A 115,343-nucleotide genomic window follows, 5' to 3' on the forward strand; every position below is an offset into this window, starting at 1 on the left:
CTAACATTAATACCCGGTTATGTCTGTTACATACATATGCTGTTTTCATCATTCCTTCCCGACGGCCGGACGACATTATTTTTTTTTGAAAATATTTGCGATAATGAAACAGATAATCATTGTAATCTTACTGGCAATTCTCCTGTCAGCCGCCTGTAATTCAAGCAATAGTATTAACATCAGTAAGATTCTACAGGATAATAGACAAGCTGAAGAGTTAGAGGCACAATTCTTTGATGTTTCAAAAAAAACAAACAGGGGTTTGCTTTGCCGGGCCTTGAACACGGTTTGATCCAGTCGCCTATTAATATTCTTACTAAATCGGTTGAGCAGGTAGATAGCCGTACTATTACCGTCAGATACAAGGACGAAGTAAATGCCGTTGCAAACCTGGGCCACACAATACAGCTCCATTTTGCTGAGGGTAGTACTATCTCGGCTCACGGTAAAACATTCCAATTCAAGCAGATGCATTTTCATACCCCATCAGAGCATCAGTTGGACGGTATGACATATCCAATGGAGATGCATATTGTAAATGCTGCTGAAGATAAGGAAAATGGCAGGATCGAATATCTGGTGGCAAGTATTCTCTTTAAGATGGGAGAAGAGAATAAGTTTATCAGTGACTTTCGTGAATTCATTCCGGAAGAAACACACTCAATCCAGAATATCCAGTCAGGCCGTGTAAGATTAAGTGATCTTTTAATGGTTGCCAGAAAAAACAAATCCGAAGAAGGGCTTTATTTCTACAAAGGTTCACTCACCACACCACCATATACAGAAAGTGTGAACTGGTATATTGACAAGCACATTTATGAGGCGTCTCCAGAGCAGATCCATACTATTAAAAAAATTGAGGGTCATAATGCCCGTAAAGTCCAAAAGATTCATGATAGAATTATTGAAGGAAGTTGATCTAGGCTACTTAAGAAAAAGTAGTTTCAATAGTTCATCACGTCCAGACTAATTGTATTGTATTCTGATAACGGTTAAAGAGCACCTCCCTCTCCTATACTCACTTTATCCTGAATTATTTTGCATCGTCCTTCTTCATCCATCCAGGCCATTCCAGACGTGATGTTTGGTGACACTTAAAGCACGCTTTTCTCAACATGGAGTCAAAACTGTTATAGGTTTCTACTATATTTTTTCTCCTGGATGTTTCAGCGACTTTTTTGGCAGCATCAGTGACCAGATTAAGATATTTCTCAAAGTCATCCTTCATAGCTTGAACAGCTTTTGGATCATCAGGATCATTTCCCGCTTTCTGAAACCACTCTCCAGCCTTTCCTTCTTCAGGAAAAAACATACGCATGACCACTTCACTGGCATTGATAATTTCTTTTGACTCCTTGATAACCTCCTTAAAATCACCAATCATTATAGCATCCAGCATTTTAGATGTATGAGAGTTGATTATGCGCATCAAGCCCTGACTTGGTGTAGATCTATCTGTATGAAGAGATTCAATACCTCCGCAAAAAGCCTCTTTAGAGTTCCACCCAAAGGCTAAAATCCCTGTTGTCAGAAAAAATGTAAAAATCATAGCCAAATATCCATTATTAATTTTCTTCATTCAACATATCTCCCTTAAATATATTTCTCATAAGCATTGCTTATTGATAACAAATTTATAGTTAGTATCTCCCATATTTTAATTCATCAAAATTTTCTTACCACGACTGCTGCGCTCTAGATTAAAACATTGGAAACTTTTTATCAAATTATTTTTTTATTCTGGACTGAAATGTATTTAAAATTAATTTACTATACATTGATAATTATGTTTCTACTCAGTAAATAATACAATTTAGCAGGCTCTATCTTATGTTGCTTTTGAGGAATCACCCAATGTGCTCCTTGCACTCCCCTACCATATGTGATAAACTGTTATCCCCCTATTCTCTTCATTTATATAATGTAATATACTGTGGAATCTTATTTGAACAACTTCATCAGCGTAGCTTTTGATAAATATTCGATGAAATGGAGGTAATGATGTCAGACTCAAATAAACAAAAACAAGAGTTTTGTCTTTCAGCCAAAGAGACAGCAACGAAGCTGAGAACACTTGCAAACGAACTGGAGAGTGGTGTCGTTGCTATAGGCAGAGACAAGTTCTCAATTGCAGATAATACAGAGGTAAAGATCAGCCTGAAAGCCAAAGGCGACACATTCTCGTCTAAACTAAAATTTAAAATAATAAACTCCTTATCATCAATAGAGGAAGATGCGAGGAAAGCGGATAACAATGGCGAATCTACATCATCAACAGAATCTGGCGTTGAAGGCTACAAAGATTTGAAGAAACGTATGTCACTTGATTTTAAAGCCATCAAGAAGAGTTGTATACAAGAGCAAACTCTCCCGGAGTTAGATATGGTAGAACGATTTTATCAGGATTCAAAAAAAATGTGTAGTTATCCTGACAAAGGAGAGGAATTTTACGAAACATTTCTAAAACAGGCTTCTTATTTCTATGAAGCATATAAATCCTCTGACTCGAAAGCAATGATTTCAGCAATTGAATCTCTTGCACAAATCAGAAGCGATTGCCATAAAAAGCATAAATAAAGAAGAGCCATTAACGCCTGTTTCCTTCCTTCGGAGTTCATGACAAATACTCACCTATTAGGTATGAATTTCTACTTGCTTTATCAAAAACATTATATTAAAATCGATAAAGTATATCAAAAAGGAATGATTGTTAAGAAAAGGAGTGAACAATGCCTTTGACCGAATATGTAACAAAAGATGAAGTTAAGAGAGTATGCGATAAACTTGGATTGAGAGATTGGTCTTTAATAAAAGATCCCGTCGTCTCCGATGAAGAGACGTCAATAATCTTGAAACTGGTAAATACAACAAACATGGACATCTCACTTGCAACTTTCCGACAAGGCCTGGAAGTAGAACTTGAACATGGAACGATTTTTGAGGATGCAAATGTCACCAATAACCATCCGGTTCTGACCGGAAAAATTGTTCTGGCTCATTTGAAAGAAACTATGGATTATTATAAAAGAATTGAAGTTGCCGAAATTGAAGGTGATCTACTTGACGCAATACGGTCAAAGAATATGCAAAGAATTGAATCCAAATATAAAAAACTCGTCGAAGCTCAACATGTTCTCATTACATCAGTTGCCAATCAACTCAAGAAGGATGGATAACTCAGTAAGCAATCTTGAAGTGTCTAAAATCAGGAAATAGAAGCTGTTCAAACGGTTTAAACCGTTTGAACAGCTTAAACTATTTTTATCCCCCTTACCATCACTCGTACTGTGACTGAATCTGCTTCACTCTTTCCGCGAATAGTTCTGCTTCGTCTGCCTTTCCAATCTTCTCATAAAACTCTACCATGTTCACCAGCACGGTTGCGACAAATGGATGGCCTTTACCATACGTTTTTTCATATATCTCCAGTGCCCGTATATAAAGAGACTCAGCCATATCATTAATTCCCAGATAGTAATTAAGTGTAGCCAGATTGTTCAGTGACGTGGCGATATCAGGATGATCCGGGCCAAGTGTCTCTTCTTCGATACTCAATGCACGTTCGAAAACCGGTAACGCATCTGCGTATTTCCCCTGATCCTGGAAAAGCCCTCCCAGACTGTTCAACGCAGCCACAACACTGGGATGGTCAAGTCCAAAAGCGTTCTCATATATATTAAGAGCATCCTTGTAAAGAGGCTCTGCTTCACCATATCTATCCTGAGCCAGATACATATCTGCTAAATTCTGCAAGACTGTGGCAACTTTGGGATGATCAGGACCAAGACCTTTTACATAAATATCAAGTGCCTGTCTGAAGAGAGGTTCCGCTTCTGAAAACCTGCTATAGGTCCAATAAAGTGTTCCAAGTAAATTCTTGGAAATAGCAATACAGGGATGGTCTGGAGTAAATATATCTTCCGCAACCTTAATTGCTTCTTCACCCACCTTTATTGCATCCGCGTATCTTCTCTCCTGTAAAAGCTTAGCAGCCTTATCATTCAATTCCTCCCACAATTCCTCCTGAGCAAATACCGGTAAAGTAAACAATGTTACCAGAACCATCATCAAAAAACAGTTGATCCTACGTGAATCTAAACAACTAATTATATTTACAGAAATTTTCACTGTTAATACCCTTTCTATAGTAATCATCATGTGTTACATAAACATTAACTGACCTCTATTTCGACCCGCCAGACCAAACCGCTCGGACAGGGAGGACTCCAATTCCAGATCCCTCGTGAAAAGTCCTCGGTGCTTTTTGTCCAAAAAAAAAGAGGCATACCGCCAAACTTTATAATTGCCACCTTTTAATAAACATAATCGATATTAAGACAATGGCCGGATAATATCAAGTTGTTTTCCCTGTACTGAATCAAAAAGGCTTTATAATTTTACATTTCTTTATACAATAATGGAAATCTTCAGTGTTTTTTTCTGAGGAAAGTCCTCGACACCTTTTGTCCGGGAGAAATTTAAAAAAATCAGGCTCTCATATGACAAGGTTGGCGTGAAAGGAGCAATGCCATGAACAATCCGAACATGAACCATGTAGCTGGTATAATTCTGGGTGGAGGAAAAGGGACTCGCCTTTTCCCTTTAACAAAAGAGAGGTCAAAGCCGGCAGTCCCACTTGCCGGAAAATATCGGCTTGTCGACATACCGGTGAGCAATTGTATTAATTCCGGAATAAAAAAGATCTTTGTCATTACTCAATTCAATTCAGAGTCTCTTAACAGGAGTGTTTACGAAACCTACAAATTCGACCATTTCTCGCATGGATATATTCGTATCCTTGCTGCTGAGCAGAGTATGGAAAGTAAGGAGTGGTTACAGGGAACTGCAGACGCTATAAGAAAAAACATTAAACATATTTCGGCTGACATGAATGTAAGATACTGCATGATCCTTTCAGGCGACCAATTGTACAAAATGGACTATAATCAGATTATCTCAAAGCATAAAGAGAGCAGTGCGGACGTAACAATTGCACTGACCGTCGTGGACAAGGCAAAAGCATCTGAGTTTGGACTTGCCATGGTAGATGATAAAGGAGATATCACGGCATTTACAGAAAAGCCAAAAGACACTTCACTTATTAAATCATATTATATTCCTTCATCAGTTAAACAATCTGAAGGGCTAAGCCCTGACAAGGATTATGTCCTGGCAAATATGGGGATCTACCTGTTTTCTAAAGATTATCTCTGCGAGCTTATGGAAAGCACTGATGAAGCTGATTTCGGAAAACATATTATCCCAAGCCTTCTCGGAAAGAAAAAGCTGACCGGTTTCTTTCATAATGCTTATTGGGAAGATATTGGTACGATACGGGCATTTTATGAAGCCAATATTAAGCTGACTTCTCCTTCTCCACAGATCTCATTCTACGACACAGAACATCCTATTTATGCGCAACCGCTGTTCTTACCCCCTACCCGCTTAGAACAATGTGACATTCGAGATTCACTCATTTCTGACGGGTGCAATGTTCACAAAGTCTCTATCAACCGATCCGTAATTGGTGTGCGAAGTATAATTAACAGGAATACCTCCATCACAGACTCAATTATTATGGGAGCTGATTATTACGAAACGAGAGAAACAGGGAAAGAGGGGCAGATAAAACTTGGTATTGGAAACAACTGTGTAATTGAACGAGCAATCATAGATAAGAATGCTTATATAGGCAATAATGTAAAAATTATCAATCAGGAGAAATCAGACTATAGGGAAGGAGATGGTTATTTGATCAAGGATGGAATAGTTGTAGTGGAAAAAGGAGCAGTTATTCCTGACGGGACTGTTATATGAAGAAAAAATTAATTATTCCTCTCTTTCGAGAGAAATCCAATACTGGAATTCTCTCGAAAGAGAGGACGATCATGTGTAACATAAATTTTGAGCAATTTTATTTGCTGTTTTACTTTAACCAAAAGCAAGCCATGCAAAGAAATAAAAGCGCCGCTCATCCTCAAATGTTCACATCTGTATTATTACGGTACAACCCGATCTGAAACACCAGTTGGCAATAATTTTCACATCAAAATAAGGCTATCATAACTACTATTTACTCCTGTTCACGACCACCAGCCCTAAGCATATATTCGCCCATACCTACAGTATTGTTGAATATGCCATCTCCTTTTGTGTTCACCGCTTCAACTTTCCCAAAGGGGAATTTGCAAAAAGCCTGTTTGGCCAGCCCAACTTGTCATTCAGGCGGAGAAACTGGTTTATTCTCAGCTATCAATAATTTCCAATATTTCCAAATAATCAACAATTAATGTTTAATACAATAAAAAAAGAAGAATACATCTTAACTATGTATATAAAACTATTCTGATCAATCATTTAATAAATTTTTTTTAAATTAACAAAAAATTAACACTTTCTTTATACTCAGTTAACAGTGCAGAAGTATTATCAAATCCAATTAAAAAGACTTACCGTATTGAATACTGAGAAAATTGAGGATGTCAATGGAATATACCAGAAATATTAAAAAAATTTCTTTTGAGGAAAGTGTACAACGAACCATCCCGATATTGGCGGATTTGTTAAAGGATACTAAATACGGTTACATTCAAATAACAGTACAGGATGGCAGAGTTGTACAAATTGATAAAACGGAGAAATTAAGATTTAATTATCAGAAGCCAAAACAGGCACGTTTAAATAGATACTGATATCCTGTAAATACTAATTCAATTAATAAAGAGAGGAGGTAATGTCTTATCATTTTATATACCTTTACCAATCGGACAACCGAAAAAGTAGTAAGTACTTTTTAGTAAGTATAGAGACTGTCCAGTCAACTGGCAGTAAAGAACAGAAAAAAGGAGAAGATAGATATGATGAAGCTTTCAACAATATGTTGGATGATAATTGCACTTTTGACCCTAACTTTTTTTCTTGAACCAGTTAAGGATGTAACGGCTCAGGAAAGTAATGATTTGAAATGGCAATTAAAAAAAATGGAAGAGATGATGCGTAAACAGCAGGGAATGATTGAGAATCTGAAGGACAAAATAGAGATACAGGAAGATATCTCAAAATCGTATGTAACGCCCATAGATGATGAAGTAATTGGCAAGAAGGTTGACGAATATCTCCAAAAAGGAGAGGGCAAGGGTATGTGGGCTGAAATTATTAAGAGACCCAAGTTAGGCTATAAGAAAGGGTTTTTCTTTGAGACAAAGGACAAGAGATTCTCCATGAAGATAAACGGAAGGATCCAGTTTAGGTATAGCTATGAGGACCGTGATAATATGCACGACACAGACGAACAACAGGATGACAGTTCATTCAGGATACGCCGATCGCGAGTAAAATTTTCCGGCAAGGCATACAAACACTTCAAATATAAGATAGAACTTGCTCTATCATCTACAGGCACTGTTGACGGCAGCAGGGCCATAGAACTGTATGACTTCTATGCATCTTGGAACAAAAATCCGGCATTTTCTGTCCAGTTTGGTCAATGGAAGGTACCATGGAACAGACAGCGTGTGGTATCCTCTCAGAACCAGCAGATGATAGACCGTGCCAGCTCACAGGATGAGTTTACTATGGACCGGCAGATCGGTGTAATGCTGCACGGCAAACTGTTTAATAAAAAGTTTGAGTATTATACAGGTGCATTTAACGGTAACGCCAGGAACCAGAGATCGAATGACAACAACGAAATGCTTTATATAGCAAGGGTCTCCTGGAACCCGTTCGGTGCGTATGGTAAGGGTATAGGAGAGGTTGAGAGCGATATCAATTTTTCAAAGAAACCAATTGCCCACGTATCCGCTGCCATGGCATACGACGGAGCTGCGGATAGAGAAAGATTTAGCAGCACTACCATTGATCTTGACCCCCCTGTTGGTACCGGTATTACACTTAAAGAGGTTAACAAGACCAGCGTAGTAGCCGAGTACGGTCTTAAGTATAAGGGTTTTTCAACTAACGCAGAAGCATACTGGCGAAGGTTTGATGATATCCGCGCAAACAATATTGATTCTGTTGGTTCCGGTGTCATCATTGACAGAGGTTTCTTTGTACAGGGAGGATATTTCATTCTGCCAAAAAAACTTGAGGTAGCAGGCCGGTATTCACTCGTTGACTTTGATGATGAAAGAGATGAAGACGCTGTAAGAGAGGTCGCTTTAGGAGTCAACTGGTTTATTAACGGAACTCACGATAATAAGCTGCAGTTTAACTGGATCCGTCAGGACAATGAACTGCCAAATTCAGCCAGCCGATCAGATGATATAGACAACACTTACCGTCTGCAATACCAGTTGGCATTTTAATTAATTAAAGGAGGAACAATAGTTATGATGAAACAATTTTTTATTGCTGTAATACTAATCAGCATGTGTCTGGCAAGTTTATCCACTAAAGGAGAGGCAGTGGCAGTTGACTCCGGCATACAACCTTATACAAAAGTTAGTGGTGTTTCCGGAAATCTCAACAGTATAGGCTCTGACACTATGAATAACCTGATGACTTTCTGGGCCGAAGGGTTTAACAGGTTATATCCCAACGTCAAAATACAGATAGAGGGTAAAGGCTCTTCAACCGCCCCACCCGCATTAATACTTGGGACTTCACAGTTAGGCCCGATGAGCAGGGCTATGAAACCAACAGAAGTAGATGATTTTGAAAGAAGATATGGCTATAAACCGACACAGATAAGAACCTCCCTTGATGCACTGGCCGTATACGTAAATAAAGATAACCCTATAAAAGGTTTGAATTTTGCCCAGGTAGACGCGATTTTTTCAAAAACGAGAAAAGGTGCACATAGAGAGGATATTACAACATGGGGTAAGGTAGGATTACCAGGTCAATGGGGAAACAGGCCGATTAGTCTTTACGGACGTAACTCCGCATCCGGAACGTATGGCTACTTCAAGAAAAAAGCGCTTTTCAAGGGTGATTACAAAAATACGGTCAAAGAACAACCTGGATCCGCATCTGTTGTACAGGGAGTGACTGAAGACAGGTATGGAATAGGATACAGTGGTATCGGATACAAGACCTCCGGTGTACGTGCAGTACCTCTTGTAAAAAAAGGCAACTCATATAAAGAAGCGGTACTAGAGAATGTATTGGATGGTTCATATCCACTGGCAAGGTTTCTCTATGTCTATGTTAATAAGAAACCGAACAAGCCTCTTGATCCGTTGATTCAAGAGTTTGTTAAATACATATTAAGTAAAGAAGGTCAGGAAGTCGTTATAAAAGACGGTTATCTCCCTGTACCTGTTACCGTTGTAAAAGAAGAACTTGGAAAAATAAAGTAGTAATTAGACAACTATTATTCCTCGACTCCACTCAAAATGACGTCACACTGAGCACCCGCCCATGCCGGATCGGACGGGGAGTCGAAATGTTACAAATATTGAAATACCTATACTTAAAATTTGTTTATGAAAAACCTGAAGAAAAAAAGATTAATTGACAGAACCGCCCACTGGGGTATTACCCTGGGTGGTGCGGTTGTCATTATTGTAATCCTTGCCCTGTTTATATTCATTTTCCTGGAAGTTTTCCCTCTCTTAAAAGGTGCCAATGTATTGAAAGAAAACACCTTTTCATTGAGAGATAAACCTGTTTCAGTTGGCCTGGATGAGTATCAGGAGATTGCCTACGCGATTTATGAAGATGGCAATATTGACTTTATCTCCCTTTCTGACGGTAAGCTGATAAAGGAACATAGTATTAAAGGGATCGAAAGATCTTCCATCACTGCAATCTGTAAAGACAGAGACCGCATTATTATTGGAACTGCAGACGGCAGGGTTTTAATGGTTAATATTAATTTTTCCGTGTCATTTGAAAATGATGAGAGAATTATTACCCCTGAAATTTCTGATCAAGAAGTTAAACATACTGATGAAGAAAGAAAAAGAATACGATATATTACCTCAAAAAGCGATGAGAAAGTAACCGTTACCGTTTTTTATTCGAAAGATGGCAAACTTAAACTAAAATCAACAGAGATAGAAGAGAATCTTTTTGGTGGAGAGAAAAAAAATGAAATAATAACGGACATTACTGCCATACTGGAGAAGGCAATACCTGATGATACAACAGGACAGAGAAAGAAGCCACAGATAACATCACTGGCAATTGACTACTTTCTGGAGAACCTCTATATTGGAACTTCACATGGAGAGGTAATCCATATAAATATGAGAGAGAAGGAAAATCCTTTTCTGGAAGAAAAAGTAAAAGTATCTGAAGAATCAATAACATCACTCGGGTTTCTGCTGGGAGATGTTTCTCTTGTAGCAGGAGACCGGAATGGAGGTATTAGCACGTGGATGCGCGTAAGAGACGAAGCAAAGCCGACAGGCTGGGCTCTTAAAAAAATACATATTATTGAGCAGCACCAGTCAGACATAACATCTATTGCATCATCCATAAGAAACAAGTGCTTTGTAACTGCTTCATCTGATGGAACAATCCACCTGAAGCATGCTACATCAGAACAGACACTCTTAAGGCTTATATCAAAGGCGAAGCCAACAGCTATCGCTTATTCACCAAAGGCAAATGGTATTCTTGCAGCTGATGCTGCAGGCAACCTGACACACTGGAGGATTTCAAATCCTCACCCTGAAACAACCATTAAGACCCTTTTCGGAAAAATATGGTATGAAGGGTATGAAGAGCCTGAATATTCCTGGCAATCGACAGGAGGTACTGATGATTTTGAACCAAAACTCAGTCTCGTACCATTAATCTTTGGTACTATAAAAGGGACTATTTATGCCATGATTATTGCCATACCCATTGGTATTCTTTCGGCATTATATACCTCTCAATTTCTCCATAATTCTTTAAAGAAGATTATAAAGCCAGCTATCGAATTTATGGCAGCGCTTCCCAGTGTTATTCTAGGATTCCTTGCAGGTCTTTGGCTTGCACCTTTAATGGAAAAGATATTTCCGGCAATCATAGTTATGCCGTTATTTCTCTTACTATTTATTACAATGGCATTTTGTATATGGAAATGCATTCCGGGTTACATAAAAGGGAAATATAGTAATGGGGCAGAAACTCTTTTTCTTATTCCATTTTTCATCGCTGCTATTTCTGCATCAATCTACCTTAGTGGACCTTTTGAGTCTTTTCTCTTTATGGGAGATTACCGGCAATGGATTCTGGATATTCTAGGCCTGCAGTATGACCAGAGAAATGCTGTTGTAGTTGGATTTGCAATGGGGTTTGCTGTATTACCGATTATCTTTACGATATCTGAAGATGCAATGAGCAATGTCCCAAGGAACCTCACCTCCGCCTCACTTGCACTTGGTGCTGTTCCGTGGCAGACAGCGGTAAAAATTGTCTTGCCTATTGCGAGCCCGGCAATTTTTTCTGCCGTTATGCTTGGTTTCGGAAGAGCGGTAGGTGAGACTATGGTTGTTCTTATGGCAACCGGCAATACTCCCATTATGGACTGGAATTTTTTTAACGGTTTCAGGGCACTTGCCGCGAATATTGCGGTTGAAATACCGGAAGCTCCTGTTGGAGGAACCCTTTATCGTGTTCTCTTTCTAGCGGCCCTGCTTCTCTTCATAACAACGTTTATAGTGAATACTATTGCTGAACTGATAAGACAGAAAATCAAAAAGAAATATAGTCATTTGTAATTACTATGAAAAAAACATTTAAAACAGGAAATCCATATATCTGGCTGACTGGCGGTACTCTTACTATCAGCCTTTTGATGATCATTGGACTGGTTGCACTCATTATGTTTAAGGGGCTAGGCATATTCTGGCCGCACAATATCACCAGGCTTATGTTACATGATAACAGCGCAGTCCTTGGCGAAGTGGCGAAAAGAGAACCTATACCAAACACCAATGACTCTTATAGAACAAAATTAAAACTAGGAAATAGAGATATTTACGGTATGGACTTCAAATGGTTTGATGATTCAACCATCCTTTCTCATGATTATCCCCCCACAGCATTGACCATTGAAAGACGTGAGTGGGGAAACATGTATGGTTTTTTAAAAGGAATAAAACATGACAATGGCATTGAACCTTTAAGTCTGACGGAAATGAAACCCTTGTTAAAGGAAAGTAAGTCCATTTACAAAAAAATCAGACGCATAGAAAAAATAGATATTGGTAAAATAAACTATAAGATGGAAAAATATCGTCTTGAACTAAAGGGTCTGGCAAAGCAATCGCAAACAGTTAGTACCCGAAAAAAAACCGTATCTATAAATGCAAAAGTGGAAGCTCTTGATAAGTTATATAGAAAAAAGGTAGATACTCTTACTAATCTTTATACTTCAGCAAAAGAGCATAAGGTGATAATAGAACTGGCTGATGGCAGCGAAGAGATACTTCCGATCTTTCAGATTATTCGTATATATGATCCAAATCAAATGGGTATCTATACAAAGTCCTGTTTTTATCTTATCAAATTCTGGGAATTTGTTTCAGCAGAACCGAGAGAGGCAAATACGGAGGGAGGTGTGTTCCCTGCTATTTTTGGAACAGTTACCATGGTCCTCATCATGAGCCTGGCAGTTACACCACTTGGTGTGCTGACAGCAGTTTACCTGAAAGAGTATACACGTGATAATGTCTTCTCCAGGATTGTAAGGATCTCAGTGAATAATCTGGCAGGTGTACCATCAATAGTATTTGGAGTATTCGGGCTGGGATTTTTTATATACTTTATCGGAGGAGGAATAGATAAACTGTTTTTCAGCGAAGCCTTGCCAACACCTACTTTTGGGACCGGCGGTATTCTCTGGGCATCGCTTACCCTGGCACTCTTGACAGTACCGGTTGTGGTGGTTGCCACTGAGGAAGGAATATCTTCCGTTCCAAAATCGTTAAAAGAAGCTTCATATGGACTTGGCGCCACAAAATTTGAAACGCTTTGGAAAGTAACGCTTCCTCAGGCAACACCGGGGATTCTTACCGGTATGATACTGGCAATGGCAAGGGCCGCTGGAGAGGTCGCACCACTGATGATAACCGGTGTTGTAAAGCTGGCACCGTCTCTCCCTCTTGATAGTTATTCTCCGTTTATCCACCTTGAAAGAAAATTTATGCATCTAGGGTTCCATATATACGACGTAGGATTTCAATCTCCGAATGTAGAAGCCGCATTACCAATGGTTTATACCACAACTCTCATTTTACTAATGACAGTTCTTGTGTTAAACCTGGTCGCAATAATCGTAAGAAACAGACTGAGAAAGAAGTATGTTACATCTGCACTATAAAAAATTGTAAAATTGATATTTATAAAACGAATGGAGTAAGATATGCAGGCAGTAAATCCTATAATAGAGGTAAGTTATTCACAACCACGACCAGGGTCTGGTCAAGATCTTAATACAAAACAAATGAACAATAACATTACAATAAAAAATCTGAGTTTAATGTATGGCAAAAAGCAGGTTTTAAAGAATATCAATCAGGAAATAGAAGAGAAAAAGATAACGGCTATTATCGGCCCCTCAGGATGTGGAAAATCAACACTGCTACGATGTATAAACAGAATGAATGAACTTATACCTGAAACAAAAGTAGAAGGAGAAATACTATTTCATAAAAAAAATATTTATGCAGCTGATACCGATGTTACTGAGATCAGGAGAAAAATAGGAATGGTATTTCAGAAACCAAATCCATTTCCGAAGTCAATCTTTGATAATGTCGCATACGGTTTAAGAATAAATGGTACCAAAGATAAAAGAAAAATCTCCGAAACTGTTGAAGCAACGCTGCAAGATTGCGGTTTGCTGAAAGAAGTTAAAGATCGCATACACTCACCCGCTATGGAACTGTCAGGTGGACAGCAGCAGAGACTGTGCATTGCAAGGGCGCTTGCAATTGAACCTGAAATAATCCTGATGGACGAACCATGTTCTGCCCTTGATCCTTCCAGTACATTCAAGATAGAAGAGTTAATGATGAAATTAAAAAAACGATACACCGTTATCATTGTTACCCACAATATGCAGCAGGCTGCAAGGGCTTCAGATATTACAGGATTTCTCTATATGGGGAAACTCATTGAATACGGAGACACTAATACATTATTTACAAATCCTAAAGAAAAACTTACTGAAGATTATATCAGCGGTAATTTCGGTTAAATCTGACACCGTCCGCTGACGTTAGAAATATTCGTGTAAGGTGGATATTGCCAACTGTTTCAATTTCGATTAAGGAATATTTTCGGTGGGCAATGCCCACTTCAGCTTGATCAATAAATGTAGGAGCTGTTTCTCAAACAGCCATTATTAAATCATTATAAAAGGGAGGGAAATTATGGCAAGAAAAGCTTTCAGGGAAAACATGAAGACACTTGAAAAAGAGATAATCTGCCAGGGAGAGATGGTTTATATTGCGTTAAACCGTTCGGTTGAAGCGTTAAGAGACCTTGATGTCACAAAAGCTGAAAAAATAGTAGTTGATGATCGTCTTATCAACAGAAAACGTTGGGATATTGAGGAGCAATGTATTAACCTGCTTGCAACCCAGCAGCCTGTTGCAACTGATTTGCGAGAACTGATAGCAGTTCTGAGCATAAGCACAGATATGGAACGCATGGGTGATCATGCGGAGGGAATCGCAAAAATAGCGATTATGCATGGAAACCAGCCTCTGGTAAAACCGCTAATAGATATTCCAAGGATGGCTGAAAAAACATCTGACATGCTTACGAGAAGCTTAGAAGCGTTTATAAACAGGGATGCTGAAAAGGCAATTGCCATCTGCAATGAAGATGATGAAGTTGATAATCTATACGATCAGGTATACAGGGAACTCCTTTCATTTATGACTGAGAAACCTACGATAATTACGAGAGCAACTTACCTGCTATGGGCAGCTCATAATCTTGAAAGAATTGCAGACCGTGTGACCAACATCTGTGAACGCATCGTCTTTCTTGTAAAGGGAACTATGGAAGAACTTAAGGTATCAAACTATTAAAGATAATAGAATAATTACAGTGGTTACAAATTAATATTAGCTTACTCAAAGAGAGAGGGAGTATCGCTTGGTGTTGGATTTTATTATATGGCAAATGCACTTGAGGGCTGTTTATTCATCTCTTCCGTTTTTCTTCTATTCACTGTTATTATATCTATCTTTCTCCCTAAATCATCTTGACAAGAGATTGTATAGTTACTACCATTTAAAAAATTATTAGCTCCGGTACTTCATTACGAATGACAACTCCTATTGAAGTTTTGTACTTTGATAGGAGTTTTTTTATTAGAATGACACCTGTAACATGTTAGAAAAATTTATAAATCACAAAACAGATATTCTGAACATCGTTGCAAACATAAATAGCCTGTTGAAGGATAAAAAAGGAACAGGCAACGAAAGGCTACTCGCTGTCAGGGAACAGTTAATCTTAAACCACTTTAATCTCGTAATATTAGGACAGTTTAAAAGAGGAAAGACTACGCTCATCAATAGCCTGGTAGGTAATAAGATTCTTCCCTCTTCCGTAGTACCGTTAACATCCATTGTAACGATCCTTAAATTCGGGAGTGAAATCAGATGCACTATCTTCATGAATGACGGCACTGAGGACAATGTTCAAATTGAAGATATCCATAATTATGTGACGGAAAGCGGTAATCCGGAAAACAGACGTGGAGTTAAATGTGCGTCTATTGAATACCCGATTCCACTCCTTGAAGAGGGAATGCAGCTTGTAGACACTCCGGGTATTGGTTCTACATTCCTTCATAATACAGAAACTACCTATGAATTTTTAGACCACCTGGATGCCGCAGTTTTTCTAATGAGTGCCGATGTTCCCATTTCACAGGTTGAAAAAGAGCTACTTGAAACAATCAAAAGTTCTACACAGAAGATATTCTTTGTTTTGAATAAAGTTGACAACCTGATACCGGAAGAGATTACCGAAATGTCTCACCACAACATGAATGTGCTGAAAGAAATGGGGTTTACCGTTCAGGAGATATGGCCAATCTCTGCCAGAAATGCACTTGAGGCGAAAGCCTCAGATGATGAAGACCTGCTTTTAGAGAGCGGACTTACAAACCTGGAAGATGCCATAGGGGATTTTCTCTCTTCAGAGACAGGCCGGATCGTTCTGAACACCGCAATCTCCAAACTAAAGCGTATCACACTTCAAACGGTGTCTCAGATAGCTATTGAAAGCGCGACACTGACCGCTTCTGAAGAGGAGTTGGAAAACAAGATAAACACCTTTCATAAACTTAATGAAAATCTCAAAAAAGACAAAGAGGACATTGCTTATCTGATAAAAGGAGAAACGGTTAAATTAAACAAAAAAGTAGAAGAGATGTTACAAGCCTTTAATGACACTGAGACTTCACGGATCAGGAGCTGTATACAGCATTTCTACGATGACAATCGAAACTACAATCCAACCACTTTACGAGAAGAGATGCAGAAAGTTATCAAGGATGAAATCGTTAAAGGATTTGATATTTTCAAAGAAAAGGTTGAAATTGTGATATCTGACAGTATCCAGGAGACCTTCAATCGCTTCACAAAACGTTCCAACGATATCATGCAGGAATTTAAGAATGCCGCCGAACAGCTCTTTGAAGTCTCAATGCAACAATCTGACATCTCTATTGATCTGGCTGAAGATAAAAGATTCTACTATATGGTCCAGGAAAATATGTCTATGACTGAAGAAGAGGTTAAATCAATACTAAGGACTTTCATGCCTAAATCCATCATTAGAAAATTGATACTGAAGGAGATGATTGAGTTTGTAGCCTCTGAAGTTGGCAGAAACTGTGGAAGGACACGCTCTTCGCTTGCGACAAGGATAGGTGGTACGTTTAATCAATACTCCAAAGAGATCAGTAATCTGGGAAATGAACTTATTGAGAATATAGAACAGGCTATGGAAAAAGGGAAAGACATACGCAATAACAGTGCTGAATCCATACGAAACGAACTATCAACATTATCAAACACATCAGGGAAACTTAAAGAAAATGTAAAAAGACTTGAAGGTTTATGGAGTGAGATTAATTAGTTGAGACGGTACTACTCTAAGAATTGAAATCGGGAAGAGGTTTACTTTTCTGATTTCTCCTTTCCCACTAATGCAGAACTATGTCTGTTTAATATGATTGACATAACTGAAGAGAGGAGCCGGCTTCAGGGACTACTTTTTTCATATTTAAGAATCCAGTCTACCAGGGCAGTGCCACCGAGGTCTTCCTCCGCTTTTTCACTCTCAATCCACTTATGAGCAAGCATCTCTTCGATCTTTGTTACTATTTCCGGTCGATGCTGCTTTAAATTGCTTAATGTGTTTTCAGCCAATTCCAATTCAACTCTAACCTCATTCGGGCACTCGATCATCATAATGATAAACAGTGATTCAAACTTTTCCTGTTCAACCAGTCTCATAACATCAGGACCAATTTTACACATCTCTATGATAAAGGAAGGAGTATATTTGTCCTTTGCCAGGTACAGTTTATTGTTTATTCGTCTGAAAATTATCACTCTTGATACCAACCCTTGTAAATAAAACCCATACGTTATCTTACCAGGAACGGTCTTTCATCTCCTCTGTTTGAGGTCAAGTACTTCAACACTTCTGTCATACCTGCACTAAACCACTATGCACTTAAAGTGCATAGTTTTTAACCAGCATGCTGATACAATAAACAAGCTCTGCAATTACTCAGAAATATACGGGATGGAAAATGAGAAATTACTCCCCTTTCCCAGTTTACTCTCTACCCATATCCTCCCACCATGATACTCAACAATTTCTTTGCAAATTGCCAGGCCAAGTCCTGTCCCTTTTAATGTGTCTTTGTGTTCGTTTCGTATTTGATAAAATTTTTCAAATATCCTCTCTTGATCAGCCTCTGCGACACCAATGCCTTTGTCTATTACACTTATCACTATCTCTCTATTTACCTTTCTTGCACTGCATAATACAGGCCCTTGTTCAGTGAATTTTAATGCATTGGAAATCAGATTAATCAAGACCTGTTTCAGTTTATCATTATTAGCCATAACCTCAGGCAGTCCACTTTCAATCTCCGCAACTATTTCAAGTTCGTACATTTCGTAGAAACTATTACTCGCTTCTAAAGATCCTTTAATTATCTCAGCAACCGATAGGTTTTTCATCTGCCAATCAATTTTTCCGGCCTCAATTTTTGATATATCAAGGATATCGTTTATAAGAAATGTCAGTCTATCCCCCTCGGACTTTATAATTTTGAAATTCTTTCTAATTTGTTTTACTGCTTTATTAACTTTACTGTTATCAATATTGATAAGAGGAAATATAATTCTCTCAAGTTTTTTGTCTATGATCCTTACAAAGCCTAAAACCAGGGTAAGCGGAGTTCTTACCTCATGAGAGACTGTAGACATAAAAGCTGTTCTCACTTTATCCTGTTCTTGAAGTGTAGTATTTAATTTAGTCAGCTCTTCTTCCATCTTTTTGCGCTCAGTGATGTTTCGCGCTATACCAAGAACACCAATTATGTTTCCTTGTTTATCTCGTAATGGAATGTTATTATATTCACATACAATACCAGTATTTTTAAAAGTTACTTCTCGGCGAAGTGTTTTTCCTTCCAATGTCTTTGTATATAATTCCATTGCTTTTTTCAGATTTTCTTTATCAAAAAGCGGTGTAAATGGTTTCCCTATAAACTCTTCTGGTTTATGCCCTGATAATTCCTCAAATGCATTATTCAGATACAGAACGTTCCCATTGGCATCACATATATAAGCTAAATCAGATATATTATTGATAAGTATTTTAAATTTTTCAATTATACCTTCCGCTTCCTGACGCTCTGTGATATCTTCAGATGTACCTAGTATGCCAATTACATTACCCATAAAATCGCAAAGTGGTATCTTATTTGTATCAAACCATGCTTGTTTACCATCTGCCTGCTGCCGTCGTTTTACAATGTGATATTCAGGTTTTTTTGTGTCCATCACCCTTCGATCGCATTTATGGAAGAAGTCTGACTCCTCTTTCTTCCAGGCAAGATCATAATCTGTTTTTCCAATGACCTCTTCCACACTTTCCTTGCCGGCTTTCTTAGCAAAGTTCTTATTACATCCCATGTAAACACTTTTTGTATCTTTCCAGTAAATGGATTGAGGAATATTATCCATAACTATACCCAGCATTTTCTGTGACTCGCAAAGTGCATCCTTTGTTTTCCTGCTTTTAGTAATATCGGTATATTGTTCGATACGACCGCCTTTATACACGCCAGTATCAATAGGCATACTCCAATGTTCAAGATAACGTTCTTCTCGTTTTCCGTCAGATAATACATGGCATTCGAAGCTTTCTGTATAGGTATTATTGTCATATGTAGCAATCACGGTCTCCATAAAAGATTTTGGATTCTCAAAGATATTTTTAATGTGATTGCATATAAGTTGTTTTTTATCCTTCCCGATAAAACATTCTTTCCGCATGCCAAAGAAACGTTCAATAGCTTGATTTGCACATACAACATTGAATTTTTTATCGAGAATAAATATACCGACCATTGAGCTATTAAGAATATCATTGACCAGAGAATAATACTTCTCTTTACTTTCCCACAGTACTTTTGCTGCTTTCTTACGATTTGTAACATCTTCAGCAATACCGTCCACCGCAGAAACCCTACCTTGTTCATCAAAGACAGGAACTTCTTGAACTTTTAATGTTCTTACAGAACCGTTTTTATGGTAAATTTCAACCTCATACGGAGGTTGTTTGATACCTTTTAAGCTAAGGGCTGTTTGTTTTACCACTTTTTCATTTTCAGGGTTGTCTGTCATATATTTTGAGTAATGAGAGAGAAACTCTTCCGGTAGATAACCAAGCACGTTCATGATTGATGTGCTGACGTATGTGAATACACCTTCTGTATTGTGCGAGTAGAAGATAAAATTATCCTGAAGGTTTTCAATCAAACTTTTATACTTTTCCTCAGATACCTTTAGTTTCTCTTCAACCTTTTCAGCCCTTCCTCTGGCACTGATTATTTCTAATCTTGATTCTAACCGATTGAGTTCCCTTATAAGTTCAGCCTTTGTCATCTTTTCATAATTCATAAGTATTTCTGTGTAGTTTGATATCCGGCAAACTGTATCAACTTTAAAGATATAATACTCACAGTATGATCTAAATCAAGAGTAAATTTAAACTTGAAAGAGACACAGGTATATAACTGTTGAGATGTAGTTTGATTATATAAAGATCGCTTCAGGCACAACAATGTAGATAAATGGGGTCTGTGTGTAAAGTAATCAAGATACAAAACAGATCAAAATGATACTAATATACTTTTATAAGAATATCATTCAAACACTCTCGCAACTCGGATATTCCCCAGTTTTGTATGTAAGTGATTTCTCTTTCTGTTCCTGCATCTTTTTGTTGTAGAACTTAGAATGGTAAAGTGAATACTTATTTGTAAATTTTGAGTGAATTAGCTTAATTTTGAATGTGATATTTTTTAATTTTTGCTACTTAAGAGATGATACTATAGTTCATTGTCAAAGAGATGAATCAACCGCACGGTAATGTGCTTCTCTCTCATTTTCCGGAAGGGCAAGGAATGAATCAATCGTCTTCAGCATATCTTCTTTATCTTCTCTGACATTACCGGAAACCTGTACATAATTATTTACATGATCACATATCACAAATGTGGAAAGGTTATCAAGTTTTTCGATCAGATACCTGAGTTCCACAACACATCCTTCAGGGGTTTGCGGTTGGAAAGAACCGTTACGGATCTCTTTTAAAAGTGGAGATTCGGGACCGGAAAGGACGGCGTCTTTTTCATAAAGCCACAATCTTCTGATTCGAATAAATTCCGGTCCTGTTTCATTGATAAGTTTCGCTGTTTCATGGATATGGTCGTGCCAATGGTTGCTACCGCCCAAACCCAGGAGAACATAGAAAGAGATTTCAATTCCGGTCTTTTTCAGCCAGTCGGTTATTTCTCTGATCATTTCAGGAGTCTGACCTTTTCGATGAAACCGCAAGATCTTAATATCTCCCGATTCAAGTCCGATATGCACCCTGTTTAGACCAGCGCGTGCAAGATTCTTGATAGCATCCTCTTTCAACTTCCGGATAGTTGAGGCTCTTGCATAACAGGTAAGCCTCTTAACCGGTATAAGTTTGCGAAGATATTCGGCGATTTCTACAAAGGTATCAACCCCCGCCTGTAACGGATCTGCATCACCAAAGAACGCAGTTTCCGCACCAGGGTGCTGTTGTTTGAGAAGATTGATATCATTTTTGATATCAGCAACAGTCCTTACGGAAAAACCCGGCTCACCAAAATGAGGATAGATACCACAAAATCTACAGAGATCCCACTTGCAGCCTCTTGTGATACGTACAAGCAGGCTTCTCCACTCACTCGGCGGACGGATAATTGGCATTTCAGGTAAGCAACTTTTACTCATAAAAACAATTTAACACTTTACCCTTCTCATCTAACACTATTTCACATACACTTCTTCCATGTAAAAACAAAACTACAATTTAAAAAGAAGATCAGCATACGTTGGCACAGGCCACAATTTTCGTGGGATCAAGTTCTCCAGCGCATCAATATCTACACGCAATTCAGTTATCGCGACAAGTACCTTATCTCGAAATGCCTCGGCACGTTTTAAACTGTCAGAAACATTAAGCGCATTCTCCCGTTCAGATCCCAGTTTCCGGGTGTTACTATATGCTGATTCCAGATGAGTTGAAACTTTTAACAGCAGATCTCTCTGAACTTCCGCGGACGCATTTATCGTTTCCAGCCTTTGAATCACTTCAGCAAGCTCACTGGTGTAGTGCACAATTGCGGGAATGTATAGGCTTCTTACCATATCGAGCGCCGTATTCGCTTCAATATTAATTTGTTTTGAATATTGACCGAGATAAATCTCATATCTGGCACGTACTTCTTCTTTTGTAAGGATTTTATATTTCTGGAACATGCTAACAGATTTTTTTTCTGGAAATGTTTTAAGTGCTTCTACGGTAGAATCAATATTTGGCAAGCCCCGCTTCTCCGCCTCTTTTTCCCATTCATCTGAGTAATTGTTACCATTGAAGATGATCCTTCCATGTTCTCTCATGGTATCTTTTATAATAGAAGCTGTCTCTTTATTTACATTCTTTGCCTTCTCAAGCCTGGTTGCAATTTCATCAAGCGCTTCCGCTACAATAGCATTCAATACAATACACGGTCTTGAAATAGAAGCGGACGAGGGAACCATGCGAAACTCAAATTTATTACCTGTAAACGCGAAAGGTGATGTGCGGTTTCTGTCGGCATTATCCTTTGGAAGATGCGGCATTGTATCGATCCCCACCTTGAGAGTAGTGGATACTTTTGATTTTGCTTTCTTCCCCTTTGCGATAGTCTCCAGAATTTCTGTCAACTCTTCACCCATAAATATCGAGATAATTGCCGGCGGCGCCTCATTTCCACCGAGACGATGATCATTACCTGAATTTGCCGCGGACCTTCGTAATATATCTGCATGACGGTCAACGCTGGCAATAAGAGCACAGATAAAAAGCAGGAACTGTGCGTTAGCATGTGGTGTGCTCCCAGGTTCAAGTAAATTTGCGCCTTCATCAGTACTCAATGACCAGTTCGTATGTTTCCCAGATCCATTAACCCCTGCATAGGGTTTTTCATGCAACAGGCAGACAAGATCACGTCTTAAAGCAATTTTCTGCAGTGTTTCCATAACAAGTTGATTGTGGTCTGCCGCAATGTTTGCCGTAGTGAAAATTGGCGCCATTTCAAATTGTGATGGAGCAACCTCATTATGCTTTGTTGTAGCGGCAATACCCAACTTCCATAACTCCTTATCGAGGTCTTTCATAAAATCCGCTACACGATCCTTAATCTGTCCGAAATAGTGGTCCTCCATCTCCTGCCCTTTCGGAGCTGGCGCGCCAAAAATTGTCCTCCCCGCAACTATTAAATCCAATCTTTGCTCAAAGAACTTTTTGTCTACAAGGAAGTACTCCTGTTCCGCGCCAATGTTTGCGTTCACCTTACTGACAGTTTTATTACCCAGCGCTCGCAAAACACGAAGCGACTGTTGTGAAACCGCTGCCATTGATCGCAGCAACGGGGTTTTCTTATCCAACGCTTCACTCGTATATGAACAAAACGCGGTTGGGATGCAGAGCGTAACATCCCCGGCAGCATCTTCCTTAAGGAAAGCGGGTGAGGTACAGTCCCAGGCAGTATATCCACGCGCTTCAAATGTGGCCCTGAGACCTCCACTTGGAAAACTTGACGCGTCCGGTTCACCCTTAACAAGCTGCTTACCGGAAAACTCCATGACAACTCCGCCTTGAGCAGTCGGTGAAATAAAGGAGTCGTGTTTCTCCGCTGTACTTCCAGTCAACGGTTGAAACCAATGTGTATAATGAGTCGCACCCTTTTCAATTGCCCAATCTTTCATAGCATTCGCAACCACATCCGCAACCTCAGGTGGCAAATGCAGTTCATTGTCAATGGTTTGCCTAAGCGCTTTATATGTATCCTTCGGCAACCACTTCCTCATTACTTCATCATTAAATACATTTGTACCAAATACTTTAGTAACATCCATTTTGTACCCTCTATAAGATTGTTATTAATTAAAACATTTTATAATTATACAAACATGCCTGTGCTTATCTTGTTGTACCTTATCATTAACGTAAATGTTAAGGTGTCTGAAAATATTTCTACCTCAACACACATTTTAAACCAAATAAAATACGCAATTTTTTCGATTGAATCCTGATAAACATCTGCTTTTACAAAGTATTCAATACCGTCTGTTTCATGTCCGGGCACATGATTATATTAATTCTACATAGTCACAACCATCTAGAAACACAAACTTTAGAAGACTTACTAAACTAATAATTTTCAAAAAAACAAAATATTTAAAATACATCAATTAAAAAACTTTTTTGTTTTTGCCCCCATTATATATCGAACGCAAAAACCTTACCGTATGCTGATAAAATACTATAATAGTCGGCGGATTCTTAATATTAAAGAGAAAAATGATAGTTTTTATCAGTACCGTATAGTCAGGTCTTTACCTGTTACAAATGAATACTCCATAGCTGTCTTTCCCGCCCGCCTGTAAGTATTCGGGCAGGCATGTTTTAAGTTGGAATCCGGATTGAACGAACCACCTGGATATCCGATAACAGAATTCTGGTATGACAAAAGCGGTATTCACAAAAACCTGTTCTGCCCTTAAGCCTATTGACCTTCGGATTGAGGAATTGTCAAGCAGGGCTGCCCTGTTGGCAAAAGACGGCATTGATATAAAATGGAATTATTGCATGCTTCATCCGATCCTTTCTAACTTCTGCAACAAGTGGATCTCTCATTATTCTTCTCCAGATAATTCATGCTTTTGGGAGCGTTTTTTGAGGTGGAGGAAAAAACAGCAATTTTTCACCGCAAACCACGCGCAAAGCGCGCGAAGAAAAACGTAGGATGATTGTATTTGGTATGCCTGCCTTATTTGTCATCAGTCAGGATCACTTGACCTACACTAACGGCCCGATTTCATTATTAATCTCTTCCAGTGCATCAACCGCCGCATTAGCATAATCAGATGTGTTTTTTTTCATATATGCGTAATTGATTCCACTTGAACTGTTTATTCTGTGAATTAGAATGTCGTTCTTTGTCTTTCTCAAGGCTTCTACAACTTCTCCTGCACTCCCACCCTGTGACCCTACACCAGGTATTAATAGCGGAACCTCTTTCCCTGACTCAACAAAGAACTTACTGATCTCTTCTAACTCCTCAAGGTAAGTTGCCCCTACAACAGCGCCAACGCCAGGCTTATGCCACTTGATAATGCTTTCAGCAAGTTTCATATACACCGGCACACCGTCAACTTTGAGGTCCTGAAGATCAACTGCCCCCTCATTTGAAGTCCTGCATAGTATATAAACACCCTTCTTTTTCTCACACCATTCAGTAAACGGTCCAACAGAATCACTTCCCATATATGGAGCTATAGTCACAGCATCTGCATCCCAGAATTCAAATACAGATTTCGCGTATGCAGTTGATGTTTTTCCTATATCTCCACGTTTTGCATCAAGGATTGTTGGTATTCCGGACGCATTATATTGACTGATAATTGTATGCAGTGCATTTAATCCTGTAAATCCATATTGTTCGAAATACGCAATATTCGGTTTTATTATGGCAGGATATGAATTCCTTTTATTCATCTCATTCAGGATAGCAAGATAGAACCCTTCAATAACCTGTTGCGGCTCACCATTGACAGGGATCTTTTCCATTACCGGGTCAATACCCATACAGACAATACTCTTAACAACCTTTGCTCTCTCTCTTAGATCATTAATATAAGTCATAGATTTACCCTTTATCCACGTTTGGAAACCCGTGCTTCGGCCCCCAGTTTTTTGGATCTTTGTTCCAGTCCAGTACAAGAGATAATTCCGTCTCAGTTAATATTCCATCGTTTTTTGCAACATTTACAAGCGTAGAGAAATTGGTAATCGTCAGCAATTTACATCCCCCCTCACTAAAAACTTTTCCAGCTTTTATAAAGTCATATGTAAAAATCGCTACAACAGCAACACAACTCCCTCCGCCTTTCCGCACCGTCTCTACAGCGCGGAAACTGCTTCCTCCTGTACTGATAAGATCTTCTATAATGAGGACTCTTTTCCCGTTTATTTCTGCACCTTCAACCTGATTACCCGCACCATGACCTTTTTTTGCTCCCCTGATATAGGACATCGGTTTATTCAACTTGTCACTTATCCATGATGCCCATGGTATTCCCGCAGTTGATGTACCCGCGACAATCTCAAAATCATGATTCTGAGATTCGTGAATAAACGCATTCACTATCTTTTCTCTCTCTTCAGGGTACGCAATCATCTGCCTGTTGTCACAATAAATAGGGCTCCTGATGCCTGAAACAAACGTAAACGGATCTTTCGCGTTTAATTTTACTGCTTTTTTTTCAAGTAAAACCTTTGCAATCTCTTTATTCATCTTAATTATACCGGCATCTCATTTATAAGTTGGCTGATACTATCACTTTTATAATAGAGTGTCAAGAAAGAGACGGTCTACAATGTGGTAGATATACCTCCATATGATAACTTTATGAATAGAAAAACGACATAATATGACGAAACACCTGTTATTCAACCACAAAGCGTGCCAATGGCACAAAAATGTACTGGCACAAAAGTGTGACATGACACACTCTATAGAGAGGTCTGATCCAAACTTATGCTCCTTCGTTAGAAAACTCGAAAGAAGAACTCTTTCGAGTTGAAAATACTAAATGCAGTGTTCATGAGAACAAGGTGACATATATATGTAGCTCATAGAGCCCTATTTATTTTGAATAAATAACTTCAAATACTAACAAAATCTACCCCATTGCTGTATCATCTTTTTTGGCACAAGTATTGCTATACACTATACATATGAAATATACTGATCAGTATTATATAAAAAAAGTTTTAAGCATATTACACGGCAACGATATAGAGGCAACAAAGCAGATGGAACAAACTATTGAGATGTTGCATATATATCTACAATCCAACAAAAACCTGAAACAAGATCTTCCTGCTAAAGTAATCAATTTTAGAAATGCTGTATGTCGTAACAACCATCCGGACCCACGTTCACTACCAGGAAGATAGAACTGCAACCTGAAACAACCGGAATCATTCCCAACAATTAAACTTAAGAATCTATCTATGAATACAATATTAGTTGTAGATGATAATACCAACATATGTTATATGATGAAGCACTACCTGGAGGAGATGAAATACGATGTCATTACATCACACAGTGGAATGGATGCACTGGAAAAAGTAAAGAACCTGAAACCTGATGTCATGCTCCTCGATATTGTCATGACAGGAATGGGCGGCCTGGAAGTCTTGAGACGTGTAAGGCTGTTTGACAAAGATATCGGTATTATAATGATATCCGGCTTATTAGACAACACATTCAGCAAAACAGCCTTTGAGAATGGAGCCGACGAGTACATAACCAAACCTTTTGACCTTGACCATCTACACGAATGCATACTTGTTGATCTCATAATGAGAAGTAAGCAATAACCAGTGAGGAGAGATCTCACTCTACGATTTCACTTTTATGCAGGATCGGATGTCAGGGATAAACACCCTACTCCCCCTTTTCTCCTTGATTTAACAAACCAACACCACTATTATACCATGATAATCTTTGTTATATCTTGTCGAAAAATTTTGCTATAACCCGACTTAAGTGATAATATATTAGGATTTCACAAAAGGAGTTTACCCAATGGGAGGGAAAAAAGGACGAAAAATCAGCGTTGATGATCTTCGCAATGTGCATGAAGAGCATAAAATCTGGCTTAGTACTATTGGTGCAGATGGACATTGTGCTGACCTGAGTGAAACAAGAATGAGCTGTATGAAGCTGAGTAAGGTTAATCTGAGCAGAGCAAATATGTGCGGTGTCGATTTGAGCAGTGCCAACTTGTGGGGAATAATACTTAAGGAAACCAACCTGAGAAACGCGAACCTGAGAGGCACCTTCCTGCTGCATGGAGCAGTTCTGACAGGAGCCGACATGAGTGAGGCTGATCTGACTAAGGCAAATTTGAGTAAAGCAGAATTGGGTAACGTCAAACTTATAAAAGCTAACCTGTGTAAGGCCAGATTGAGTGGGGCCAACTTAAGTGGAGCTAACCTTAGCGAAGCAGATCTGAACAAAACAAAACTCAATAAAACAAACCTCAGTAAAGTCAACCTGCAGAATGCCTGTCTCACAGGTGCCGACATGAGAAGTGTAGACAATTTAACCATAGATCAGCTTTCAGAGGCTAAAACCTTGTATAAGACAAAGCTGGATGCTGAACTTATGGAACAGGTAAAGGAAAAACATCCTCACCTTCTGCAAAAACCGTAATGATTTAATATAAATTATTTTTATTCAGTACAATATTGATTATCAGTTTGCTTTTTCTGCCTGATTCCACCGATAATCTCAACAAACTGCTCAGCACTCCTCTTCCATGTAAGCTCTTTCAGGTCATTCCCCGCCTGTGATCCATATAATTCCAACTCATCTCTGTGTTGATACGCCCATTCCAGATGGCAGATAGTCTCATCCAGGTCCGGATCATCCCATATGGCTACTCTTTTTCCGTTTTTGTTAATATCGATTTTTTTCATATTCTTTATCATAATTGAATTATCTTTATTGATAACATCTCTATGGCCGCTGTTATTTGAGGCGATTACCGGTTTCCCGCACGCCATATATTCCATAAGCACGAGATTCGTGCCACCCTCACACCTGTTAGTAAAAAAACCAATATCGGTATTTTTGTAAATCTTTGCCATCAGAGCATTGGACCGAGGAAGAAGCGTAACTATCCGCCCTGTGTCCAGTCCATTATCATTTAAAATACCGTTCATAGCCGTAGCATAATCTTTTGATTTAACATCATATTTTATATACGGAGAAGCTGCCATTGTCCCCATACTGTCACCCCACATATTGAACCAGGCATTGACAAGCATAACATCCTTATGCCTATCCTGTAAAACCTTATAAGCCTTTATAACAATGTCCTGCCCCTTACGAATTTCAAACTTGCCACCTGAAAATATCACAAATTTGTCTTTGAAAATCTCTTTCTCTGAATGATGCGTATTGAAAACCTGCTGGTCAACACCCTGTATCACCGTCGCAACATTATCTAGACCGTGGTCTCTAAGGACATCTTCACACCATGTTGATCCAGTAATTACAATATCAAAGTTCTCTTTTCCGTTCTGAATATACTCCTGTCTAAGTATATTTTCTTCAAAAAATGTGTATCCAGCCTTGAAAGTACCCTTTATTTCAGGTCCCCATGGCGTCAGTGTATGGTTGCCTATCGCCTGCAGAACTGGCCCACTAACCCTTCTTTTAAGATCACTGTTAATCTCATTTGCATCCTCATCGCTAAGCAGTTTACTTTTAAGAAAGTGGAACTCATACTCGTCACCAATATCTTCTACGCCAAAACTCTCCGTAATATATTTTACGTCTGTAATATCTGATATCTCCTTGACAAGGTACTTACCACAGACACCCCAGCCAAAATTATTTCCCCTCGGTAAAATTAAATATATCACAATCTGACCTCTCTTTTTGTATCACCTTTAAGCCACTTTGCAACAAACCTTTCTCTATTATTTGTCATTATTTCCTTTCTGGTCACCTCTCTGCCAAAATAATTTACTGAAAGATCCTCATCGTGAGATGCTCCCCAATGATGCTCAAAACCCTTTACCGGAACAACATAGCAGGACAAACCGGCTTTCATTACCTGCAACCCCATGTCCCACTCCTCATAAAAACAGGGGCTGAATTGTACATCATACATGAGGTTATGCTTAAGAAACCTCTCAAGGTGAATTGCAAAAAGAAAACCGGAGACATCATGTACCTGTACCGGCTCGTTAAACGTCCCTCGTTCAAAATATCTGATAACACTGAGATTTTTAAAGTCAAGATGTGAACCTTGTGGACCGACAATAACAGCCTTATCAAGCCGAAGAAGATACGATTCTAACTGGCTGACCGCAAGTGACTGTAAATGAATATCCGCGTTAAGAACAAATACTGTTCGCCCCTCCGCCATGTTAATCCCTATATTCCACGATCTGCTCACACCCGCATTTAACTTATTAAAACAGTATTTATCGATGCGTGGATGATTGCGGAGTTTATCAAAAACCTCCTGACTGTTGAAAATACAGATCACCTCACCATGTATATCCTTCAAGTCATCCAACAATGTATTAATATTGTATGGACTGTGCGATGAATAGTCGAGTACCGGTATTATAAAGCTGCGTGATACTCCTGATTTTGTAAAATTTTCTTGTTGCATAATAAACTCCGATTAACATTTCTGTTGTATAAATGCAAAATAATGATCTGTCCCGTAATTAAGTTACAGTTTGTTTTCTGGCAATCTAATGTACGGCTAAACAATTTCATATTCATATCCATTTATAAAATCAGTACCATTAAAATCTTGCGAAAATTGATTTTCAATTAAAGAAATCCAATTCAAGTCAGATTTGTGGTCAAAAGTCTGTACTTTCTTTATCATCTCTTCCTGCGTTCTTACCCAACTATAGTGGTCTGCCATCGGTTTTCCATCAAGTCCGTAAATATTTCGTATCCTTTTTTCCGGTACGATACTAACAAGACCCAATCTATCTTGCCCATGTAAAATCACTTCTCTTATCATAACAGGTGTCAAAACACGCTTTCTTACCATAAGAATTGAGTCTTCTAATTTTTTAGCCCTGAAGGTTACGTCCCTGAAATTAGTAATAATTAGAGCATAAGATCTCGTTATAATCTTTAAAACCGTTTTCAGATAAATATTCTTTAAACCTTACATATTCAATAATCTCATCTGCATCAAAAAAAATAATATAGCTAAGATCGTTCCTTACTCTCTTATAGCCTTCCATCCTTGAGTATGGGTGTACAGCACAAAATTTCAAGTTTGCAAATACATCAATATCGTATTTATATTCGTGGAATTCCGGTTTATTTACAAATTTTCAATTTGCCGACCAATAATTACCCAGAATCCGGGGAATATTTTTTCTAAAGTGTATATAATTTAATCATCAACAATAAAAGTTTATACAGTTAAAAATGTACTTAATGATTTTTCCGATAACTATCACGCGTAAGTGTTATTATATAAGCCCTGATAATATTCAACAGAAAGAATATACAAATTCCAGACCAAAACACAATTTTGGCATGTTTTTAGCGGCCAAGTTAGGCTGTATTGTGATATAAGACTATCATTTGACCCTGCTATGTATGGTGTAACACTGAACGCCTGCCCGACTTCGTCATTCAGGCGGGGAGGCGCGAAATGTTATTGACTTTTGAAAGACTAAGCTTCGAGTTTGTACATTATAAATGTGTAAGCACAGACAAACAGAGTTTGTCCGTGCTACAATGTTCAAATAATTTATTTAAGGAAAGTATTATGATACGTATAGGAATCATTGGTTGTGGATATTGGGGTATAAATTATGTCCGGGTTTTCAGTGAGCTACCGGATGTAATTGTTTCGCGAGTGTGTGATACGAGTGATGAAAGGCTCCAGAAGATGCATCGCAAATTTCCTTATGTATTCCCGACAAAGCTTATGGACGAACTCCTTGCTGATGATGAGGTGGATGCGGTTGTTGTCGCAACTGAAGCATCAACTCATCATGATATTACCAAAGCCTGTCTATTAAACAATAAACATGTTCTGGTTGAGAAACCTCTGACTACCACTGTCGAGGAAGGAGAAGAGTTGGTAAAGATTGCTGAGGAGAGGAATTTGAAGCTGATGGTTGGGCATACATTCCTTTACAATCCGTCTATTCGTAAGATAAAGGAATATATGTCAGATGATGATATCGGTTCAATTTACTATATGAAAGCTACTCGCACACATCTGGGACTGATCCGTCAGGATGTTAATGCTATCTGGGACCTGGCCCCTCATGATATATCAATTTTTTCTTTTCTCCTTAATACTCAACCGCTCTGGGTAAGCGCAGTCGGTGGAAACTATTTAAACGGACGTCCTGATGTAGGTTTTCTCACTCTTGGATATCCGCAAAATATACTCGGTCACATACACGTAAGTTGGATAAATTCAAACAAAGTTCGTGAAATTTCAGTAGTAGGAAGCAACAAACGGATTGTATTCAATGATCTGAACAGTATGGAAAGTGTACGTATCTTTGAAAAAGGGGCCGCAATGACCGGTGAAGCTGATAGTTTTGGAGAATTTCAACTACAGCTACGTGATGGTGACATTTTAAGTCCTCGCATCAATACCAGTGAACCTCTTAAAAATCAATGCAGTCATTTTGTTTCCTGTGTTTCAAATGACCACTTTCCTCTAACAGACGGAACAAATGGACTTAACGTAATACGTGTGATGGAAGCCATAAACCAGTCATTAGAAAAGCGTGGAGCACCGGTTGATATTTCTACGGACATTTCATCCAGAAAAAAAGAGGTTCCGATGGAGGTCACCATTTGAAAGTCACATTAATTTCTCCTCCAAGTCCCTTTCTTATAGACCAGAAAGCCTTTCCTCCTCTTGGCCTTCTCTATGTAGCAGGATTTCTTGAAAATAATGGAATTGATATAAATGTAGCTGATCTGGCTGGCAGAGAAACAGAACTTGAAAATGCGTTGGAACAATATATGGATGCAGACCTATACGGTATCACATCAACATCTCCTCAATACCCACAGGCACTTAAAATCCTGAAACTTTTACGTAGAAGAAATCCAAAATCCAGAATAACCATTGGAGGCGCATACCCTTCATCATTACCGGAGAAATGTGTTCGAGACGGTTTTGATTTTGTAGTAGCCGGAGAGGGAGAAGAAGCAATGTTACAGCTTGTAACAAATAGAGAAAAGAGGCAAGCTCCAGGTATTATACGAGCACCGTACATACGAGATATGGATTCAATACCTATTCCCTCACGTCATCTGGTTGATATCCGTTCTTTCGCGTATACTATTGATGATGGCAGTGGAACAACTCTGATTACCAGTAGAGGATGTCCCTACGTTTGTTCTTTCTGTTCAAAGGAAGTCTGGCAGAGCGGGACAAGATTCCATAGTGCTAACTATGTAATCTCTGAGCTTAAACATATAATTAACAGATATGATTTCAAACACTTCCTGTTTCTTGATGACACAATAACCCTTCGTAAAAAAAGGCTGTTTGAATTATGCAGTCGAATGGAAACATTAAATATAAAGTGGCGTTGCTATGCCAGAGCAACTACAACCAGAGAGATGCTGATAGCAATGAAGAGAGCAGGGTGTGTCGAAATCGGTGTTGGTGTAGAAAGCGGATCACAGAAAATCCTTGATATTGTCGATAAGAAAGAGACTATCGAGCAAAATGCGGCTTTTGTCGAACTATGTAAACAAGTTGGAATTACTGCAAATGTATTTATTATGATAGGACTACCCGGAGAGACCTATGAAACTGTTGAGGAAACACGCCGTTGGATGGAACGGGTAAGGCCACATAAATTCGGTTTTAATATTTTTATGCCGTACCCGGGTACCCCGGTTTACAAGAATCCGAACAGGTATGATATCCAGATATTTGATGTACCGGAAGAGAAGAGCTGGGTAAAAGGACGTCAGGGAGAGTATGAGTCTTTTGTTGCAACAAATGCCTTAAGCCGCAACGAGATCGAACGGCTCTTTGGTGAACTTTTCGCTTATTTCACTGAATTAACAAGCTGGCAGCCAGGAGTAGGTAATAAATAGTATCGGGTTGCATATTACAGGTTAGAGGTTTTGACTTGTTTCCACGCTCTTCGTCATAATTTATGGAAAGTAGCCTTATTCAATATGAAGAAAAAAAGAGTTGTTGTGTGTGGAGAGAAATGGGTAGCTGAACAGTGCCTGGAATTTCTTTACAAAAGGGAAGACACAGAGATATGTGCTATCGTCGCTGCTCCGGAAGACTGGCAGGCTGATTTGATTTCGTTTGGAGCTAAGAGACGACTGAAAGTATTTGTTGGTAACATTAATGACTATCTTGATGAGTTAAAACAACTTCAACCGGATGTCATTTTCTCAATCCAATACCGTCCACTACTTAAACCTGCAATACTGAACCTGCCAACATCAGGTTGTATAAACCTGCATTTTGGTCTGCTTCCAAGATACGGTGGCTGCTATCCCATTGCGTGGGCAATACTGAATGGAGAGAAGCAAGCCGGCTCAACCCTTCACTACATGGTTGAACAATTCGATGAAGGAGATATCATCGCGCAGTCATCCGTTCCAATTAGAGAGGAGACGACAGCACGAGACCTTTTTGATTCGATGAGTGAAGCGGCGGTTAAACTCTTCATAGATTCTTATCCTGCTCTCTTGAGTAACGCAGTTAAATCTTACCCACAAGATATGTCAGCTAAACTATACTACCCTTATGATAGTATTGATTTCGATCGGGACCGGGTTATTGATTGGGCCAAAACAGGCGTAGAAATCCAGAGGAAAATATGTGCTTTCTCCTTTGATCCATTCCAGCAGCCACTAACCTCCTTGTGTCTGCCTGATGGGAAACTGTTACAAGTTACAGTAACACGCTCAAGGCTGCATAGTAATGTTACTCTATCACCACAAGAGAAGACTGGTCATATCAAAGAAGTAACTGATTCCGGAACACTACTGGTAGTAACAACCAACGGTAGTGTTATTGAAATCGGTTTGCTGAACAACCAGACACCGCTTAAATATTTTGAAAAATCTGGACACTCTCCACAAGATGCAATTTTCAAATAAAATTCAACCCAGGTAGCCAGGTATGGTTTTTAAAAAAGGTCTGGCTGATACGCTTATTAAATCTTCCCTGTCAAACGGCTTTACTCTCTTCGGAACCCTATTGGCTGGCAAGAGAGACTTAGTGACCTTCGGTGTGCCTCGTTTCACTTACGAGAAACCGCTACCAAGTTATACTAACCTGGATACTCTCTTAGAGATTTTCAACCCCATTCATCCGATGTAATTACTACAGGTGGAAGCGACTTTCACACACAACTGGACAACTATCTGTCTGCCCGCAATATCTATTTGAAGGGCGAAATTTTGCGCGTAAAAGGTCGCAAGTCTGAAGCAATTGATGCTTACCTGGAGAGTATCCGAACAAGCCACGATTTCCGCACCAGCTATGTGATTGTTTTCGTCCTTGCCCAGCAAAGTGCAGTTTCTGACCCATCGGGTGATCGTAGAATGCTCTTAGCCCTTGAGGCTGCGGATCCCTACCGACCTGAAGCACGCATCCTTCTTAATAAGTTGTTTGAACCCTAATAGTGATTATGATTCTGACAGAGCAGATGCTATTCTTAATAAGCATTCAAATTTTTTAATGAATTATCTAATGCGTTACAAGTTAATAATTTTTAAATGCCCTATGATGAATACAAATTATTTTTTCTTAAATGCTAATTGAACACTACTGCTTGTTTTCCTCTGCCACTATTTTTCTAATCGCTTCTATTTGACCAGCTGCGTGTTCTTCTGATGTGAAACGCTGCGGTTGGTCAGCAAGATAAATACCGGCTTCTCCCTTAAGCTTTCGTTCACGCAGACACCATAACCCCTTCTGCCCAATTTTGTAGAAGATATCATCACTTTTTCGCAGCACTCTGGCAGATGGTAAAGCGAGAAGAAAGGCAGATTGATTATCATCTCCCTTTAAAACCTCCTCCACTTTGAGAATACCGATATTGGTTTCCTGCTGGTGTATGGTTATCTGTGTACAAGCTATCAGTTCAGCGGTTATAATTACATCTGAGTGTTCAACTAATTCTGAATCAGACGCTTTTACCCACATTGCATTGGTACTGGAAGAAACTAAAACGAGAATGAATAGTAAAACGATATATCCTGAAAGTGGCTTCACAAAACTATGGTGTTTCATATTGACATGATCCTGCTTATTTATTATGGTTGTGCCGTCAGGCACAACCATAATAACTTTTCCTGCTATAAAGGACACACAGAATTAACCATGTGCATCAGCTTTTTAAATTTTGAACCTGTTTCCTTCTCAGCAAACCGTACCCAAACATCCCAAAGACACCTATACCTAATAGTAATACTGTGCCAGGCTCAGGAACAGCAGTTACTGGTAGTGCTCCATAAATGGCAGTGATGCCAGCAATATCGTCTGCGTGCAGTGCGCGCCGAGGGCCAGCATACGTCGCTTCCATTACTGAACCGGCTACTGCTGAGTGGCCCAGACCTAGCGCATGACCAAGCTCGTGTAGCGCAACGGTGTGAAAATCGATGGTGCCTCCGCCCCCGCCATCGGACCATATATTTGAGTCATCGAAGTGCATGTCACCTGCAATTGTACCCCCAGGACCGAATATAGCTTCAGTACCAGGTTGAAACGCATGTGCGAGGACATTCGGACCAACAGTACCATCAATGAAAATTGCCCCGACGCGGATGTCCCCAAGGTGACCACCAGATGCTTCAGGTGCACCTATGTCGACACCACTGTCGGCTACCATACCTAGATTCGTAAAACCCGACACGGCCGCCCACTTGTCCAATGTCAAACCTATAGTAGTTATTTCATCTACCCCACCGGCATACAAAGCGGTCAAATCAGACGTGGTAGATCCGGAATGAGGATCACCAGGACTTGCGCTTAATGTGGGCCCCATCACGCTCCAGCTAGCGGCACCCGGTGCTGGAAAACCCCCAACTCGGGCTGTATTCAGCCCCGGATCCCATGCGGTTGGGAGCGGAAAAAAGGTAAAATCATCACCATCCGAAAAATTAAGATATCCTGCAAATACACTCGTCGAACCCATAACAGCAACGAAACAAACTATCAATATTATAATAAAATTTCTCATTACCCTCACAATACAACCCCCCTTCCTTCACGTTTAACGTAACAACAATACAATAAGATGTATAATAAGCTTATTTGTCTTTCTGATTTTAACTACACATTTATTATAGATATTTTAGAACGTTAATAACGCTAACAAAAATAACTCGCAATGTCAAATTAATTTTCAGACTCACGGATAAACCTATAGATTCTTCTAAAACATGCATACTATTTATAGTACATTGATAATTGTATTATATATGATATGCAATCTGTAGGTGCTTTGATCAGCCCAGTGTGATTATGGAGATAATTCTTTCAAAACAGTATTATTTTTTCCGGCCCAGAAACAAAATAGAGAAAACATCAGGAGTCAGGTTAATAGTTGTAACTGAATATCCCTCATTTTTTTAAACATGGATAATGTTCTTATCATATCCTCTGCTCTATGGCGGTAAGTGTGTTCTGTTAAAACCTTTCTCATTCCTTCAACAGCTATTTTTTTTCTATCATCTTCATGTCTCAAGTAATAATCCGCAAGTTCCAGAAGCTCCTTTTCATTTCTGTATATTACAATATGCTTTCTATTTTCAAAGAGATTTGTAAGCCCACTTCCTTTCGATTCATCTGTGAGAAGCATACTCCCGGAGGCAAGTACTTCAAAAACCCTCATGGCTAATCCATCATTTACAGATTTATGAAATACTATTTTTGATTGATACAAAACCTCTGCCATCCTTTCCAGAAAGCACCTCTCGTAATAAACGTTAAAACTTTGCTTTAATGCATTAAACAGGTTTACTCTTTCAGGATTAAATTCTGAATTAAGAGTCCCCACAAAACTAATGTCGTACAAACCCTCTCCTCTCGTTTTCCCGTGTAATTGGGGATCACAAGCAGGAGGAATCCAGAATACATCTTCGATGCCACTCGCCTTAAACATCTCTACTGCAGGTTTGTGAGCAACAAATACGACATCAAAATCCCTGGCAAATTCCAGATGACTATCAAAATTTATGTGAGAATCAATCAAATAACACGCTTTTATACACTCAAGCAAATCTAAATTTATCAGTGGATAGAAAATACCAGTATCCACATACAAAAATACATCCGGGTGCCATCCTGCAGGCAACTTCCTTATTACACGAATCATATCGCCATCTGAAAAAGGTATTTGATGATTTCTTACCCTGTCTTCGACATCTAACAAATCCCATGATTTTAACATTCCTTTATTTATTGCAGGCCCATAGGTAATCACCCCGCAAATCTTCCGTATCGCCTTCTCCAGATAAGAAGCGGTTGTCATTGGGTTCGATGTATAACTGAGCAAAATATTCATTAACTATTCTCCAATATTGACTACAAAACTCCAACTGCTAAATTATCATCTCATTCAACTTTTAATTAATGGACACTAAAGGACTAACTGAAGTCAATGCAAATTCATCGATCGCATTTTTTATATAGATTATCTCTTCTTTTTCCAACTCCGGATATATGGGAAGTGACAATATTCTTGAAGCAGAAAGTTCGGAAACAGGAAAATCTCCTGACTTATAAGCTAATCCTCTATATACTCCCTGATAGTGAAGTGGAATGGGATAATGGATACCACAAAATATATTTTTTTGTTTCAGGTACTGTAGCAACTCATTACGTTTATCGGTTTCAATAACAAACAGATGGTAAACATGATCACGCTCCGGCCTGGTTTCCGGTAGATTAATTTGAAGGCCGTTCAATGATTCGTAATAAAAGGCCGCTACCTTTTTACGTTTATCATTCCATTCATCAAGATATTTTAACTTAATACGCAGAATGGCGGCCTGCAATCCATCCAGACGTGAATTTGTACCCATCTCTGTATGGACATACTTCTCTTCCTGCCCGTATTCACGAAGTTTCTTTATTTTTTCATCAATTCCCGCATTGTTCGTTATAACACCCCCCCCGTCTCCATATGCACCAAGATTTTTACCTGGATAAAAACTAAAGGCCGAAGCAATACCGAAAGTCCCAACTCTTCGGGTTTTATAAAAAGCACCATGAGCTTGACATGCATCCTCAATAACATAAAGACGATGCCTTTGAGCTATCGACAAAACAGAGTCCATTTCTGCCGGTTGCCCATAAAGATGGACAGCAATTATTGCTTTAGTTCTGGAGGTTATTTTCTCTTCAATCTTCTCCGTATCAATATTGTAAGTATCATTCTCACAATCCACAAAAACCGGTATAGCGCCAATGCTGCTTACACCGAGCGCTGTAGCTATGAAAGTATTAACGGGGAGAATCACTTCATCACCCTCTTTTATACCCAAGGCCAAACAGATAAACTTTAACGCGTCTGTTCCGGAATTTACAGCAACGCAGTAACGCGCGTCACAATATCGAGCAAACTCCTCTTCAAAAGAACAAACTTCTTCACCACCTATAAATGAACTGTTTTTGATGACTCTCTGAATAGCGCCATCAACCTCACTCTTTATGTGATTGTATTGCTTATTTAAATCTACAAAATTGATTTGCATGTTTTTCCTTTTATTCTGAGTCAACTCTCTCCGCTATTATCAGGTATTGAAGCACAGAAAATCTAAAAGCCTCTTCCCTTGTAATATTTTTCAATACAAATTTCCCAAAATCAAAATCGCTTGGCCATGTATCACTGTTGAGTTTTGGATTGGTCGCACCACTGCAATGAATAATATTATAGCCTGTTCCGGTAAACATCTTAACTATCTCATTAAGAGTAAAGAAACGAATGTGTGTCGCATCGAGAAGACCATTATCATCATATTTCCATTTACCATGCATAAAATTGATAATGTGATTGATGTACTGTACATTTGGAATACTGGCAATGATCTTTCCATCTGTTGTAAGATAGTCATGCAGACAATGGAGGACCTTCCATGGATCATAAAGATGTTCAAGGATATCGGCACAAATTATAAGATCAAAACACTCCTTCTCTAATCCAAAGGTATCTAGTGGAACTTTTTCTATATCAGACACAATGACCCTGTCCAATCGAGATTGTGCAATGTCTATAGAATCACCATTAGAATCCAACCCAATATATGTTACTTTCGGAAATTTTTGTTTAATAGCCATTCCCGTTGCACCGGAACCACATCCAATTTCAAATACATTTTCAGGTGCTTCCCGAACAAGGTCTACAATCTCAGTACGTGGATTATCGCCATATTCTGCTATACGCTCTGACTTTAAAGGAGAATAGTAGTCAATCATTTATATGTTAGTTTCCTTAAATAATCTGCGTTGTCCGCTCTGGTTTTAACGCAAAATACTTTATGGTCCAATGGCTGCATATACAAAAAAACGGGCCACTACTGTTATTTAACGGGAAAAATATTCTAAAATGGTGAAAATTTATACAGTAATAAAATAAAATATCAACAGAAAGAGTATTTATAAAATATAGTTCCCAAAAGAAAATTTTTTATTCAATTATTAGAATTTTTTATAAATTCTTCAAGACATCTATTTGTTCTGATTATAAATACACATCATAACTCGCAGAAATACAATAGATTATGATAACATATCAACATAATCCACTGTTTGTAATCAAATCTTAAATCTGAATAAGATACAACTTATTTCCCGAACTAATGAAAAAATTAATTATATGTTCATGTTATACACAAATTAGAGACCGAAACTGCCTTTGGCATGTATTTAGCTCAAGTAAGTCTAGAAAATCTAAGAAATCATCAATTATCTATATTATGGAAAATTCAAATAATATATTACAAAAAGCATTAAAATATCATCAGGAAGGAAATTTAAATGATGCGGCAGCGTTTTATCTTCAGGTATACAAAACAAATCCGCATCACATTGATGTAGTCTTTTTAATTGGTACTTTATATTTACAATCGGGAAAACTTGATGCTGCTGCTACATTTTTGAAAAAAGTAATTATACTCAATCCAAACCATGTAAAGGCCCACAATAATCTTGGTATTATTTTTCAGAATCAGGGTAAACTTGATGAAGCAGTAGAAAGTTATTATAGAGCATTGAACCTTGCACCAGATAATGCTGAAGCATTCTATAATCTAGGTACTGTATATAACAAACAGCGTAAATATGATAAGGCTCTAGAAAACTACAAACATGCAATACTCTTCAGACCGGATAACTATGATGCACACTTAAATATTGGTAACATTTTCCAGGAACTTGGAAAACCTGAAGATGCCGCAACATGTTATAGGAAAGTAATTACACTTAAACCTGATTTCGTAATAGCGCACAATAACCTTGGCATCGTGCTTTCCAAACTGTGTAAACATGATGACGCACTAAAAAGTTTTAGAAACGCACTAAATCTTAAGCCAGTAGACCCGAAAATACACAGTAATATCGCATCAGCATTGAAAGAGTCCGGCAGGCTGGATGAAGCAATGGAGAGCTGTAAAAAAGCAATTGAATTAGACTCCAATCATGCTGAAGCATACAACAATCTAGGTACTATTTTACAAAAAACCGGTAATCATGAAGATGCTATTATTAACTACAATAAGGCAATAAGACTGAAACCTGAAGACCCTGATACACACAATAACCTGGGTTCAGCACTTAAAGAGTTGGGCAGAATTGATGAAGCCAAGGTTAGTTGCCGTCGTGCAATTGCTATTAATCCTGAATACGCAGACGCCTACAATAATCTTGGTACGATTCTTCAGGAAGAAGGCAGACTTGATGAAGCGATTACAAACTATAAACAAGTGATAATGATTAACGTTAACCATGCCATGGCATACAGTAACCTTGGCACGGCATTGCATGAACAAGGCAAATTTGAAAAGGCGCTACAGAATTGTCAACATGCAGTAACTCTCAATCAACACCATCCTTATTTACACAACAATTTGGGGACTATATTACAGGAATTGAGGAAGTTTGACGAAGCAATTGTAAGCTATAATCGTGCCATTGAACTTAAACCTGACTATGCGGAAGCGTATGGCAATCTTGGTGCTGTCTATAAAAAACAGGGCAATGCTGAAGATGCTTTAACTTATTACAAGAAATCACGAGAACTAAAACCTCTTAATGCTGAGGTACACAAAAATATTGGTATCATACTAGAGGAATTTGGTAATACACATGATGCGCTTATTAGTTATCAAAAATCATTACAATTAAAACATAATCCGGGAATTGAAATAAAGGTAGCTCTACTACATCCCACTATAAATGAGTCGCAGGAATCTATAAAACAGTACAGAAAAAATCTCTTTAAAGGCTTAGAGGCACTGAATACCAAAGGGCTTAAGATTGAAGATCCTACGACAGAAATAGGTTCAACAAATTTCTTCCTTGTATACCAGGGGCTGGATGACAAGGAAATACAGAAAAAAATCGCATCTTTTCATATTAATGTCTGTCCTGAACTTTCCTGGATATCACCTGACATTAATAAAGAACGTTCACAATCAAATAAAAAGATCAAACTAGGCATAATCTCTCACTATCTTACTAACCACACTATCGGACTGTTAAACCATGGAATTATTAAACATATCTGCAGGGAACGTTTTCACGTTACATTATTTCGGTTTAATGACGAAGACGAGAATGCTACGTCAAAAGCCATAGATTGTGATGCAGATGATGTTATTGTGTTGCCGAGAAAGTTAAAACCTGCACGTCAAAAAATTGCAGAATGTTCACTGGATATTTTGTTTTATCTTGAAATTGGTATGGATACTTTAACTTACTTTCTGGCGTTCTCACGTCTGGCACCGGTCCAATGTGTCACATGGGGACACCCTGTAACGACTGGAATTCCTAATATAGACTATTTTATTTCATCTGAAATGGCCGAATTGCCTGGAGCAGAAAAGCATTACACGGAACAACTGGTCCTCCCGGACAGACTAACTATCTATTACTATCGACCCAAGCTTACACAAGAACTACGGCCAAGAGAATATTTTGGTCTACACAAAAATTATAATCTATACGTATGCCCACAGACCCTTTTCAAATTACACCCCGATTTTGACAAAACTCTGGGAAATCTCTTACGTAAAGACAAATATGGATTATTAGTGTTAATCGAAGGAAAATACAAACATTGGGAAAAAATGCTGCTTGACCGTTTCTCCAGAACATTTTCTGATGTTATAGCCCGTGTAAAGTTTCTACCCAGAATGGCTACAAATGAGTATTTATCTTTACTGAATATTTCGGACGTACTTCTGGATCCACCTCACTATGGAGGCGGCAATACAAGTCTGGAGGCTTTTGCATTTAACATTCCGATTGTAACATGGCCGGGTGATTATTTACGCAGCAGACTGACTCTCGCTCTCTATAAGAAGCTAAATATAATGGAATGTGTAGTCGACAATAGTGTGTCATATGTTGATACAGCATATCGACTTGCAAATGATAAAGCATGGAGAAGTGAAATAACAGAAAGAATTAAATTGAAAGCAGATTGTTTGTATGAAGACAGGGAAAGCGTACATGAACTGGAACAATTCTTTGAAATGGCAATTGAAAAAGCATACAACAGAAAATAATTATATTCATTATTAGATAATACTAAAATTCAATTCCAGGAGAAATTATGCGACCATTACTGGATATGGATGTAATCCAGATAGAAATCACTAATGCATGTGTACACCAATGTGCTAACTGTACACGGCTGGTCGGTCACTCAAAAAAACCATTCTTTATGGATTTAGACTTCTTCAAGAAAGCGGTAGATTCACTTGTAGATTATCCAAAGATTATAGGAATTATGGGTGGTGAGCCCCTGCTGCATCCTCAGTTTACAGAGATGGCTGCATATCTTAAATCAAAGGTCCCCGATAAAATAAAATGTGGTCTATGGTCAACACTGCCAAAGGGAAAAGAGAAGTACGCTCCTATAATTGCTGATGTATTCGGTAATGTACTTTTAAACGACCATACACTGGGCAAGTTGTATCATTCTCCGATACTTGTTTCGGCAAATGAATCTGTCGTAGACAAATTTAAAATGTGGTACCTCATTGACCATTGCTGGGTACAAAACTGTTGGAGCGCCTCAATCAACCCTAAAGGAGCTTTTTTCTGTGAAATAGCAGCAGCCTTCGATATTGTTTTTGATGGACCGGGTGGTTGGACTGTGTCACCGGAATGGTGGAAAAAAACTCCGAAGGACTATGTAGAACAGATGAAGCAGTATTGTGTTAATTGTAGCGCCGCACTTCCATTGCATGCCAGGCTTGATACGGAGGAGACTGATGACATAAGCAAGGGTAATCTTGAACGATTGATCAAAGTTGGTTCGCCAAAAGTAAAACGAGGAAAGTATTCCATTTATGACAAGGGAGAAAGAGACAGCAATTACCATATTAACGAATTCCGGAATAATATTGAATATCAAATGAAAATTGCTGACAAGTATGGATTATATTTGAGGCAAAACAAACTTGGATACCTCCAGCCATTTTTAAAAAACACTCCAAAGAGTCAAGATGAAATTAATATAAAGGATTGTCTGCAGAAAGGACACACATATCATCAAGCGGGAAATTTAAAAGAAGCATCTATACTTTATCAGAAAATACTTGCACAACAGCAGGAACATATTGATGCAAACTTCCTCCTGGGCACATTATATCTTCAAGCTGGAAATCTCGATAAAGCTGCCGAGCTCCTGCAAAAAACAGTTTTGCTCAAACCAGATCATGTAGAAGCTAATAATAATCTGGGTACAGTACTTCAGAATCAAGGTAAACTTGATGAGGCGGCAGAGAGTTACAAAAGAGCATTATGTCTTGCACCGGATTATTCTGAAGCATTTTATAATTTAGGCAATATATTTTACAAACAGCATAAATTTAATAAGGCGATTGAACATTACAAACAGGCAATTATTTTAAAGCCGGACGATCATGAGGCATTTTTAAATCTTGGAAATGTGTTTAAGGAACTTGGAAAAATTGATGACGCGGAGAGAGAATATAGAAAGTCAATCTCTCTGAAACCTGACTATCCAGTAGCACACAGTCGACTTGGAGCGATTCTTCAGGAACTGGGCAAACTTGATGAGTCTATTAAAAGTATTAAACGTGCACAAATTCTTGATCCGGATAATATTGATATTCTCAATAATCTTGCTACTATTCTTTCAAAACAGGGAGAATATGATGAAGCGATAGAGAGCTACAATAGAGCCTTAAAATTAAAACCAGATGCATACCTTATACAGACTAATCTTGCTTCCACACTTAAAGATTCAGGCAGATTAGAAGAGGCATTAACCAGTTGTAACAAAGCAATAGAGATAAACCCAAATTATCCTGAATCACATAACACGCTTGGTGTGATACTGCAAGGGTCCGGTCAACTTGAGGAAGCGGTAAAAAGCTATAAAAAGGCAATAGAACTTCAACCGGACAATCCAGAGTTATACAGTAACCTTGGTTCCGTACTTAAAGAGCTGGATAGGTTTGATGAAGCAGTCGAATGCTGCAAACACTCGATTGAACTCAATCCGGAGAACGCCGATGCATTCAACAATCTTGGCACAATACTTCAAGAACAGAGAAAACTTGACGAAGCAATAGCAAATTATAAACAAGCAATAAAGCTTATGCCGGACCATGCAAGAGCACACAGTAACCTTGGCACGGTATCACAGAAACAGGGTAACACGGTGGAAGCGGTATTATATTGCCACCTGGCAGTAACACTTAATCCCGGTAGTGCTGAACTCCACAACAACCTTGGCGCAATACTCCAGAAACAGGAGAGGGTTGACGAAGCAATAACGTGTTATGACAATGCAATAGAACTTGAACCGGATTATACGGAAGCACACTTAAACAGATCTTTTGCATTATTGTTAACAGGAAAATATAAAGAGGGATGGGAGGAAAATGAATGGAGACTTAAAACAAAAGCACACTGTCTGAGAAAGTTCCACAATCTCAGATGGGACGGGTCACCTCTTAAGGGCAAGACCATTCTGGTATATGCTGAGCAAGGTTTTGGAGACACTATACAATTTGTACGTTACCTGCCAATGGTACAGGAACAGGGAGGCCGCGTAATTTTCGAATGTCACAAGAGTCTGCATCGTCTACTTAGAGATTGTACAGGAATCGATAAGGTGGTCGAAAAAACAACTGAACCGAAAATAACATTTGATACACATATCAGCCTTTTAAGTTTACCGGGAATTTTTAACACCACCTTGAATTCAATACCATCTGAGACACCTTACATTAGTGTTAATTCCGGATTAGCAAAACTGTGGCGTAATCTACACACGTACAACAATGATTTTAAGATAGGTATTGTATGGGCAGGAAACGCTGAGAACAAGAGAGACAATATCCGCTCCTGTTCTCTCAAAGACTTCTATCCCTTGTTGAATATTCAAGGGACGGCTTTTTACAGTCTTCAAAAAGGACCGGCATCCGGTGAAACGGAGAACACACCGCCAGGAATAAAGATCATTAATCTGAATAATCAGTTAAGAGACTTTGCTGACACAGCTGCCATAATCGATAATCTGGACCTTGTCATTTCAGTTGATACTGCTGTCGCACATCTTGCGGGAGCACTTGGTAAACCAGTGTGGAACCTGTTACATTTTGCACCGGACTGGCGCTGGCTGCTTAATCGTAACGACAGCCCATGGTATCCGGAAATGCGTTTATTCAGACAAAACATATTAAATGACTGGACTTACCTGTTTAAGGAAGTAAAGAATGCATTATTACAAGAAGTCAATGACATTAAAAAAAACAACTAAACATAAACAAATATGTATTGCAACATAGTGATAGCTAGAGTTAAGGATTTCAAATTCTATGAATCAAAAAGTGAAAGGTAACATGAGGAAGTGTCAAGAAGCACTTAAACTTCACCAGGCTGGAAATTTTGTTGATGCGGAAATACTTTATAATAAAATACTTGAAACAGAACCTGCAAACATTGACACAATCTTTTTCCTTGGAACACTTAAACTGCAGCAAGGTGATACAGGAACAGCTCGTGCGTTACTGGAGAACACAATAATACTTAAACCTGACCATGCAGCAGCATACAATAATCTTGGAACAGTATTTAAAGAACAGAACAAATTTGAAGAGGCAATCAAAAACTATAATAAGTCTTTAGCGCTTAAACCGGACTATGCAATGGCACACAATAATTTAGGAAATCTACTTAAGGACATTGGTAAATTTGCTGAAGCGGAAACAAGTTGTCGACGTGCAATATTGCTCCAACCTGACTTTTCGGATGCACACAATAATCTAGCATCCACACTACAGAAACAGGGTAAGCATGAAGAAGCAATCAGGAGTTACAACCTGGCAGTAAAATATAATCCCAAAAGTGTTCACGCGCACATAAACAGGTCGTCCGCATTGCTGTTAACAGAAAACCTTGAAGATGGATGGCCGGAATATGAGTGGAGACTGCAAACAAAAAATTATAACTCCAGCAAATTCCAACTGCCCCATTGGGACGGTTCACCGCTGAATGGAAAAACAATTTTTGTACATGCTGAACAGGGATATGGAGATACCATCCAATTTGTACGCTACCTGCCAATGGTCAAAGACCTTGGAGGACATGTGATATTTGAATGCCAGAAGGAGCTTATTCGTTTACTGAAAAATTGCGCAGGTATAGATGAAATTGTAGAAATGATGCCCAGCCAGGACATAGTTTTCGACACACACATTCATCTGTTAAGCCTGCCTGGCATATTCGGCACAAATATGGATTCTATCCCATCATGTACACCTTATATAACAGTGGACCCTGTACTTTCAGAAAAGTGGAGATTACAACTTTCCAATAATAATAATTTGAAAATCGGCATCGTCTGGGCTGGTAGATCAACATTTAAAGACCATTATCGCTCTTGTACATTTGATGATTTTATTTCGTTGTCAGAAATCCCAGGTATTACTTTCTACAGCCTTCAAAAAGGCCCATCGTCTGAGGAAGCATTAAACGCGCCTGAAGATATGAAAGTTATCAACCTTGATAAAGAGTTGAACGATTTCGATGACACTGCTGCTGTAATGAATAATCTGGACTTAATAATTTCCACTGATACGGCAGTTGCACATCTTGCCGGGGCAATAGGCAAACCTGTATGGACACTCTTGCATACTTCATCTGACTGGCGCTGGTTCCTTAATCGTGAATGCAGTCCATGGTATCCTGAAATGCGCTTGTTCAGACAATCCGTATTTAGTGATTGGAGAGGTGTGTTTGATAAAGTAAAAACATCATTAATTTCCATTTTTGGACCACAGATTGGTATTTATGGGGAAAATAAGACTACAAATTCTGAAATCCAAAACCTGAGATTATCAGACTTATTACAAGAAGCACATAGGCATCATCAGGCTGGAGATTTCACCTCCGCAATAATGTGTTACAACATAGCTATTAAAAAGCACCCTGATAATGCACTGACACACTTCCATCTTGGCTCTGCTCTTCATGGAACAGGAAGAATTGATGATGCATTGGCCAGCTACAGGAAAGCAAAAGAACTCAAGCCTGACTACAGCGACGCATATTACAGCCTCGGTAATACATACAGAGAACAAGGTAAGATCAAAGAAGCCGTCGTAAATTACCTGCAAGCCGTATCTCTAAAACCTGACAATGCTGAAATACACTGTAACCTAGGCGCGGCACTTCAGGAATCGGGCAGACCAGATGAGGCAATTGTAAGCTACAAAAAGGCAATAACACTTAATCCTTACTATGCAATGGCACATTGCAATCTTGGTTCTTTGCTTCATGAATCAGGCAAACTAAATGATGCAGCAGCAAGTTACAAAAGATCAACTGAGATCAATCCTGATTTGGCCCTTGCACACAACAACCTTGGTACTGCATTTAAGGATTTGGGCAGGCTTGATGAATCTGTTGAAAGCTATAGAAAAGCAATAGCACTAAAACCAGACTATGCGGAAGCGCATAATAATCTAGGAACTGCACTTCTTGAACAACATAAACTTCAGGAAGCTGTTATAAGTTATAACCGGGCTTTAGAGATCAGACCAAAATATGCCGAGGCATACAATAATCTAGGCACTATTCTTCAAGAATTGTGCCAACTTGATCAAGCTGTAGAAAACTACAGAAAAGCAATAGCGCTAAAACCGAACTTTGCGGAAGCATACAACAACCTAGGGACAGCGCTCCAGGATTCAGGTAAACATGGTGAGGCTTTAGCATATTATAAGCAGGCAACTATACTGAAGCCGGATTTTGCTCTGGCTCATGTAAACAGATCATTTGTATTATTACTGACAGAGAACTTTAAGGAAGGATGGAAAGAATACAAATGGCGGCTCAACATAAAAAATCGCGCCTCTACAACTCGTAATCATCATATGTGGAATGGCGGTCCACTGAATGGAAAATCTATTTTGGTCCACGCAGAACAGGGTTTTGGAGATACCATACAATTTGTCAGATATCTGCCGATGGTTAAAGAACAAGGTGGCCATGTAGTATTAGCGTGCCATAAAAGTCTTCATCGCTTATTTAAAAATTACAATGGAATCGATGAAATTATAGAAAAGAGTTCTGTTAATACATTACCGGAACAACCTGATGTCCATATTCATCTCTTAGACTTGCCGGGATTATTTGAAACTACACTGAAATCAATACCGCTAAAAACACCATATATTACCCCGGATCAGATACTGGTAGATCAATGGGCAAGCTGGTTTAAGACTCGTAAAGATTTTAAAATTGGATTAGTCTGGGCGGGAAACCCACATCATTCAAAAGATCATAATCGTTCCTGTTCACTATCTGATTTTAACAAATTAACTGATGTCCCAGAGTGGTCCTTTTACAGTCTTCAAAAGGTTAATTACCCGATCGATTCCAAAGATACACCAATTGGAATGAACATAGTCAACATTGGCAAAGGATTAAATGACTTTGCCGACACAGCTGCCGTAATTGCTAACCTGGATCTTGTAATAACAGTTGACACCGCAGTTGCTCATCTGGCGGGTGCTATTGGCAAACCGGTGTGGACTCTTTTACCTTTCGCGCCTGACTGGCGCTGGCTACTTAAACGTAATGACAGCCCATGGTATCCGACCATGCGCTTATTTCGTCAAAATCAGCCTGGTAATTGGACAGAAGTATTTGAACAGGTAAAAGAGGAATTAACTAACAATTTCTGTTTGCAGGTAACGGAAGTAAATGAGTAATTAATTATAGAAATAACGCTCTAAAATAGAACAAATAAATCTTATTAAAAATTTATATTGGTTGTCAAAGGAGTTGATTTAAGAAATATCTTATCTAGTTTTCTCATAATTCTGTTTGCATTACTTATACGTTTATTGGTCATAATAATTGTAGCAATACCTCTGGTTGGATATATTCTCATTTCATTGTAAAACCCGACACCATTACCCCTTCTGTAGAAATATTCAACCCCTTCCAATTTTCCAATATGCCATCCTAAAGTAGTATTAAGAAGTTTGCCACTATTATTTTGCTGTTGTGTATAATATAGCTCTTTTGTTTCATGGTTAAACAAGTGAGAGTTGTCTTTCAATTGATCCTGCAAGAAGCGGCTGAAGCCTCGTGCGTTACCGATTAAGCCGGCCACTGACGGCCCATTCATGTAACATCCTCGTAAATGGAGCCATTTACCCTCATAATCACACCATGCGATTTTATCTATCAGGACCCTTTTAAAAAAGTTTGATAGAGAGTATTTTGCTAAATATCCTTTCGCATGATTAGCTCGATCATATATATCAAAACCTAGCTCTTGTTCTTCAAGTTTTAATGGTTTAAATAAATTTTCTTTAATATAATCGATATACCTTTGGTTAGTTACACTTTCAATTATTTTGCCCAGCAGCCAGTATCCTATATTTGAATAGCCATATTTTTTTCCAGGCTTAAATAAAAGCTTTTTATGTTCTTGAAGGACCTGCACCAATGCTGAATCCTCATCAATTCGTTCGCTATTGTCTATGGGGCATACCCACATCATTATGTGTTCAATATCCATTCTTATTGGAAATGGATGAGGGATACCGGATGTATGGCTGAGGAGATGTCGAATCGTGATATCATTGCTATATGGTCTAGATGATAAATATTGGTTCATTTTGTCGTCGAGACTAACCATATCTCTTTCTACAAGTTGTAAAACCGCTGCTGCCGTAATCAATTTGGTTAATGAATAAGCGGGCATTGTCGTACTGAACTTCATACGTCTTTGATTTTTGATATCAGCCAAACCGCCTGAGTATTCGAAAATGGTATGGTTTTTGTCAACTACAATGTACTGGACACCAGGGACTTTTTTTCCAATGTATCTATTAAGAATGTCTGTCGCTGCTTCCCGTGAGTTTTTCACGGTGTGGTGTGTGCCTGTTGTTGCACAACCGGTAAGAATAACCAGGACAAATAATATTACGACAACATTACTTTTTATTTTCATCAGGTATTGTCTGTGCAAAATTAGCCGGAATTAAAAATTATCTCATCAAATTGACTAATAATTAGACAATATACCTTCTCTGTAATCAAAACAAAATATATTTAACAGGTCTTTACACTATCTTTTGCTCGTAAGCTACGCATTGACAAGCCCTTAAACAATTGATATTTAAATTTTCAAGCACTGGTTAAGAAAATCATTTTGGCATGAATTTGGCTATATTACCTTGGAAGAATAAAATCATGTATAATTGAACAAACACATATTAAATTTTAATAGATGCAAACAATCAGAGTTCAAAAAACAGAAATTCAAAGCCCAAAGCCGACTGGCAGGATTATATATGTCAACTACGATAGCCTTGAACCTTCTGGAGGGGTGAAGGTAATCTACTCACATGTATTGCATTTAGTAAATAATGGCTATCCCGCATTTGTACTCCATACCCAGAAAGACTTCAGGATTCCGTGGCTGGAGTGTGACGTGCCTATACTATATGCAAAAGACAATCTCAGGATATCACCAAATGATATTGTTGTTATTCCGGAGGATCATAATACGGCACTTAATGTATTCAAAAATATACAGACCAGGAAATTTGTCTTTTGCCAGAACCATTATTATATTTTCAATGGTCTCCAAAATAATGACTCCTGGCGGAATTTTGGTGTGACAGGCATATTCTGTTGTTCAAGTATTATAAGCGATTTTATCAGCGAAGTTTTTGGTTATTCTGAAGTACCGGTCATTCACAATGCGATTCCGTTGGATCTATTTGAACCACGAAATAAAAAATTGCAAATTGCGTATATGCCGAGAAAAATTCCAGGTGAACTGAATTTCATCAGAAACCTCTTCAAAAAACTTTATAAGCAATATGATAAAATTCCGTGGATATGCATTGATAAAGTTAAAGAATCAAAGGTGGCAGAAATCATGAATGAATCTGCTGTTTTCCTCTCCACCAGCACTTATGAAGGGTTTGGGCTACCACCAATAGAAGCAATGGCCAGCGGTTGTATAGTTGTGGGTTTTCACGGAGATGGTGGACTGGAATATGCATCAGAAGACAACGGATTCTGGTGTGAATGGAACAATATTACCGACTGCGCAAAAACGCTTGGACAAGTAATAACATTAATCGAGAATGATGATGAAGTAATTAGTAAAAAAAGGGGCCAGGCAATTAAAACAGCCGGTGAGTATTCATATAAAAGACAAGAGAAAGATCTATTAAATTATTGGAGTGACATATATAAATGAAACATATCAAGAATAATAATCGACTGTTAATTGCACAAGTAGAACCGCCACAAAATGAGGGTAGTGGTGACTACTTTTATCGTACACATGCGCCCGGAATTGCTATGGCACAGGAAGAGGGAGTACGCGTAATCAATTTGACTAACCAGCACCGACACAAGACCGAGATAATGATGAAAGCAGATGTCTTGATCTTGAAGAATATCTGTGACCCGGATATTCTTCCCCTGATCAGAGGAAGAAAAGAACAAAGAAAACTGACAGTTTATGAAATAGCAGACGACCTTAACGCCCTGCAGACATGGAATCCGGTCTATTTTTTCTTCAAGAACAAACAAAATCTTGATTTGGGATTCCGCCTCGCAAATAGCTGCAATGCGTTACAGGTATCATCTCCTGAGCTGAAGAAACTCTACGGATATTTGAACAGAAATTGCACAGTTTTTCCCAATCAAATCCTGAATGTCCCACCGGAAAAACCATTAAAGAAGAACAATGAACAGGTAATTGGTTGGGGAGGGTCTCACGGACATATGGCAGACATGGCTGAGATTGCACAACCTCTGATAAATTGGATAATCACAAGACCCAATGTGTCTCTACACCTGATGTGCTCAGAACCAATCTGGAAACTCTTTGATTCTCTTCCACAGCATAAGAAGAGATGGACCCCACCTGGATTATTAGACGATTATTATAATTTTCTCCAGAATATAGACATTGGTATTGCACCTTTAAAGGACTATGCTTTTAATCGTTCACGGTCAGATATAAAATTTCTGGAATATGCCGTTTCAGGAATAGTACCGGTAATGGCCCACACTGGGCCCTACATTGAATCTGTAAACGTTGGTAAAACAGGCTTTCTTTATAAAAATACCGGAGAATTGATTGTCACTCTCAACCGGCTTACAGATGACCGTATTTCAGCACAGAATGTCGCGAAAGAGGCCCGGCAATATGTAATACGAGAACGCCTTCAGTTACAGCATGGACGAGACAGATTGGATTTTTACCGACAACATCTAAAATTTCCACACAGACAAAGCAATGAAGTTGAGAGAAGTATTAAATGGTTTGAAGGGATATCGAAACTTGAAGGAGCAATTGTTAACGAAAGACATCTACAATTAAAGGCTACACGTTTTGAAGATCTTCTCCATGATGGATTGCTTGCTATGCAGATACAACGTAATATGCAATTGGCGAACGCAATATTTGAAGAAGCGGTAACCATGGAACCTGAAAACTATCTGACATTCATGTTTGCAGCATCCATATCACCTAATCCTATTGACTGCTTATGTAAAGCACTTAAACAGGAACCACACTCGATAAGAACATGGATATTACTGGGAGAAGAGTTTGAAAGAATTGGAAAAATCAAGCAGGCCCTTGAATGCTATGAATCTGCAATCAATGTTTATTCTGATTACGATATTCCACATCTGAAAATAGGCGCTTTACTAAGAAAATTAGGAAGACATGCCCAGGCGAACCAGTTTTTCAAGAAAGCGAATATGATCGCTGAAAACCTTAAGTATTTAAATGTAACAACACCGGAAACAGATCTTAATGTAAACGTAAAAAATAGTTAGACTAAATATCAGAACTCCCTCCACTCTTTCAAAGGGAATACAGTAGTGGACTCATCTCGAAAGAGAGAACAATCAGAAGTACTTATAACAAAAGATCTGAAGAGTGGTTAAACTTATTATGCCAGAAATAAAAACCAATACATTGATTCAGGAAGCGTACCAGCTGCATCAGGCAGGAATGCTAACAAAAGCCGAAAAACTTTATAATAAACTGATCAAAGAGCAACCGAACCAGATAGATGCTCTCTTCCTCCTGGGAACGCTTAATTTGCAACAAATGGACTTTGACACTGCATGTAGGTTTTTCAGAAAAACACTTAAATTAATGCCTGATCACGCTATAGCACATTGTAACCTCGGTACATCACTTCATGGATCAGGAAAGCTTGAGGAAGCCATTGTAAGTTATAAGAAGTCAATATCACTCAGACCGGAATATGCTGAAGCACATTATAACCTTGGTAATGCATTCAAGGAGCAGGGACAACTCAAAAAGGCTGTTGAAAGCTATACTCAGGCAATATTGTATAAACAGAATTATGTTGACGCATACTACAATCTGGGTAATGTTCTCCGTTCACTGCATAGTCCTGATAAAGCAGTTGATAGTTACAAGAAAGCAATAATGCTTAAACCGGATTACGCAATGGCGCACTGCAATCTTGGCTCTGTCCTTCAGGAACTTGGTAAGATTGATGAAGCGATAGTTTGTTACAAAATTGCAACGACATTCAGGTCGGATTATGTAATGGCATACTGCAATCTTGGTGCTGCATATCAAGAGCTTAGAAAGATTGATAAGGCAATAACGGTATATAAAAAAGCTCTTTCATTAAATCCTGACTTTGTATTAGCAAATTGCAACCTGGGTTCTGCTTTGCAGGAAGCAGGACTATTGGACGAAGCGAAAACATGTTATAAAAAAACTATTGCATTAAACCCTGAGTATGCGATGGCATACTCAAATCTCGGTTCAATATACCAGGAGTTTGGTAATATTGACAAGGCAGTAGAAAATTATGATCAAGCTATATCTCTGAACCCTGATGAACCTACGGCACATAAGAATAAATCTATCGCACTATTATTAAATGAGAACTTCATAGAGGGTTGGCCGGAATACGAATGGAGGCTTAAAACAAAGACCAATAGTCTAAGAGACTTCCTTAAACCAAGGTGGGACGGCTCTTCTCTGAGTGGAAATACTATTCTGGTTCATGCAGAGCAGGGTTTTGGAGATACTATACAATTTGTTCGATATCTTCCCATGGTTAAAGCACAGGGAGGACACGTGATATTCGAGTGTCATGACAGTCTCTTGCGTCTGCTCAAAAACTGTGATGGAATTGATAGAATTATAGAGAGATCATCTCATACTGTTCCGGATATACATTTTGATTTTCATATACCACTTTTAAGTTTACCAGGGTTATTTAAAACTACCATAGATTCAATACCATCTGATGTTCCCTATGTCTCGGTAGATGCGGGCCTTTCAGAGAAATGGCGATATAGGCTAAGCAATGACAGTAAATATAAGATTGGTATTGTATGGGCAGGTAATCCCTTATTTAAGAACTACAATACCAGGTCCAGCTCCCTGTCAGATTTCGCGGCTTTAGCAGAAATAAGAGAGCTATCACTCTACAGTCTTCAAAAAGGATCATCCACTTTAGAAAAAGATAATATTCCAGAGTTAAGTATCAAAGACTTGAGTAAAGAGTTAAATGATTTTGCGGACACTGCGGCAGTAATGAGTAATCTGGATCTTGTCATTTCAACAGACACTGCTGTAGTACATTTAGCCGGAGCTATAGGTAAACCGGTGTGGACATTATTACATTCAGCGCCTGACTGGCGTTGGTGGCTTAAACGTACCGATAGCCCGTGGTATCCGAGTATGCGGTTGTTTAGACAAAAACAGTTAAATGATTGGACAGGAGTGTTTGAGCAGGTGAAGGAAGCATTGGTTCCGGAGTGCAGATTGAGGAATACAAATTTCCAAACATAAAAAATGTAAGGTATGTGCTGGATTAAGCAAAGTAAATCCACCATAAGTAAGATTTAAATATGAATATCGAACATTCAATAACATATAATGAAAACTAACATTCATAAATCTACATTTCAAATTACAGAATTGGCAAGCATGCTTCAACAAGCGAATAAGCTTCACCAGGCAGGAAAACTCGTAGAAGCCTCTTTCATTTACAATAAAATACTTAAGAAACAGCATGATAACATAGATGCAATATCTCTCCTGGGCACACTAAAAATACAGACAGGGAACCATGATGAGGCCTGCGTATTACTTGAAAAAGCACTTGTTCTGAGTCCGGATGATGCAATTACATACAACAATCTTGGTTCCGCGCTTCATGCGTCCGGGCGATATGAAGATGCCTTGGTAAACTACAAACAGGCAACTGTACTTAAACCGGATTATGCCGAAGCATATTGCAATCTTGGTTCCTCATTTTTTGAGTCATGTAAATTCGACAAGGCAGTTGAAGCTTTTAATAAAGCAATTACAATCAAGCCGGATTACGCAAAGGCCCATTACAATCTTGGTAACACTTTCAAGGAGCAGAAGAACTACGACGCGGCTATTAATAGTTACAGACAGGCAATAACAATTAAGCCGAATTATGCATTAGCACACAATAATCTAGGTACGATACTTCAGGAACAGGGCAAAATAGATGAAGCAGATAAATGCTATAATCGTGCTATATCTCTGGAACCAAATTATATCGACGCGCATCTCAGCAAAGCGATTATATCACTATTAAATGGAGACTTCAAAAGCGGATGGCAGGAATACGAATGGAGATTGCAAACAGATAATTACAAACCTGGAAACTTAAATCGTCCAATCTGGAACGGGAAACCTCTGAATGGTAAAACAATACTTGTTCACACGGAACAGGGATTTGGAGACACTATTCAATTTCTAAGATATCTTCCTATGGTCAAGGCACAAGGAGGACGTGTAATATTCGAATGTAAGCAGGAGCTCTTTCGCCTTCTTAAAAACTATACTGGATTTGATAAAATTATAGAAAAAAATCCTTCCGGTAAAATATCAGTAGAGTATGATGTTCATGCCCCCCTATTAAGCCTGCCTGGACTGTTTAAATCTACATTAGAAACAATACCATCAGGTGTTCCTTACATTACTGCAGATCCAACCCTGATCGATCAGTGGCATTTGCGTCTTGATGGTGACCGCAATTTCAAAATTGGTATAGTCTGGGCTGGTAATCCAAACCACAAAAAAGACCAGATCAGGTCTTGTTCGCTGTCTGATTTTGCTATGCTGACAGAGATTCCGGAGCTATCTATCTACAGCCTACAAAAGGGACACTCTTCTGCTGAAATTGATAAATATCCTGGTGGAGAAAAAATAATAAGACTGGATGATGAAATAAACGACTTTGCCGATACTGCAGCAATAATCTCCAATCTTGATCTTGTTATTTCTGTAGATACCGTTGTCACGCATCTGGCAGGTGCTATTGGCAAACCGGTCTGGACACTTCTGCCTTTTGTACCGGATTGGCGTTGGTTATTAAATCGCAACGATAGCCCATGGTATCCGAGTATGAGTCTTTTCCGGCAGGCCCGCCTAAATGACTGGTCAGGAGTATTCGAACAGGTAAAAAAGGCATTAATTAATAATACCAGGTTGCGCCAGTCTGCCGACAGGGAGGTTTTTATAGATAAAGGAAAAGATAATATACAAGAAACAGGAACCCGAAAAACAGGATCAGAAATTGGGTCGTCCATTTCACTCTGTATGATTGTAAAAAATGAAGAAGATAATCTTGAGAGATGTCTTGACAGTGTCCGAAATGTTGTAGATGAAATGGTAATCGTTGATACCGGTTCAACAGACAAGACTATTAAGATTGCAGAGAAATACGGAGCAAGAGTATTTAACCATCCCTGGGAAGGCAGCTTCAGTAAAGCAAGAAATTACTCTCTCAAGTATGCAACATGCGATTGGATCCTGATACTTGATGCCGATGAAGAGTTAAACAGGGAAGACACTCACAGACTCAAAGAAATAGCTGAAAACAGAGACTATCCAGCTGTTTCGTTTATTATAAAGAATAAATATAAAGACTCCAGCCAGGAAGGACATGCGCAAATGGTGCGCTTATACAGGAATTTCAGAGGAGTGCATTACAGAGGAATTGTCCATAATACCATACAATACAGTGGCAAATGTCTCTATTCGCCAATCACTATAATACACCATGGTTACAACTTATCAGAGGACAAGATGGAAAAGAAATTTAAACGTACATCCACACTCCTTAAAAAACAGATAGAAAGTAACCCTTACAATCCAGTCCCACATATGTATTTAGGAGTTGCATATATGGACAGGTGTATGTACAAAGAGGCCATTGCATATAGTAAAAAAACCATGTCTCTGGCAGAAGAAAAAGGATTTAATAGAAAGGATTTCCTGGTCTCATACTACATAGTGAGCGCCGCTTATTCTGAAATGAAAGAATTTAAAGATTCTGTGATATATGCTCTTATGTCTATTGATTTGGATAATCAGTTCCTGGACGGTTACTGTCTGTTAGCTTTTGCTTATTACAACCTGAAAAAGTACAACAATTTTATAGATGCTTCAGATAAATACTTGACTATCTGGAATAAAATAACAGGTCTATTTTCAGAAAAAAAACATATTGCTTTACATAGTCCTGAGGAACAGAGAAAGTCTGAGAATGAGCTCCGTAACAATGTCATCTACCATACAATTGGTCATAAGTGGAAAATACATCTTCTACGCGGATTTTACTACTTCTCCAGTGGCCAGGAAGAAAGAGGTAAGCCAGAGATTGAGAAGGCTGTCGATGAATCAACTGAAATGGAATATTGTTTTACACTTCTCGGAAGGTTTTATATTGAAAATAATAATATTGATAAAGCTGAAGATGCATTCAGAAAGTTATTATGCATCAATGAAAAATCAGTAAATGCATTATTTAATTTAGGCCATATCAAGTTCAAAAAGAATGCTCTGAATGAAACTCTCTTTTTCTGGAAAAAGGCAGTTGAAATAGAACCATCCCTATTCGACACCAGGCTGCTTATGTGTAAAGTAAACATTGTGCTTGGAAACTTCGAAGATATTGTCATTGAGTGTGATCAACTATTACAAATATTAAAAATGTCAAGAAAGGGAACTATTGAAAGTTTAAGCGATTTAGGAAACAAATTTTTTTCGATAGGCGATAATCTAAAAAAAAGAGATGAGATGGAAGCGGCTGAAACAGCATACAGAATTAGTAAAGAGTTAGACCGGATTTCCTGGAATGCTCCAATGCAATACGTAAACACGTAGATGAAAGCTGATAGGATGAAAAATGAATAAGATGAAAAAAAATCAGAAGCTTGACAATAATCCAACTCTTTCTCTTTGCATGATAGTAAAAAATGAAGAATATTTTCTTCCCATGTGTCTTGATAGTGTTAAAGACTATATTGATGAAATAGTTATTGTAGATACCGGTTCAACCGACAAAACTATTGAAATTGCCGAAAGCTATAATGCAAAGATATATCATCATCCATGGGAAAACAGTTTCAGTAAGGCAAGAAATTATTCCCTTAAGTACGCGACTTCTGACTGGATCCTGATACTAGATGCTGATGAAGAGATAGATAAAGAAGACGCGCACAGACTTAAAGAAGTTATCAAGGATCCTTTGGAGAGTGAAGCTTCGCAAAGAGTTGATCTGATATTTATTCCCGTATATAGTAAATTCAATAATGGGAAGAACCTATCCATTGCTAATTCAGAAAGACTATTTAGAAATCACCTTGGTATATGCTACGACGGAATAGTCCATAATACTCTTCGATACTCAGCCCCTACCAGAAAAGAAAATATCAGATTGCATCACCACGGTTATAATCAGGACAACGAACAGATGGAGAGAAAGTTCCTACGCACTTCGACGTTGTTAAAAGAGCAAATTAAAAATGATCCGGAAAACCCGGTACCTCACCACAATCTTGCTGTTTCATTTCTTGACAGGAATATGAACAGTGAGTGCATCAAAGAAGCGCTTGAAGCAATCAGGCTATTTGAACTGCAAAATAGTGATTCACAACTAAGGCTTCTTTCGTACTATTCGGCAGGCGTAGCATTTTATCGCATTAATGAACTCTCAAACGCAAAAAAATATGCTATAAAATCACTAAGCTTCTATTCCGAATATGTAGATGCCTACTGCCTGCTTTCCTCCATATATTTTCTTCAAAAAGAATATGACAAATGTATAGAGACTACTAAAAAGTATCTGGATTTATTGCCGTCTATCGAATCTGACCCAAATAGTGTTCTCTCTATACCTTACAATACACTACAACACGCTGGACTGGCCTACTCACGGATGGCAATAATTTTTCTTGAGCAAGGTCATGAGCCTGATGGTCTGCTTGCGTTCAAAAATGCTGTAAACAGCTCTCATAAGAAATGGGAGCCATATATAAATGTATCCAGGCACTTTGCAGAACACGGAAATTCAAAACTTGCAGAAAAATTTCTGACAAAGGGAATCAAGTTAGATCCATGCAACAGACATATGCTCTATTATGCATCTGAATTTTATGAAAACTCAGGTGCATCAGACAAAGCATTAAACTGTCTCAAGGCGATAATATATTGCCTTCCTGATGAAACTCAGGCAATATATAAAATGGGTCTCCTCCTTATGAAAAAAAACCAGTATGATGAAGCAATTAAATCATTTAAGGCTGTTACAGATAAAGAACCGGAACATTTTAATGCTCTATTTAACATGGCTATAGCATATGAGGGAATTGGAAACACAAATAAATCTAAAGAAATATACAATGTTTTAACAAAGAAGGATCCGAATAATCCTGAAGTACGGTTGAGACAGGGCTCTCTTTTTTTAAATGAAAATGATTACACCAGAGCAAAAGAGTATTTTAGTAAATTATTAAACACTGAAAAATACCTGATAGAAGCTCATTTGGGGCTAAGCAAGATTGCATTATCTATGAATGACCCGGAAAGCTGTATAAAGAGTTGCGATGAGTTGTTGAAACATCTCAACCTGCCCAGAGATATTACAATAAATAATATCAGCGAATTAAGTGAACTTTACATACAAATTGGAATTGTATTATTAAGAGAGCATAAGGAACATCAGGTAAAATTTTCATTTAAAATTGCGGAGTTGTTAAAACCCGGTATTATTGATAATCTAGAAATAAAACGGTATTAAATAATCATCCCTGAATAAGTCTTTTTTCAGGATAATATCATATAAATAAGATGTATTAAATATTTTGTAAAACCAGCTATGTTCTTTGTATATAGAAAAACAGACTAAAAAGAAGTGCCTCTCAGGAGCTTCCTCAAGTTGTATCCCCATCCGGATAAGATAACGTTAATACCGTCTCCATCTATTCCATGAAGATAGTCACACCCTGATCATCCATCCGTTTTTGCTTGTCCTACCACTACTTCATTTCAGATCGCCGTTTTATTCACTCCCTCACAGATACTTGCAATTTCTTAGTCCCCTTCTGCCTTCAATATGTACTGATGCCTCACCGGTATAGTCATAACCATGATATCCACGGTCAACTTAAATATCATTCACTTTAAAACATGATATCCTTTTCGGATGAGTGATAGGTATCTTTAATATATGTCCATCATAAGGATTGCTATGAATTGGCAATTGCTTATTTAAAGCCCATAAGATATTAACCGATAATATAGTTAATACTATTTAGCTTTCATATTAATCATACTTTTTAAAATCATGAACAGACTAACCACATACGTAAGTACTTGAAACGTTGAAGATTACTACCATTTATCAGAAATAGAAAAAATTTATTTTTTTTTCGGAAATTTACTAAAGTCCTTTTGTTTATTTCCGATGATAATATCAGTAATAAATTATTAAAATAGCCAAAAATTTTTTAATGACGAAAGAGGAGGTGATGAATTAGAAGGTGGCTTAAAGTAGTATTTGATTAATTTTTTATGTTTTTACTTTGTTTTGCTGTATATGGCAGGGAAGTCAGATCAGCAGAAAATTTTGTAAATATTTGCTGCAGAATGTTTAACAACACTCTACACAAAAATCAAGGAGGATTAAAAAATGGGTTTAAGAATACAAAATAATATATCAGCTTTTAACTCACACAGAAATCTTAAAATTGCAGATGCCGGATTATCAAAATCGCTTGAGAAACTCTCTTCAGGTTTCAGGATTAATAAGGCATCTGATGACGCAGCAGGTCTTGCTGTATCTATGCGATTCAGATCACAGATTAAGAGTTTGCAGCAGGCAAGTAGAAATGCTACAGAAGCGAATTCAATGTTGCAGATTGCAGAAGGTGCTGCGGACCAGATAACGAATATCCTGCAGAGGATGAAGGAACTTGCTACACAAGCTGCATCTACTAACACAGGTGCTACTGACCGAAATAACATCAGCGCTGAAGTTAACAACCTTGAATCAGAAATAAGCCGAATTGCCAATTCTACAAAATATTCCGGTACATCTTTAATTGACGGTAATTTTGGATCCCTTGGTGTCAGTTCTGCAGGTAGTTTGGTCTCACAATTCGGTATAACAGCCGTTGATGTTTCTGGTGCTGCTACCGCTACAGAATATGGTATAACAGTGAGTACTGCCGGAAACAACAGTATGACAATTACAGATGGCACTACTACAGAGACGGTTTCTATCACTACAGCGTCTACAGGTCTTGATACACAGACACTGGATTTTTCAAATCTGGGCATCAAGGTTGATGTTAATGCAGTATTCTCTAACGATACGTTGAACACAATGGATGCCGCTGCCAGCACCATGGTAACCAGCGCTACTACTACTTCATCTTTCCAGGTTGGTTATGAGAACAACAGTAATAACAGTATCAGTTTCTCTTTGGCAGATCTGACCACAGCTGGATTAACTGCAGGTGTTGATGTAAGTTCTTTGTCTGGTGCACAAACCGCATTGACAACGATAGATACTGCTATGGATACTCTGGCTGACGCTCGCGCGACAATTGGTAAAACACAAAACCAGTTTGGTTATGCAACAGCTAACCTATCCAGTACGATTGAGAATTTGAGCGCTGCCGAATCCGTTATTCGTGATGCGGATATGGCCCTTGAAACAGTAGCGTTCACGAAGAACCAGATTCTGATGCAAGCAGGTACTTCAATGCTTGCCCAGTCTAACCAGTCACCTCAAGTAGTTTTAAGTCTGCTCGGATAAACATAAGCAGGCAATATTCATCAAAACTAATGTATTATGAGGGAGAGTGGTTATTACCACTCTCCCTTTATCAATTACCGATAGCAGAATTCATATTACAAAGTAATGAGATGTGAGTCCTGCATTGAAGAGCGGAAAATTCCGGTCATAGTGCTAAAAAATTACCCAACATAATTGAAGAAATATAAACCATTAATATCATAAGTTGTTATTGCAATAGGCGACTATAACAAAAAACTGATTGCAGTCTTATATGGAATACAAATTGCGTTTTACTTTACATTGATTCTAGAAAGGACATAAAACAATGGAAAATAATCTTGATAAAAGAAACTTTCTTAACTGGTACTGCTGGTATGCTACCCAGGAAGAGATAGAAAAAGCAAAACAGAACAACAGTGGGACTATAAACAGGCTAATGAATGAGTATTCGTATGAAATTGAAAAGATTAAAACAGTAAAACGTTTTCATAGTAGCCTGAAATTACCTAAAGGAATATTGCCGGAGGTTATTCCTCTTGGTTATAATTCAAATTTTGCAATCTAAAATCAATTAAGGAGGCGAAATGCCAGGTACGAGTGCAATAGGAGGTCTGGTTTCTGGTCTTGATACTGCAACCCTCATAGAACAGCTTATTGGTGTCAGTAGAAAACGTGTAGATATTGTTGTTAATAATCAAACGTTACAAAGCGATAAGTTGACAGCGTTTAAATCGCTCAATACTCAGCTTTCAACCTTCCAGGCAAAGGCAAAGGCTCTTACAGAAGACGACATTTTTGATGTTTTTAAGACCTCAACGTCTACAAACTCAACAAACTTTTCATCCGATGAACTCGTTTCAATTTCAACAACATCAGACGCGAGTCCAGGCACACATACAATATCATTTACGTCCAGCTCACAGTTGGCACAGGCAAGACAGATGTCATCAATGAGTTTTACCAGCTCATCAACAGCACTGGGCCTTACCGGTGAGTTTGTCATTAACGGCAATGCTATAAGTATATCCACAACAGACTCTCTTTCTGACGTTATATCATCAATAAATACAGCAAATTCAGGCACTAATGCTACCGGTGTAACTGCGACATTAATATCTGTTTCAGATACTGATAACCGCATGGTCCTTACCAGCGATAATACAGGGGAAGACAAGTTTTCCATACTTGATGCGTCTTCTGATGCCGAAGATATACTGGAAGCGATGGGCCTTGCCTCAAGCACACAGTCTATCAAGAACGCTACAAGTGATGGAGCAAAGTCAGATGCATTCTCCAGCAGCAGTACCGCAGTTCAATCACTGCTTGGTTTGACAACTGCTCAAAACGGTACAGTAACTATTGGAGGAGAAAGTGTTGTTATAGACCTTTCCTCTCAATCTTTATCTACGATAGCAACTAATATTAACACCGCACTTACAGGGGCATCAAAAGGGACTGCCACAGTTGCCAGCACTACTACTGACGGAGTTACAACTTACCAGATTGATATTAACGGCACTACAAGTTATACGGACACCAACAATATACTTGAAACATTAGGCATCATAAAAAGGGGTCAGAGTTCAGTCGCCGAAGAACATACCGGGTCCACAGCTAACACGAAAACCAGTGGTGCTGGCGGAGGAGTAGTCGCCAGTGCAACAACATTTTCAGAAATTAATACCGGTAGCGACGCAAATAATGTTGCCAACAACGACACAGTTACATTGACAGGTACAAACCATGACGGGAATGCTGTGACCGGAACATATACAATAACGGACAAGACCACTGATACAATAGATGGTCTACTGACACAGATAGAAAATACTTTCGGCCTTGGAGCAGGCAGCGCGACAATTGATGCTTCAGGAAAGGTTATTATAACTGATGACACTACTGGTGACAGCCAGTTGAGTATTGAAATAATTACGAATAATGAAGGCGGTGGTACCCTTGATTTTGGTACTGTTTCCGTAACTACTGAAGGTTATGATATGGAAGTAACAGCAGGCCAGGACGCAAAGATAACAATTGACGGAATTGCTGTCTCACGGAGCAGTAATTCTATTGATGATGTCATTAGCGGTGTTACCCTTGATTTAAACCGAGTTGAGTCGGGAAGTACGGTAAATCTGACGATCTCCAGAGATACTGACAGTATAAAATCAAGTGTAAATGACTTTGCTACCGCATACAATGATATAATTGAATTCATAAATCAGGAATTCGCATTTAACGAAGATTCGGAAAGCGCCGGTATCCTGTCTGGTGAAAGTACTTTGAGGACAATTAAAAGTATTATTCAATCAACCATATCAGCTTCAGTACCATTACTTCCTACTGATTCCAATGCTCTCTCATTAATAGGGATAACATCGGACAAATATGGAAAGTTGTCAGTAAAAGACAGCACATTCTTAAAGAAAATTAATTCTGATTTTTATGCTGTCAAAAGGATGTTTGTCGCGGAAGGAACTACTACCAATACTGAAATTTCTTATATAAGCCACACAAAAGATACAGTTGCAGGCAACTATGCCGTGAGCATTAATACGGTTGCATCTCAGGCGTCCGAAACAGGATCTATTGTTCTTACCAATGGAATCGGGGCCGGTCTTACTGATACTCTGACAATTACAGATACTGCTACCAACAGGGTTGCGACAATAAGTCTTGATGGGAACGCGTCTGAGAATGGCAGCACTATTGATAATATCGTAAACGCAATAAATTCAGAACTTGATACAGAGCGGACACAAACACTTGTAGGCAGCATTGCAAATACAAAGACCACAGGCGCAGGAGGTGGAATAATAACTGCCAGTACAAAGTTTAATGAGATTAATACCGGAGGAGATGCGAATGACCTGTCTGATAATGATGTTATTTCATTTACCGGTACCAACAGGTCCGGGCTTAGTATAAGTAATTCGTATACAATCAGTGACGTCTCAACAGGTACCGTACAGGACTTTCTTTCCACGATAGAAAAAGCTTATGAAAATAGTGTATCAGCGACAATTAATGCTTCCGGAAATATTGTGTTAACTGACATTACCGACGGTGACAGCCAAGTCTCGATTTCAATAACTGAGCCCGGTAGCCTGAATTTTGGTTCTGTAAAGACCTCCAACGAAGGCGGTGTTACCGGTAGGTACGGAATGGAGATTACAGCATCCAACGATGGCAGTGATCATCTTGTCCTTACACATGATACTTATGGGAGTGGATTTGGTTTTACCACTGTTGAGATAAATGACCTCCTGGGAACTGAGGGTACTTACAGCGGAACAGACGTTGCCGGTACAATAAATGGTGAAGCTGCTACAGGTACAGGCCAAATCCTGGTAGGCGATGCCCCATCGGATACTGAATCTTCCACGAGTATTGAAGACCTTACATTAAAAGTGACTTCCACCACTACTGGTACAAAGGGTAATGTAAAGCTTACAATGGGAGTAGGTGAATTGATGCATAGTGATGTTGATTCAATTATTGATCAATTTGATGGGTTACTCACCATAAGAATGGATGGTCTGCAAGATACAATAGATGACATGCAGAATTCCATCCTGGGGATGGAAGAGCGACTGGCAATGGAAACATTGCGACTCAATGAACAATTTGTTGCACTGGAATTAAATCTTTCAAAACTTCAATCAGTAAGCTCTTTCATGGCACAACAACTTGGTATGCTTGGCAAGTAGTTTCCGGTTAAATATCTGCAAACCATCCAGTACACCAGAGACTGAGGGCCCTGGCAAAACCCCAACCATCTTCTATAGCTTCCAGATAACCGCGGAGAAAAGAGAAAATGTGTACAGAAATACATCACTGAGAATAAGCAAAATCAGTGATACCGGAACCAACATAATATAACATTATAAATAACATAGACTTAGGAACACTTAGACTGATGGCAGTTTGGTACAATAATTGCGTATGATAAAATCATGCAAAACAATGAACAAAGTGGTGTAATAACAGACAAAGAGATAGAAAAGAAGAATTTTCTAAGTTGGTACTGTATGTATGCGACCAACGATGATATTGACAAAGCAAACACGATTAATAAGCCCGCTATGGACAGGCTGATTAATGAATACTCCTATGAAATCGAAAGAGTGAGTATTTCAAGAAACTTACGAGAGGAACTTTTTTAAATTTATAACGAGGTATTTATATGGAAACAGCACAGAACAAATCATACAGGAAATTACAGGTAGAAACGGCTAGCCCGATAGACCTGGTTATAATGTTGTATGACAGGGCAATTGTTTTGTTTGATAAAGCCAGAAAAGAGATCCTAGATAAACAATATGAAGCAAAAGGCCATACTCTGAATAAAGCTACAAGTATCATTTTTGAACTGCTATCAACATTAGATAAGGAAAAAGGTGGCGAGATAGCTACTTCATTATCAGGTTTATATAACTTCGTATTACGTGAAATAACTGATGCTAATACAAACCTGAACACAAAAGCATTAGACAACGCAAAGAAAGTCATGTCTGAATTAAGGGAATCCTGGAATAACATAAAAGACAATAAAGAGTTAGATGTTAATACCCGTGAGCATTTCAGCAGCAGTATTGACATCTCTGGATAAAGACTATGGAATACCCTGAGAAGGATAATATAAAAGATACACTTTCTTATTTACATGCTAAGAAAAAGTATTACGAAAAAATTCTTGAGCTATCAGAAATCCAGGAGGAAGTTGTACTTTCTAAAAACATAAAAAAACTCAGCTTGATAACCATGGAGAAGGAAAATTATATTAAAGAAATTAAATCTTTAGATAGAAATAATACAAAAATAGTGAAAGAGTTAAGTACAAATAACAAAAGCCTCATATTAGATAAACGAATAAATTCTTTGGTAAATCGTTTACACACTTTAGTTATTAAAGTACGAGATTACGACCTGAATAGCATTGCTCATATAAAATCTTCACTAGAAATTACGAAAACTAAACTTAACAAAAGAAGAACAGCACAACAATCTATGAGATATCAGCCAATCCAACCCTCCAGGTATGTAGATATAATAAAATGAAAATGTATGTAACTCTGGAAAACATCCTTTCTGGCCATCGAAAAATCAGGCAACAGTCTAGGCTATCGTTAAACCTTTTTCACACTCTGTACACATTTGACTATTCTAATTGTCTACTGCCACGGTTGAATGATTGTCATCTTAGCTTTAGGGTATAGGACTTCTTCCACTTATACAAATAATAAAAATGCTGATATCTCTGTATTCATATTGATAAGTTGTCTAAGAATATCTTTCTTTGGTTAGTTTACCCTTTTTAAAAAATAATCGTCCCATTCGATTTTGACTTAATTATTGACATGCAAAACCGATAATATTTATATATATATGAGATTTCGTAACATATAACTTCAACTGGCAAAGGCAGTGATTTAAATATTACCTTCAGCATATTTTATAACAAAGAAACGAAGATCTCTTTAATAGAATTAGAATCCTTTCAGGAAATATAATGTCAAAAGGCACTTTGAAATATATCTCTGTTTCTACAGACCAACTAAAGGTAAATACGATTCTTGATTTTGACATATTTATTCAAACAAGTAGCAAGATCATCCTGTTCCGTAAGAGAGACCTTCCATTTACAGAAGAGACACTACAGAATCTTTCCGATAACAATGTAAAAACAATATTTGTTTCAGAAGAAGACAGGGAAAAAATTGAAAATTATTACGATTCAACCAGGAACAATGGTAGCCAGAAATTGTCAAAAGAAGGCTTTGCGGCGCCATTTAATGATCCGAAAATGGTTGAGAAATACTTTGAAACCTATGTTAATTACTACCCTATTGAAAATGAAAATTTACTGCCGGGTACGAGAATTAATTTTAAAGTTTTCAAGAAATCAAATATTGATACCGAAATTTACATTGATCCAGATAATGAGGGCAATTTATCAAATATAGTACCACAAGATATCCATGATATAAAATGCGCCATTGCAATCCACAAAGAGGACATACCACTATACAAAGAATATATAAATACACTCGCATTAGAACTCACTAAAAAGAATGATAATTCTTCAGAACTGCATTTTAGTATTTTACGTGAAAATTCTAAATTTATTATCAAAGATATTCTAGAAGACCCAAGGAGTGGAGAAACTATTGAAAAAGCAGGTGATCTTGTCGAAACGTTAACAGGCACAATCCTGGAAAACCAGAATAACTTTTCCAGCCTGCTAAAGATTACTACACATGATTATTACACGTATACACATTCGTTAAATGTCTGTAGCCTGAGTATTGGATTGGGAACAGAATTAAAATTAAAAAGAGACCCGGACCTCCTGGAACTTGGATTAGGAGCCCTGTTACACGACATCGGTAAGTGCTCTATAGACCTGCGTATTCTGAACAAACCCGGCAAATTGACAGAAAATGAGTTCAAGAAGATACAGGGCCATGTCATTGCCGGAAAAGAGATGCTAAAAAACAACAGTACAAAAATACCGAAAAATTCTCTTTACGCAATACTCCAACATCATGAAAAATTTACAGGTAAAGGATATCCGTATAATTTAAAAGACGATCAGATCCATTTATATGGGAGAATTGGAGCAATTGTTGATTTCTACGATGCATTAACCACTAAACGTCCATACAAAAATGCATTATCTCCGTTTGAAGCTTTTAAACTTCTCAGCAAATTCCAAGATGATTATGATAAGAAATTAATTAAAGAATTTATTGTCATGTTGGGAAAGCAAGGAAATTTAAAAACACACGAAAAGGCATGAATAAAAAAATAAGTTAGCCAAGATACAACAATAAACCGGAAAGTAACTCCTTTACATTAAATTCAGTACCATTCAGAAATTTTCATCCCATAAAGTCCTTATTAAAAATCATTACTTCTTTTACATACTGACCGGTTAGTCAGTATGTAAAATTAAACAAGTCGAGAAAATCAATAAGTAGATCAGCTACTGACCAGACGCGTTTTAGCTACACCTTTACCTGATTTTAGTAAGTCTATAAAGTTGTCCAATACTTCAGTATCAAAAAACCCTTTCATCTTTGCTTTCATTATCATACATGCATCATCTGATGTACAGGCTTTTGCGTATGGTCTGTCAGAAGTAATGGCACAATATACATCAATAATACGGGAAATTCTACCATAAAGACTAATCTCGTTTTCTTTAAGTCCATGAGGATAACCACTGCCGTTAAAATTTTCATGATGAAGCAGAGCAAGCATGTAAGACTCTGGAGATACCTGTCCGGTCTCCTGTAACATTTGAAACCCTATCTCTGAGTGTTTTTTTATAATATTATATTCATCACTATTCAATTTTGAGGGCTTGTTAATTATCAAAGAATCAACGCTTCTCATGCCAATATCCTGTAGTAACAGACCCAACGCAAACTCACCTGTCTCTTCAATATTCAAACCTATATGATGTGCAAAAACAAGACTCATCAAAGTAACATTTATGGAATGTCCGTATAAATAAATGTCATATCCCTTTGTATTACTCAAACCAATATAGTCCTTTCCAGAACTCCTAACAAGCCCCATTGCACTCTCTATCCATTGCTTAGCCCTTTCTATATTACATACTTCTTCAGGTATAGCAGTTAAATCGCTGATAATATTAACTGCGACGTTCTGAATAACATCAAACTTTTCTTTCGAACAGGCACTATCATTCTGCACAATTTTTTCCATATTAGTTTCCATAAAACGCAAATATTGTTTTCTACCGTTTTTTGGAACAAAAAGTTTATTAATATTTTTCCTTATAAACTCTTCTCTTTTTTCGTTAATAAATAATCTATCCCCACCCTTCCAATACAACACATAATTATTTTCACCGTTGAGACTATTTTTCAGATATAATTCACTTTTATTAAAAGGACCTATCTTAAGACTTTTTAACGTAACCGGTAGAAATTTTTCTGTTTTATTATAATAATCATTATCAAGCTGCTGGACAATTGAAAGCCCTTTAGTCTTACCTATTAGAGTTGCATTTCTGATAGCTATTGCTGAATAACGTGAGAGAATCCTAAGGAGGCCTAGATCTCTTTCATTAAAAGCCCTACCATCTGATTTTTCATTAACATTCAAAACACCTATAACTTTTCCACTGATTATTAAAGGAACAGACATAAATGACTTACTCGAATATCTTGCATTGTTTCTCTTTGCAAATCTTGTATCAGTCTCTATGTTCTTAACAATAACATTCACTCCTTTCAAAGCAACCCACCCTGATATCCCATCGCCTACTTTTACTCTACACTCTTGCTCAATGTCCTCGGTTAGATGGTTTGAGTACTTTATACGAAGGGTGTCTCCCTCTATTAACATTAAAGAGGAGTATTTTACCTTCACTAAGGATGTGGTTAATTTATTAATCAACTTAAACAATTTTTCAAATTTAAACACTGAAGTTAAAGCTATGCCAATTGCCTCTTCATTTACTTCTACTTTGTTATCAACTACTCTACTATCAAAATATGTATTATTAATTTCAATACTATCCGATATCTTACCTTTGCCACTTCGTGTTGTATTATCTAGCATTGTTAACATTGTGATCACCCCTTTCTACTTATTACAAAATTATCTTTAAATCTTTAGTATTCTTTTTTATGTATTCCTGTAGACTTTTCAAAGCAATTAGTTTTGCTATTTGCCGGTTTTTACAAATATTATAAGCTTCTTCATTAAAAATTGTCACCAGATCTGCTAATGCAATATTCTCTTTACTGCCTTTACTGCAACCTGTTCCAGCGTCTACTTTGTGATGCATAACCAAGCTTCTTCTTTTTAATTTCTTCATCTTATACCTACCAATAATATACGTACATAGATAAACGAATTAACCCGTTAAATATACACTCAAGTACAAGCATGAATAATTTTGTCCAATAAGGTTGTATACTTGTATCAAAAGTGTTTCATTTTCTCTGTACTTATCTTACGCAACCATTGTGCCTATTTTCATTATTAATAATATTATTTTCGAGGTAACACATAAGATACGTAAATAGAGTAGTTTATGCCTTGGAAATAATTTATCTTATACATTATGATGTTCCCTAACAGATATATGTTTGTTAAATAATTCCATCTTTTTCTTACATATTGTTAATTTTTTTCCCTATAGCCTATAATGCGGTAAGTACAAAATCTGACAGGACGGCGCTTTTTAGAGACAATACCCAGTAATTCACCTGCCCCACCAGCATTTTACAAAGAGGTACTCAGATTAGGTTAGATTTGGTAGAGTTGATTGAACTAGCAGTTAAAACTACACCGAGGATTCATCTTCAGTCAGTAGATGCGAGTATTACATCTTTCAGACAATAAACAAAAAAAACATCTGTGCCACACAGAAACTTTATAAAACTGAAGTACTTCTGTCAATTGTCACATAATACATCTCTTTAAATCTCTGTATCCAACATTATTCCACAATTGGTATCAAAATCATCATCTGCTTTTTCTTGCAAAGTTGTTTCATTCTCTTCATTGACCTGGTTATCTTCCCTACTTTGCATTTCCTTGTCATTATCAGATATGAGCTTTGAAAAGTCATCTTTCTTTTCTTTTTTACCTTTATTATTATCCGCTTTGCCTTTTGGATTTAGTTTTTTTATTGACGGAACATAACGAATTGACTGAATACTATCATCCATGACTGTTACCCGACAAATCTGTCAAATCCTGGACCCTATTTAATCTTTTCAGCTACTTCAATAAATACCACTGTAATAGACAAGAGTTCATCAACCTATTTATTGATCATGGTATCTTTTAAACCTTCCACTCGGCTAAACAGTCAGCTGGACAAAAATTATTCTGGCAGAATTTGCAAAGTAAATTTTTCTTATAAACTATAATATAGCTATTTTATACTGAGGACTGTACCTCTCGATCAGGCTTTGACTTATGTGCCTTGGCCCTGATTGACATCAATGCTCTATGGTGTAATTGTGACACTCTAGACTCTGACAAATTCATTACTTGTGCTATTTCTCTTAAAAGCATGTCCTCATAATAATATAAAGTAATAACCAGTTTTTCTTTCGGACGAAGCTCCATAATAGCGCGTTCTAATATCTCTTGCTCTTCCATTAATTCCAAATTACTTAAAGGTCCACTGCTGTTATTGTCCTTTATAATCTCATTAACCTTTACTTTAGAATCATCATCGTTACCAAAACTAATATCCTCAAGATAGAGCATGGAACACATATTTATATCTGCCAGCATCTTATCCAGCTCACTACAACTAATACCCATTGCTTCAGCAATTTCTTCAGAAAGGGGAGTTCTATTTAATTCTTGTTCCAGGGTGTTATAAGTTTCTTTGATTAAATTATCCTTCTCTCTTACTGAACGAGGTACCCAATCCTGTAAACGTAGATAATCTAAAACTGCTCCTCTGATCCTGTGAAAAGCATACGTTTTAAATTTTACATTTTTAGTAGTATCGAACCTTTCTGCAGCCTCTATTAAACCCAGAATTCCGGATTCAAACAAATCTTCCTGATCAATATGTGAAGGCAGATAAATCATAAACTTTCCAACCACATACTTTACAAGAGGTAGATAGTCCATAACAAACTTATCACGTTTCTCTTTAGAGACATTTTTGTGCATCTTTTGTTCTCTCTGTTTTACATCAATTTTTGTTTGCATAAAAGTTTCCTCACAAACTATTTTCATTTATAGTAACGACAATCAATATACGAGCGACTGACTACTTCAATTAAAACTTTAAAAACAATAATATTTATTTAAACTAACATACCACATTTAAATTGCATTCTCATTATTTACCTTGTTCTTTGTTATCTTTGCTATTCTCATCATTAATCATATCAATATTATTCGGAACGTATTTGACCAACATTATTACCAGAACAAAAGCAGTTAGACCTGTCAGACAACCAGCGATGAGCGCTTTTTGCATAAGCGTTTCAATAGCCAGATTTGACGCGTACCCAATCATACACGAAAGGAAAAATACTGTTACAGCAATATAAATGCTGGATTTCAAGCCAATCAATACCAGTTGTTGTCTTATCATGATCTTTCCTATTCAGGACTTCTGTTTTGCCTGGCGTCAGGCAGACACTATAAGGAATTTTCACACCTGTAGTATCATATCTGCAACAATTCCTGTCGTTACCGGCCTGATATCTTCCGGAATCTCCTGCCCATCAGTAATCCATGAAAGAGGTATCTGGGTTTCCATTGCAACACTAAACAAGGTTCCATACAAACTGGTCTCATCAACTCTGGTGAAATTTAATTTTTGAATAGGAAACGGAGTAAATTTATTGATAAGGTTAATAATATCAGCATATCTCATTGTAGCGCTTACAACAAGATGAGTCTCCTTATCCGGTATTTCATCGAGCAATCCTTTGAGATTGGATAGGGTATTACCATCAAGGTAGCTTATTCCGGGAGTATCTATGAAAATATGTGAAGAACCTCCGTATTTGTCTCCAATTTCTCTAAGTTCACGAGGTGAAGTGACCGTCTTGAATGTCACGCCTATTCTGTCTGCTGTTTGCTTCAGTTTTCCCGCAGAATTACCTCTGATACTTAGTAACAATATCTCCTTATCAGATCTTTTTTTTGTATCGGACGCCAGTTTTAAAATAGTTGTAGTCTTCCCGGTACCCGCTGCTCCAAGAAAAACCATAGTTTTACATTCATCCTGATTATTTAATAGGGAATCAGAGATCTTGATTTTATGAATAATACTTTCCCTGAGCATCTGACAATGCAAATCCATTCTGTCATATTCGTCTTTGCTCAACCGATCCAAAACCTCGTTTATTAATATTCTGGAATGTTCATCTTCAACCTGTTGAATACGAAGCTGCTTGAATAAACCTATACTCTGTCCCGGCCAATCAAAAGAATTCGAGTCCGAGTATTGCTGTTTAACAAGAGTAGTTGGCGTTTCATCTTCGCTACATCCTGCCATTTCGATTAAATCTGCGGTGAGCAAATGGTCTGCTAAAGAAGCATTGCCCATCTGGGGATATTTTAGACCTGACTGTGATTCAGCTGACAATTGTTTTGACTCGTTTCTGACCAACAACAATCTTGAATTACCACTATCTTTTCTTATTATATGGTTTAAATGAGGCTCTGAGCTTTTTACCTTATTGTCAACTATCCATTTTATTACCCTCCCTCCTTCACCAGTCGACACCTGATGTGATGAGTGATTCAAACGATCTGGCGGAGTTGTGTCCTCAAATCCAGTCAGTTTACCTGTATGTAAATGGTCAGATAATTCTGAATGTATATCACCACTATCATCTTGTCCACCCTGATCATCTTTTCTGGCCTCACTCTGTTCTAAGTCACTAGACGGATTTTGGTCATTAACATTTTCAGCAGCAATAACCTCAACCAATACCTGACCGGCCTTGCTCTTTATATCTCCTTCTTCTATATTTCTTGTTTCGAGGATAATGGAAGCATCACCCATCTCTCTTTTTACACTTTTCAGCGCCTCTTGTACTGTAGACGCAATAAATGATTTAATTTTCATTTGTCAAACTCACAATACCGAGTGATTCAATCTGGATACCCGGTGCAATTTCTTTATATGACAACACTGGTAAAAAAGGCAATGCAGTCTCTGTTAGTTTTCTAATATGATTTCTTAATGAAGAAGATGTTAGAAGGACAGCACTGTTACTGGTTGCACAGGTCTTACTTACCACTTCCGCAATTGCATCAATAATTCTCTGCGCATAATTAGGCTCCAATGCAAGTACTGATTTGTTCCCCATGTCATGAATAGAGTTTATAATTTCCTGTTCAAGTCCGGGTTCAAAGGAAATAGTGCTGATTTTATTAGATTCGCTCTGATACTGACCACATAATGTCCTGCACAACCTCTGTCTTACAAACTCAGTCAGAGCCTCAGGGTCCTTAGTGGTCGGAGCATTATCAATAAGTGTTTCAAGTATAGTTACAAAATCTTTTACAGAAATTCTCTCTCTTAATAAATTCTTTACTACCTCCTGCACAACACCCAGCGTAAGAACAGCGGGAGTCAATTCATTAACCAGAGTCGGTGAGTCTTTTTTCGTTGTATCAATTAATTTCTGTATGTCTTCTCTGGTAACTATTTCATAAGCATGAGATTTTATAATTTCCGTCAAATGGGTAACGAGAACTGAAGTAGGATCAATTATCGTATAACCTGCCGCCTCTGCAGATTCTTTTTTAGACTCTGCTATCCACACACCTGGCAAACCATACGCCGGATCAGTTGTTCTGACCCCGTCAATAGGATCTGTTTCATCATCACCTAGAGCCAGATAACTATCTGGCATCAATTCACCCTTATCAACTACCTGACCTTTTATTTTAATACTGTATCCATTTGATGGTAGTTGCAGATTATCTCTTAACCGTATAGGCGGAATAATTATTCCTATCTCTCTGGCAAGCTGTTTTCGAAGTGAATTTATTCTGCTTAATACTCCACCTGCCTTTTTTGGATCTACTAATGGGACCAATTTATACCCGACTTCAATCCCCATTCTGTCAACATGCAACAAGCCCTCAAATTCATCTTCCGGCTCACTTATCTGCTTAGTTTTTTCGCCTGCCGACTCTATTCCTTCAACATATTTCTCTGTTTTACGTCCGGACGGGTTCTTTCTGGTAACTACGAAAAGAAAACCAAAAATAGCTGATATTATAAAGAATGAAATTTTAGGCATTCCGGGAATTAAACCAAAAATAAACAGTATTCCGGCTGCTAAACCCAATGCTCTAGGTACTGTCAACAACTGAGAAGAGAGATCTTTGCCCAGACTGGATTTAGATGATGATTTTGTAATGAGCAAGGCTGCAGAAATGGCATTAATTAGAGAAGGAATCTGGGTTACCAAGCCGTCTCCTACTGTCAAAAGCGTATAAGTAGACATTGCATCATTAATTTTCATACCCTGCATCATACTGCCTATCACAATACCACCTGCAATATTTATTATTGTAATAACAATTCCCGCAATGGCATCACCACTTACAAATTTACTTGCACCATCCATTGAACCATAAAACTCAGCTTCCTGTGAAATGTCAAGACGCCTCGCTTTCGCCTCTTCCTCGGTAATAGCGCCAGAATTCAGATCGGCATCGATACTCATCTGCTTACCAGGCATCGCATCTAGAGTAAATCTGGCAGCTACCTCAGAAACCCTGGTAGCACCTTTTGTAATTACAATAAACTGAATAACGGTAAGTATAATAAAAACAACCAGTCCAATAACAACATTACCACCTACAACAAAATTACCAAATGAGGTGATTACCTGTCCGGCTTCCGCATGCATAAGGATAAGACGTGTTGATGCTACGTTCAGTGCAAGCCGGAAAAGTGTAAGGAACAGTAAAAGAGAAGGATAAGCTGAAATCTCCAGTGCTCTTCTCACATGCAATGTAACCAGGAGTACAAGAAATGAAAGAGAAATATTAATGGTAATAAAGATGTCCAGTAGAAAAGTTGGTAACGGTACTATGAGTACAAATAATATTACCAGTACTCCGACCGCAAGGCCAAATTCACTATACTTATATAGCGGTTTATTTTTTTCTCCTGTTGTATTCATTACAGTTTCAGTCACCTTGTTTATCCATAATATATCTTATCTGTTTGCTACGATATTGCGCAATTGATAGACATATGAAAGTACCTTTGCAACAGCCTGATAAAGTTTAGGAGGTACGTCACTATTTATCTCAATTGAACTATATAATACACGCGCAAGAATTCTGTCCTCTACTATAGGAATGTCATGTTTTGCGGCTACTTCCCTTATCTTTAATGCGATAAGATCAACTCCTTTCCCGATTACCTTCGGTGCATCCATTGTGGCAGCATCATATTTGAGCGCAACAGCATAATGAGTCGGGTTTGTAACTACCACATCAGCCTCCGGTATTGCCTGCATCATTCTTTTTCTTGACATTTCACGCTGGACATTCTTTATCCTGGCTTTTATCATAGGATCTCCATCAGTCTGTTTTGCTTCCTGTTTTACCTCGTTCTTGGTCATCATCAAATCTTTTGAATGCTGCCATCTCTGATAAAGAAAATCAAGTAGAGCAAGGATTAATAAAATAATAGAGATCTTCAGGGTTATCCCAAACACCAAACCGGATGCGGATGTAAATATTGCTTCCGTTCGCATACTTAATAACTCCATTAACGGCTCAAGATCATTTTTTATTGAAATAAATGCTATGCCGCCCATTATGGATAATTTCAACAAAGCCATAGCTGTCTTAACCAACGATCTTTTTGAAAAAAGTTTTTGTGCACCTGATATAGGATTCAATCTCTTAAAATCCGGAATAAGTGCCTTACGACTAAAAACAAGACCCACTTGAGAGTAAGAAGCTATTAATCCAACTATCATAAACCCCCCCAATATCGGAAGTACCCCTTTTAGGTTCTTCATTGAAATATTCATGATTAAACTCACAAAAGTATCTGCATCAAAATCTTCATAGAATAGATTCTTACAAACCATACCCATTGTATCCTTCATATGAAATATCATTGAACCTCCCAGGAATAATAGAAGCAATACTCCGGCCAACAATATGAGAGCGCTATTAATATCCTGGCTTTTAGCGACCTGTCCTTTTTGAATGGCTTCTTTTTTCTGTTTTGGTGTTGCCGCTTCCGTTTTTTCTTCAGTTGATTTCATTGATTAAATGCCTCGTACCATACTAAAAACGTCTTTACGTAGTAACTCTAATAAATAGCCTATTGTACGTGTAATAAAAGGAAAAGTTATGGCTAAAAGTAAAAAGCCAACAAGCAATTTCATTGGAAAAATTATTAAAAATATGTTTATCTCCGGAGTAGACCTGGCAAGAAAACCTGATACCACAACAGTAAGGCCCAGAATAATCATAACAGGGGCTGCTATCTTAATAGCAGCCATAAATACTCCGGTAAACAGGAGCATTATCTTGCTCATGGAAAACCCCAACTCAATAAACCCTGTCAAAGGCACGGTTTTGTAACTGAGGACTAATGCACTGATCAACCAGTGATGGCCATTCACAGCAAAAAACAAGATTAACGCTACTATTTGAAGCATTTGAGCAACTGGACTTACTCGATCTCCAAATAAAGGATCTACCAACTCTGCCATAGACATCCCCATTTCAGAACTGATTAACTCTCCGCCCATAACAATTGCTCCAAATGCCAATGTTGCCACATAACCAATTAAAAAACCAATCGCGAGTTCTTTGAAAACTAAAAGAATAAAATTAACCAGGTTATCAGGTAATGTCTGCTCTGTATTATTTACAGTGGGAAAAATTGCAATTGAAATTACCAGTGCGAATCCTATTTTTATCATTAAGGGTAAGCTTGCCTGGTTATAAATTGGTGAAAAGAAAAGGACACTGGCAGTCCTGATCAGCACTATAGCAAATAATGGTAGAAGATTAATAGTATTTAGTATCATGTATCTAGAAAGTGTAGTGAGAAAGATTCCCTAATAATAAATTTGCAAATGTCGTTAATTTATCCAACAACCATGGTAAAGAGAATGCAAATACACCAAACACTGCCAACAGTTTAGGCAAGAAGGTCAGAGTTTGTTCCTGTATACTTGTAACAGCCTGAAAGATTCCGATTGCAAGACCCACAACTAATGCGGTCCCAATAAGTGGAGCAATCATAATTAATGTAATTGTCACCGTTTCCTTTCCAAGAAATGTTACTATGTCATATCCCATTTTTGTTTATAATGCGGCATAGATGCAAAAAGTTTAATTTTAATTGAGAAATTCACAAATCTCTCAATCCCTTATACTACCTCACACTTGAAACTAATGATTGTATAATCAGATGCCAGCCGTCCACGAGTACAAATAAAACAATTTTAAATGGAACGGATATCATCATCGGTGGTAGCATAAACATACCCATTGAGGTCAATACACTTGCAACAACCATATCTATTACAATAAAAGGCAGATAAACTACAAAGCCCATTTGAAAAGCAGTTTTTAACTCACTTACAACAAATGCCGGCAAAAGAATATGTGCGGGAACATCATCCAGTGAATTTGGTCTTTCCATATGCGAAATATTATAAAACAACGCTATATCTTTTTCTCTTGTCTGCCTGGACATAAATAATTTTAATGGACCAATCCCTCGTTCAAAAGCTTCACTCTGCCCAATCTCTTCCTGCATAAATGGTTGTATAGCCTCTTTGTTTATTTGCGAAAACACAGGTGCCATCACAAAAAAAGTTACCAGTATCGCAAGACCTATCAAAATCTGATTTGGCGGCATTTGTTGAGAAGAGATCGCCTTTCTTACAAATGACAGCACTATAATAATTCTTGTAAATGAAGTCATTACCATCAAAAGCCCTGGTAAGAATGTAAAAGAAGTCATTACCAGAAGGACCTTAACAATCCCGACAATCTGCTTTGGCTTATCAAGATTGCCCATATTAATAGTCATTTTCATAGCGTCACTAACTGCATCGTCTGCCTCTACTGTACGCGCAACAAACATAAACGCTACAAATGTCAAGATGGACACCAGTATTACAAGTAAATATTTCATCTTTGTTTTCGTTCAGATATTGATTTCTTAATGATATCAAGAAATTCCTTTTTATTAACGCTATCACTCCCAGAAGCACTTCTTTTACTGACAATAATATCTTCATTCGCGATCTCTGTTAACAACCCGATGTTGTCATTGGTTACGCCAAGAAGTAGATGTTTTCCAGGTACTTCAACCAGAAAAACGGATTTCTTCACTCCTATTGGAGCATGGTCAATTACCTGTATCAACTTCCTGCTTCTTCCCATACCTGCACTCACACCATACTTCTTCTTTAATACATAAACGGCTGCAATTATCAGCGCAATAACTATGAGTAATGTGCTGATCATCTTAGTATACCCTTCGTATCCATTGAATAAAGATTCTTTGTTCGAATCGGAATTAAACAACCCAGACAATTTAGCCTCTGCAAAAACATCACCTTGCTGGGTTATAACAGGAAGGATAAAACCGATGAGGACCAACATAAAGACTAATACTGATTTTAGATTTTTATCATTGAAAAACTTTTCAGTTGTACATATCATATTCAGTTTAGAAGAAAACTAACAAAGTAAAATTTATATGCAAGTTAAGATCGCAAATAGGATACCATTTTATTTTTTAATATTCTTAACACAATGCACAGCTATAACATGTTTAAAATTTAGACTTTAGCCACTACCGTGCTTAAAGATACAAACAAATCATTTGAAATCGTAATTTGTAAACTGCTTTACCAGAAAACAGCGTAGTCTTTTTAAACTAACCGTAGTTTTCTTAGACAGATAGATACCCTATTATATCTGCCGGTAAGGTATGATTTTGGATTGCTGATTGAGGATTTACGTAATACATTAATATATTGTTCAAGCCCCATATATATAAGTGGGGGAAAAACATTGAGGAGGTTTGTATGGAGTGGAAATGGAATAGATAAGCATTTGATTTTTGACTTTGGTCCACAGATTTTGGAATTAGAAAAGCCAATAAAAATTTGTATTTCTGATTTGTTTTATAAATCTGTAATAAAATATCGAAACTGATTAACTCGATTTATACATTGGCCCCTAAGGAGTTGCTATCCTGGTTATCTTTACACCAAAGTTTTCATCAACTACCACCACCTCTCCAAAAGCAATTATTTTGCCGCGAACAGATATCTTAACCGGCTCTCCAGCCAAGCTATCCAGTTCGATTATTGCTCCCGGAGTTAATGACAAAACATCACGCATTAACATCTCTGTCTTGCCAAGTTCAACAAGGACCGGTATATGAACATCCATCAGCATATCAATATTATTTGAACTGCCTTCTCCAGTCTTGGATTTTACAGGTTCCAGTGGAGAGAACTTAACAGATTTAATGGTCTCTGTATCATCAGCTACTTGACTAGATGCATTTTGATCATCAATACTCTTATCTTCCATGTGATCTCCCTTTTTCAACTAAAAACCAAAAAAACAGATATCATTCCTTAATAATATCAATTAAAATCAAATATTATCACTTTAACCAAAAACGGTCCGCTACGACTACCGGTTTAATCAGATTCATCATCTGATAATCCAACAATTTGTATAGCCTTTTTTGAACCGTATAAACCCAGTTGTCCATAATATTTGTTTTTTCCTTCAACAAAGACTTTCAAATTATTCGTAACCTTATTATCCAGCCTTAATACATCACCTACTTTAAGATTGGAAATATCATTTATAGTAAAATTAGTTTCATCCAACACACCAGATACAACAATTTTGATGTTATTGACTAATTTCCGGAGAGACAAGGCACTTTCCTTATCAATTTCCTTCAAATTTGACGGTCTATTGCTGAAAAAATGGTCTAATGTCTGATCTATACTTGAGACAGGAACACAGAATTTCATCTCACCAAAGCTGTGTTCAAGATTAAAGGTAAAAGAAACCAACAACACAACTTCTGCTTCAGAAGCAATATTTAGATACCTTGGTTCCATTGCAGTATCAAAAACATTCCATTCCATTTCATCATATGGCTTCCACGTATAACCTATTTTATCCAAAATAATTTTAACTACATTACCAACAATTGCAGTCTCAGTGTCCGTCAATTTTCTTATTTCGTTTTGAGTCTTTCCCGCTCCACCAAATGCCTTTTCCACAATAGACAAACACAACCCCATGTCCATTGCAATACAACCAAACCCCTTTAGTGGTTTCAGCCTGATTGTATTAATGAACATTAGCTCTGGACAAGTATTTTTAAATATTTCAAAGCTTAATTCATCTATTGAACTCAGACTTACCTTTGTGGTAGCCCGTAGAAAGTTAGAGACCTCCCTGCTTATCTGATAAGCGGTAGTTTCAAGTACCTTATACAACATTCGTTTCTTCTCTCTTGATATTGTATTGGGCCTTTTAAAATCATAATATTTTACCTTGCTGTCTACCTCTTCAATAATGTCAGTCTGTGCTGTAATACCTTGACTTTCATGAAAAGATTCCAACAAACTTTCCACTTCCTCACTGGTAAGTATCGCGTTCTCTGTGTTCTCCATAATTACTGTATAATAAAATCAGAAAAATAAACCTGTGATATTGCATCATCCGACCCTAAAACCTCACTATTCAGAATGTCTTTAATCTCTTCTCTCATTCCAATATGACTAGTCTGCGTACTTATTTCACTTAAACTTTTAGAGGAAAGAAATGAAACCAGTTTATCCCTGAAGACAACTTTGTTCGCCTTTATTGTTTCTTCTATTTCGACGCTCTTCACTTCAAGGCTTATGATGACCCTTAGGTATCTTTTACTGTCAACCTTTCCTAAGTTAACAACAATACTGTCCAATGGCACTAATATTTTATCCAGCATATTGTTGATTTGTCCGGTCTCATCATTACCATTCTTTTTGTCCTTATCTTTACTCTTGCTTTTTTTCTTATCTTCTTTCCTCTCTTTTTCAATGCCTGGACGATTGTCGTCGACCTGATCTTCTTCTGAATCTTCGAGAGAGGTTTCCGGTTGAGCAGCATCGGCAGATGTTGTTATATCATAGACGTCTTTAGATGAATGGAACTTTGTGACAAATACAAAGGCGCTCCCTAAGGCAATTATGCCAATAACAACCAAAATCATTGTATTCTTAAGGTCTATTTTTGTCGCACCTTCTTTATCGGAATCTTGAGTTCCGGTTTCTTTTTCTTCAGCTACACCTTTTGCATTTGCATCTACATTGCCATCTGATGCATCTTTTGTCTTTTTCTTTTTCTTAAAAATAGCAAGTCTCCTCCAGATACTGATCTCAAAAGTTAAAAGCAAATTGATCACAACATTTTATGTAATTGTTACTCCTATAAATCAGAAATAATTATGTTTATTCTATTGTCTGCTTTAGTTTTAAAAGATGACTCTTCTCCCAGCAGAGGTCGATACTTGCCATACCCAATTGCTGTCAATCTTGTATTATCAATCTTACCAATATCATTAAAGTACCTTATAACTGCATCCGCAAATTCTGCCGACTTTTGCCAGCTTGTAGGACAGTCATCTGTTGGAACAAAATCCTCACTGGTAAATCCACCAACAACAACCTTACAGTCCCTGTTTCGTATTATTTTTATTAAATTATTTAAATACATCTTACTTTCAGATGACATATCCAACTCTTCATTAATGAAATCTATTTCTGTTGGAAAAACCAGTTGATGACCTGTTTTTGTATACTCAATATCTAAATTCTTATCAATTGTGTTAGCAAATACGTTCTTATCTAACTCTTTCTTCTTTTTATATTTGCCACTATAATTATCCAGTTTAATATCTAAATTGGATATTGAGTCACTACTACCTAATACAATCTTACTTACACCAAAATTATCCAATGCCTCTTTAAAAGAATCAATCGCCTCTTTTGCCTCTTCGTCTTTAATCGGCCCCACATTGGCGGATAGCATAATAAAAAATGCCAACAAAATAGTCATAAGTGCTGCGAAGGCAACCATATCTACAAAACTTGCATCTTCAGGTGGCTTCTTTTTTTTTCTTCTCACTACTGCAAAACCATTCTCCTGTTCATTTACCTTCGCTGCGTCTGCTGCATTAGACATCCTGAGGTATCTCCTTTATAATTACCTCCACCCTTCTGTTCAAAGCACGATTATTATCGTTAGTGTTCGGATATAATGGCCTTTTCCGTCCATACCCCGCAACGCCAAACCTGGAGGAGAGCAACATTTCTTCGTTAATTATGTAGTCACAAACTCTGGATGCACGTGCAATAGACAATTTATCACCTGTATTGTTATTATCAGTATATCTATCATCAGTGTGACCTTCAATTCTGACATTATTTGGAATCACACTTAACAATTCCGCTATCTTATCTAATAGATACAGATATTCTAACTTCAGCGAGATATCACCCGTATCAAAAAGAATGTCAGCCATAATTCTTATCGTAAATCCCTCTTTAGTCTTCTGCAACTCTATTACATCAAACAGTTCATTATCTTCCATAAACACAACAAGGTCTTCTTTTATTAATTCCAGTTCATCTATAGGAGGCAAAAGATCATAAGCATCAACCATTATTTTTGTCTGACTTTTGACCTTTTTCTTAAATATGCCAGAATCCTTAAGTTCTGCAGCCATTAAATTATCACCAATACCGGTACTTTTCTTCATCAATTCGATCTCTTCATCAGTTTTAGGAGAACTCATTGCTATTATTAACACAAAGAAGGTCATCAACAATGTAATCATATCGCCATAAGCCAATGCCCATTCATTAGGATCTTTTTTTGGTTCTTCTTCCATTATTTTGCATTTCTAATCTTATCTTTCAAATCCTCTATCTTCTTTTCCTTCCTTTCAGCCGGTGATAGAAAACCTTTTAACTTCTCCTCAACTATACTTGGATTATCTCCGGACTGTATTGACACAACCCCTTCCATGATCAGCTCCTTTACCAAAGTTTCCTCCTTTGACCTTACATCAAGTTTTCCACTCATGGGCAGAAAGATCAAATTTGCAACAATAACACCATACAAAGTAGTTAAAAGCGCCGTAGCCATACCAACACCTATCTTTGACGGATCATCCAGTTCTCTAAGCATCAATACCAAACCTATTAATGTCCCCATCATGCCGAATGCTGGTGCGACTACGCCCATGGATTCGAGCACGCCCTTGCCTTTAGAATGCCTGCCGCGCAAATTCTCAATCTCTTTTTCAAGTATTGTACGAAGTCCATCAGCATCAGTTCCGTCAACCAGAAGCTGTATAGATTTAGAGAGAAAAGCATCTTTAATATCTGCAACTTTACTTTCTAAAGCAAGTAACCCTTCCCTTCTGGCAAGCTTTGCATACTCTATCAAATTCTGCATTTCTGACTGAGGAGACGAAACTTTCACAAATATAGTTTTCATGATTAAAGAAACCAGTCCGGTAACCACTTGTAACGGATACCTGACAAGGGTTGCCGCTACCGTCCCTCCAATGACAATCATAATTGAGGGAATGTTAATAAACCCTCCAATCCCGGCCATTCCTCCACCCAGAATTATAGATACTATGAGCAGAAGAGCGCCAATTAATATACCTGCCGGCGTTGCAATATCCATTTTATGCTCCTTCTAATCCATCATTATTTTTTTGAAATTCATTTTTCATTATTTTTCTGATCTCTTCAGTAAGCTTTGAAGCTTCGTCTGTTTCTACAAACTCTAATATCCTGGCCAGGCTCTTTTCATTCATCTTTGACAGGATACTTATGGATGTATCATTTTCCAGCTCCTTCATAATTGATACAGCTTTTTCTGTTTCAATTTTCTGATAAATTGCAGCAAGTTTTTTTATATTTCTTTCTTTAAGTGTTTCACTATCCTCCCGATTCACTATTTGAAGGTTTTTCATTTTTTCACTAATTGTAGCCGCACCGGATGGATCTAATTCCGAAAGAATCTTTGCAGATTTTTTAGATACCATACCTGTTAAAACCTTAGCACTGGTATCTTTGTTCAGTTTATTTAAGACCTTGGCAGCTTTTAACGCCTCCATCGAAGCGTAAATACCAGCTAATCTTTTAACATTTTTCCTTTCGGTTTCATCAAAAACAATAAGGTCTCGATCAAGATCAATTCGTGCTTTACTTATCAGCATTAACTTCTCATCCAGCTTTTTTCTCATAGTTAATATTTCGTTTTTTCGGTCTTCAACATCTGCTTTAAAAGCCTCTATTTCCTTTTCATTTTTTTCAAGTAATGCAGCTTTTTTCTCATACAATTCTATTCTTTGACGCAATTCCTGTTGATACTTCCTTATCTCATCGGGAGAGAACCCCTTCAGTTCCCTGACCGCCTCTGTTGTCTTCTTTTGGTCGGCAGACTCTTTCGCATTGTTTATCCTTTTGCTGTATTCCTCCTCTATCTCTATTAATTTAGCAGAATATGATTTTCCCATCTTTTTCTGAATCCCCGTCTTCAGCTTTATCATCACAACAGATGATACTGAAAAGAATATAATAAGGAAAAGTAAATGGGGAACAAATTTCTTAATATCCAACTTGATCTTAATCATTTTCTACCACCAGTTTGTTAATAAATTTTGTCATGGCAATATCGTCCATTTCCCTGTTAGACATAAATACCAGATGTTTTTTATGTTCTTCCTCCCACCTGTTCCTGAGTTTCTCGATCGCCTTTCTTTTCTTAACTATTTTAATCAGCTCCTCCTTAACAGTGTTTAACTCTATTGATATCTCCTGTATCCTTGATTTACTGGTTTCAATATTAATATTAATATTAGAAAAATAATCCTCATAAGTCACTAATTCTTCAGCAAAGATTTCCAGTTTCTTTTTAGAATTCAATGCACTTTGACTAATCAGTTTGCCCTTCTTCATGTTTTCCAATTTTATATTTTCATTGATGAATGCATCTTGAACAACCCGTAATCTAGCGACACACTCATCCTCGTAAATCCGATGTTTATTGAGCAATGGCTCTAATTTAAAATGGAACTTTTGCATTTTTTCTATATTTTTTAATGAAAGGAACTATTAAATTAATTAATTTATAAGAGGTGTTCTCTTTTGTTATTCCGAAGTACCACAATCTTGTATCATTGCTATTAATTTATCTATATCTTCATCATATACACTCTCTTCTTTTACACCCTGCTTGAGGTAATCAGTAATATGATTATATTTATTGATGGCATAGTCAATCTTACGGTTCTTTCCTTCTACATATGCACCCACATTTATCATGTCTTCCGCTTCTTTATAAATAGCGTATACTGATCTTAAGTTCTGGGCTGCCTTCAAATGATCGGCAGTGACAATATCGATCATACACCTGCTCACACTATTCAGGATATCAATAGCTGGAAAGTGGTTCTGTGCCGCCAGTTTTCTTGATAGTATAATATGACCATCCAGGATCCCCCGTACCGTATCTGAAACAGGTTCATTAAAATCATCACCATCAACCAGTACCGTATACATTGCCGTAATGCTACCTTTCTCCGTTATACCTGTCCTTTCCAGCAGCCTGGGGAGAACAGAAAACACTGATGGAGTGTAACCCCTTGTAGTTGGCGGTTCACCTATCGCCAACCCAAGCTCACGTTGCGCGTTTGCAAGCCTGGTAATGGAATCAACTAATAACATCACATCCATCCCTTGATCTCTCAAATACTCAGCTATTGTAGTGGCCACAAACGCCCCTTTCAACCTGACGACAACGGGTTTATCAGAGGTAACTACCACCACAACTGATTTTTTCATACCTTCAGATCCTAAATTATATTCAATAAATTCACGTACCTCTCTTCCACGTTCTCCTATCAAAGCAATAACATTTACCTCTGCCTTAGACGATCTTGCAATCTTTCCCAGAAGAGTACTTTTCCCGACTCCACTACCCGCAAAGATACCCATTCTCTGTCCTTTTCCGCATGTCAAGAGGCTGTCGATTGACCTGACACCGGTGCTGATGCTCTCAGTGATGAGAGGTCTGTTCAATGGCGCAGGTGCATCCTTATGTATTGACCACATTTCATCAAAATCAACAGGGCCTTTATTGTCCATTGTATTTCCCAGCCCATCCAGCACTCTTCCTATTAAAGAAATACCAAGTTTAACCTGAAGTGACTGCCCTGTGGCAACCACCTCACTTTTCGGGCTGATACCATTCATATCCGCAATAGGCATCAGTAATGTTTTTTTATCTTTGAATCCTACTACTTCTGCCAGCACTGGCTCTTCCTCGGTTTGTGTTGTCAATCTGCATAATTCACCGATATGGACCTCGGGACCCAAAGACTCTATTAACATACTGGTCGCCCTGGAAACTGACCCGGTTAAATTTATATTATCTATATTTGAAAGTCTTTGATGATACTTTTCAAACATCTCTTTTATTATTGACATTCTCCACTTTCTGTTTTCAAATCATGCTCTGCAAAAGCTAAAACTATCTCATTCCAACGTGTTTCTATCCTTGCATCTACACCCCCACAGTCCGTAATAACTTTACATCCACCTCTGGATATATTACTATCACTCACTATTTCACACGCCTCTTCCTCATTAGATATTCCACTGATTTTCATTTTTTGCAACCCTTCTGCATCATCCGGGTTTATGTATACTTTCAATATTTTTTTTCTTTTACCCTGTTAATCGCACTACTTACAACTTTTTCGATTATTCGACTATTACTCTCAGAAATCTCTTGAAATACTGTTTTTTTAGCAATTGCAAAAGTAAGCTTAATTATTTCTTTCTCACATTTACTCCAGATACTATCTCTCTCCTGTTTTAAATCTTTGATTGCTTTATGCATACTTTCACATATGAGTGCAACGTCTTCTCTATTTTTTTCTAATGCTTCATCCCAGCCTCTTTGGTATGATTCTTTTGTCAGACGCTCAATCTCATCTTCCTTTTTCTTCCTTTTTTCTTCTTTTTCAACTGTTGTATAATTTGACTCAAGGACAAATGATTTTTTTACAACAGGTAGTTTATATACATTATTAGTACTCATACCATTGGTCCGAGGTCCTGGGTTCTTCCTCTCACTGTTTCTCCCTGCGATTCTAATTTAGCCAAGCTATCGACTATTATTTTCTGAGCAGCCTCAACCTCTGACAAGGGTTTTGGGCCTAGTATCTGCTGCTCCTCGTTAACCATATCGCCCATACGCTTAGACATATTGTTAAATATTTTTTCACTCACTTCCTTACTGGCAGTCTTTAAAGCCAGAGCAATTGTATTGGTATCTGTCTCTGACAACATTTGCCTTAAAGCCTTGTCTTCAACTATTGCCAAATCTTCAAATACAAACATTAGTGTTTTAATTTCCTGTGCAATATCAGGATGTTCTTCCTTAATACGCTGCATAATAGTTTTCTCAGTTACAGAATCACTTCGATTAAGTATTTCTGCAATAGCTCTATATTTCCTTTCATTTGGTGTATCAATTCTATCACCTAACGATATGACCTTCGATTCAAGCAACTCATCAATCTGTTTAATTATTTGTACTGGTGGTGGAGTCGAAGTAGCCATTCTGTTTAGTACGTCAAGTCTTAACTCTTCAGACATAGTACCTACAACTTCCGCAGACTGATGCGGTTCAAGATATGATAGTATTAATGCAATTAATTGAGTATGTTCTCCGGAAAGAATTGAAATTATCTCTTCACTTACAAGATGCTTAAAATACCTGAACGGTATAATACTGGGTCTGTGGTCCTTAATTACATCAATAATTTCTTCACTTTTACGCCATGACTGAATTTCGTCCTTAAACTCATTGAGAACTCCAACTGAAATTTCATTACTGACGTTTCTCATCCTTCCGATGATATCACTAATCTCGGCAATCTCGCTTTCACCAAAATTACTCAAAATATCAGCCGCTGTTTCCGGTCCCAGGTTCAAAAGTAATATTGCAACTTTTTCCTTACTGGTAAAAGATGGATTCATTATTCACTCTCCCTTAACCATTTTCTAACAAGATTGCTGGTAGTTCTCGGGTCCTCCTTCGCGTTATCAATTATTCCATCCCTTACAACCAGTCGTTTTTCATCTTCTTTTTTATTCCTCGCCGATTCATCCATGTCCTCATCACCGTCCTCAATTTCTGCAGGTGAGGCGTATGTAGCATAACCGGCAGCAATCGGTTGGGTTGGTAATGACACGCGTTTCAACGTCCTTGTCGCGAAGAAAAGGAATGCAAGCACCGCTATGACAAGAGAACTGCTTCTGGCAATTGATAGTATAAAATCTTTTTTGTCTTCCTTTTCAACTGCCTCTTCATCAACAAAGACAGAAACATGTTGCTGAAACTTAACGCTTTGTATCTCAAACTTATCATTTCTCGGGGCCGATTCATCAATACCTATTGCCTGTTTTACAATTGCAGCTATTTGGTCCAATTCGTCATCAGTCCTGGATACGTATTTACTAGTTATCTTGCCGTCCGTCGTTTCTTCCTCAACATAATTACCATCAACAAGAACCGCAACTGTTAATCTTTTTACCCCCGCCTCATGTTCCGATATTGCACGTTCTACTTTACTCAATGCATATTGAGTAGTTTCAGTCTCCTCCGCTTCTTTGGACATTTTAACACCAGCATCTCCATTAGCTGCTCCCGGCATTTCCGTAGACTGTGTTGTAATTACCTGGCTTACTGGTACTTTTTTGTCCTGATCATATTCAATCTGCTTTTCATCAATATGCTTAAAGTCTAAGTCCGCACTAACTTTTACAATCGCCTTGCCCGGCCCTGTTATTTTTTCTATTATACTCATTGCTTTTGACGCATAATATTCTTCCAGTTTTCTACTTAAATCAAATTGATTGGTGATGACACCTGACAATTTTGATTCTCCGGTCTTTGATAACAGATTTCCCTTACTGTCTGTAATCGAAATACTATCCGGACTCAAGCCTTCCACGCTTGTACTTACAAGGTGTGTAATGCCAGCTATTATTCCTGGATTTATAGCATGCCTTTTTCTCATTTTTAGGACAACTGATGCGGTGGAGTGCTTTTCATCCTCAACAAATAATGATGGCTCAGGTATAACGATCTGGACCTTTGCCCACTCTACATCATCTAATTGTGAAATGGTCTTTGATAATTCCCCCTGAAGAGCTCTTCTATAATTAACTTTCTGCGCCAGGTCAGACATACCAAACTTAACTCTATCAAATAGCTCAAAACCAACTTCCCCCCCTGGTAAACTATCTTTAGCAAGAGCCATTCTAGACTCATATATTTTATTTGATGGGACTAATATAGTAGAACCATTATCTTTTAGCTTGTAGTTTATGTTATTATCTCGTAGATATGTTACAATTTCAGACGCTTCCTTTTGGCCTAGATCACTATATAATAGTCCATAATCCGGTGTTCTTACCCAGTAAGTAACAGCTAACAATCCTGCAATGAACCCAAGTATCACTACAATAAAAACAAGTCTCTGTCCGAAGCTTGTTCCTTTCCATATATTACTAAACTGTCCTGCTATCTGGCTCAATTCTCGGCTCCTATTAGATGTGACTATGTTTGAATTATTATTAAAATAAATCGACTGTTCTAGGTAATTTGCAAATAATATACCGCAATATAAATATTTTATTTTATAGGAAAATTACCACTTGTCAGTAGTTCTAAAATATTATTAATCAAGTTATTTCTATCTTGCCGGCAGCGAGAAGCTTTTTAGTACAATTTTCCGTAAATTTTAAAATGGTTAAATCCGTAGCAATTTTGCACTAACCGTAGTTTTATTGGACATCAAATAAAATTGCTATCACGCTTAAATCAAACAACTTAACACTTCTATTGTTACCTCTTGCCCGCATGTATTTATGAGGGTAGATGAACTGTTAAGCGGGAATCTAGAATTGTCATGAATGTGGTAACTAGTTTTGATTGGATTGGTAAAAAACACCACTTGATAATAAATGTTGACAACAACATTGGTTGTATATATATGTGTGTGGAAAGAAATAGAGTGAGTGCTAACCTACATTAATGTATTGAATTGAGAATTACGGATTTTTTAACCCCCACTACCAGTTCGTAAAATCTGGCCTGTCGAAAAGAATCCGTTTTCTACATTTAGAAAAGAATATACTATACCTGCATCCGCATTACTTCTTTGTAAGCATCAACAAGTTTATTACGGGTCTCCATCATAAACTTAAAACTTACTTCCGCCTTTGACATTGCAATCATCACTTCATGAACATTCTCAACTTTGCCGGTTGCAAAGTTTTCGATCGATTCTCCAGCCTTGACCTGAAGATCATTTACTTCGGTGACGTAATTGCTTATTGTTTCCTTAAAACCTGCTCCGTTCTTCTGCTCGTTTTTTCCAAGTTTTTGTTCTATCTTTCCGTTTTGTATGGGTCCAAGTGGTATAATATTCATTTCTTTATCTCCTTATTATATTGAGTGCCCTTTCACCCATCTTTCTAAAAGAGGCAATCACTGATGTATTTGCCTCGTAAGACCTGGAAGCGGCAATCATATCTACCATTTCCTTTGCAACACTCACATTCGGCATACTAACGTACCCATTCTTATCCGCCTGAGGATGCCCTGGAATATGGACCATATTGGGAGGCTGTTTTGATTCTGTTATCCCTTTTATTTTTACCCCATTAAGCCTCATTTTCTGATTTCTGCCTCCTATTAATGATTTACTCAAGACAGTCGCAAACTCTACCTCTTTTCTCTTATATGGACCACCATCTGATGTTTCCGTGACTTGAGCGTTAGCAATATTACTTGCAATGGCGCCCATTTTAACTCTTTCTGCCGTAAGACCTGAAGCGCTAATATCTAAGACAGATAATGGTTTATCAAATATTGACATTTTCACTATCCTCCATTCTCTTAATTGTGTTAATACATGAAATCCGTGTCTATTTTCCCTGTATGGCAGCAATCATTCCCTTAAACTTCTTCGACAAGATTTCCAGATAAACATTATGTTTATCTGACATTTGATAAAATGATACTAACTCTTTGTCCAGGTCCACATTATTACCGTCCTTTCTGGTACTCTTGTCTTTTGACAAATATATCGATTCCTTCAGATTCTTAATTTTATCAATATTCTTGTTTTCAACGGCTTTCAATAATTCTTCTTCAAATGAAACTTCAGATTTTTTATACCCTGGCGTGTTTACATTTGCAATATTATTTGCAATCACTTTATTCTTAGTAGAAGACAGATCCAGTAATTTTGATAACAGCACAACATTATTATCTGACAAGTCCATTATCAGTCACCTCCAAAAACCAACAAAATATCTGCTTAAAAATTAAAAACAGCAAAACATATACCACTGTCACACCATTTTGCAAATATGTTATTCTGAAGAAGGAACGACTGATGAATATCTTCACGAAAATCCCATTAACCCCTTAAACATATTTGGCTTACTAACGATAGATTTTTTCTGATTTCCTTCATCAAGAACTATATTTCTGCATTTGATTTCTGAGAAAAGAACAACTTTTTCAGTAAAATAATTACAACTAATGGGAAAGACTTTCTGCAGCAACTTTGCTTTCCTCATCAATATCCGTATCAATATTTAATTCTAATTCTGAATGTAATTCCTTATACCTGCTTAACTTGTTCCTTAATGTACGAGGTGTTACATCTAGTATCTCAGCAGCCCGGGTCTTGTTACCCCCTGTTTTTTCAAGCGTCTTGTATATCAGATCTCTTTCTACATCTTCTATAGTCTGCCCGACAGAAAATTCCTTATTTTTTTTAGATTTACTTACGGTCAACATATTCTCGAAATGTTCAGGCACAAGCACTTCAGAGTCAATCATAACCGTACATCTATGTATAAGGTTTTTCATTTCCCTTACGTTTCCAGGCCAGTCATATTGGGCCAATCTGTCTAAAGCCTCATTACTTATCCTGGTTAATGGAGTATCTATTCCTGACTTATATTTATCAAAAAAATATTCAGCTAAAACAGGGACATCCTCTCTTCTCTCTCTTAAAGGGGGAACGATTACCGGTATTACATTAAGCCTGAAATATAAATCCTGCCTGAAATTATTTTTTTCGATTTCCTGCCTTAGATCTCTATTTGTAGTAGCAATAATCCTGACATCCACCTTAAGTGTCTTGGTGCCGCCGACCCTTTCAAATTCCTCTTGTTCAAGAACTCTTAACAATTTGGCCTGAATTTTCGGTGATACCTCGCTAATCTCATCTAATAACAGAGTACCTCCATTTGCTAATTCAAAACGACCCATTCTTTTTAAATCCGCTCCGGTAAAAGCACCTTTTTCATGTCCAAACAGTTCACTTTCCAATAGGCTTTCTGAGAGAGCAGCGCAGTTGACTTTGATGAAAGGCTTTGATTTTCTCTGACTATATGAGTAAATAGAATGGGCAATAAGCTCCTTGCCTGTCCCACTTTCACCCTGGATCAATACACTGGCTTTGCTTTGTGCAATCCTTTTAACGTTATTTAGCACTCCGAACATCCTGGAGCGTTTGTCTAAAATAAACTCATTTTCCACATTACTATCTAATTTTGATCTCCAGTATTTATTTTCATCTATTAATTTTTGTCGCTCCTGCACTCTTTTCAGCAGCAGCTCAATATTATCAAGTGAAAATGGTTTTATAATGTAATCGTATGCACCTTTCTGCATTGCTTCAACTGCCGATTCTATACTGCCGTAAGCTGTCATAATAACAACGGTAGTTTCCTTTGAAGTTTTCTTCACTCTCTCTAATACCTTCAGACCACCCATTCTTGGCATTCTCATATCGAGGAAGATCATGTCATAGTTTATCCTATCGGTCAAGCTGACTGCTTCCTGTCCATCACTTGCATTGTCTACAGAGAAACCGTTCCTTTGCAATGCTTCACTTAAGTAGCTTCTACTAAGGTCATCATCATCTACTACTAATATTTTCTCTATACTCAATTTATCCCTCCATTCACACAAAAACGTTACTACTCAAATAGTTTGTTTCACTTGAAATGCTTAGCAAATCGTTATGATTACCAGGCAAATTTACCATAATAGTTGTTCCCTTCTCAGGCCCACTGAAAATATTAATACGCCCATCATGGAGCTCAATTATTTTACGGACTATAGCCAGACCCAAACCAGTTCCATCATCTTTTGTAGTAAAAAATGGTTCAAATATTTTTTTGATAGTACCATTGTTGATCCCGTCACCCGTATCCACAAACCCAACCTGCATTACCGGTATATCCTTAGCTGTTGACTTGCGTGTAAATATCTTGATCTTTCCGCCTTCTGGCATAGATTGAATCGCATTGAGCAGAATATTTAAGAAAGCCTGTTGCAGTCGATCCGAATCACAGTAAATAAAATCATCAAAATTCTCATAATCTTTCTCTATTTGGATATTACGACAACCTTTATATCCTAATTCCTGATCGACAAAAAGAAGGGCCTTATCGATAATGTTAGGCAATTCATCCTTCCGAAGGTTTAGTTTGATTGGACGTGCCAGAAACAACAAATCTGTAACTATTTTATTTATATTCTTTGTTCCCTTGATTATATGCTTTATAAGACGAAGACTGTCTCCCTCCAATTCACGCTCCAGTAAACTCGCAAAACCTTCAATTCCATTTAGAGGGTTTCTAATCTCGTGGGCAATGCTGGCAGCCATAGTACCAACAGAAACAAGGTCACTCGCGCTATTTAAACGTCCTTTTAATTCACATATTTCTGACAAATCATGGAAAATTTCAACGAAGCCCGTGATTACTCCTCGATCATCCTTCAGAATTGATATGCTGCTCTCAATATTTCTTGTTACATCATTGTCTATTTCAATTATTCTTTTTAAATTATCTATTTTTTCGTTCTTTGACATTGATTCTAACAATAAATCAACAAATCCGCCTATATGGGAGAGGGCGCTCCTGATATCTTTTCCCAAGACATCTTCGGCAACAACATTTAAGGTACTCTCTGCCACATTATTAAATGTCATAATTATTCCATCATTATCCACTGCAATCACACCACTATGCATACTTCCCAGTATACTATTTAAGAATCTTGTCTGATTGTCCAATTCCAGGACCTTTTTGTTGAGACATTCATTTGTATAGGCCATTTCCCGATCTATCTTCTTAACTCTCTCTTGTAGTTGCTTATATGATGATTCAAGTTTCTGTGCATAAGTATTAAAGCTATCAAAAATAGTCAACAGCTCTTTCACACTATTTAATTGTTTAATCTTTGATTTGTAAGAACTTAAGTTTTTCATCTCTCGATAACCTTTTCCATTTTTTCTTCTACCTCAGCACGCCACATTATCTCCTGAATATACCACTGTGACTGTTTAGCCCAGTAAGTACCCTCGTATACTTCTTGCATTTCTCTATACGCTTCCATTGCTTCACTATATAAACCCAATTTTCTATAACAATTTGCAATTTGATATGAAATCCAGACTTTTTTGTCTTTTATTATATCCTTTTTAATAATCAACTGATATATATCCAGTGCTGTCTTGTACTCACCTAATTTGTATAAATTTTCTGCAATTTCAAAAGGATGTATAATTTCATCTCCTTCATTAACCTCCAGTCTCTCACTTTCCTCGATATCTTCACCTTCATTCTTAAGTGTAATAATTTCCATAGCATCTTTACTATCCTTATCAACAGGAGAGCCGGTTTTCTTTACTACAAGTTCCTCTTTTTTACCAATGCTCTTTTTTTTGAAATTTGTTAATACTACTTTACTTCTGGTATCTACATTTTCTTCCGTCTGTACTTCCGGCATGTCAGCCTTCATCCTGAATGTACCTTTAAACTCTGATTTTAGTTTATCCAACTCAGCTCTTTCTCTCTTTAAATCCATAAGCATGGCTTCCATCTCATCCACACTCATATCATGAGTATCAAGACTTTTTTCCACACAAAATACATTACTGACAATACATAGATTTAGTATGCCAAATATAACTGATATTATAATTTGTTTATTCATAATCATAACCAACTTAACTCTTATTGTTTTATTTACACCTTAAGAGTTTAGCAAATGAAATGCCATTATTTACAAAACTGTAGAGGCATTTTGGACGTGCTTATAATCGATATGCCGACATTCGATAACACACGAATCTACAACATCTTATAGTCGTCAGCAAAAAAAAAGTGTGCTTCGAGTATAAATATAATTATAGACTGCAGGAAAAAAATTGAGGAATGTAAAAACTGAAATAAATTAACTGTCTGTTTTTTTTACCTTATGTTTATTATTAGCACATTATTCACGAGAGTCCCTCAGTGAATATTCTTACTCAGTACCAATTATGCGATTTAAGTATTCTGAAAAAAAACAATTATATCTCTCTCTAACATAATGAGTAATGAGAAAAAAGTAATAATTGTACAGTATTTTAATATAAACGGGGCATCAGTAAGGTAGATATCAAAGAGAGGAGAAATCAGAGGGTGAAAAACAGAAAATTCAAAAAAAAAAGTTGATGTACTAAAAAAGATAATTGAAAAATGAGTGTGACCCCATATGGTTATTGTTGATATGATTTTACCGCTTCGGCAAGTAATCCAAGCTCAGCATAGGAATCACCAACTAATTTTGAAACCCAATCTTTTCGTTTTTCTAATGTCTCTCCTACTAGAGCTTTCTGGAAATATTCAATTGCTTTTTCATGCTGTTTCTCCTGCGCCAGGCTTACTCCTGCATAAATGTTTGCTTTAACCGACATGTTTTTATCTTTGTTTCCTTCTAAAAGTTCTTCAAATACACCTAAAGACCTTTTGTAATTTTCATCATCGAGATAACATAACCCAATTTCAAACTTCATCCTATCCACATATATACTATCCTTGTGTTTGCTTAGGCCTTGTTTAAGTGTCGCTATTGCATTATCAAGCATTTTCATTTTGCGTAATGTTTTTCCACTATAATAAAAACCGTATGGTGCTAAACTACTGTCAGGAAATTCTGCTAATGCATTTTTGTACAATTGAAATGCTGTTAAATAATCCTGCTTCATAAAAAAACAGTCTGCCAGTTTATAGTAAGCCTTATCAAGCATCTCATTGTTCTGTTCATATAAACTGAAGTTTTTCAAAACCCTGATCGCTTCATCATATTTACCCAGTAAATAACAGCAATTACCAATCTGATACTCTAATTCATAGCGCAATTTGTCAGGCATGATAAAATGTTCAGACACTAAACTAGCATCTCCTGCCTTGCCACCATCCTGCTGGAATTGATGAGACTGACCTTCTACCTTATTCTCAATATGCGCATTTTCCGTTAACTCTGAATTTTTATTTACATTCTGGAATTCCTTCTTCATACTCAAGAATAGTTGCAATGCCACATCATAATCCCCTGTATTAATAAAAGAATTCCCCAGTCGTAAACGAGCAAACATGGCCGTATCTTTATCATAATACTCTTTAATTATATACTTATAAACCTCTATTGCCTTCTCATAGTTTTCTTGTTTGCTCCATAAATCACCAATTTTAAGATACGTGTCGTCCGTATCATTTGAGTGAGGATAACTATTTACATATTTCAAATAACTTACTTTTGCATTTTCCACATCATCCAGCATTTCATAACACTGTCCAACATTAAGCATTGAATTTTTTGTTAATTCATGATCCGGATAATTCGCAATTACGATCTTATATTCCTGTAACGCTATTGACGGAAAGTTAGAAGCAAGATAAAAATTCCCCAGTTCATAATATGCTCGCACGACTCCCTCATATTTCGGATATTTTATCATTACTTTCTGATATGTCTGAATCGCCTTCTCCTGATAATAACCATAAGCGGAACTTACATTTAATTTTGCAGGCAAAGTGACAAAGATTAAATTTTCACTTATAATTGTCTCAAGACCTTTAGCACCGAAAATAATGTCAATTATGTCTACTAAAGGAGTATTTTCGAGATAAATGGAAATTACCGAAGACAATCTCTTCCTGTCAATATCGTCATCGATAATAATCCTCTTCCCGCTCGCAGTAACTAATGACTGCAGTATCTCATCAATAGAAACTAAATCGGCCCTGATTGAATATAAAACTGTATCATAATTACCCATCCTCTTGTTTATAGATAAATTTTTATTTTCTGTGACCAACTGAGTCGCCACTTCTTCATCAAATGAGGCTTCTCGTTGTCTTAAATTCAGTAATTTTTTTAACCCCCCCAATATCTTTTTCTCATTTTCAACTCTTTCTTTATACTCATCAAGTGACAAATTTAACAACATGGCTTCTTTTTCACTGAGTTCATCAGCCGCTATAGATCCATACGATAAATTCAGAACAGACAATATCGTAAACAGATACACACAAGCTCTATAATAAAATATTAGATTTCTGATTTTAGGTTTCTGATTTGTTGTACTCATTATTTTCATGTCTAATTATTAATAATTTACTCAAAACAAAGAAAATGAGTCCACAGATTTCATTGATTACTCAGAACTGGTGGATTCATTTAACCAACAAATATGTTAATAGTTCATCTTCTAATATACTTTAACCGTATTATGTTTGGCGCCATCTTTCTTCAAAGAATGGTTTGCCTGCTTAATATAACTTTCAGCGATTTTATAATGTGCTTCAATCACCATATTTTTATCCTTTTCTTCAGTATATCTGGATTCCTGACCTGCCACTTCATATAAAACCCTTCTGGCCTCATCATAATTACCAGTTAAAATTAAACACTCTCCCAGTCCCAGTTGAGCGCTCAGTCTATAAGGACTCTTCAAATAATCATTTGATACTTTTCCATATAGTTCTATTGCTTTTTCATATTTTTCTAACTTATAATAACTTTCAGCTAAACGGCTGAGAACCCTGTCACTCTCATCAAACGTGATTTTAGAATTTATCACCCTTTTATATGCAACGACTGCCTTTCCGTACTGATCATAATCAAAATACATGTCTGCATTTTTTATACTATTCGCAAGGTTATATTTAGTTATTTTCCTTGTTTGCAAGAGTCCACTTGTTAAACCAGTCTTCTTTTTATTTTTAACCGTTCCTTTTGCTAATTTTTTTGAAGATTTCTTAAGACCGAATCCTTTGGTCTTTCTCTCTTTTCCCTGTTTGTCTATCATGGATTTAAGAGCCTTTTTTTCTTTGCTAATCCAATTATATTGGATAAACATCAGCCCTAAAACAAGAGCAAGGATACAAAGGTTAATAAATATAATCCCCTTATACCCACTTGTTGTCCCAATTAATGAATTTATTTTAAGTTTTAATTTTTTAATCATTTTCTGTATTATAAGAACATGAACAAAAAGAGTTGTCCATGTCACCTCTAGTTGGAGGTTATAATGGACGCTGCAATCATTTTGTCTAATTTACGCCTGCTACCGCTAGTTGACCGATTCTCGCAATTCTTATCAAGGCTGATTAGTAATATCGTCTCTTCATCTAAGCTGACCTCCCGGTCATTTGATATCGCTGTATCTATTGTAACATTTTCAATATTTTCCTTTTGTAAGCCGTTTATATTCATTAAAGCATTTTCAACTCTCCTTTTTATGACGTTACCTTCTTCAACAATTTTTGACATTGAATTACTTCGTGACAACATCAATCTGTTTTCATATGAATACGGCATAGAACCTTCAATTATGTCAATTTCAGAAGAAACGCCCAACGGATAAGGATTTGCTTCCATTATCTCGACCTCTCCGTCCGGAGCTATCATAGTACAGACAAGGTTACACCCGCTATTAACATATCGAATGACTCTCTTTCGTTTATCAATATGTACACATAACATCGACAAATTGATATGTGGCTGAATATTCCTATACAAAAACTCATTGATTCTATCGATAATAGCTTTTGGCGTTTTGCCTGTTTTCAATCTAAATAATGTCTTGATCATTATACCTATCTGCCGGTTCTCCCACCAATCTCTATGATGTTCACTCTGAACATTAATATTCCCAAATATCAATGTAGACTTATTATTGTTAATAGAGTATGAATCGAATACGACAGTACTTTTTGGCTGACATGCAGGACCGTCAAAGAAATAAGACAGGCCATCCGGTTTCAAGAGATTATCGGATTTTGACAACCCTATCTCCCCATTTGTCCGCAACAGGCATGTTCTTTCTCTTTCAGTATCTTTTGAGATACTACCTTCATTTAACATTCTTACAATTACATCTTTAATCTCCCGTATTTTAAAGGGTTTACTAATCATTTCAACGACACCCAATTTTGCTGCTTCTTTGACTGTTTCGAGAGAGCCGTATGCAGTAATAATAATTATCTTTAAATCTGAGATGCTTTTCTTAATCTCACGTATTAATTGGATACCATCCATACCATGCATCTTAATGTCAGTTATAATCAAGTCATATTGTGCCTGCTTCAAATGCTCAAGCGCCTGAAAAGCGTCTTGGGCCACATCAACCTCATAGCCCTCACTAACCAAAGACTCCCTGAGAACATACCTGATGGTTTCCTCATCATCTACCAATAAAACCCTGTTATTCAATTTATAGTTCTTCCTTATTATTACCAGGCAAACACTCTTTTCATCATTTACAGTGAACTGATATTTGTCAATTCAGATTACTATGGCATGAAAGACTACCCTTCAACTCAGCTCAGGATTATGTCACACTGAGTGGAGTCGAAGGGTTATAACATCTATATTTCTAATCTCAAATTTACTATTTCTTTGAGAATGCCTTAAAAAGGTCTTTCACCAAGTTCTCCAGACGATCAACTTCCTTAAAAATCATCTCAAAGAATTTTTCATTTGCGCTATCATTCCCTGTTCTCTCCTTCAGTACCTCTGCTGCCGCTGAGATACCCGCCAGCGGATTTCGTACTTTATGAGTAACTATAGCCATCAGTTCGTGCAGGTCATTAAAGTATTCAGTTTCTTTATATTTTTCTACAATGATTTTTACTCCTTCATCATCGCTTACATCAACACCGGATTTCTCATCATTACCAGATTTCTCTATCTGTTTGTTCAATGCAGCAGACAACTCTGCCTTTGTAATTAAATTCATCTTCAGCAGGATTACACCCAAAAGTTGATACTCCTGGTTTTTTTCCTGCAGGCATAGCGCTTTTTCAATATCAGAATCATTAATTTGACCATCTTCAACTAAAATCTGCCCCAGTTTTTTTTGATGTGAAACATTATCTTTTTCCATAGTAGTATCTTTGTTAATTTTTCCCTGTTAATAAGACACGAATTATACATCAAATCTGCCTGGAACATGACAGGCAGAAACTTACGCTACACACTATTGTTTAATATCATAATGCTTAATCTTGTTGTATAATGTAGTTCGATTAATACCCAGTATTTTAGATGCCTTGGTCATACGCCATGAGGTCTCTTTAAGCACTTCCGTTATATGCAGCTTCTCAACAGTTGCAATAGATTGGTCAGTATCTTCGCCTGACCCACTCTCTGTTGTTGCCGTCTCTGAACCCAATAACAGGTGCTCGGCTGAAAGCATTGAATTATTTGAAAGTAACACTGCTCTTTCAACAACGTTCTTCAGTTCCCTCACGTTTCCCGGCCAATCATAGTTCCTTAAAGCCCCTTCTACTTCCGGTGGAATATTATTAATATTCTTGTGAAACTCTTTGTTAAAGGTATGAATATAGTGTTTTACAAGCGGGATAATATCATCTTTTCTCTCCCTCAACGCGCATAAATATACAGGTAAAACTCTTAATCGATAAAAAAGATCTTTTCTAAATGTACCCTTCTTCACTTCTTCTTCTAAATCACGATTGGTAGACGCAACTATTCTTACGTCTACATTAATATCATCTATCCCTCCAACCCTCTTGAATTTTCTTTCCTGTAAAACTCTGAGCAATTTTGCTTGTAATGGCAGACTCATTTCTCCAATCTCATCAAGAAACATTGTACCTCTCTGGGTTGCCTCAAACAAACCAGCTTTTCCTGTAGTTGAAGCCCCGGTGAATGAACCCTTTTCATAACCAAATAACTCCGCTTCAAGTAGATTCTCTGTTAATGCAGCACAATTAACTTCCATAAATCTATATTTATTTCTCGCGCTCATCATGTGGACATAGTTGGCAATCAACTCTTTCCCTGTCCCGCTCTCTCCCTGTATTAACACTGTACTTGAAGGACTCTGCGCAATTATCTTCACATGTTCAAAAACCTTCTTCATTTCCTTACTGACAGCAACAATGTCACCACTACAGGCTATATTTGCTTTTTCCCTCAACCTTGAAACTTCTCTCATTAGTGATTGAGTACTCAATGCTCTTTCTATCACTACCTTGATATGTTCCATTTTAAATGGTTTCTCAAGATAATCAAAAGCGCCTGCCTTCATCGCGTTCACGGCCGAATCTACAGAGGCATGACCGGTTAATAGAATTACAAGTATGTTCTGATCATATGATTTTATCTCTTTCAGCAAATCCAGACCATTCATTCCAGGCATCTTCAAATCCAGCATCACAAGGTCAGGAATAATTTTCTTAATTAATTTTAAAGAATTTTCCCCATTATCCTCTGTATGAACTTTGTACCCCTCAACCGCCAATGCCTCTTGTAAACAAAATCTGATCGTCTCTTCATCGTCCACCACTAAAATTACTGGCTTCACGCCATCCTGGCTATCCGTATTACCCATCGATTTTGCATCATTCATTTCAACCCTCATAAAAAATTCTTTTTCTAGAATTACTATAATGATAACTTTTATCACCTAAAATATGTGCATATTTTATACAAAACGCTGGATTTTTACACAATGTTTTATAATAATATTAATTATTATTCAGTCTATCAATCTTCTCTTTTGCGGCTTTAATCTCTTTTATATTGCGAGCATACTTGATACACTCTTTGAGGTGTTTTCGAACCTTATCTGATTGACTTCTTTTCTCAAATATTGAAACCAAAGTGGAATTTACCTCATAATTGCCTTTGTGTATACCAAGTGATCTTGCAAAGGCTTCTATTGCCTTATCCTCGGATCCATTATTTAAGTGCAGCATACCTAACTCTTCATAATGCTTCGCTATGTGTATCGGGTATACACTAATTGCCTTTCTATACACTTCAATAGCCTTTTCGTTCTCACCTCTTTTAGATAGTATCCTTGCTATTTCATCAAACGGGTCAATGCCTGAGGTAGAAAATACCTTTAGAATATTTTCATCATAATTCTGATCTAAATGCATTAATATCTTTACACCTTCCTCAATAACTTTATCTTCTATTAAGGCATTCTCCTCGTTACGGATTTTTGAAAGGTATAGCACCATCAAAGAAGCCCTTATACCAACTGCATCGTTAGCAAGAGAGAGTATTTCATTAAGTTTCTTTTCAGAAACATCAAAAGTGTATTGTCCCTGGTTGTATAGGCTAATGATATTTAAGGCATCATCGTAGGCGTTTATATTTCTGCAAAAATCAGTTATTTTGACGGATAATTCCTTTAAAATACTGGAAGACAACTCTTCATGGTTTCCCTCTACGGTAATGCTGACCACTGTTTTTTTTGCTTGGACCCTTATCAGCTCAGAATCTATTCTCACGGTATTTCCGATTAACGATATGTTACCCTTTAGAACATAGTCTGCCTTAAGTTGTCTGCCAAACTTCTTTACTGTTTTTGTATCTAAACGAGCCATCATGTCAACTTGATCTGTTGTCCAGGCTCCGTTAACTCCCTTCGTAACATTCTCTAGTTTTATCATATCGCTTGGTATTGCAGTAGAAACCTTCTCATAAATAATTTCCCTATCTACGGGTTCAAAATACCCAGATTGTGTAAAAATACTTCTTAAAACATCGGGTACCATCTCTTCCATATTCATTTGAGCATAATCCCTGAAAGGCATAACAACAATCTTATAACTCCTTGCAGCATCGGATTTATGGACGAAAAAAACAGCAAATACCAAGACTAATAATGCTATCCGTTGGTAGTAATACTTTTTCAAATTTCTTTTTAAACGAGTAAAATCAATCATTTCTGTTCCTTTCGGCATTCTTCCTTGTAGTTTTGTGCATATTCTGTGCCTAAAAAGTGGTAATTATTTTTACATTGCTGTTTTCTATTACAATTATAGCTCTGCTTATCAATCAACAAATCATTAATACTGAATTGTTGCACTTAAAACTCCGAAGACTCGGGATGATGCCATACTGCCATGTAATGAAGCGGTTTCAATTGTCCTCTCCATGTCTCGTGAGTATCTGAAAATATATTAATAATGCCCGGTAATGACCAGTTTGATTTTTACTTATAACTGGTTTTTACGTATAATGACTATATAAAACTATAGCGATTAATTTTCCATACAGGAAATACGAAAGGTTTTTTATGTTCATGTGTGGCATTTTTTTGTATTTCCTCACGCATTGAATTCTGCGGATTAGAAAATCTTATCGTTTTATTATCTTTAAATGGTAAGGAGAAGATAGATGATACATTTTAAAGCAAATTTGATTAGTAATGCTGGTAACTCCTCTAAATTAAGCTGTCTGATAATAGCAATAATGGGTTTTATTTTTCTTCTCACAGTGTTAGTTAATGCAGAAGAAACGATAATCCCAGGAAATGCAGAAATGGAAGCCGGATTCGTCAAACTACATAATAAGCGACAAATAGAAAAGGAGTTTCATCTTTATGCCACAGACGCTTACAGGAGAATGTCCGACGGAGAGGTTATCTATTTCTGGGGTTTTACTCATGCAAGAGCTTATGCTGACGTCGGAGAAATTACGACCAGAGAGGAGAGAGACGCAAAATTATTACCACTGAACTTACCCGGCGATGAATTACGTCTGAAATCAGGCAAAAATTATGTTATCGCCCTGCACAATGCCGGCTGGTATGAAACGGAAGAACATTCCGGCATTAATAACGTTGCACATACCATTCATTTTCATGGATTAGATCTAATTCCATATGTTGATGGTGTACCAAAATTGCCATACCCGGCAGTATATCCAGGTGAGGTATTCAGATATCTGTTAACAATACCAAAAGATATTGAGGGTTCATATATGGGTCACTGTCATGTAGATTCAACTAATCATATTATGGCTGGTATGTATTTCCCGTTAATTATTGAGAAAAAACCTAATCAAATCTATGGTTATGAATTTGATAGAGAATATACCATTTTCTTAAGTGAAATAGACAGCGAATATATGGAAATGCTCAGAACCCTTGGACATATAAGACGGGGTCTTGACTGGAAATCAAATTATTTTATGATCAACGGAAGGATTTTTGCGGATAATCTGAAAAACCCACTATCTACAGTTAACGATCCAAGGTCCAGGATTGTAGCTTATGACGGCGAGACTGTATTGATAAGACTAATGGCCATAGGATATGATCACATCTACGCGTGGCATCCTCACGCACATCACGGAAAGACTATCGGTAAGGACGGAAGAAAATTAAAATCCCCTTATGAACATGATACGCAACTTATTGGCTCGGGAGAGAGATATGATATCTTGTACAAAATCCCACCCGCTACTTCTAAGAGGGTATGTTTGTCCTGTAATATTGGACCAGGCATAAGCGTTGCTCATGATCATAATATGAAGGGTATGGTTAGCGCGGGTGTATATCCACACGGAGCTATGACAATTTTTGATATAAGATCAAGAAACCCTGAAAACCAGAAATAATTTTGAAATGACTATAAGTTATAAAGAAGAGAATAAATAATTTACAAAATAACTTAAGCCCACAATCAGATCTAATTGAGGCAATCCACTATAAGGTTATAGTGGAGGAAGAAGTCGTGATGACTTTAAAGATATTTTCATTGATTATATAGATTCAAAGTACTTTAAACTACTTCTAACCTCAATAGCCAGGTAATCACATCGTTGGAGCAGACAAGCAGTACAGGACCTTTATAAACAACGTTGGAGTAAACCTGCAAAGATAGATTAAGACTTGCGTCCTTGAACAGCTTAAGCGGTAAAACAGTTTGGATCGTTCAAGCAGCATAAATCATGATGCAACAAAGAAACGATCATTGACACCACCACTGCCAACCTTTATTGTCAAACCACGAAGGCATCTGGGGCATTTTCCCTCATACTGTTTTCCCGAGTGGTTATAGATTCTACCATACACGTTACAACACGCGAAGAAAATCCCCAAAAAGCTCTTCTTTCGCTGTCCAACACCTACCTGTAATTCATTATCTAAGATATCCATATTTCCTCACTGAAACGATCAAATGTAGCTTAAAACTGAAAGTTTAAGTTACATCTTACAATTAATTAAATGCCTACACCAAACCAGAGTCCTTGATAGATTTGGCAACATCTTTAATAACATCGTTACTATCATAAACACCCTCAGCAATACGTGCCTTAGCCATCTTTATCTTATCCTCCCTGGTATCAGGCATATGTTTTATTTCTGATTTTAATCCTGACAACATCTTATGCAACTCTTTAGCCTCCGAAGAGATTTCTACCATGTCTCCACCATTCAAAGCTTTCCCTTCATTAAAGACACTAGATGATGTTTTCTTTGATTCTTCCGTTTTTGCAAGATTTTGGTTTGTTAAGATCTTGCCTATAAGACCATGATTAATCCCTGCTGCTTTATCTACAGACATTTTCAACCCTCCAATCTGTCATAAACATGTTATTTTACTGTTCTTCGCCATAAATACCAACGGTTTTTATTAAACCCTTTTTAATTAAAACAGATTATTTTTGTCAAGAAAGTAAGCAATTGCCGTCTTACAGACGAAAGAAAAACTTTGCCCACATTCATTATCGGCAAACAATTACTGCTCTTTAGCAGAATAATAATTTAAATCTTCACGCAATAGCTATGCCGTAAAAATGTAACGTGGCAGAAGTTTAAAGTAAACTAAAGTTATGGAGAAATGAATAGTATTATTAAAATGCCTATAACCATGGTCAATTAACTTATTCAGGTATTAGCTAATTAATAATAAAGTTTGAATAATGGTTTTCGCTTTTTTCCCCCAACTATTAGTTACTTCAGTTCACTTCAAGCTTGCTGATATTAACGTTTAAATAATCCACAATATGCCCATAAAGTCAACTAGATCGGAATTTACTCCCTTTAAATAACACAGACTAAAAAATTGTAATATCTGGCACAAAGAAAAAAATCAGAACAAATGCAGTGTAAAAGATATTAAATACTTAAAAAAACGAGACTTCATGGAAGAAAAAAATTCCACTCTTTATAAATCCTGGAATTTGAAATATTGCTATTTGTTAAATGGCAACCATTTTGCTATAGCTATCATGCGAAAGAACACACTGGTGTTATTGTCTTAAGCTACCGTGATAACACAGACACATCAATGAGAAAAAAAGTTAGGCATTCATACTAATCACATATATTCTGATAGAATCAGCTTTTTAACAAACTTTGAAAATCGTTTTTTTGAAATTATAACTAATGTTTATTCAATTTATTCCGATAAGAAAAAAGGATTTCTTAATTATTATTGTTTGAAACAAGATTGACAACTGTACTAACAGTAACAAAATAAAATATTTTTAATAACGAAAGGAATGGTGATTCTAAATGACAAAAGTTTTATTAGTTGATGATTCTGCAGTAATGAGAAAAATAATCCAGAGAAATATTAAGGAGACAGGTTTAATTGTTGACGAATTTGTCGAAGCGGGAGATGGTAATCAAGCATTGGACAAGGTTAACGCTAATGGAGATTTAGACCTGATATTACTTGACTGGAATATGCCAAACATGTCAGGAATAGAATTTGTAAAGACGTTGAGATCGTTAAACCTGTCGAAAAGGATACCTGTTGTAATGGTAACCACAGAAGGTTCTGATGCTAAAGTAAGTGAAGCGAAGGATAGTGGCGCGGACGGTTATCTTACAAAACCATTTACTGGCGACCAACTCCGTGACACACTCGGGGACTATCTATTAGTACAATAATCAGCAAGTAAAGACAAGAAGACTCTCAAACTGTCTACAGGTGTAACATGCGACCGTCAGAACTCATGGATGATGACGTTGTTTTCTTCAGAAGATTATAGTTTCAGTTTTGGTCTTATCGTTAAAAAGAATGATTAAAGTTACGAATCCAGTATTCTGGGTTCCGGATGGCAGAATACTGATTTCGCCGCCTGCCATTCGATAGAAAGTTTATTTGTATGGCAATATCGCATTCTATCTTTAAAACAAAATTAATACAATATAATCAATAACAATGGTTGAAACCTTGGAATCAAGTATCTGTCCGTCAAAACTTAAAGAATTAATAGACAACACAATAAGTAAATTAAATGCGGACTGCACCAGTCTTTTAGGAAGAAACTTTGGTATATCCAAACCTAACATAGAAATATCAACTCTCGGTAATTTAATAGAAAGTAATGATAGAAATTACTTCTTGATCAAATCAGAACTTGAAGAGTCTTATCATGGCAACATATGTACTATACTGCAACTAAAGGATGCTATTAAAATCGGCAGTATTCTCCTGGGTTCTAATGACGCAGAGATTAAGGTAAAACTTGAGAAGGAGGACCTTGACGAGGACTGTACTGATGGAGTTACTGAGTTTAGCGGACAATTTTCAGGAATAATTGATTCCGTGTTCAGAAACAAATTATCCAAACCTGTACATATAAAACTTTCATCATGCACAACTATAAACAAAGATAATGCCAGTGATATCCTGCAAGACTCACTTTCAGATGAATATCTACATCTTTCGTCCCTTTTATTGATTAAAGGCTTTGATACCGGACAATACAATATGTTTTTTCCAATTGAATCAGTAGATGAGTTCTTTGGAGAAACGATTCATGAAAAGACGACAAATGTACTTATTACAGATAATTCCGTTGCGGATGTCAGAAAAATCAAAAAATATCTCATTAATACTCCATTCAAAGTCATTTGTTCCACTAATGCTAAAGAAACATTTACTATTCTGCAAAAGGAAAAGATACACTTGATACTTCTTGAATTAAATTTACCATTACAAAACGGGATCGAGATCTGCAAAAGCATTAAGAAAACTCCATATACCAGAGGTATCCCATTGGTAATGATTTCCGGCAAACCAACACAGGAAGCTGTTATTGAATCGTTACAAGCAGGTGCGAGAGATTTTCTTGTCAAACCTTTTAATAAAGAACAACTTTTAAAAAAAATTAATAAATTCAAAGTCAAAGAAAAACCTGCAACTTTATTTTAAACCATGAGAAGCGTAGTTTGAGAATCTGATCAATGATGAAGGTTTTCACATACTACACATTAAATTTACTATACTTCTGTGTAAACAGTAAAACCAATGACACCTCTTATACATCTGATAATAAGAAAGGACGTGATCTAAATGAGTAATCTTAATACAGAAGTACAAAACACTGATACTGCGAATGATGAACTTACTTTGGACATTAAAGAAGATTCAGAAATATTCCTCGAATTTTTATCCGAGGTACTTGATCATCTGGATGAATCAGAAAGCAATATTCTCAGCATAGAGGATGAAGTTTGTGATTATGAAAAAATCAATGCAATTTTCAGGAGTATCCATAGTATAAAAGGAAGCGCTGGGTTTCTCGGATTGATAAATATGCAGCGGCTCAGCCATGAACTGGAAGCGCTACTGGACAAGGCACGAAAAGGTGAAATAACCATAACACAGGAAATTATCAATATTTCTTTAAACGCAATAGACGCACTGAGGAAACTCCGGGATAATCTGTCAATTAAAGTAGACAGAGAACTCGGAAATATCTCTGACACTGAGGTATCGACGCAGGAACAGCCTATCAATATTCAAGAGTTCATAGACCGGATAACATCCATACTGAATGGAGATACCAAACCAAAAGAGATGGTAACTGAGTCACACAATACTGGATCCGTCAACGTTTTGAGCGGACATGAATTGCAGGAAAATACAAAACAAAATCCTGAAATTGATAACATGGAACCGTCAGGAGACTTCTGGTCTGACAAACTATCTGAACAATCGGAAAAAATGTTCCTTGGAGAGATACTTATAGACGAAGGAACCATTACTCAAGAGCAACTTGACAAAGCTATCGATGAGGGAAACAAAAAAATCGGTGAAATACTCATTGAAGATGGAGCTACTACTCCCGAAAAAATTGAAAAGGCCCTTAATGAACAGAAACCTATCGGTCAGATTCTGGCCGAGAAAGGTGATATCTCTGAACCTCAGCTTGATAATGCGTTAAAACAACAAGAAAAGAAAGTAGGAGAAATACTTGTAGAAAAAGGTATTGCAACTCCTGATAAAATAGATTCAGCTTTAAAGACACAACAGGCACAGAGAAGTATGAAATTACAATCACGGACTGTCAAGGTAGATACCGGCAAACTGGACAATCTGTTTGACCTGGTAGGAGAACTCGTAATTGCCAATACACTAATTTGTGGAGAGATGAAGTCTGTAAATAATAACAGTGCAAGTAAAAACCTCTCACAATTAACGAAAATTACCAAGGATATTCAGGACCAGGTCATGTCAATGAGAATGGTCACCCTGAAGCAAACATTCCAGAAAATGTCAAGGCTGGTAAGAGATGTGTCTCAACATTCAGGAAAAAATGTTAAATTTCACATCACTGGTGAAGAGACGGAGCTCGATAAAAATGTTATTGAAGAAATTGCCGACCCACTCGTACATATTCTCAGGAATTCAGTAGATCATGGTATTGAGTCGGAGGAGGATAGGCTTGCTAAAGGCAAACCGAAAGAGGGTTCAGTAACATTAAGCGCCTTTCATAGAGGTGGAAATATCATTATAGAGATCAAGGACGACGGTAAAGGCCTGCAAAAAGAGAGAATTCTGAAGAAGGCCGTTGATAAAGGACTGGTAAGCAAACAAACATCAATGACTGATAATCAAATATACAATTTGATTTTTGCACCCGGTCTGTCTACTGCAGATAAGGTTACTAATATTTCAGGTCGTGGTGTAGGAATGGATGTAGTAAGGAAAAACATTGAGAAGCTCCGCGGTAAAGTTGATGTAACTTCACAGGAAGGAGTAGGATCCACATTTACTATCAAACTACCTCTAACATTGGCAATAATAGACGGCATAGTCGTTAATGTTGGCGATACTAAATACATCATACCTACAGTATCCATAGAGGAGTCTCTGCAGCCTAAGAGAGAAGAGATCAGCACCGTTAAAAACCAGGGTGAAGTAGTCAACATCAGGGGAAACCTTTTGTCACTTGTGCGCCTGCATAAACTTTATGATATTAATACTACAAAGACAGTTCCATGGGAATCTATTGTGGTAGTTGTAGAAGGGGCTGACGGGAAATATGGAGTATTAGTCGATGAACTTCTGGGGCAACAACAGGTTGTAATCAAAAGCCTGGGAGACAGGTTCAAAAATGTGAAAGGTATTTCAGGAAGTGCTATACTAGGCGACGGAAAAGTTGGTTTAATTCTGGATGTCACTGGGGTGAAAGAAGCATTTGTCGGGCACAACTAACTATTGAAAATTGTGGAGAAAAACACCACCTCTTATCATTCTGAATGACCGGAGAGAGCGAAAAATTCCTTGACGCTATATCAGGCAAATATTCTGAGAAGTTTCTCAGAACAAGGTGCAGAGAGTCTTCCTTCGTTACTCACTCAGAAAACAAGGTGTAGAGTGATATCTGACAATATATAATAAAAAAAAAGGAGAACAATATGGAAGCAGTGACAGAAAACATAAAAAATGCAGTGCATGCAGGGAAATATTTAACATTTGTCTTGAGTGATGAAGAGTACGGTATAGAAATTCTTAAAGTCAGAGAAATTATTGGTCTTATGGATATTACAACGGTACCACAGACTCCGGATTATATGAAAGGTGTCATTAATCTCAGGGGTAAAGTCATACCGGTAATTGATCTTAGATTAAAATTTTCTATGCAGGAAGAGGAACATACTCAAGCAACATGTACGATTGTAGTAGAAGTCGGCAACACGTTAATTGGAATAATAGTAGACAGCGTCTCAGAAGTATCTGATATTGGCAGCGAAGAGATCCGGGAAACACCAAATCTCGGACAAGGTATAGATACGAACTATATCATGGGCATGGGTAAGTTAAAGGAAAAACTTATTATACTGCTTGATATTGATAAAGTGCTGTCGGAAGGAGAGCTGGAAATGGTGGAAGAGATAGCAGCGAATTAAAAACAGCAAAGATCTGTATAATAATTTAGCAATGCTGACAAGGATATACATTACCATTTATCTATCTTTGTACCATACAGTAAACCATATTTATCTATGATAGATAGTATAAAAACCTTGTGGTTTGGAAGGAGCAGTTATGAATATAGGTGATTTGGAAGGTAGTATTATTAACGCCATAAAAGATGCAACGAAGGAGGCGTTCTCCACTATGTTAATGACTGAGTTACATGCTGATGAATCTTTTGTCAAGAACGAAGAGAATGTCGCTTGCGACCTGATATCATCCCTCCATTTCTTTAATGATAAGTATATGGTTAAGATAGCGTTATTTTGTGATGCTGCATCTGCCTGTCATATTGCCGGCACAATGCTTGGTATGGAAGTATCCGAAGTTGATGTGGATGTAAAGGATGCAATGGGTGAAATCGTAAATATGATTGCTGGAGGTGCAAAAGTAAAACTGGAAAGCAGGATGGGAGAATTGCATCTTCTGACCCCCTGGATTATCTCTGCTCGAAACCTGAAAATTCCCTCTCGTTCCGATCGTAAAACAGGATTCATTATAGATTCACAGGCACGGTTTTCGTGGGTCATGACAAAGTTTTCTTTTGATAAAGGTACATTTATTGTAAGTGTGCTGCCGAACGAAGTTCCTCAGAACAGCGCAGATCACTCAGACAAGGATATAAATATACTGCAGCAAGAAATAGCAAACCTTAAAAAAGAGAATCTGACCCTGAGAGCAAAGTTTAAGGAAGTAAATATGGTTGTGTAAATATTTTGAACTAAGGTTCATGGAATGAATAGAATGTAGATTCCCTGGTTTATAATACATCTTTTTAAATTCCCTACTGTTGTTTTTTAAGGAATACTGGCACTACACAATTATTAAATTATTAAACAATTTTAACAGATTAGTTACTACTAATTTGTTTTCTAGAGAAAAACTATGATAGTAAATAATAATGAAAATATTGTTACGGTAGGCGTTGGTGATTTGAAAATTGCTCAGTCACCTAAAGTGATAAAAACCAGTCTTGGTTCATGTGTTGGTGTAGTTTTGTATGACAGCGTTCAGAAAGTTGGGGGGATGCTTCATTTAATGCTGCCTAACTGTAATGAAAGGGATGGCAAACCAGGTAAGTATGCTGACACCGGGATTCCTTTGTTATTAGACTTAATGGTAAA

97 protein-coding genes and 1 pseudogene (1 of these 98 only partly in view) are annotated in these 115,343 nt (G+C 37.4%); 42 read left to right on the forward strand and 56 right to left on the reverse strand.

The window, feature by feature from the left end:
• Window positions 1-103 precede the first annotated feature (103 nt).
• Both SCALIN_RS04710 and SCALIN_RS04715 read left to right on the forward strand, forming a co-directional pair.
• Window positions 104-292: a hypothetical protein gene (locus SCALIN_RS04710; protein ID WP_096893129.1), complete on the forward strand. Its 189-nt coding sequence runs from the start codon at window positions 104-106 to the stop codon at window positions 290-292.
• On the forward strand, window positions 268-918 hold the full coding sequence (locus SCALIN_RS04715; protein WP_096893130.1) for a carbonic anhydrase family protein: 651 nt from the start codon (window positions 268-270) through the stop codon (window positions 916-918). Before SCALIN_RS04710 ends, SCALIN_RS04715 begins: the two co-directional genes overlap by 25 nt.
• A 115-nt stretch (window positions 919-1,033) precedes the next feature.
• Here the strand turns inward: SCALIN_RS04715 and SCALIN_RS04720 are convergent, their stop codons facing one another.
• Window positions 1,034-1,579 carry a cytochrome c gene (locus tag SCALIN_RS04720; RefSeq protein ID WP_096893132.1) on the reverse strand — a complete coding sequence of 182 codons (546 nt, stop codon included), beginning with the start codon at window positions 1,577-1,579 and terminating at the stop codon, window positions 1,034-1,036.
• Between the two features lie 419 nt (window positions 1,580-1,998).
• On the opposite strand from SCALIN_RS04720, the gene SCALIN_RS04725 reads away from it, so the two are divergent.
• Together SCALIN_RS04725 and SCALIN_RS04730 are read left to right on the forward strand one after the other, a co-directional pair.
• Window positions 1,999-2,577 (forward strand): GAK system XXXCH domain-containing protein, encoded by a 579-nt coding sequence (locus tag SCALIN_RS04725; protein ID WP_162532145.1) that lies wholly within the window; start codon window positions 1,999-2,001, stop codon window positions 2,575-2,577.
• Window positions 2,578-2,729: 152 nt separating this feature from the next.
• Entirely contained in the window at window positions 2,730-3,176 is a 447-nt protein-coding gene (locus tag SCALIN_RS04730; protein ID WP_096893135.1) for a DUF5661 family protein, read from the forward strand.
• 100 nt (window positions 3,177-3,276) lie between these two features.
• On the opposite strand, the gene SCALIN_RS04735 is transcribed toward SCALIN_RS04730, so the two are convergent.
• Window positions 3,277-4,128, reverse strand: coding sequence for a tetratricopeptide repeat protein (locus SCALIN_RS04735; RefSeq protein WP_162532146.1), 852 nt, complete (start codon window positions 4,126-4,128; stop codon window positions 3,277-3,279).
• 402 nt (window positions 4,129-4,530) lie between these two features.
• Between SCALIN_RS04735 and SCALIN_RS04740 the strand changes: the two genes are divergently transcribed.
• The 10 genes and pseudogenes from SCALIN_RS04740 (at window position 4,531) to SCALIN_RS04785 (ending at window position 17,046) form a co-directional block, all read left to right on the forward strand.
• Entirely contained in the window at window positions 4,531-5,817 is a 1,287-nt protein-coding gene (locus SCALIN_RS04740; protein WP_230406556.1) for a glucose-1-phosphate adenylyltransferase, read from the forward strand.
• 668 nt (window positions 5,818-6,485) lie between these two features.
• Complete coding sequence (locus SCALIN_RS04750) at window positions 6,486-6,692, forward strand: YezD family protein (protein WP_133111670.1); 207 nt, start codon at window positions 6,486-6,488, stop codon at window positions 6,690-6,692.
• Between the two features lie 165 nt (window positions 6,693-6,857).
• On the forward strand, window positions 6,858-8,306 hold the full coding sequence (locus SCALIN_RS04755; RefSeq protein ID WP_096893142.1) for an OprO/OprP family phosphate-selective porin: 1,449 nt from the start codon (window positions 6,858-6,860) through the stop codon (window positions 8,304-8,306).
• Window positions 8,307-8,330: 24 nt separating this feature from the next.
• Complete coding sequence (locus SCALIN_RS04760; protein ID WP_096893144.1) at window positions 8,331-9,302, forward strand: PstS family phosphate ABC transporter substrate-binding protein; 972 nt, start codon at window positions 8,331-8,333, stop codon at window positions 9,300-9,302.
• A 126-nt stretch (window positions 9,303-9,428) separates the two neighbouring features.
• Window positions 9,429-11,657 (forward strand): ABC transporter permease subunit, encoded by a 2,229-nt coding sequence (locus SCALIN_RS04765; RefSeq protein ID WP_096893146.1) that lies wholly within the window; start codon window positions 9,429-9,431, stop codon window positions 11,655-11,657.
• Between the two features lie 5 nt (window positions 11,658-11,662).
• Entirely contained in the window at window positions 11,663-13,261 is a 1,599-nt protein-coding gene (gene pstA / locus SCALIN_RS04770) for a phosphate ABC transporter permease PstA (RefSeq protein ID WP_096893147.1), read from the forward strand.
• A 123-nt stretch (window positions 13,262-13,384) separates the two neighbouring features.
• A complete protein-coding gene (pstB, locus tag SCALIN_RS04775; RefSeq protein WP_096893465.1) occupies window positions 13,385-14,140 on the forward strand; it encodes a phosphate ABC transporter ATP-binding protein PstB in 756 nt (251 codons plus the stop codon).
• Window positions 14,141-14,315: 175 nt separating this feature from the next.
• Window positions 14,316-14,981: a phosphate signaling complex protein PhoU gene (gene phoU, locus SCALIN_RS04780; protein ID WP_096893149.1), complete on the forward strand. Its 666-nt coding sequence runs from the start codon at window positions 14,316-14,318 to the stop codon at window positions 14,979-14,981.
• Between the two features lie 30 nt (window positions 14,982-15,011).
• Window positions 15,012-15,161 (forward strand): annotated as a pseudogene (locus tag SCALIN_RS23790) (organoarsenical effux MFS transporter ArsJ); the annotation flags it as partial.
• 124 nt (window positions 15,162-15,285) lie between these two features.
• Window positions 15,286-17,046 (forward strand): dynamin family protein, encoded by a 1,761-nt coding sequence (locus SCALIN_RS04785; protein WP_096893151.1) that lies wholly within the window; start codon window positions 15,286-15,288, stop codon window positions 17,044-17,046.
• A gap of 125 nt (window positions 17,047-17,171) precedes the next feature.
• Here SCALIN_RS04785 and SCALIN_RS22580 read toward each other — a convergent pair whose 3' ends face one another.
• From SCALIN_RS22580 to SCALIN_RS04805, 4 genes are all read right to left on the reverse strand, one after another.
• Window positions 17,172-17,525, reverse strand: a complete 354-nt coding sequence (locus SCALIN_RS22580; RefSeq protein WP_096893153.1) for a hypothetical protein — start codon at window positions 17,523-17,525, stop codon at window positions 17,172-17,174.
• A 177-nt stretch (window positions 17,526-17,702) separates the two neighbouring features.
• The gene (locus SCALIN_RS04795; RefSeq protein WP_096893155.1) at window positions 17,703-20,114 is read right to left on the reverse strand and encodes a PAS domain-containing protein; all 2,412 of its coding nucleotides are present in this window, start codon (window positions 20,112-20,114) and stop codon (window positions 17,703-17,705) included.
• A gap of 444 nt (window positions 20,115-20,558) precedes the next feature.
• The gene (locus SCALIN_RS04800; protein WP_096893156.1) at window positions 20,559-21,482 is read right to left on the reverse strand and encodes a B12-binding domain-containing radical SAM protein; all 924 of its coding nucleotides are present in this window, start codon (window positions 21,480-21,482) and stop codon (window positions 20,559-20,561) included.
• A gap of 72 nt (window positions 21,483-21,554) precedes the next feature.
• Window positions 21,555-23,651 carry a glutamine synthetase III family protein gene (locus SCALIN_RS04805; protein WP_096893158.1) on the reverse strand — a complete coding sequence of 699 codons (2,097 nt, stop codon included), beginning with the start codon at window positions 23,649-23,651 and terminating at the stop codon, window positions 21,555-21,557.
• A gap of 607 nt (window positions 23,652-24,258) precedes the next feature.
• Between SCALIN_RS04805 and SCALIN_RS04815 the strand changes: the two genes are divergently transcribed.
• A complete protein-coding gene (locus SCALIN_RS04815; RefSeq protein WP_096893162.1) occupies window positions 24,259-24,540 on the forward strand; it encodes a hypothetical protein in 282 nt (93 codons plus the stop codon).
• 54 nt (window positions 24,541-24,594) lie between these two features.
• On the opposite strand, the gene pyrF is transcribed toward SCALIN_RS04815, so the two are convergent.
• Complete coding sequence (gene pyrF / locus SCALIN_RS04820) at window positions 24,595-25,440, reverse strand: orotidine-5'-phosphate decarboxylase (RefSeq protein WP_096893164.1); 846 nt, start codon at window positions 25,438-25,440, stop codon at window positions 24,595-24,597.
• Between the two features lie 4 nt (window positions 25,441-25,444).
• On the reverse strand, window positions 25,445-26,092 hold the full coding sequence (pyrE, locus tag SCALIN_RS04825; protein WP_203415353.1) for an orotate phosphoribosyltransferase: 648 nt from the start codon (window positions 26,090-26,092) through the stop codon (window positions 25,445-25,447).
• Window positions 26,093-26,814: 722 nt separating this feature from the next.
• On the opposite strand from pyrE, the gene SCALIN_RS04835 reads away from it, so the two are divergent.
• Both SCALIN_RS04835 and SCALIN_RS04840 read left to right on the forward strand, forming a co-directional pair.
• Entirely contained in the window at window positions 26,815-27,186 is a 372-nt protein-coding gene (locus SCALIN_RS04835; RefSeq protein ID WP_096893169.1) for a response regulator transcription factor, read from the forward strand.
• Window positions 27,187-27,394: 208 nt separating this feature from the next.
• Complete coding sequence (locus SCALIN_RS04840) at window positions 27,395-28,024, forward strand: pentapeptide repeat-containing protein (RefSeq protein WP_096893170.1); 630 nt, start codon at window positions 27,395-27,397, stop codon at window positions 28,022-28,024.
• 20 nt (window positions 28,025-28,044) lie between these two features.
• Here SCALIN_RS04840 and SCALIN_RS04845 read toward each other — a convergent pair whose 3' ends face one another.
• From SCALIN_RS04845 to SCALIN_RS04855, 3 genes are all read right to left on the reverse strand, one after another.
• Entirely contained in the window at window positions 28,045-29,241 is a 1,197-nt protein-coding gene (locus tag SCALIN_RS04845; RefSeq protein ID WP_162532147.1) for a glycosyltransferase family 4 protein, read from the reverse strand.
• Window positions 29,238-30,002, reverse strand: coding sequence for a glycosyltransferase family A protein (locus SCALIN_RS04850; RefSeq protein WP_096893174.1), 765 nt, complete (start codon window positions 30,000-30,002; stop codon window positions 29,238-29,240). The genes SCALIN_RS04845 and SCALIN_RS04850 overlap by 4 nt, the downstream gene beginning before the upstream one ends.
• A 96-nt stretch (window positions 30,003-30,098) precedes the next feature.
• The gene (locus tag SCALIN_RS04855) at window positions 30,099-30,398 is read right to left on the reverse strand and encodes a hypothetical protein (RefSeq protein ID WP_096893175.1); all 300 of its coding nucleotides are present in this window, start codon (window positions 30,396-30,398) and stop codon (window positions 30,099-30,101) included.
• A gap of 735 nt (window positions 30,399-31,133) precedes the next feature.
• Between SCALIN_RS04855 and SCALIN_RS04860 the strand changes: the two genes are divergently transcribed.
• From SCALIN_RS04860 to SCALIN_RS04870, 3 genes are all read left to right on the forward strand, one after another.
• The gene (locus SCALIN_RS04860) at window positions 31,134-32,189 is read left to right on the forward strand and encodes a Gfo/Idh/MocA family protein (protein ID WP_162532148.1); all 1,056 of its coding nucleotides are present in this window, start codon (window positions 31,134-31,136) and stop codon (window positions 32,187-32,189) included.
• Entirely contained in the window at window positions 32,186-33,448 is a 1,263-nt protein-coding gene (locus tag SCALIN_RS04865; RefSeq protein WP_096893180.1) for a B12-binding domain-containing radical SAM protein, read from the forward strand. Before SCALIN_RS04860 ends, SCALIN_RS04865 begins: the two co-directional genes overlap by 4 nt.
• A gap of 84 nt (window positions 33,449-33,532) precedes the next feature.
• Window positions 33,533-34,474, forward strand: a complete 942-nt coding sequence (locus SCALIN_RS04870) for a methionyl-tRNA formyltransferase (RefSeq protein ID WP_096893181.1) — start codon at window positions 33,533-33,535, stop codon at window positions 34,472-34,474.
• 670 nt (window positions 34,475-35,144) lie between these two features.
• Here SCALIN_RS04870 and SCALIN_RS04880 read toward each other — a convergent pair.
• From SCALIN_RS04880 to SCALIN_RS04900, 5 genes are all read right to left on the reverse strand, one after another.
• A complete protein-coding gene (locus SCALIN_RS04880; protein ID WP_096893185.1) occupies window positions 35,145-35,663 on the reverse strand; it encodes a hypothetical protein in 519 nt (172 codons plus the stop codon).
• Between the two features lie 46 nt (window positions 35,664-35,709).
• Window positions 35,710-36,561, reverse strand: coding sequence for a matrixin family metalloprotease (locus tag SCALIN_RS04885; protein ID WP_096893466.1), 852 nt, complete (start codon window positions 36,559-36,561; stop codon window positions 35,710-35,712).
• 354 nt (window positions 36,562-36,915) lie between these two features.
• Window positions 36,916-37,887: a CgeB family protein gene (locus SCALIN_RS04890; RefSeq protein WP_096893187.1), complete on the reverse strand. Its 972-nt coding sequence runs from the start codon at window positions 37,885-37,887 to the stop codon at window positions 36,916-36,918.
• A gap of 61 nt (window positions 37,888-37,948) precedes the next feature.
• Window positions 37,949-39,079 (reverse strand): DegT/DnrJ/EryC1/StrS family aminotransferase, encoded by a 1,131-nt coding sequence (locus SCALIN_RS04895; RefSeq protein ID WP_096893467.1) that lies wholly within the window; start codon window positions 39,077-39,079, stop codon window positions 37,949-37,951.
• Window positions 39,080-39,089: 10 nt separating this feature from the next.
• A complete protein-coding gene (locus SCALIN_RS04900; protein WP_096893190.1) occupies window positions 39,090-39,800 on the reverse strand; it encodes a class I SAM-dependent methyltransferase in 711 nt (236 codons plus the stop codon).
• A 500-nt stretch (window positions 39,801-40,300) separates the two neighbouring features.
• On the opposite strand from SCALIN_RS04900, the gene SCALIN_RS04905 reads away from it, so the two are divergent.
• From SCALIN_RS04905 to SCALIN_RS04915, 3 genes are read left to right on the forward strand one after another with little or no spacing between them, the layout of a single operon-like run.
• The gene (locus SCALIN_RS04905) at window positions 40,301-43,111 is read left to right on the forward strand and encodes a tetratricopeptide repeat protein (protein WP_162532149.1); all 2,811 of its coding nucleotides are present in this window, start codon (window positions 40,301-40,303) and stop codon (window positions 43,109-43,111) included.
• A 47-nt stretch (window positions 43,112-43,158) separates the two neighbouring features.
• Window positions 43,159-46,344 carry a tetratricopeptide repeat protein gene (locus SCALIN_RS04910; protein ID WP_096893194.1) on the forward strand — a complete coding sequence of 1,062 codons (3,186 nt, stop codon included), beginning with the start codon at window positions 43,159-43,161 and terminating at the stop codon, window positions 46,342-46,344.
• Window positions 46,345-46,402: 58 nt separating this feature from the next.
• Window positions 46,403-49,801: a tetratricopeptide repeat protein gene (locus tag SCALIN_RS04915; RefSeq protein ID WP_096893196.1), complete on the forward strand. Its 3,399-nt coding sequence runs from the start codon at window positions 46,403-46,405 to the stop codon at window positions 49,799-49,801.
• A gap of 44 nt (window positions 49,802-49,845) precedes the next feature.
• Here the strand turns inward: SCALIN_RS04915 and SCALIN_RS04920 are convergent, their stop codons facing one another.
• Complete coding sequence (locus SCALIN_RS04920) at window positions 49,846-51,054, reverse strand: serine hydrolase domain-containing protein (protein ID WP_096893198.1); 1,209 nt, start codon at window positions 51,052-51,054, stop codon at window positions 49,846-49,848.
• 279 nt (window positions 51,055-51,333) lie between these two features.
• Between SCALIN_RS04920 and SCALIN_RS04925 the strand changes: the two genes are divergently transcribed.
• The 12 genes from SCALIN_RS04925 to SCALIN_RS04980 all read left to right on the forward strand — a co-directional run bounded on the left by SCALIN_RS04925 (window position 51,334) and on the right by SCALIN_RS04980 (window position 70,004).
• Complete coding sequence (locus SCALIN_RS04925; RefSeq protein ID WP_096893199.1) at window positions 51,334-52,317, forward strand: glycosyltransferase; 984 nt, start codon at window positions 51,334-51,336, stop codon at window positions 52,315-52,317.
• Window positions 52,314-53,915 carry a hypothetical protein gene (locus tag SCALIN_RS04930; protein WP_096893201.1) on the forward strand — a complete coding sequence of 534 codons (1,602 nt, stop codon included), beginning with the start codon at window positions 52,314-52,316 and terminating at the stop codon, window positions 53,913-53,915. Before SCALIN_RS04925 ends, SCALIN_RS04930 begins: the two co-directional genes overlap by 4 nt.
• 118 nt (window positions 53,916-54,033) lie before the next feature.
• Window positions 54,034-55,926 carry a tetratricopeptide repeat protein gene (locus tag SCALIN_RS04935; RefSeq protein ID WP_096893203.1) on the forward strand — a complete coding sequence of 631 codons (1,893 nt, stop codon included), beginning with the start codon at window positions 54,034-54,036 and terminating at the stop codon, window positions 55,924-55,926.
• Between the two features lie 87 nt (window positions 55,927-56,013).
• A complete protein-coding gene (locus SCALIN_RS04940; protein WP_096893205.1) occupies window positions 56,014-59,283 on the forward strand; it encodes a tetratricopeptide repeat protein in 3,270 nt (1,089 codons plus the stop codon).
• A gap of 22 nt (window positions 59,284-59,305) precedes the next feature.
• Window positions 59,306-61,198, forward strand: a complete 1,893-nt coding sequence (locus tag SCALIN_RS04945) for a tetratricopeptide repeat-containing glycosyltransferase family 2 protein (RefSeq protein ID WP_096893207.1) — start codon at window positions 59,306-59,308, stop codon at window positions 61,196-61,198.
• 891 nt (window positions 61,199-62,089) lie between these two features.
• Window positions 62,090-63,220: a flagellin N-terminal helical domain-containing protein gene (locus SCALIN_RS04950; protein ID WP_096893209.1), complete on the forward strand. Its 1,131-nt coding sequence runs from the start codon at window positions 62,090-62,092 to the stop codon at window positions 63,218-63,220.
• A gap of 307 nt (window positions 63,221-63,527) precedes the next feature.
• Window positions 63,528-63,767 carry a hypothetical protein gene (locus SCALIN_RS04955; protein WP_096893211.1) on the forward strand — a complete coding sequence of 80 codons (240 nt, stop codon included), beginning with the start codon at window positions 63,528-63,530 and terminating at the stop codon, window positions 63,765-63,767.
• A gap of 19 nt (window positions 63,768-63,786) precedes the next feature.
• Entirely contained in the window at window positions 63,787-66,912 is a 3,126-nt protein-coding gene (fliD, locus tag SCALIN_RS04960; RefSeq protein ID WP_096893212.1) for a flagellar filament capping protein FliD, read from the forward strand.
• Between the two features lie 246 nt (window positions 66,913-67,158).
• Complete coding sequence (locus tag SCALIN_RS04965; RefSeq protein WP_096893215.1) at window positions 67,159-67,368, forward strand: hypothetical protein; 210 nt, start codon at window positions 67,159-67,161, stop codon at window positions 67,366-67,368.
• A 20-nt stretch (window positions 67,369-67,388) separates the two neighbouring features.
• Complete coding sequence (gene fliS, locus SCALIN_RS04970; protein ID WP_096893217.1) at window positions 67,389-67,814, forward strand: flagellar export chaperone FliS; 426 nt, start codon at window positions 67,389-67,391, stop codon at window positions 67,812-67,814.
• 5 nt (window positions 67,815-67,819) lie between these two features.
• On the forward strand, window positions 67,820-68,263 hold the full coding sequence (gene flgN / locus SCALIN_RS04975) for a flagellar export chaperone FlgN (protein ID WP_096893219.1): 444 nt from the start codon (window positions 67,820-67,822) through the stop codon (window positions 68,261-68,263).
• A 451-nt stretch (window positions 68,264-68,714) separates the two neighbouring features.
• On the forward strand, window positions 68,715-70,004 hold the full coding sequence (locus SCALIN_RS04980; RefSeq protein ID WP_096893220.1) for an HD-GYP domain-containing protein: 1,290 nt from the start codon (window positions 68,715-68,717) through the stop codon (window positions 70,002-70,004).
• A 182-nt stretch (window positions 70,005-70,186) separates the two neighbouring features.
• Here SCALIN_RS04980 and SCALIN_RS04985 read toward each other — a convergent pair whose 3' ends face one another.
• The 37 genes from SCALIN_RS04985 to SCALIN_RS05170 all read right to left on the reverse strand — a co-directional run bounded on the left by SCALIN_RS04985 (window position 70,187) and on the right by SCALIN_RS05170 (window position 105,954).
• Window positions 70,187-71,809 (reverse strand): HD domain-containing phosphohydrolase, encoded by a 1,623-nt coding sequence (locus SCALIN_RS04985; protein ID WP_096893221.1) that lies wholly within the window; start codon window positions 71,807-71,809, stop codon window positions 70,187-70,189.
• A 22-nt stretch (window positions 71,810-71,831) separates the two neighbouring features.
• Entirely contained in the window at window positions 71,832-72,059 is a 228-nt protein-coding gene (locus SCALIN_RS04990; RefSeq protein ID WP_096893224.1) for a hypothetical protein, read from the reverse strand.
• A 607-nt stretch (window positions 72,060-72,666) separates the two neighbouring features.
• Window positions 72,667-72,918, reverse strand: coding sequence for a hypothetical protein (locus tag SCALIN_RS04995; protein WP_096893225.1), 252 nt, complete (start codon window positions 72,916-72,918; stop codon window positions 72,667-72,669).
• A gap of 214 nt (window positions 72,919-73,132) precedes the next feature.
• The gene (locus SCALIN_RS05000; protein ID WP_162532150.1) at window positions 73,133-73,924 is read right to left on the reverse strand and encodes a sigma-70 family RNA polymerase sigma factor; all 792 of its coding nucleotides are present in this window, start codon (window positions 73,922-73,924) and stop codon (window positions 73,133-73,135) included.
• Window positions 73,925-74,057: 133 nt separating this feature from the next.
• Entirely contained in the window at window positions 74,058-74,315 is a 258-nt protein-coding gene (locus SCALIN_RS05005; protein ID WP_096893229.1) for a hypothetical protein, read from the reverse strand.
• 60 nt (window positions 74,316-74,375) lie between these two features.
• Complete coding sequence (locus SCALIN_RS05010; RefSeq protein WP_096893230.1) at window positions 74,376-75,803, reverse strand: flagellar biosynthesis protein FlhF; 1,428 nt, start codon at window positions 75,801-75,803, stop codon at window positions 74,376-74,378.
• Complete coding sequence (flhA, locus tag SCALIN_RS05015; protein ID WP_096893233.1) at window positions 75,793-77,880, reverse strand: flagellar biosynthesis protein FlhA; 2,088 nt, start codon at window positions 77,878-77,880, stop codon at window positions 75,793-75,795. The genes SCALIN_RS05010 and flhA overlap by 11 nt, the downstream gene beginning before the upstream one ends.
• A gap of 36 nt (window positions 77,881-77,916) precedes the next feature.
• Window positions 77,917-78,984, reverse strand: coding sequence for a flagellar biosynthesis protein FlhB (flhB, locus tag SCALIN_RS05020; RefSeq protein ID WP_096893234.1), 1,068 nt, complete (start codon window positions 78,982-78,984; stop codon window positions 77,917-77,919).
• Window positions 78,985-78,987: 3 nt separating this feature from the next.
• On the reverse strand, window positions 78,988-79,758 hold the full coding sequence (gene fliR, locus SCALIN_RS05025; RefSeq protein WP_096893236.1) for a flagellar biosynthetic protein FliR: 771 nt from the start codon (window positions 79,756-79,758) through the stop codon (window positions 78,988-78,990).
• Window positions 79,759-79,762: 4 nt separating this feature from the next.
• Window positions 79,763-80,032, reverse strand: coding sequence for a flagellar biosynthesis protein FliQ (gene fliQ, locus SCALIN_RS05030; RefSeq protein ID WP_096893237.1), 270 nt, complete (start codon window positions 80,030-80,032; stop codon window positions 79,763-79,765).
• A 76-nt stretch (window positions 80,033-80,108) separates the two neighbouring features.
• Window positions 80,109-80,777 (reverse strand): flagellar type III secretion system pore protein FliP, encoded by a 669-nt coding sequence (fliP, locus tag SCALIN_RS05035; RefSeq protein ID WP_162532171.1) that lies wholly within the window; start codon window positions 80,775-80,777, stop codon window positions 80,109-80,111.
• A gap of 95 nt (window positions 80,778-80,872) precedes the next feature.
• Window positions 80,873-81,349, reverse strand: a complete 477-nt coding sequence (gene fliO, locus SCALIN_RS05040; RefSeq protein WP_162532151.1) for a flagellar biosynthetic protein FliO — start codon at window positions 81,347-81,349, stop codon at window positions 80,873-80,875.
• Window positions 81,350-81,931: 582 nt separating this feature from the next.
• Window positions 81,932-82,291, reverse strand: coding sequence for a flagellar motor switch protein FliN (gene fliN / locus SCALIN_RS05050; protein WP_096893244.1), 360 nt, complete (start codon window positions 82,289-82,291; stop codon window positions 81,932-81,934).
• A gap of 113 nt (window positions 82,292-82,404) precedes the next feature.
• Window positions 82,405-83,400 (reverse strand): flagellar motor switch protein FliM, encoded by a 996-nt coding sequence (gene fliM / locus SCALIN_RS05055; protein WP_096893246.1) that lies wholly within the window; start codon window positions 83,398-83,400, stop codon window positions 82,405-82,407.
• 2 nt (window positions 83,401-83,402) lie between these two features.
• On the reverse strand, window positions 83,403-84,164 hold the full coding sequence (locus SCALIN_RS05060) for a flagellar basal body-associated FliL family protein (protein WP_133111674.1): 762 nt from the start codon (window positions 84,162-84,164) through the stop codon (window positions 83,403-83,405).
• 32 nt (window positions 84,165-84,196) lie between these two features.
• Entirely contained in the window at window positions 84,197-84,952 is a 756-nt protein-coding gene (locus SCALIN_RS05065; RefSeq protein ID WP_096893249.1) for a flagellar motor protein MotB, read from the reverse strand.
• Complete coding sequence (locus tag SCALIN_RS05070) at window positions 84,945-85,661, reverse strand: OmpA family protein (protein ID WP_096893251.1); 717 nt, start codon at window positions 85,659-85,661, stop codon at window positions 84,945-84,947. The genes SCALIN_RS05065 and SCALIN_RS05070 overlap by 8 nt, the downstream gene beginning before the upstream one ends.
• Complete coding sequence (locus tag SCALIN_RS05075) at window positions 85,661-86,467, reverse strand: motility protein A (protein ID WP_096893253.1); 807 nt, start codon at window positions 86,465-86,467, stop codon at window positions 85,661-85,663. Before SCALIN_RS05075 ends, SCALIN_RS05070 begins: the two co-directional genes overlap by 1 nt.
• A gap of 1 nt (window position 86,468) precedes the next feature.
• Window positions 86,469-87,422, reverse strand: a complete 954-nt coding sequence (locus tag SCALIN_RS05080) for a magnesium transporter MgtE N-terminal domain-containing protein (RefSeq protein ID WP_096893255.1) — start codon at window positions 87,420-87,422, stop codon at window positions 86,469-86,471.
• A complete protein-coding gene (gene fliJ / locus SCALIN_RS05085) occupies window positions 87,415-87,873 on the reverse strand; it encodes a flagellar export protein FliJ (RefSeq protein ID WP_096893256.1) in 459 nt (152 codons plus the stop codon). Before fliJ ends, SCALIN_RS05080 begins: the two co-directional genes overlap by 8 nt.
• 66 nt (window positions 87,874-87,939) lie before the next feature.
• Complete coding sequence (locus SCALIN_RS05090; protein WP_096893258.1) at window positions 87,940-89,277, reverse strand: FliI/YscN family ATPase; 1,338 nt, start codon at window positions 89,275-89,277, stop codon at window positions 87,940-87,942.
• Window positions 89,268-89,504, reverse strand: coding sequence for a FliH/SctL family protein (locus SCALIN_RS05095; RefSeq protein WP_162532152.1), 237 nt, complete (start codon window positions 89,502-89,504; stop codon window positions 89,268-89,270). Before SCALIN_RS05095 ends, SCALIN_RS05090 begins: the two co-directional genes overlap by 10 nt.
• Window positions 89,501-89,893 (reverse strand): FliH/SctL family protein, encoded by a 393-nt coding sequence (locus SCALIN_RS05100; protein ID WP_096893262.1) that lies wholly within the window; start codon window positions 89,891-89,893, stop codon window positions 89,501-89,503. Before SCALIN_RS05100 ends, SCALIN_RS05095 begins: the two co-directional genes overlap by 4 nt.
• On the reverse strand, window positions 89,890-90,837 hold the full coding sequence (locus tag SCALIN_RS05105; RefSeq protein ID WP_096893265.1) for a flagellar motor switch protein FliG: 948 nt from the start codon (window positions 90,835-90,837) through the stop codon (window positions 89,890-89,892). Before SCALIN_RS05105 ends, SCALIN_RS05100 begins: the two co-directional genes overlap by 4 nt.
• On the reverse strand, window positions 90,837-92,399 hold the full coding sequence (fliF, locus tag SCALIN_RS05110; protein ID WP_162532153.1) for a flagellar basal-body MS-ring/collar protein FliF: 1,563 nt from the start codon (window positions 92,397-92,399) through the stop codon (window positions 90,837-90,839). Before fliF ends, SCALIN_RS05105 begins: the two co-directional genes overlap by 1 nt.
• Before the next feature lie 602 nt (window positions 92,400-93,001).
• Window positions 93,002-93,298 carry a flagellar hook-basal body complex protein FliE gene (gene fliE / locus SCALIN_RS05115; RefSeq protein ID WP_096893268.1) on the reverse strand — a complete coding sequence of 99 codons (297 nt, stop codon included), beginning with the start codon at window positions 93,296-93,298 and terminating at the stop codon, window positions 93,002-93,004.
• Between the two features lie 4 nt (window positions 93,299-93,302).
• A complete protein-coding gene (flgC, locus tag SCALIN_RS05120) occupies window positions 93,303-93,746 on the reverse strand; it encodes a flagellar basal body rod protein FlgC (protein WP_096893270.1) in 444 nt (147 codons plus the stop codon).
• A 49-nt stretch (window positions 93,747-93,795) separates the two neighbouring features.
• Entirely contained in the window at window positions 93,796-94,155 is a 360-nt protein-coding gene (flgB, locus tag SCALIN_RS05125; RefSeq protein ID WP_096893272.1) for a flagellar basal body rod protein FlgB, read from the reverse strand.
• Between the two features lie 259 nt (window positions 94,156-94,414).
• Window positions 94,415-95,839: a sigma-54-dependent transcriptional regulator gene (locus tag SCALIN_RS05130; RefSeq protein WP_096893274.1), complete on the reverse strand. Its 1,425-nt coding sequence runs from the start codon at window positions 95,837-95,839 to the stop codon at window positions 94,415-94,417.
• Window positions 95,840-95,852: 13 nt separating this feature from the next.
• Window positions 95,853-97,166 (reverse strand): two-component system sensor histidine kinase NtrB, encoded by a 1,314-nt coding sequence (locus SCALIN_RS05135; protein WP_096893276.1) that lies wholly within the window; start codon window positions 97,164-97,166, stop codon window positions 95,853-95,855.
• Window positions 97,163-97,894 (reverse strand): tetratricopeptide repeat protein, encoded by a 732-nt coding sequence (locus SCALIN_RS05140; protein WP_162532154.1) that lies wholly within the window; start codon window positions 97,892-97,894, stop codon window positions 97,163-97,165. The genes SCALIN_RS05135 and SCALIN_RS05140 overlap by 4 nt, the downstream gene beginning before the upstream one ends.
• 547 nt (window positions 97,895-98,441) lie before the next feature.
• Complete coding sequence (locus tag SCALIN_RS05145) at window positions 98,442-100,256, reverse strand: tetratricopeptide repeat protein (RefSeq protein ID WP_162532155.1); 1,815 nt, start codon at window positions 100,254-100,256, stop codon at window positions 98,442-98,444.
• A 180-nt stretch (window positions 100,257-100,436) separates the two neighbouring features.
• Entirely contained in the window at window positions 100,437-101,195 is a 759-nt protein-coding gene (locus SCALIN_RS05150; RefSeq protein WP_133111676.1) for a tetratricopeptide repeat protein, read from the reverse strand.
• Window positions 101,196-101,242: 47 nt separating this feature from the next.
• Window positions 101,243-102,442, reverse strand: a complete 1,200-nt coding sequence (locus SCALIN_RS05155; RefSeq protein WP_133111678.1) for a response regulator — start codon at window positions 102,440-102,442, stop codon at window positions 101,243-101,245.
• Between the two features lie 178 nt (window positions 102,443-102,620).
• Window positions 102,621-103,115: a histidine kinase dimerization/phospho-acceptor domain-containing protein gene (locus SCALIN_RS05160; RefSeq protein ID WP_096893285.1), complete on the reverse strand. Its 495-nt coding sequence runs from the start codon at window positions 103,113-103,115 to the stop codon at window positions 102,621-102,623.
• Between the two features lie 93 nt (window positions 103,116-103,208).
• The gene (locus SCALIN_RS05165) at window positions 103,209-104,606 is read right to left on the reverse strand and encodes a sigma-54-dependent transcriptional regulator (RefSeq protein WP_162532156.1); all 1,398 of its coding nucleotides are present in this window, start codon (window positions 104,604-104,606) and stop codon (window positions 103,209-103,211) included.
• Window positions 104,607-104,724: 118 nt separating this feature from the next.
• Window positions 104,725-105,954: a tetratricopeptide repeat protein gene (locus SCALIN_RS05170; RefSeq protein WP_096893289.1), complete on the reverse strand. Its 1,230-nt coding sequence runs from the start codon at window positions 105,952-105,954 to the stop codon at window positions 104,725-104,727.
• Between the two features lie 436 nt (window positions 105,955-106,390).
• Here SCALIN_RS05170 and SCALIN_RS05175 point away from each other — a divergent pair, with 436 nt between their 5' ends.
• Window positions 106,391-107,614 carry a multicopper oxidase domain-containing protein gene (locus tag SCALIN_RS05175; RefSeq protein WP_096893290.1) on the forward strand — a complete coding sequence of 408 codons (1,224 nt, stop codon included), beginning with the start codon at window positions 106,391-106,393 and terminating at the stop codon, window positions 107,612-107,614.
• A gap of 331 nt (window positions 107,615-107,945) precedes the next feature.
• On the opposite strand, the gene SCALIN_RS05180 is transcribed toward SCALIN_RS05175, so the two are convergent.
• Both SCALIN_RS05180 and SCALIN_RS05185 read right to left on the reverse strand, forming a co-directional pair.
• On the reverse strand, window positions 107,946-108,155 hold the full coding sequence (locus SCALIN_RS05180) for a hypothetical protein (protein WP_096893292.1): 210 nt from the start codon (window positions 108,153-108,155) through the stop codon (window positions 107,946-107,948).
• A 73-nt stretch (window positions 108,156-108,228) separates the two neighbouring features.
• Complete coding sequence (locus tag SCALIN_RS05185) at window positions 108,229-108,564, reverse strand: flagellar biosynthesis anti-sigma factor FlgM (RefSeq protein ID WP_096893294.1); 336 nt, start codon at window positions 108,562-108,564, stop codon at window positions 108,229-108,231.
• 953 nt (window positions 108,565-109,517) lie between these two features.
• Here SCALIN_RS05185 and SCALIN_RS05190 point away from each other — a divergent pair.
• The 6 genes from SCALIN_RS05190 to SCALIN_RS05215 form a co-directional block, all read left to right on the forward strand.
• Window positions 109,518-109,898: a response regulator gene (locus SCALIN_RS05190; RefSeq protein ID WP_096893296.1), complete on the forward strand. Its 381-nt coding sequence runs from the start codon at window positions 109,518-109,520 to the stop codon at window positions 109,896-109,898.
• A 286-nt stretch (window positions 109,899-110,184) separates the two neighbouring features.
• Window positions 110,185-111,168, forward strand: a complete 984-nt coding sequence (locus tag SCALIN_RS05195; RefSeq protein WP_162532157.1) for a response regulator — start codon at window positions 110,185-110,187, stop codon at window positions 111,166-111,168.
• Between the two features lie 141 nt (window positions 111,169-111,309).
• The gene (locus SCALIN_RS05200; RefSeq protein ID WP_096893300.1) at window positions 111,310-113,457 is read left to right on the forward strand and encodes a chemotaxis protein CheA; all 2,148 of its coding nucleotides are present in this window, start codon (window positions 111,310-111,312) and stop codon (window positions 113,455-113,457) included.
• 203 nt (window positions 113,458-113,660) lie between these two features.
• Window positions 113,661-114,152: a chemotaxis protein CheW gene (locus SCALIN_RS05205; protein WP_096893302.1), complete on the forward strand. Its 492-nt coding sequence runs from the start codon at window positions 113,661-113,663 to the stop codon at window positions 114,150-114,152.
• Window positions 114,153-114,291: 139 nt separating this feature from the next.
• Complete coding sequence (locus tag SCALIN_RS05210) at window positions 114,292-114,930, forward strand: chemotaxis protein CheX (RefSeq protein WP_096893304.1); 639 nt, start codon at window positions 114,292-114,294, stop codon at window positions 114,928-114,930.
• 174 nt (window positions 114,931-115,104) lie between these two features.
• Window positions 115,105-115,343: the 5' end (the start) of a chemotaxis protein CheD gene (locus SCALIN_RS05215; RefSeq protein WP_096893306.1), read on the forward strand. 250 nt of this gene lie beyond the right edge of the window; the window shows 239 of its 489 coding nt (coding positions 1-239); the start codon lies at window positions 115,105-115,107; its stop codon lies off the right edge, out of view.

Origin of the sequence: Candidatus Scalindua japonica (assembly GCF_002443295.1) — a bacterium.
GTDB classification, from domain to species: domain Bacteria; phylum Planctomycetota; class Brocadiia; order Brocadiales; family Scalinduaceae; genus Scalindua; species Scalindua japonica.

Excerpts from the sequence above, each read along its gene's own strand:
- SCALIN_RS04710 (WP_096893129.1), top strand. The coding sequence starts at position 104 with ATGAAACAGATAATCATTGTAATCTTACTGGCAATTCTCCTGTCAGCC.
- SCALIN_RS04720 (WP_096893132.1), bottom strand. The coding sequence starts at position 1,579 with ATGAAGAAAATTAATAATGGATATTTGGCTATGATTTTTACATTTTTT.
- SCALIN_RS04725 (WP_162532145.1), top strand. The coding sequence starts at position 1,999 with ATGATGTCAGACTCAAATAAACAAAAACAAGAGTTTTGTCTTTCAGCC.
- SCALIN_RS04730 (WP_096893135.1), top strand. The coding sequence starts at position 2,730 with ATGCCTTTGACCGAATATGTAACAAAAGATGAAGTTAAGAGAGTATGC.
- SCALIN_RS04740 (WP_230406556.1), top strand. The coding sequence starts at position 4,531 with ATGAACAATCCGAACATGAACCATGTAGCTGGTATAATTCTGGGTGGA.
- SCALIN_RS04750 (WP_133111670.1), top strand. The coding sequence starts at position 6,486 with ATGGAATATACCAGAAATATTAAAAAAATTTCTTTTGAGGAAAGTGTA.
- SCALIN_RS04755 (WP_096893142.1), top strand. The coding sequence starts at position 6,858 with ATGATGAAGCTTTCAACAATATGTTGGATGATAATTGCACTTTTGACC.
- SCALIN_RS04760 (WP_096893144.1), top strand. The coding sequence starts at position 8,331 with ATGATGAAACAATTTTTTATTGCTGTAATACTAATCAGCATGTGTCTG.
- SCALIN_RS04765 (WP_096893146.1), top strand. The coding sequence starts at position 9,429 with ATGAAAAACCTGAAGAAAAAAAGATTAATTGACAGAACCGCCCACTGG.
- pstA (WP_096893147.1), top strand. The coding sequence starts at position 11,663 with ATGAAAAAAACATTTAAAACAGGAAATCCATATATCTGGCTGACTGGC.
- pstB (WP_096893465.1), top strand. The coding sequence starts at position 13,385 with ATGAACAATAACATTACAATAAAAAATCTGAGTTTAATGTATGGCAAA.
- phoU (WP_096893149.1), top strand. The coding sequence starts at position 14,316 with ATGGCAAGAAAAGCTTTCAGGGAAAACATGAAGACACTTGAAAAAGAG.
- SCALIN_RS04785 (WP_096893151.1), top strand. The coding sequence starts at position 15,286 with ATGTTAGAAAAATTTATAAATCACAAAACAGATATTCTGAACATCGTT.
- SCALIN_RS04795 (WP_096893155.1), bottom strand. The coding sequence starts at position 20,114 with ATGAATTATGAAAAGATGACAAAGGCTGAACTTATAAGGGAACTCAAT.
- SCALIN_RS04800 (WP_096893156.1), bottom strand. The coding sequence starts at position 21,482 with ATGAGTAAAAGTTGCTTACCTGAAATGCCAATTATCCGTCCGCCGAGT.
- SCALIN_RS04805 (WP_096893158.1), bottom strand. The coding sequence starts at position 23,651 with ATGGATGTTACTAAAGTATTTGGTACAAATGTATTTAATGATGAAGTA.
- SCALIN_RS04815 (WP_096893162.1), top strand. The coding sequence starts at position 24,259 with ATGACAAAAGCGGTATTCACAAAAACCTGTTCTGCCCTTAAGCCTATT.
- pyrF (WP_096893164.1), bottom strand. The coding sequence starts at position 25,440 with ATGACTTATATTAATGATCTAAGAGAGAGAGCAAAGGTTGTTAAGAGT.
- pyrE (WP_203415353.1), bottom strand. The coding sequence starts at position 26,092 with ATGAATAAAGAGATTGCAAAGGTTTTACTTGAAAAAAAAGCAGTAAAA.
- SCALIN_RS04835 (WP_096893169.1), top strand. The coding sequence starts at position 26,815 with ATGAATACAATATTAGTTGTAGATGATAATACCAACATATGTTATATG.
- SCALIN_RS04840 (WP_096893170.1), top strand. The coding sequence starts at position 27,395 with ATGGGAGGGAAAAAAGGACGAAAAATCAGCGTTGATGATCTTCGCAAT.
- SCALIN_RS04850 (WP_096893174.1), bottom strand. The coding sequence starts at position 30,002 with ATGCAACAAGAAAATTTTACAAAATCAGGAGTATCACGCAGCTTTATA.
- SCALIN_RS04855 (WP_096893175.1), bottom strand. The coding sequence starts at position 30,398 with ATGGTAAGAAAGCGTGTTTTGACACCTGTTATGATAAGAGAAGTGATT.
- SCALIN_RS04860 (WP_162532148.1), top strand. The coding sequence starts at position 31,134 with ATGATACGTATAGGAATCATTGGTTGTGGATATTGGGGTATAAATTAT.
- SCALIN_RS04870 (WP_096893181.1), top strand. The coding sequence starts at position 33,533 with ATGAAGAAAAAAAGAGTTGTTGTGTGTGGAGAGAAATGGGTAGCTGAA.
- SCALIN_RS04880 (WP_096893185.1), bottom strand. The coding sequence starts at position 35,663 with ATGGTTGTGCCTGACGGCACAACCATAATAAATAAGCAGGATCATGTC.
- SCALIN_RS04885 (WP_096893466.1), bottom strand. The coding sequence starts at position 36,561 with ATGAGAAATTTTATTATAATATTGATAGTTTGTTTCGTTGCTGTTATG.
- SCALIN_RS04890 (WP_096893187.1), bottom strand. The coding sequence starts at position 37,887 with ATGAATATTTTGCTCAGTTATACATCGAACCCAATGACAACCGCTTCT.
- SCALIN_RS04895 (WP_096893467.1), bottom strand. The coding sequence starts at position 39,079 with ATGCAAATCAATTTTGTAGATTTAAATAAGCAATACAATCACATAAAG.
- SCALIN_RS04900 (WP_096893190.1), bottom strand. The coding sequence starts at position 39,800 with ATGATTGACTACTATTCTCCTTTAAAGTCAGAGCGTATAGCAGAATAT.
- SCALIN_RS04905 (WP_162532149.1), top strand. The coding sequence starts at position 40,301 with ATGGAAAATTCAAATAATATATTACAAAAAGCATTAAAATATCATCAG.
- SCALIN_RS04910 (WP_096893194.1), top strand. The coding sequence starts at position 43,159 with ATGCGACCATTACTGGATATGGATGTAATCCAGATAGAAATCACTAAT.
- SCALIN_RS04915 (WP_096893196.1), top strand. The coding sequence starts at position 46,403 with ATGAATCAAAAAGTGAAAGGTAACATGAGGAAGTGTCAAGAAGCACTT.
- SCALIN_RS04920 (WP_096893198.1), bottom strand. The coding sequence starts at position 51,054 with ATGAAAATAAAAAGTAATGTTGTCGTAATATTATTTGTCCTGGTTATT.
- SCALIN_RS04925 (WP_096893199.1), top strand. The coding sequence starts at position 51,334 with ATGCAAACAATCAGAGTTCAAAAAACAGAAATTCAAAGCCCAAAGCCG.
- SCALIN_RS04930 (WP_096893201.1), top strand. The coding sequence starts at position 52,314 with ATGAAACATATCAAGAATAATAATCGACTGTTAATTGCACAAGTAGAA.
- SCALIN_RS04935 (WP_096893203.1), top strand. The coding sequence starts at position 54,034 with ATGCCAGAAATAAAAACCAATACATTGATTCAGGAAGCGTACCAGCTG.
- SCALIN_RS04940 (WP_096893205.1), top strand. The coding sequence starts at position 56,014 with ATGAAAACTAACATTCATAAATCTACATTTCAAATTACAGAATTGGCA.
- SCALIN_RS04945 (WP_096893207.1), top strand. The coding sequence starts at position 59,306 with ATGAATAAGATGAAAAAAAATCAGAAGCTTGACAATAATCCAACTCTT.
- SCALIN_RS04950 (WP_096893209.1), top strand. The coding sequence starts at position 62,090 with ATGGGTTTAAGAATACAAAATAATATATCAGCTTTTAACTCACACAGA.
- SCALIN_RS04955 (WP_096893211.1), top strand. The coding sequence starts at position 63,528 with ATGGAAAATAATCTTGATAAAAGAAACTTTCTTAACTGGTACTGCTGG.
- fliD (WP_096893212.1), top strand. The coding sequence starts at position 63,787 with ATGCCAGGTACGAGTGCAATAGGAGGTCTGGTTTCTGGTCTTGATACT.
- SCALIN_RS04965 (WP_096893215.1), top strand. The coding sequence starts at position 67,159 with ATGCAAAACAATGAACAAAGTGGTGTAATAACAGACAAAGAGATAGAA.
- fliS (WP_096893217.1), top strand. The coding sequence starts at position 67,389 with ATGGAAACAGCACAGAACAAATCATACAGGAAATTACAGGTAGAAACG.
- flgN (WP_096893219.1), top strand. The coding sequence starts at position 67,820 with ATGGAATACCCTGAGAAGGATAATATAAAAGATACACTTTCTTATTTA.
- SCALIN_RS04980 (WP_096893220.1), top strand. The coding sequence starts at position 68,715 with ATGTCAAAAGGCACTTTGAAATATATCTCTGTTTCTACAGACCAACTA.
- SCALIN_RS04985 (WP_096893221.1), bottom strand. The coding sequence starts at position 71,809 with ATGTTAACAATGCTAGATAATACAACACGAAGTGGCAAAGGTAAGATA.
- SCALIN_RS04990 (WP_096893224.1), bottom strand. The coding sequence starts at position 72,059 with ATGAAGAAATTAAAAAGAAGAAGCTTGGTTATGCATCACAAAGTAGAC.
- SCALIN_RS04995 (WP_096893225.1), bottom strand. The coding sequence starts at position 72,918 with ATGGATGATAGTATTCAGTCAATTCGTTATGTTCCGTCAATAAAAAAA.
- SCALIN_RS05000 (WP_162532150.1), bottom strand. The coding sequence starts at position 73,924 with ATGCAAACAAAAATTGATGTAAAACAGAGAGAACAAAAGATGCACAAA.
- SCALIN_RS05005 (WP_096893229.1), bottom strand. The coding sequence starts at position 74,315 with ATGATAAGACAACAACTGGTATTGATTGGCTTGAAATCCAGCATTTAT.
- SCALIN_RS05010 (WP_096893230.1), bottom strand. The coding sequence starts at position 75,803 with ATGAAAATTAAATCATTTATTGCGTCTACAGTACAAGAGGCGCTGAAA.
- flhA (WP_096893233.1), bottom strand. The coding sequence starts at position 77,880 with ATGAATACAACAGGAGAAAAAAATAAACCGCTATATAAGTATAGTGAA.
- flhB (WP_096893234.1), bottom strand. The coding sequence starts at position 78,984 with ATGAAATCAACTGAAGAAAAAACGGAAGCGGCAACACCAAAACAGAAA.
- fliR (WP_096893236.1), bottom strand. The coding sequence starts at position 79,758 with ATGATACTAAATACTATTAATCTTCTACCATTATTTGCTATAGTGCTG.
- fliQ (WP_096893237.1), bottom strand. The coding sequence starts at position 80,032 with ATGGGATATGACATAGTAACATTTCTTGGAAAGGAAACGGTGACAATT.
- fliP (WP_162532171.1), bottom strand. The coding sequence starts at position 80,777 with ATGAAAATGACTATTAATATGGGCAATCTTGATAAGCCAAAGCAGATT.
- fliO (WP_162532151.1), bottom strand. The coding sequence starts at position 81,349 with ATGTTGGTCCTCATCGGTTTTATCCTTCCTGTTATAACCCAGCAAGGT.
- fliN (WP_096893244.1), bottom strand. The coding sequence starts at position 82,291 with ATGGAAGATAAGAGTATTGATGATCAAAATGCATCTAGTCAAGTAGCT.
- fliM (WP_096893246.1), bottom strand. The coding sequence starts at position 83,400 with ATGGAGAACACAGAGAACGCGATACTTACCAGTGAGGAAGTGGAAAGT.
- SCALIN_RS05065 (WP_096893249.1), bottom strand. The coding sequence starts at position 84,952 with ATGTCTAATGCAGCAGACGCAGCGAAGGTAAATGAACAGGAGAATGGT.
- SCALIN_RS05070 (WP_096893251.1), bottom strand. The coding sequence starts at position 85,661 with ATGGAAGAAGAACCAAAAAAAGATCCTAATGAATGGGCATTGGCTTAT.
- SCALIN_RS05075 (WP_096893253.1), bottom strand. The coding sequence starts at position 86,467 with ATGGATATTGCAACGCCGGCAGGTATATTAATTGGCGCTCTTCTGCTC.
- SCALIN_RS05080 (WP_096893255.1), bottom strand. The coding sequence starts at position 87,422 with ATGATTAAGATCAAGTTGGATATTAAGAAATTTGTTCCCCATTTACTT.
- fliJ (WP_096893256.1), bottom strand. The coding sequence starts at position 87,873 with ATGCAAAAGTTCCATTTTAAATTAGAGCCATTGCTCAATAAACATCGG.
- SCALIN_RS05090 (WP_096893258.1), bottom strand. The coding sequence starts at position 89,277 with ATGTCAATAATAAAAGAGATGTTTGAAAAGTATCATCAAAGACTTTCA.
- SCALIN_RS05100 (WP_096893262.1), bottom strand. The coding sequence starts at position 89,893 with ATGAGTACTAATAATGTATATAAACTACCTGTTGTAAAAAAATCATTT.
- SCALIN_RS05105 (WP_096893265.1), bottom strand. The coding sequence starts at position 90,837 with ATGAATCCATCTTTTACCAGTAAGGAAAAAGTTGCAATATTACTTTTG.
- fliE (WP_096893268.1), bottom strand. The coding sequence starts at position 93,298 with ATGAATATTATACCACTTGGACCCATACAAAACGGAAAGATAGAACAA.
- flgC (WP_096893270.1), bottom strand. The coding sequence starts at position 93,746 with ATGTCAATATTTGATAAACCATTATCTGTCTTAGATATTAGCGCTTCA.
- flgB (WP_096893272.1), bottom strand. The coding sequence starts at position 94,155 with ATGGACTTGTCAGATAATAATGTTGTGCTGTTATCAAAATTACTGGAT.
- SCALIN_RS05135 (WP_096893276.1), bottom strand. The coding sequence starts at position 97,166 with ATGAAAAACTTAAGTTCTTACAAATCAAAGATTAAACAATTAAATAGT.
- SCALIN_RS05140 (WP_162532154.1), bottom strand. The coding sequence starts at position 97,894 with ATGAATAAACAAATTATAATATCAGTTATATTTGGCATACTAAATCTA.
- SCALIN_RS05150 (WP_133111676.1), bottom strand. The coding sequence starts at position 101,195 with ATGATTAAAAAATTAAAACTTAAAATAAATTCATTAATTGGGACAACA.
- SCALIN_RS05160 (WP_096893285.1), bottom strand. The coding sequence starts at position 103,115 with ATGGAAAAAGATAATGTTTCACATCAAAAAAAACTGGGGCAGATTTTA.
- SCALIN_RS05165 (WP_162532156.1), bottom strand. The coding sequence starts at position 104,606 with ATGAATGATGCAAAATCGATGGGTAATACGGATAGCCAGGATGGCGTG.
- SCALIN_RS05170 (WP_096893289.1), bottom strand. The coding sequence starts at position 105,954 with ATGCCGAAAGGAACAGAAATGATTGATTTTACTCGTTTAAAAAGAAAT.
- SCALIN_RS05175 (WP_096893290.1), top strand. The coding sequence starts at position 106,391 with ATGATACATTTTAAAGCAAATTTGATTAGTAATGCTGGTAACTCCTCT.
- SCALIN_RS05180 (WP_096893292.1), bottom strand. The coding sequence starts at position 108,155 with ATGGATATCTTAGATAATGAATTACAGGTAGGTGTTGGACAGCGAAAG.
- SCALIN_RS05185 (WP_096893294.1), bottom strand. The coding sequence starts at position 108,564 with ATGTCTGTAGATAAAGCAGCAGGGATTAATCATGGTCTTATAGGCAAG.
- SCALIN_RS05190 (WP_096893296.1), top strand. The coding sequence starts at position 109,518 with ATGACAAAAGTTTTATTAGTTGATGATTCTGCAGTAATGAGAAAAATA.
- SCALIN_RS05200 (WP_096893300.1), top strand. The coding sequence starts at position 111,310 with ATGAGTAATCTTAATACAGAAGTACAAAACACTGATACTGCGAATGAT.
- SCALIN_RS05205 (WP_096893302.1), top strand. The coding sequence starts at position 113,661 with ATGGAAGCAGTGACAGAAAACATAAAAAATGCAGTGCATGCAGGGAAA.
- SCALIN_RS05210 (WP_096893304.1), top strand. The coding sequence starts at position 114,292 with ATGAATATAGGTGATTTGGAAGGTAGTATTATTAACGCCATAAAAGAT.